We start from the raw sequence: 110917 nt of genomic DNA, 5'->3' as shown, positions 1-110917 counted from the left end.
CTTCGTCTTGGCTTGCTCAATGCTAGCGCCGTCGTGATATCCCTTTTTTGCCATCAGGATATGGTTAAATTTCACAAACTGTTCAGGATGCGCACGCCACAGAGTTAGCGCAGCCCTTGCCGAAGTCAGCGAACTTTCAGAACGCCAGGGCAGAAATTTAAAGACCACGGCAACATCCGGATATTTCTCGACAATCTTCTGCAGATACGGGTCAAACTTTTTGCAATACGGGCAGTTGTGATCCGTAAAGACGACCAGCGTCAGCTTCGGTCGCTGCGCGCCGATACGCGGCGAGTTGGGATCGTGAAAGATAACATCGCCGTACTGAGTAAGAACCTGCTGAAGCTGTTCCTGCCCGGCAAGGGCATTCTGCCGATCGAGCTTTTCGGCGGCGGCGATCAAGATTTCGGGATGATTAAGCAGCGTCTCCTGCACCAGTGCCTGGACGCGAGCCTCCTGCGCAGGGGTAAGCGGCGAAGATGCCAGTGTCGGCAAAGAGGCCGAAAGAAGAGTGAAAGCAAGCAGCGTTTTTTTCATCGTAAATTAACCTTTGGCACGGCTGAGGGCGTTGAGGACGGTTTGTTTATCGAGCAGCGGCGACAGTATGTCGCCTTGCGGCTGGCCTGGGCCGTAGACCTGATTAAACGGAATGGCGTAGCGATTTCTGCTTTGCAGGAAACGGGCGATCGGTTCGGAGGGCAGACTCCAGTCCCCGCGCAGCGCTACTACGTCGGGCTGGGAGAGCGCGCTAATGATGGCGGGCTGATTTAATACCCGATGTTCATTCACTTTGCATGTCACGCACCAGTCGGCCGAAATATCGACAAAGACCCGTTTGCCCGCCGCCAGCGCGTTCTGGATAGCCTCCTCGCTAAGGGGCTGCCAGCGGATCGGCTGAGCCATTGCCTCCGTGGTAGCGCGCGCGGGTTCTCCTGCCAGCAGGCCGCGAAGCTGGAAGCCGGCAAACGCCGCCAGCGCAATAATCACCAGCCAGAAGGCAGATGTCGTACGCTTATGGGTTACCCGTAGGGCGGCCAGCGCCGCCAGGGTAAGAACCAGCGCAATAATGCCGCCGGGGGTCTCACCCAGATGGAGGCCCAGCAGCGTCGTCAGCCAAAAACTGGAGGCCAGCATCATGAGGCCGAGCGCCATTTTCAGTGAATTCATCCAGCGACCGGGGCGCGGGATCAGAGCGGCCGACCTGGGCAACAGGGCGACGAATAGCCAGGGGATGGCCATACCCAGCCCGAGCGCCAGGAAAATTAGCCACAGTTCCTGCAGTGGGGCAGCAAGCGCAAAAGCGACGGCGGTCCCCAGGAAGGGGGCAGAGCAGGGGGTCGCCAGCAGCGTGGCAAAAATGCCTTCACAGAAACTGCCCGCCATGCCGGTGCCGCCGGCGGTCGCCATCCGGTTAACGGCTGATGACGGTAGCAGCACCTCGAAGACGCCAAACAGGTTGAGCGAAAAGATAAACGTAACGGCAATCATTAAGCCGATAAACCAGGGGTTCTGGAACTGGATCCCCCAGCCCAGGGACGCGCCGGTAAGCTTCAGTATCGTTACCATCAGCGCCAGCAGGACAAATGAGGTCAGAATACCTGCGCTGGTAGCAAGAAAACGCCGCCCGATCGCGCGCTTATCTGACCCGGACTGCAGCACGGCGCTGAGCTTCATGCCCATTACCGGCAACACGCAGGGCATCAGGTTAAGAATTAATCCGCCGATCAGGGCAAAAAGCAGCATCTTCCAGAGGCTAACCGTTGAGGTTGGCGCAAGATCTGCGCCGATCGTCAGACTGGTCTGCTGCGCCTTTGCGCCATTTGTCAGCACCAACGACAGCGCTTCCCCCGCAAGGGTTGCGGGCTCTTCCCCCCATTCATCGGTTACCGGTACCGTTACCTTGAGGCTGGCGCCCTCGGTACGGAGGCGCGGAGCGCCAGCGATTATCCCGCCCTCCATGGGATCAAAAAAGATAGCGGGGTTTTTCCACTCACCGACCGTGGTGGCGGTTATCACCAGGTCGCTGCCGACCCGATGCGCGGCGAGATCGTCCGACACGCCTTTATCTGCCGGAATGGTTCGCATCGCCTGTGCAAAAGCCTCCTGAAAACCGGCAGTGGCGGGCTGACTCAAATCCAGACGCAGCCTGTAGTCGGTTAACAAACAGACGTTGCTGCAGGTGGATAGCGTGAGCGTACCGTCCAGCAGGTCGCCGGGAACGGCGGTGATGATTATCGGGATAACGACCCGCTGATGGTAGCCCTGGGTCGTCAGACCGGAAATCTCGAACCTTGAGGGAACCGGCCAGTACCACTGCGCCTGTTCACCGTTATGCCAGACGATTTGCGGGGCGACGCCGCCCTCACCCGGCGAGCGCCAGTAAGTTTTCCAGCCGGAAGCCAGCTCAATAGAGAGCAGGGCGTCGATCCGATCGTTCTCTTTCTCCGCCTGGAAGCGGACCCGGGCGTGGTCGTTCTGTGGGGATGTCAGCCATCCGGTGTCTGCCGCATGAGCAACGCTCGCGCAGGTCAGCAACAGGAAGACGAGGCCCCTGAAGATATTCAGCATTATTTTCTCCGTGAATTAAAAAATTAATCGTTTAAAAAAACGATTTTTTCATTCACGGAAAACGCAGTTTTTGAGATGAATTCGTAGCGTGGGCGGCCGAACGGGATCGTCCCGGAAGACCCAGGCACGTGCCGCGGCAGTCAGCTGAAGCAGAGTAAGGAACAGAATGATGGCCGGTAAGGCGCCATCGAAGAACAGCGGCTGCGCGCAGAGCAGAGATTTGGCGCTCAGCTGACAGGGAGAGGGCCCTTGCTCAGCTTCATCCGCTGACGGCTGCTGCGACAGTGCGCTGACGGCGGGTTCCTGAACCTGGCGCGCGGCGTTGTCCAAAAAATGGTGTACATAGACCGCCCGCTGAACAAGGCAAATAGCCATGACCAGGCAAGTCAATACCAAAAACCATTTTCCAGGAAGCTGACGATTGCGCATAGGTGACCCGTACGTTTCAGAACCGAGGATCATAAACAATACTTATCAATGTTCAAGAGGGTACCGTGTAAGGTTTTGTCTGTCTGCTTAACGGGGCGGCGACTTTCCAGCAGATAGCGCTGTCACAGGGATATTTCATGCATTTATATTATTTACATGGCTAATTATTCTCGATACCATGCGCGCCGCTCATCGTTATCGGCACGCCGCTGCTGACGTTGAGCGATTAGCATCTGACCGCCATTAGCTCATCAGGAAGAGCGAACGACGTACGTTGTAGGGAACGGGGTTCGAGGCCTCGATGGCGGCCCAAATCCGATTTAGCCCACTGATTAACATTGCACACCTGGCAACCGCCGACCGTCCGTCAGCCTTTCCCGGTCATGACGCGCGCTAAAGATGCTAGCGCTGAAATTAACGATTTCTTTATCACAGTCCGATAATCGCTTTATGACGATTACTGCATTGAGGTGACCATTACGCGTGTAATAGTTTCCGTTGTCAGTTATTCATCGCGAAGGAATGTTAATGAAAAGTATTATTGGTTACCGCCGGTAAATTAATATCTGGATTTTGGTTTTTTCTGCGATTTACCTAAGAACATCTTAATAATTTCAATGAGAATTAACTTATTCGGATTAAGTCGCGTATTTTTCAGAAATTTCACCACTTTTTATATGGTATTCTCTTTTGTTCAAGGAGTGAACGAAAGGAAAAATAATGCTTTACCGCTATGCCGTTTTCTCCAGAAAACACAACACGTTTCATATTCTTCTGCTGTTTACCATTTTACTAATAAGTTTCGTCCATTTGAGCGTGCTGCTGGAAACCGATAACACATGGCTACTGTGGCCGATGATGATTTATCTGCCTGTTTTTTTGCTTTGGCGAAAGGTCTCAGTGTTACGAAGCAGGATCGCTGATTAATGTGCTGGTGGAGTTCCCTACATGAGTGAAAATACAATATCTAAACCAACCTCTGAACCGAAAGTCCTGCAGCCCGTATTACGGAAAGTCGATCTTAACCTGCTGACTATTTTCGATACCGTTATGCAAGAGCAAAGCTTAACCAAGGCGGCACAAACGCTCGGCATGTCTCAGCCAGCGGTGAGCAGCGCGGTATCGCGCCTCAAGGTGCTGTTTAAGGATGAACTGTTTGTCCGTAACGGTCGTGGGATTAAACCGACCGATCGCGCCTTTCAGCTATTCGGCTCGGTTCGACGCGCTCTGCAGCTGGTGCAAAATGAGCTACCGGATACGCTGTTCGATCCGCTGGACTGCGAACGTATTTACCATCTTTGCGTCTGTAGCCCGCTGGATAACTATCTGACACCGCTTATTTTTAATAAAGTGAGCGAGATTGCGCCTCGGGTCAGTCTCTCCTTTAAATCTACCCTAAGCCAGCAGGTCATCAACCAGCTTCGCTATCAGGAAGTTGAATTTGTTCTCGATTACAACAAGTTCAACCACCCGGAGTTCACCAGCATCCCGCTGTTCAACGATCGCATGGTGCTGGTGGCCAGGCGGAATCATCCGCGTATTGCATCGCCGTTGACCGAGCAGGATATTTATCGTGAGCAGCACGCTACCGTCGCGCTGGATCGCTACGGCTCATTCAGCCATCCCTGGTATAGCTCTGAGGAACAGCAGGCCTGCGTCGCATTCCACGGAAACGCCATGGTCAGCGTGCTGAGCGTGGTGTCGCAAACCAATATGGTGGCCATCGCGCCTGAGTGGCTGGCCAAAGAGTTTGAAGAACAGTTTGCGCTCCAGCTGCTGCCGCTGCCTTTAGAAATGAACAGTCGCACCTGCTATCTTTCATGGCATGAAACGGCGGCCCAGGAGAGGAGCCACCGCTGGATGGCGGAATTGCTGATTAACATTTGCCAGCGTTAATGCTATTGCAAAAAATGCCTGGTGGCACGCCAGGTATTTTATGACTCCTTAATCAATCCTGGAACAGAGAAATATAATCATATCTGATTTTTTCGCTTCCTGGCGGCATAATTATCTGACGAAATGCGCTATCTAAATATTATTCATCTTTAAAACTACATTTAAATATCTTTTTGCAGAAAATTTATCATTTCTCAGGCAGGGGCCACCGACGATTTCTATACTCTGATTATCCAACCGGGCGGCGACCTCAAGCAGAGGATGATGTTAATGGGCACAAAGATAACCATCGCCGTGGCGAGTGCTGCCCTGATGGCTGCGTCGACGGCCGCAGAGGCTGATGAAATCACTCTTTATTCGGTTAATACCGGCTCCTGGATCTATCATCTGTCAAACAATCACGGCCAGTACACCGAGGGCTTTGATAACCAGTTTGCCTCGGTTGAACGCAAGTTCTCCGCGGATTCGAAGTACAGTCTGCTGGTCGGGACGATGAAAAACAGCTTTGACGATCGCTGTATTGCGCTCGGGGTACGCCGCGACTGGGCGTCGTTGGGCAACGGCTGGGTATTTAAGGGGATTTATGGCTACGTCGGCGAATTTTTCTTCGATGCTTTTGAGGACTGCGGCGACCATGGCTCATATAAGGATTTTAAAGATGCGACCGGCATTGGATTTTCTCCCTATATTTACCATGGTCTCCAGTATAACTTTACCGATTATTTCGGCATCGAAAGCGGAATTATTCTCCCGGCCGTTTTTGTCATCAGCGTGCAGTGGAGTTTTCGTTAATACTGCATACAACATTCGCCAGCCGCGATGTTTTTCATGTATCGCGATAACGCCTTTACTTCATAAGATTATTGCTTGAGGCAATGGAGCCTGTTAAATCGTACTTATTCGTCATTAACCCTCGGTGCCCCCGCTGGCCTATGATTGATTGTATTACGGGCAGGTCACAGGCCAACGCCGCCGGGCTATAAATCAATGCACAAATTCGCTGACCGGCTGCGCGAGCAGCACAGGGCTATCTGCTGCGCGCTGGCGGATTTCTCTGCCTCCGACTGCACGGTATCGCGGTGGTCGACGATGCCTTCAATAACCGGCGTCAGGCAGGCGCCGCAAATCCCCATTTCGCAGGAGAGGGGGACGGCGATGCCGTTCTCCTGGAGGACCTGAGCGATGGTTTTATGCGCGGGTACCGGCCAGCGTTCGCCCGAGGAGGCAAGGATCACGTTAAAGGTGTTTTCCTCTGCGCACGCCGCTGGCGTGGCGACAGGCTGAAAGGCTTCGCTATGGATCAGCTTTTCCGCCCAGCCCTGTTCAATGGCGACCCGGCGCGCGGCGGCCATAAATCCCTCTGGCCCGCAGAGATAAATCGGATATCCGGTATGCGTCTTGTTCAGCGCGGCGGCTAAATGCTGCCGGGCGCTGTCTCCTTCGCAAGAGCTGTGAATCACCACGCTTTCGGCGCGGAATCGCCGCTGCAGTTCGCGGACAAACGCCCCCTGGGCGCGATATTTCAGGTAATAATGCAGCGTAAACGGTACGCCTTCTGCCTCCAGCCTTAGCGCCATGGCATACAGCGGCGTAATCCCGATGCCGGCGGCCAGCAGCGTCACCCGCTCTGCCGCCTGCAGAGGGAACAGATTGCGCGGAGGGGAAATCAACAGCGTCTGGCCGGGGCGCAGCTGCTGATGAATGTAGCGCGAGCCGCCGCGGGATGCGCTGTCGAGGGCCACGCAAATCAGATATCCGTCAGCGACGCTATCATGGCCGGTCAGCGAATACTGGCGGATAATGCCGCACGGCAGATGAACGTCAATATGCGCGCCGGGCTGCCAGGCAGGGAGCGTCTGACCCTCCGGCGCCACCAGCCTGACGGCGAGGCTCTGGCTTCCCTGACGCCAGAGGCCGTCGACAATGACCTGTAATACCTCATTCATAGTGCTGCTCCACTTACACGAGGAAAAAATCGCCGAAGCCCATTTTCTTCAGCCCGCGCCGATAGGCGATGGAGCTGCGGTCGGCAGGAATATGCGCTTCCAGCGTTAAATCGAGCGGCAATCTTTCCGTGCGCTGGGTCTCTACCATCATGCGGTCTTCCTCAAAGACGCGCAGGTTAAAGGCGTGGACGTCTTCCACCGGTACGTGCAGATCGAAATTGCGCGCGATGGGCGCGAACATACGGGTAATGCGCGAGGATACCGGCGAGGCGGCGTTCATAATCACCAGCCTGGCGTCCTCGGGGAAATGAATCGTCAGGGTGGCGGTAAACGGCAAATGCATTTCAAAATGGCGCAGCCACTGGAAGCCTTCCGGCGCGCGAAATTCGGTGCTGGCGGGATAGTTGCCGACTGAACTCCAGTAATCGGCGATAAACCCAAACGCCGTTTCCTGCGGGTTGTAGTCCGGCACCACCTGGTTATTGGGGTCGGCGAAAGTCCCGGTATGGATCCAGGCAAAATGGGCAACATCAAGAAATCCCTCGACCTGGCGACCCGCAAAACCGTTGACCTCAAAAGCCGGGCAGTTGATTTGCTGAAAGCCATCGTCGTGCCAGTGCGGCATCACCGGCAGCGGCATCGGGTCTTGCGGATCGAAGGCCAGGCAGGTCCAGATCAGGCCATAACGTTCTTCTACCGCAAAGCTGGTGAGGTTGAGTTTCGCCGGTACCGGCTGGTCGGGGCTGGAAGGGATACGGTTGCAGCGGCCATCCTCACCGAAGCGCAGGCCGTGGTACGGGCAGACAATCCCCTCTTCATCGTGAAAACCGAGCGTCAGCGGTACGCCGCGATGGGGGCAGACGTCGCGTGCAACGACCACCTGGCCCTTAATACGATAGATGACCAGCTGTTCATCAAGCAGGGTGGCTTTCACCGGGGCGGGGCCAATATCGCAGGCGCGGGCAACCGGGTGCCAGCATTTTGCCAGGCGCAGCCAGTCCTCTGGCGCAAAGGTGCAGTGGGCGGGTGGGGTAGGTTGTGGTCTGTTCATGGCTTCTCTTCCTGCTCACAAAAATATTTGTTTAATTGTTGTGAGTTTATTGTTGCCATATTAGGGTGTTGACATCCATCAGCAAGAATTCATTCAGCTGTTGCAAAAAAGAGAACAGGTCCACGATGAGCCCATTTTCACGTTTCGCTATCTATTTTACCGAAGTGGCGCGCAGCGGTAGCCTGCGGCGGGCCGGGGAGAAACTGCATATTTCCGCTTCGGCTATCAACCGGCAAATTCTGCAGGCGGAAGAGGATTTCGGCACGCCGCTGTTTGAGCGTCTGCCGGAGGGGCTACGCATGACCACCGCCGGCGAGCTGCTGTACGACAATCTGCTGCGCTGGCAAAAGGAGTTTCAGCTGACGCGGCAAAAGTTTGATGAGCTGCAGGGGCTTAAACGCGGCTCCGTCAGCCTCGGCATGGTGCAGGCGCTGGCGGAAGGGAGCTTTGCCGCCGCGCTGGCGGACATTATCAGCAGCTGGCCATGGCTGGAACTGGAGCTGCAGGTGGCGGATAGTCATAGCGTCAGCCAGAAGGTACGGCAGGCGGATCTCGATTTCGGTCTGATTCTCGATCCCGAAGGTCAGGCGGGGCTTAGCGTGCTGGCTTTTGCCGAACTGGAGATGGGGGTGGTGATGTGTCCGGATCATCCTCGGGCGCAGGCTAAAATGCTGTCTTTGGGCGAGCTAAGCGAGGAGCGGCATATTCTTCCCGGCGCGCCGCTGATCGTCCACGAGCGGGTCGCGATGCTCTATCGCCATTATGATTTTTCCCCGACGAACAGCATCAGCTGCAACGATATTCGGTTGATTAAGTCGCTGGTGCTTAAAGGCGGCGGCGTGACCCTCCTCAGCCGTCTGGACGTGCTGGAGGAGATCGCGCTCGGCCAGCTGGCGTTTGTCCCGCTGCGCAACCGTCTGCTGCGGCCGCTTACCCTGGCCCTGTGCGCCGCGCCATCACGCCAGCTTTCACGTCCGGCGCAGATGGCGATCCAGAAGCTGACCGCGGTGATGGAGGCGATACAGGGCGGGACAGCGGCTTCCCTCCCGTCTGCGTAAACTGCCCGGCCTGCAATTCTCTGCGGCCTGCTTCCCCGGCGTCTGCTCACCGGTAGCCCGGCTAAGGCGTTTACGCCGCGAGCCGGGAAGGGGGCTGATACCGGGATCTTTACCCCAGCGGGCCGCCCTGAATGGTTTCGCACAGGCCGTTGATAATTCGCTCTCCGGTTTCGGATTTCAGCTCCTGATACCAGGCTTCCGTCAGCGCCATATCTTTACCGTGGGTCACATCGCAGCGCTTACGCGCCTTCAGCACCAGGTCGCGCACCCGGTCGCAGCGCTGCGCTTCGTACTGACGCAAAACCCCGCTGATATCGCGGCTCTGGCTGAACAACTCCCCCAGCACCACCGCATCCTCCAGCGCCGCGCAGCCCCCCTGGCCGATATCCGGGGTGGTGCTGTGTCCGGCATCGCCCAGTAGCGCAACTCTGCCGCGAACCAGCTTGGCGAACGGTTCAATATCGTGGATTTCAATACGGTTGGTGGTCTGCGGGTCGAGGGCGGCGATCAGCGTCTGCACCTGCGGCGCCCAGCCGCTGAAATAGCGGCTGAGATCCGCCCGCAGGGTGCTGCGGTCCTCGGCCAGCCCCGCCGGGAGCGGGACATCAAAGAAAAAGTAAAATCGCCCCCCGGAAACCGGCATCAGCGAAACGCGTTTCCCTTCTCCGACGAAGGTCGTCCACTGATTGCCGGGCGCAATCGCTTCATCAATATTGACCAGACCGTTCCAGTTAACGTAGCCCGCGTAGCGGCGTTCCGGCGTATAGCCGAGCACGTGCGGGCGTAGCGCCGAATGGCTGCCGTCGGCGGCAATCAGAAAATCGCCCTCCGCCATCGATCCGTCGGTAAACCAGACCCGAACGCCGTCGGCGTTTTCTTCGCAGCGGGTAACGCGTTTACCAAACTGCACTGCCTCCCGTCCCCAGAATTTGAGCATTTCGCGCTGCAATTCGGCGCGGGAAACCGGGCAGGGGCGTCCGCCGGTGCGCGCAATCAGCGGAGCGAGGCTAAATTGAGTCAGCGTCTCTCCCCGCAGATACTCCTTGTAGGCCAGAAAATGCATCGGTCCGCCGTAGTTTTCGATAATATCGCCCATGCCTAAATGCTTCATGCACTTGACGCCGTTAGGCCAGATGGAGATGGCCGCGCCCACCGGCTTGATTTCTTTCACCGCTTCAAACACTTCACAGTGGATACCGGCATTTTTTAATGCCACCGCCGCGCTCAGGCCGCCGATTCCGCCGCCGATAACTAATGCTTTCATTTCCTTCTCCTTTACATACGTCGTTATTGGCTTGAGCAATTTGCGTACCACTTTGGCGCAGGCGCTGATTTCGCCGATTCGGGCTCCCCGCTACCGTGCGGTTGCACAACGTTGGTGCGCAGAGCGGCTTTTATTGCCTTTTTATGAATCAATAATTTCTAAATTTTCAATTGAGAATCTAATGTTTCATAGGCGCGCCGAGGTCATATAGCGGGAACGTCGCGAAAAGGATGTGTTATCTGTTTGAAAAAAATGAATAAAATTAAATGTTGCTCAGATGTGAGTGAGTTTGGCCTGTTTTGTGCACCCGTTCCCGCACGCTTATTCGCAACGGGATGAAACGATCATGTCAGATGAAAAAAACGGCGGCTTACTGTACGGCCTTGAGCAGCGGATCCCGCCGCTCCCGGCCTTTTTTAGCGCCTTACAGCACGTACTCGCCGGGCTGGTAGGCATTATTACGCCGCCGCTGATTATCGGCGCGGCGCTGGGGCTGGGGGAGTGGCTGCCCTATTTGATCAGCATGTCCCTGCTGGCTTCCGGCATCGGCACTTTCCTGCAATCCAACCGCCTGTGGGGGATCGGTGCGGGCATGATCTGTATGCAGGGAACCAGCTTTGCGTTCCTCGGGGTGGCGATTGCCGGCGGTATGTGGGTAAAAGGGCAGGGCGGCACGCCGCAGGATATTATGGCCATGCTGTTTGGCGTCAACTTTGTCGCCGCGCTGGTGCCCTGCCTCGTCAGCCGCTTTATTGAACCGCTGAAGCGCATTTTTACCCCGGTGATTACCGGCAGCGTGATTGCGCTGATCGGCATTAGCCTGATCAAAGTCAGCGTGATTAACTGGTGCGGCGGTGAGCAGGCTAAAGCCTTTGCCAGCACGAGCAATATTGCCCTCGGCGCGGTTACGCTGGGAACCATCGTTCTGCTGAGCTGTGCGAAAAACCGCTGGCTACGCCTCTCGTCGGTGGTGGTGGGGATGGCCGTCGGCTGTGCGGCGGCGGCGCTGAGCGGCTCGTTCCAGCTTAAAGGCGTCGGCGATGTCTGGTTTCGCTTACCGCAGCTGTTCCCGTTTGGTTTCCAGTTCAACAGCGCCATTTTTTTGCCGATTGCCCTGGTGTCGCTGGTGTGCATTCTTGAGGCGGTGGGCGACCTGACGGCCAACTGTCTCATCTCTCAGCAGTCGATAGATAACGAAGCCTTCCGTTCACGGCTGAAAGGCGGCATTCTGGCTGATGGCATCAGCTGCATGGTGGCGGCGATGCTGTGCGCGTTCCCCAATACGACCTTTGCGCAAAACAACGGCGTGATTCAGATGACCGGCGTCGCCAGCCGCTACGTTGGCCGCTACATCGGGGTGATTTTGATTCTGCTGGGCCTGTTTCCGCCATTCGGCGAGATACTGCGCCAGATCCCGGCGCCGGTGCTGGGCGGCGCGACGATGGTGATGTTTGGCTGCGTTGTGGCGGCGGGGATCCGCATTATCACCCAGAAACCGCTGACCCGCCGCGATATGCTGATCGTCGGTCTGGCCTTTGGTTTTGGTCTCGGCATTGAAGCGGTCCCGGCGTTTCTGACCCACTTCCCGCCGATCGTCGGCAACCTGTTCGGTTCCGCGGCGACCAGCGGCGGGCTGGTGGCGATTGTCCTGAATCTGATTATCCCGGAAGAGAAACCGGCCGCGGCGGCGGCCACAAGGAGTACTGATGATCGCGCTGAATCACTTTAATCAGCTGAGCGGCGAACAGGCCGTCGCCGTGCTGGAACCCTGCGTGGCCGTCTCTGGCTGGGCGGCCACGCTGGCAGCCGGTCGGCCATGGCGCAGCCGCGCGGAACTGCTGGACGCCGCCCAGCGGCTGATGGCAGGTTGGGGGGAAGCGGAGCTGGCTGAGGCGCTGAACGCCCATCCGCGTATCGGCGAAAAGCCCACCGGGCAGCAGGCCCATGCGGCGCTCTCCCGCCAGGAGCAGGGGAGCGTTGATGACCGTGATGCTGCGCTGGCGCAGGCGCTGAAAGAGGGTAACACCCGCTACGAGGCGCGGTTTGGCCGGGTCTTTTTGATTCGCGCCAAAGGGCGCAGCGGGGAGGAAATCCTGGCGGCGCTGTCGCGTCGGCTGCACAACAGCGATAGCGCAGAAGTACGGGACGCGTTAGCCCAGCTAGGCGAAATTACCTTGTTAAGACTGAAAGGAGCGATTGGCGAATGAGCACCTTAAGCACCCATATTCTCGATATTTCCACCGGCCGACCGGCGCAGGGCGTAAAGATTACGCTGGAGTGCGAAGGCGCGCAGGTTGCCTGCGGCGTCACCGATGATAACGGCCGCATTGGCGAACTCGGTGCCGGGCCGCTGGCGCCAGGACATTACCGGTTAAGCGCGAAAATTGGCGCGTGGTTTGCCGCCGGCGGGCGCGAGACGCTCTACCTGAGCGCGCAGATTGATTTCGTCATCCGCGAGGAGGCGGATGAGCACTATCATTTACCGTTTTTAATTGCCCCCGGCGGCTGGTCCACCTATCGCGGCAGCTAAATGGCCCCGGCGGCGCTACGCCTGGCAGGGCTACAGGTTCTGAATTTCCCCGGAGGCGGCGCTGCGCGCCTGTCCGGGCTACGAGTTCGGCACTGCCTGTGGTCTGGCAGCCCGGACAGGCACAACGTGCCGCCTCCGGGAAAGGGACTACTCCGCAGCCGCATCTCCCCATACGCGCTCGCCGTTCACCCACGTCTCGCTGATATTACGCTCATCGCCCAGGGTCATCAGGACGAACAGCTGCTCATAGATATCCTTGCAGCGCCCGCCGCGTAACCTTTGCAGCGGCGTGACCGCCGGGTCGATAACCACAAAATCGGCCTCTTTACCGGGCTGGAAATTACCAATCTTCTCATCAAGGCGCAGGGCGCGCGCGCCGCCGAGGGTCGCATGGTAAAACGCTTCGCTGGCGCGCAGACGATAGCTTTGCAGCTGGCTGACCTTATACGCCTCGCCGAGGGTGCGCAGCATACTGAAGGTGGTGCCCGCGCCAACATCGCTACCGATACCCATCCGCACCTTGTTCTGCCAGCAGGCCGGTAAACGAAACAGCCCGCTGCCGAGGAACAGGTTTGACGTCGGGCAGAAGGCCAGCGCCGAACCGGTCTCGTGCAGGCACTGCCACTCCGCATCCGCCAGATGAATACCGTGGGCAAATACGCTGCGCTCGCCGGTCAGTCGATAGTGATGATAGACATCCAGATAGTGTTCATGCTCCGGCCAGAGGCTTTTAACCCACGCCACTTCATTGAGGTTTTCGCTCAGGTGGGTATGCAGCCAGATATCGGGAAACTCTTCCCGGAGCTGCTGCACCGCCGCCAGCAGCTCCGGCGTTGAGGTCGGCGCGAAGCGCGGCGTAATGGCGTATCCCAGACGGCCGCGCTGGTGCCAGCGCTGAATCAGTTCGCGGGTTTGCCGGTAGCTCTGCTCCGCGCTTTCGCTCAGATATTCCGGTGCGTGGCGGTCCATCATCACTTTCCCGGCGATCAGGCGCATATTGAGGCGCAGCGCTTCGTTAAACAGGGCATCCACCGATTCAGGGTGCAACGTACAAAAGACCAGCGCGGTGGTGGTGCCGTGGCTCAGCAGCTGGTTGACAAAAAATTGCGCGATCTCCGCGGCGTAGTCGGCATCGGCAAACTGGCTCTCCACCGGAAAGGTATAGGTGGTGAGCCACTCCAGCAGCTGCTCACCAAATGCGCCGATCATCTCGGTTTGCGGATAGTGGACGTGGGCATCGACAAAGCCCGGCAGCAGCAGCTTACCGCGCAGGTCGCGATAGCCCTTCTGCGGGTGCAGAAAGCGTTCGCCCTCCTGCCACGGCAGCAGCGCCTGAATGCGTCCGTCGCGAAGAAACAGCACGCCATCCTCCAGATAGCGCGCCTGGCGGGCGATATCGTCGGCGCTCTCGGCAACCTCGGCGATATCGAAAAATGCGCCGCGAACCGCGGCATGGTAGTCAAACATCATAGCTGCCCTGTGGGTAAGCGAAAGGATAGGTGGATAGAGCAAGATTGATGCCAGGTTGTGCGGGCGGAAAGTCGCCGCGACGTGACGCCGCGGCGGGGATGCAGGGTTACTCTTTCTGGGCGAGAGGGCTGAAACCAGCGGTGGCGCCGACGCGTTCGTCGCGGGCGATCCAGCGATAGGCCGCGCCGCTCAGGAAGACGCCGATAAACCAGCTAAAGTTAGCCACTTCGTGCAGGGCCGGAATAAAGCTGATGATCAGGCCAATGGCGACGGAGGGCACCAGCGCGGCGATCGCTTTCGGGTTAAAGCCGTTGCGGTACCAGTACTGGCCCCTGGGCGTGTCGTCAAACAGGTCGTTAACGGAAACCTGCCCGCGCTTAATGATGTAAAAATCCACGATCAGGATGCCGAACAGCGGGCCGATAAACGCCCCCAGCACGTCGAGGGTGTAGTGGATCAGCTCCGGCGAGTTAAACAGGTTCCACGGCGTCAGCAGAATAGACCCTACGGCGGCAATCATCCCGCCGGTGCGGAAGCTGATTTTCTGCGGCGAACAGTTAGAGAAATCGAAGGCCGGAGAGACAAAGTTGGCCACAATATTAATCCCGATGGTGGCGGTGATCATGGTCAGCAGGCCAATGGCGACCGCCAGGTCGTTGCCTACGCGGCTCACGGTCTCAATCGGGTCGGTGATCATGCGGCCAAACAGCGACTGCGTGCCGGAGACAATCACCACGGTCACGATGGAGAACAGCAGGAAGTTAAACGGCAGGCCCCAGCGGTTGCCGCGGCGGATCTCGCCCATGCTTTTGCCATAGCGCGAGAAATCGCCAAAGTTGAGCAGCGGGCCGGAGAAGTAGGAGACCACCAGCGCGGTGGCGGTGATCATCTGCCAGGTCTGCTCCCCGGCGCTCAGCGATTTGCTGGCGAGGGTAAAGGAGATCCCGTCAAAACCGGTTTTGTATACAATCCATCCCGCCAGCGCCAGCATCACCACGTAGACCGCCGGGCCGGCGATATCGATAAAGCGCTTGATGGCGTTCATCCCGTGCCAGAACACCATCGCCTGCAGCAGCCACATGGTGGCGAAGCAGAGCCAGCCCAGATGCGACAGGCCCAGGAAGCTGGATGCGGTGAGGGTCGACAGCGACGGCCAGAACTTCAGCAGCACCAGCATCAGCGCGTTAGCGGCGAGATAAGTCTGAATACCGTACCACGCGAAGGCGATAAGCCCGCGGATCACCGCCGGGATATTAGCCCCAAAGACGCCGAACGCCTGACGACAGATCACCGCGTAGGGCACCCCCGCCATCTGGCTGGGCTTTGCCACCAGGTTAGCGCACAGCTGAACGATACAAATTCCCACCAGCAGGCACAGCAGCACCTGCCAGCTCGCAAGACCAAGCGTAAAGAAGCTCGCCGCCACCACGTAGCCTCCCATGCTGTGCACGTCCGACATCCAGAAAGAAAAGATGTTGTACCAGCTCCAGTTCTGGTCGCGCGTCGGCGCCAGATCCTCATTGCAAAGCCGTGGGCTGTATCCAGCGTGGGGATCAGCGGCCTTAACCTGATGCATCGCTTGTGTATTTGGCATGAAACCTGCTCCTGTAAATGAACACCCGTTGAAATGGATTGCTGGTGTCGTTGCAGGATTTGGGCCAAATAGTTAATTTTGTATACAAGAAATCAGTTTTATGTATACGATTCGGTGTCAAAAAGTAAAATTTGGAGTGGTTAATGAACAACCAACAACGGCTGCAGGCCGCGCCAGAGCTGCATGACAAAGACGAGTCCATCTTTCAGGCGCTGATGACCGCTATCGTCGAGCATCAGCTACCGCCGGGCAGCAAACTGCCGGAGGAGGCGCTGGCGGAGGTGTTTGGCGTGAGCCGTACCGGGATCAGAAAAGTGCTACAGCGACTCGCAACCGTGCAAATGGTCATCCTGACGCCCAAACGTGGTGCACAGGTTGCCAGCCCGACGGTTGAAGAGGCGCAGGCGATCTTCCGTACCCGCGCGCTATTGGAAGTGGCCAACCTGCCGGATGTGCTGGCCCGCTGTCAGCCGCCGCACCTGGCGGCGCTGGAAGCCATCACCCGCCAGGAACAGCTGGCCCACGAAAGCCATGACGGCCCGGCGGCGATTCGCTATTCCGCCGAGTTTCATATTCAGCTGCAGGCGATCTCCGGCAATCAGGTGCTCACTGAGATGGTGACCCGCCTGAGCCAGCGCTCTTCATTAGTTATCGCGGCGTGGGGATCGCCGTGGCGGCAGGGCTGCCGCTGCGACGATCACGAACGGCTGATCCAGCTGCTGCGCGATAAAACGCTGCAGCCCCTGAGCGACGCCTTAAGCCACCATTTTGAACATATTGTCGCCAGTCTCTGCTTTGAGCGTTCTGGCGTGACCCTGCCTGATTTTGCCCGGCTGTTTGCCGGCTATAAGGAGCCGTAATGGCCGCCGTTTGTATACAAGTGATCAATCCCAACACCAGCCTGGCCATGACGGAAAGCATCGGCGCCGCCGCGCGGGCGGTGGCAGCGCCGGGAACCGAGATTCTGGCGGTCTGCCCCGGCGAAGGGGTGCCCTCGATAGAGGGCCACTTTGATGAAGCCATCGCCGCTGTCGGCGTGCTCGAGCAAATTAAGGCCGGTCGCCAGCAGGGCGTTGATGGTCATGTCATCGCCTGCTTTGGCGACCCCGGGCTGCTGGCGGCGCGCGAGCTGGCGCAGGGACCGGTGGTGGGAATCGCCGAAGCGGCGATGCATATGGCGACGCTGGTGGCCACCCGTTTCTCCATCGTGACCACGCTGCCGCGCACCCTGATCATCGCCCGTCATCTGCTGCACCAGTACGGTTTCCATCACCACTGCGCCGCCCTGCACGCCATTGATTTACCGGTGCTGGCGCTGGAGGACGGTAGTGGTCTGGCGCAGGAGAAGGTGCGCGCGCGCTGTATTCAGGCGCTAAAGGAGGACGGCTGCGGGGCTATCGTACTGGGATGCGGCGGGATGGCGACGCTGGCTCAGGAGCTGACCCGCGAGCTGCGCGTACCGGTAATCGATGGCGTCAGCGCGGCGGTCAAAATGGTTGAGTCGCTGGTGGCGTTAGGCCTGTCGACCAGCAAGCAGGGCGATTTAGCCTTTCCGGAAAGCAAGGCGTTGAGCGGCAAATTTCAGGCATTAACCCCGTTTTAAATGAAAGAGGTGGCAGATGGTATTTTTGGCAGAAGATTACCCGCGCGACCTGCGCGGCTACGGCGGACAGCCGCCGCACGCGCGGTGGCCGAACAACGCGCGCATCGCCGTGCAGTTTGTGCTGAACTATGAAGAGGGCTCGGAAAACCACGTGCTGCACGGCGATGCCGGTTCTGAACAGTTTCTGTCCGATATTATCGGCGCCGCCAGCTATCCTGACCGGCATATGTCGATGGATTCGCTGTATGAGTACGGCAGCCGCGCCGGTTTCTGGCGCATCCATAATGAGTTCAGCAAACGGGGATTGCCGTTGACCGTGTTCGGCGTCGCGATGGCGCTGGCGCGGCATCCCGAGGTGGTCGAGGCGATTAAGAGGGCGAACTATGACGTGGTCAGTCACGGCTGGCGCTGGATTCATTACCAGAATATGCCTATCGAGCAGGAGCGGGAGCATCTTCATAAAGCCGTGCAGGTATTAACCGACCTGTTTGGCAAACCGCCCACCGGCTGGTATACCGGGCGCGACAGCCCCCATACCCGCCAGTTGGTGGTGGAGCACGGCGGTTTTGATTACGACAGCGACTATTATGGCGACGACCTGCCGTTCTGGAGCGAAGTGGCCTGTAGCGACGGTTCGCGTAGGCCGCACCTGATCGTGCCTTATACCCTCGACGCTAACGATATGCGCTTCGCCACTGCCCAGGGGTTCAATACCGCCGAGCAGTTTTATACCTATTTAAAAGACAGCTTCGATGTGCTGTACGCGGAGGGGGCCAGCGCGCCGAAGATGATGTCCATCGGTATGCACTGTCGCCTGCTGGGGCGCCCGGGCCGCTTCCGGGCGCTGCAGCGCTTCCTTGATTATGTGCAGCAGCACGACCTGGTTTGGGTCTGTACCCGTCAGCAGATTGCCGACCACTGGCGCGACGTTCATCCGTTCAGGGGGTAAAGTCGTTCCCCGGGTAAGCGCAGCGCAACCCGGGAGCATAGCGCAGAGTGGCATCATTTCCCGGAGGCGATGCTGCACATCTGTCCGGGCTACTGGATCGCAGACGTTTGCGGACCCGTAGCCCGGGTAAGCGCAGCGCAACCCGGGGGATACCGGGAAATGCGCAGGGCTTAACTCATCAAACTGACCTGAGCGGCGACGATGCGCCAGCCAAAGGGGAAGCGTACCCAGGTCTGCTGCTGGCGACCGATGCGCTCGCTGCCTGCGCGGGTGAATTCGGTGCTACACACCGCGTAATCCTCGCCAAAGGTGGTGATGATGGTATGCCGCAGCTCGCGCTGCAAACCCGCTGCCGGACGGGCGGCGCGAAAGGCGCGGATTTCATCGATGCCGTAAAGATTTTCCCCGGCCCCCAGCCGCACCGTGCGCTTATCGTGCCAGAACAGCTCATCCAGCACCGCGATGTCGTTGCTCACCAGCGCTTCCTCATAGCGGTAAAACGCCGCCGTCACCTCGGCGAGAACCAACGGGCGATTAATCTGTTCTGGGCTCATCATGCGGCGATCTCCACCGGGCGGGCGTCGGTGATGCCCATCTCTTCCAGCGCCCGCGCCGCGCGCAGACAGGCTTGTTCATTAAAGGGCGCGGCAATCAGCTGCAGGCCAATCGGCTGACCGTTCGCTGTGCGCAGCGGCACCGTGACGACCGGCAGGCCAAGGAAGGAGATGGGTTGGGTCAGCATCCCCATGCTGGCGCGAATCGGCAGCAGCTGGCCGTCGATCTCCATGGTCTGCGCGCCGATGAGCGTCGCGCTGCACGGCGTGGCCGGGGCGATTAGCACATCGGCATGAGCGAACAGGCCTTTGAACGCCTGCTGCGCATAACGGCGAAAGCGCTGAGCCTGGAGATACCAGGAGGAGGGGATCATCGCGCCGGCCAGCAGTCGCTCGCGGGAGTTCGGCTCAAAACGTTCGGGCTGGCTCCGCAGCGCGGGCAGGTACTGGTTACCGCCCTCGGCGGCGCTGATAATAAACGCCGCCGAGCGGGCCAGTTCGGCCTCCGGGAATATCAGCTCCTCATGCGCCTCAAGGGCGTGGGCAACGCTGGCAACCGCCGCACGGGCATCGTCATCGCACCATGTCGTAAAATAGCCGCCGAGCGCGGCGCAGCGCAGGCCATCGAGACCACGCGGCAGCAGATTAGCCGTACGCTCGCTGGCTTTATCGGCCTGAAAACTATCGCTCGGATCGCGCCCCTGCAGCGCATCGTAAACTGCCGCAAGATCGCCGACGCTGCGGGCAAAAGGACCGATATGGTCAAGGCTGGCGACAAAGGGATGACTGCCGGAGCGCGACAGGCGGCCAAAAGTGGGCTTAAGGCCAAAGATCCCGCATAGCGAGGCCGGGACGCGAATGGAGCCGTTGGTATCGCTGCCCAGCGAGAAATTCACCAGCCCGGCGGCCACTGCGGCTGCCGACCCGCCCGAGGAGCCGCCGGCGATCCGCGAAAGATCGTGCGGGTTATGCGTCGCCCCGTAGTGGCTGTTTTCCGTGGTAAAACCGTAGGCGTAGGCATCCATATTTAGCATGCCGGATAATAATGCGCCCGCGCTGTGCAGCTGGCGCACCGCCCAGCTGTCGGCTACGGCGGCAGGGCGATCGCTCAACAGCTGCGCCCCGGCAAGGGTGGTATGGCCGGCGACATCGAACAGATTTTTCACCGCGTAGGGAACGCCTGCCAGTGCGGGCAGGGGCTTTTTTTCCCGTCGCAGGGTGTCGATATTCTCCGCCTCAGCGAGCATGCGCTTTCCGCTGACGTGGGTCCAGGCGTTGATCTGCGGGTTAACGCGAGCGATATTCTCCAGGGTGTGGCGGGCAATCTCTTTGGCGCTGAGTTCGCCGGTGGCCAGCGCGCGCTGGATTTCGTGAATGGTCATTTCAGGCAGCTTCATGCTTTATAGACTCCGGCGATTTCGACGCGCTCGTCGAGGGGAAAGGCCATCAACGGCCCGGCCATGGCGGCAATGCGGCTAAACTGCACTCTGAGTTCTGCGCGCCGCGTATCGTCCAGCTCCAGCGCCAGCAGCTGTTCCATTTGCGAGAGCCAGGCGTCCCATTCGTTCTGCGATGTTGTCATTATCAGCTCCTAATATCCGGCGGCGGAGCCGTTGCTGCGCGGATCGCTGGCCCCCTCAAACAGGCCGTTGGGATGACGTACAATCGCTCCCGCATGGCCCATGGCTTCGCTGAAATCGGCCAGCACTGCAACCTCGTGCCCCAACTGACGCAGGCGGTCAACGCTTTCGGCGCTGAAGCGGCCCTCCAGCTTGAGCGAGTCGGAAGTCTGCCCCCAGGTGCGCCCCAGCAGCCAGCGCGGTCGGGTGATGCTTTCCTGCAGCGGCGCGTTTTGCATGACGTAGCGGGTGAAGATAGCGGCCTGGGTTTGCGGCTGGCCGTCGCCGCCCATGGAGCCGTAAACCATCACCCGGCCATCGTTCAGCTTTGCTGCGGCCGGGTTGAGGGTGTGAAACGGCTGTTTACCGGGCGCCAGCGCCAGCAGGTGGCTCGGGTCGAGGCTGAACGATGCCCCGCGGTTCTGCCAGACAATGCCGCTCTCCGGCAGCACCACGCCGCTGCCGAATTCGTGGTACAGGCTTTGGATAAAGGAGACCGCCAGCCCGCTTTTATCGATCACCCCCATCCAGACGGTATCGCCCGGGCCTTTACCTGCGCCCCACGGAGCCGCCCGCTGGTCGTCGATGTTATCCGCCAGCGGCTGCAGCGCCGCCGGTGTCAGCAGGCTCTGAATATCAACATCAAGGTGGCGCGGATCGGTGATGTGCGCGTCGCGCAGACCGAAGGCCAGCTTGGTCGCCTCCACAATACGGTGGACGGTCATCGCATCGTCGGCGTCGGCCATCGCCAGCCTGTCGGTGATGCCGAGGATCGCCAGCGAAACCAGCCCCTGAGTCGGCGGCGCGAGGTTCCACAGTTCGCCGTGTCGATGCGCCAGTCTGAGCGGCTGGGGGCGGCGAGCGCGATGCTGCTGCAGGTCGCTAAGGGTGACGGGCAGTCCGTACTTTTCCATCCCGCGGGCCAGCTGCTCCGCCAGCGGCCCGCGATAGAAGCTATCCAGGCCTTCTTCGGTTAATCGGCGCAGGGTGTTCGCCAGCGCCGGCTGCAGAAAGCGGCTCCCGGCCTTCGGCGGCTGGCCGTCCACCAGAAAGGTTTCAGCGAAGCCGGGCTGGTCGCGCAGTTCACTGAATTTATCGGCGCTCGCGCTGGCCTGCGACGCGGTAACCGGGATACCGTTCGCGGCGTAGCCGATGGCATCTTCCAGCAGACGCGTGAGCGGCAGGGCCGCGCCGGTTAACTCGCGCGACACCTTAAGCGCTTCGTCCCAGCCGCTGACGGTGCCCGCCACGGTCAGCGCCGCCTGCGGACCGCGATGGGGGATCTGCGCGAGGCCGGCGTAGGCCTGCGGCGTCGCTAACGAACCCGCCGCGCCGCTGGCGTCAATGGCGATGGGGTCGCCCTCGGGCGGCACGATAAGCCAGAAACCATCGCCGCCGAGGCCGTTCATATGCGGATAAACCACCGCAATGGTCGCGGCGGCGGCAACCATGGCTTCGATGGCGCTTCCGCCTTCGCGCAGTACCGCCAGCGCGCTTTGGCTGGCCAGATGATGGGGGGCGACCGCCATCCCGTGGGCGGCAACATGACTTTGCATGAATTTTCCTCAATTAAGCGACTCGTCCGCTGAGGGTTGCAAAAGCTGTTCCATATCTGAACGTAAAGTTTCACCTGTTGCCGACAACGCGCTTTTTTTGGCGGGACTGGCATGCATTATGAATGCGGATACGGTTATGATGCGGTGAAACGAAAGTTACAGAGGTCTTATGCAACAGCTTGATGAACGACTGAAAGAGCAGTACCCGTCATTATCGCCGCAGGAGCAGCGGGTGGCGGATTTTATTTTCGATCATTTTGATGACCTGATTAGCTACAACAGCGCAGAGCTGGCGCAGCTTAGCGGCGTGTCAAAAGCCACGGTCAGCCGGCTGTTCAAGCGCCTGGGCTATGAGAAGTATAAGGATATGCGCGATGAGCTGCGTACCCTGCGCCAGAGCGGTATGCCGCTGACCGACAATCGCGATGCGGTACAGGGCAATACTCTGCTGGCGCGCCACTATAAACAGGAGATGGCCAACCTGACACAATGGGTTAACGCGCTGGATGTTCAGCAGTTCGCCGAGGCGATTCAGGCGCTGGTCGCCGCCCGGCGTATTGTGATTGTCGGCATGCGTAATGCTTATCCTGCGGCGCTGCATCTGCGTCAGCAGCTACTGCAGGCGCGCGGGCAGGTACTGGTGCTGCCGCAGCCCGGACAAAGCCTGAGCGAGGAACTGGTGGATCTCAGCGCCGACGACCTGGTGGTGGTGATGGCATTCCGCCGCCGCCCGCGAATCATTCGCCCTCTGCTGCAGCAGCTACAGAGCAGCGATATTCCGGTGCTGCTGATGTGCGAGCCGCAGGCCCACGGTCTGTTTCCGCTGGCGCGCTGGCGGCTTTGCGCGCCGCTGGATAGCGTGTCGGCCTACGACAGCTACGCGTCGGTCAACAGCCTGATCAATCTGCTGTCGAACGCCTTTTTGCACGAAATTCTCGATAAAGGTCGCCCGCGCATTCACGATATTGCCACGCTTTATCAGCAGCTGGATGAGCTGGAACAGCGATGATGGGGCGCCAGTGTGGTGCTTTGCATGGTTTTGGTGCGATGAAATATGCAGGAATCAGCGCCGCTGGTTCCTCTTTACTCTTCTCTTTCTCTTGTTTTACTGGCCTTTAAGCGAAGCGTTGCCGATGGCGCAGTGCATAAATTTATCTGGCACATTAGTTGCAGAAGTGACTTTAAAGAATCTTTTGTTTCATGCTAACGTAACGGGTAAATATCATGAAGAAACTGTTGATCGCGCTGGCCGGGGCCGCTTGTCTGTTAACCAACCTCTCGGCGGCGAAAGCTGACCAGCTGCAGGATATCGAAAAACGCGGCGTGATCCGCATTGCGGTGCCGCAGGATTTCCCGCCGTTTGGCTCGGTGGGCACCGACCTTCAGCCGCAGGGCTACGACATCGATATGGCGCGCTATCTTGCCAAAGAGATGAAGCTCAAGCTGCAGCTGGTACCTGTGACCAGCGCCAATCGCGTGCCTTATCTGCAAACCGATAAGGTAGATCTGGTGATTTCCAGCCTGGGTAAAAACGCCGAGCGCGAGAAGGTGATCGATTTTAGCCGGGCCTACGCGCCGTTCTTTCTCGGCGTATTTGGCGCGAAAGGCGCTGAGCTGAAAGACCCGGCGGCGCTGAGCGGTAAAAGCGTTGGCGTAACCCGCGGCGCGGTGGAAGACATGGTGCTGACCAGCGTGGCGCCGAAAGAGGCGCAGATTAAGCGCTACGAAGACAACAACACCACGCTGTCGGCGTACCTTTCCGGTCAGGTGCAGTATGTGGCTACCGGTAACCTGGTGGTGGCGGCCATCGCCCGGCAGAACGCCGATAAAGCGCCGGTGCCGAGCTTTATGCTGAAAGATTCGCCGTGCTTTATTGGTCTGAAAAAGAACCAACCGGCCCTGAAGGCGAAAGTGGATGCGTTGATTGAGCAGGGGGTAAAAGACGGCACTCTCAACGGCCTTTCCGAGAAATGGCTGAAAGCGCCGCTGCCTGCCAGCCTCGGCGCATAAGGTCCGGGCATGACGGAGCAACTTCATTTCTCTGCGCTCTGGCCGCACTGGCCGGAGCTGCTGGCGGGGCTGTGGGTGACCATCCAGCTAACGGTACTGGCGACGCTCGGTGGCCTGACGATTGGCATCTTCGGCGCCGCCATCCGCAGCGGGCGGCCCACGTGGTTCAGCCGGATTTGGGGCGGGTATGTCGAATTGATTCGCAACACGCCATTTGTGGTACAGCTGTTTTTTATCGTCTTCGGCTTACCGAACCTGGGGCTAAAGATGACGGCGGGCGAGGCCGCGCTGCTGGCGATGGTGGTCAATCTTGGGGCCTACAGTACCGAGATCGTGCGCGCCGGTATTCAGGTCACGCCGAAGGGGCAGTGGGAAGCAGGGCGCGTGCTGGGGCTGACCCGGACGCAGACCTTTATTCAGGTGATTCTGCCGCCTGCGCTGCAGCGCATTTATCCGGCGCTGGTGAGCCAGTGCATCATCGTCATGCTCGGTTCGTCGGTAGTGTCGCAGGTCTCTTATGAAGAGCTGACCTTTGCCGCTAACCTGATCCAGTCGCGCACCTTCCTCAGCTTTGAGGTCTACCTGGTGACGACAGGAATTTATTTGGTGCTGTCGATAACGATGCGCCAGCTGCTGATGGCGGCAGGACGAAAATGGCTGGGAGTGCAGGCATGATGACCACCTTTACCGATTGGGACATTGTTCGCAATCTGCTGCTGGCCGGGCGCTGGACGGTGCTGCTGTCGCTGGTGGCGTTTCTCGGCGGCGCGCTGGTCACGCTGCCGCTGCTGCTGCTGCGCATGACCGGCGGGCGCCAGATAAAGCGCCTGATCCGCGGCTATGTTGAGCTGTTTCAGGGAACGCCGCTGCTGATGCAGCTGTTTCTTGCCTTTTTCGGCGTGGCGCTGTTCGGCATCGACGTTTCGGCGTGGACCGCGGCATCGCTGGCGCTGACGCTGTATACCAGCGCGTTTTTGCTCGATATCTGGTTTGGCAGCATCCGCGCGCTGCCAAAAGGGCAGTGGGAAGCATCGCGCTGTCTGGGGCTGAGCTTTGGCCAGACGCTCTATCGGGTCGTTGCGCCGCAGGCGCTGCGGATCGCCATCGCCCCGACGGTGGGGTTTGCCGTGCAGGTGATTAAGGGCACGGCGCTGGCGTCGATTATCGGCTTCGTTGAGCTGACCAAAGCGGGCACCATGCTGACCAACGTGACGTATCAGCCGTTTAAAGTCTTCGCGCTGGTGGCGCTGGGCTATTTCATTCTGTGTTATCCGCTGTCCCGCTACAGCCGTTATCTGGAGAACAAATTCAATGCCTCTCATCACCATTAATCAGATGCAGAAGTATTACGGCGATAATCACGTGCTCAAGGGCGTCGATCTGGATATCGATATGGGCGAAGTGATCTCGATTATCGGCCGCAGCGGGTCCGGCAAAAGTACGCTGCTGCGCTGCATCAACGGCCTGGAAGGCTATCAGGATGGCAGCATTAAGCTCGGCGGGATGACTATTACCGACCGCGACTCGCAGGCGCGGGAGATCAGCCGCTCTATCGGCATGGTGTTCCAGAACTTTAACCTGTTCCCGCATATGACGGCGCTGGAAAACGTGATGCTGGCGCCGCGTCGGGTGCTGAAGAAGAGCGCCGCCGAGTGCCGTGAACTGGCCCAGCGGATGCTGGAAAAGGTCGGGCTTGGCGACCGGCTGGATTACTACCCGTCCAGTCTTTCCGGCGGTCAGCAGCAGCGCGTGGCGATTGCCCGCGCGCTGGCGATGTCGCCAAAAGTTTTACTCTGTGACGAGATCACCTCGGCGCTGGATCCCGAGCTGGTTGGCGAAGTGCTTAAAGTGCTGGAGCAGCTGGCGGCGGAGGGCATGACGCTGATTCTCGTGACCCATGAAATGAATTTTGCCCGCGAAGTGGGCGACCGCGTGGTGTTTATGCATCAGGGGCGCGTCTGGGAGCAGGGGGACAGCAAAACGCTGTTCGCTAACCCGCAGACCAGCGAACTGAAGCAGTTTATTTCATCCGTGCGCGGCTTAAATCAATAAGGAATCAAAAATGGACATGACACAGTTTCCGCAACTCAATCCGCCGGCGCGTCTGCTGATGGGGCCAGGCCCGATTAACGCCGACCCGCGCGTGCTGCGCGCCATGTCGAGCCAGCTGATCGGCCAGTACGACCCGGCGATGACCCATTATATGAACGAAGTGATGGCGCTCTACCGCGGCGTATTTCGTACCGAAAACCGCTGGACGATGCTGGTGGATGGAACCTCAAGGGCCGGGATTGAGGCGATCCTGGTTTCGGCTATTCGGCCGGGGGACAAGGTGCTGGTGCCGGTATTTGGCCGCTTCGGCCATCTGCTGTGCGAAATCGCCCGCCGCTGTCGGGCGGAAGTGCACACCATTGAAGTGCCGTGGGGTGAGGTGTTTACTCCGGACCAGGTGGAGGATGCCATCAAACGTATTCGTCCGCGCCTGCTGCTGACGGTGCAGGGCGACACGTCGACCACTATGCTGCAGCCGCTGGCGGAGCTGGGGGAGATCTGCCGCCGCTACGACGTGCTGTTTTACACCGACGCCACCGCTTCGCTGGGCGGCAACCCGCTGGAAACCGATGCCTGGCAGCTGGACGCGGTCTCGGCGGGGATGCAAAAATGCCTCGGCGGCCCGTCCGGCACCTCGCCGATTACCCTCAGCGCGCGCATGGAGGAGGCGATTCGCCGCCGCAAATGCGTCGAAGAAGGGATTCGCACTGATGCCCACCGCGACGGCGACGAGGAGATGATCTACTCCAACTATTTCGATCTCGGCATGGTGATGGACTACTGGGGACCGGAGCGCCTTAACCACCATACCGAGGCCACTACCGCGCTGTTCGGCGCCCGCGAGTGCGCGCGTCTGATCCTCCAGGAGGGGCTGGATAACGGCATTGCCCGCCATAAGCTGCACGGCGATGCGCTGCTAAAAGGCATTCAGGCGATGGGGCTGGAGACCTTCGGTGACCTGAAACACAAGATGAACAACGTGCTTGGCGTCGTCATCCCACAGGGGATAAACGGCGACCAGGCACGCAAGTTGATGCTGGAAGATTTCGGCATTGAAATCGGCACTTCGTTCGGCCCGCTGCACGGCAAAGTGTGGCGTATCGGCACCATGGGCTACAACGCGCGTAAGGATTGCGTGATGACCACGCTCAGCGCGCTGGAGTCGGTACTTAACTATCTCAAATTCCCGACCACTCAGGGCGCCGCGATGCAGGCCGCGTGGGATCACTATCGCAGCGAGAGCGCGCAATGAGTCAAGCACAACGCCAGCAGGCGGATATGCAGCAGGCCGCGGCCAGGGTGTTGGCCCGCGCCGATGAGCTGGCGGCGATCAGCGAAACGTCGGACGCCCTGACCCGGGTTTATCTCTCTCCACAGCATCTTGCGGCTAACCAGCGGGCGGCGCTGTGGATGACCCAGGCCGGGATGACCGTCTGGCAGGACAGCGTCGGCAATATTTGCGGTCGCTATGAGGGTGAGCAGGAGGGCGCGCCGGCCATCCTGCTGGGGTCGCATCTTGATACGGTGCGCAACGCCGGGCGCTATGACGGTATGCTCGGCGTCCTGGCGGCGATTGAGGTAGTGCATCGCCTGCATCAACAGGGGCGACGGCTGAAAAAAGCCATTGAGATTGTCGGCTTTTGCGATGAAGAGGGGACGCGTTTCGGCATTACGCTGCTTGGTAGCCGCGGGCTGACCGGTACCTGGCCTGAGAGCTGGCTGGCGCAGACCGATGCCGATGGCGTCAGCGTGGCGCAGGCGATGGTGCTGGCCGGGCTGGATCCGGCGCGCATTCACCTGGCCGCCCGCCGCCAGGAGGAGATCGCCGCGTATCTGGAACTGCATATCGAGCAGGGGCCGTGCCTGGAGCAGGAAGGACTGGCCTTAGGCGTAGTGGAAGCGATTAACGGCGCGCGTCGGCTGAACTGCCGCTTTACCGGCGAGGCGGGACACGCCGGGACCGTACCGATGAGCCATCGGAAAGATGCGCTGGCCGCCACCGCCGAGTGGATGGTGCTGATAGAGTCTCTGACCCGCGAGCAGGGCGGAAACCTGGTCGCCACGGTGGGCACGCTGCGCTGCGCGCCCGGCGCGGTTAACGTTATCCCCGGCGACGTTACGCTGACTCTGGATATTCGCGGGCCGCACGACCAGCCGCTCGATGCGCTGCTCGAGACGCTGCTGACGGGGGCACAGGCGATTGCCGCCCAACGCCAGCTGCAGTTTAGCGCGGAAGAGTTTTACCGCATTGCCGCCACCGCCTGCGATAGCGGATTGCAGCAGGTACTGAGCGAGGCGGCGCAGGCGGTGCAGGGGCGTTCGCTGACCCTGCCGAGCGGCGCCGGACATGACGCTATCGCCATGGCTGAACGTTGGCCGTCCGCGATGCTTTTTGTCCGCTGTAAAGGCGGCATCAGTCATCATCCTGCCGAGTCGGTCACCGCCGACGATGTGGCGCTGGCGATTGAGGCCTATTTTCGCGCGGTGACGGCGCTGGATGCCGGGAAGTAAGCGCCGGGCGGCCCGGCGCGGTGCTTGCGCGGGCTGTCCCGTCGCGGTACGGTCCCCCACCGCTGGCGATGGGGCACAGTTTTATTTTTTGCCGTTCGGTTTCAGCTGCTCACCGGGTCTGAGCCTGAACAGCTCGTCATCTCGGGTGGAGTAGCGCACGGTTCCGTCAGCCATCCGATAAGCGCCTTCCGTGAATCCAGCGCCGTTCAGGAACGGAGCGACCGCGTCCGGCGTGTTGCGGAAGGCGGCTTCCAGGGCGAGAAGCGCATAGGGGGCGATACTATCGATACTGGCATATTCGGCCTCAGGATCATCGACAAAAAAGCCGTTGAGGCGCTGCTTGTTGATGATGTTCGCGCCGATGCGATCCGCCAGCGTCAAATAATCCCGCTGCCCGGTGGCCTGCCACAGGTCGATAAGTGCGAAAATCGCATACGGCTGATGGTTCTCCGTTTGGCTATTCAGCCTGCGGTTTGCGCCGCCGGGTTCACCGATATCGCCTAACCCCTGGCCTTTCGCGATGCCGCGGGCGACCTTCCAGATGGCATCATCCGGTTCAAGCGTCCAGGCGCGGGCATAGGAGAGAAGAAATTCATTTCCCGCCGGATAGGCTTTGAGTACCGTCCCTTTTTTTCCATAATAGCCATCGCGTTTTAACGCGTAGTCGGAGAGATCCGTGCCGTTGGCCAGCATCGGGCGGAAGGTATTATTCTGCTCATCGTAAGCGTAGGTCGCGAAGGCCTTGAGGCCATCAAGAGTCCATTTTTTGAGATCGTCACCGTCTTTGCCGAGCGATTTTGCCAGGGCAAGCTGCATCAGCGCATTTTCTGAATAGAGCGTACTGGTTCGGCCCTTAAGCAGCATATTGCCTTCCAGCGCGTCCGGGCCCAGTTCCGGGCCAAACTGACGCTGCGCGCGGTCGCCGTATTTCGAATGCGTGTCGCTGTCATCGCTGGTATCGGCGCGTTTTAACGGTTGGGTAAACTGGTATACGCCCAGCCCGGTCTTCTTATCTCGCGGCAGAACGTACTGTTCGGCCAGCCGTTTTGCCCACGTCAGTGCGCCAGCGTCACCATCGTATTGATACAGCAGCGATGCGGAGTAGATCAGGTCGTTGCCGGCATTGAGGAAGCTCAGACCTTTGGTGGCGAAAAAGGGCGGCTGTTGGACAAAATCACTTTGCCAGAGCGCGCCCATCGGTTTGCCGTACTCCCCGTGGCGGCTGGTTTCCAGCGTTTTCCAGTCGTAAACATGGGCATTCCAGAAAGCCTTGATAAAGCGCGCGGTCGCCTGGTCATCGACGGCAAACATCATGTCGTAATAGGGATAGGCATTCTTAAGTTCATGAACCCGCTCTTTTTCACTTGGGCCTTGAGGCTGCAGCGTTTTTAAATCAACAAAACGATGCCCTCCCCATAGCAGCAGCCCGCTCGCATCCTGATAGTGGTCAAAGTAGTAGCGTATATTCTCCGCGACCCGCTGTTTATATTTTGTTTCGCCGGTCAGGTTGCTTAACCCTACCAGCACCCGCATCAAGTTTTGCTGGGCAGAGAAGTTCGACAGCACGGTCACTTTACCGTCCGGAAATACCCATTCCATTTGTTTGCCGGTGCGTGGGTCCACGCCATTAGCCAGCAGGGGAGAGTGATGCCCGTACCGATCGCTTGCTTTGTCCAGCACGACGTCGGCGAACTGCTTTACGCTGCTCAGGCGCTCGTTCTCCTGGGCACCCGCATTCAGTGAGAAGAGACTCAGAACGCCCAATGCCAGGGTGATTTTTGCAATCTTCATTATTTTCCTCTTAATGAAAATAAGGGTTTAATTAAACCCTTATTTATTTTTTATCTGACTGACAGGACGTTATCAGAAGGAATATTTCACGCCAACGCGATAGCGCGTTTGGCGTTCATCGGTGGATTTACTACCGGAAACGTTGCCGATGGCCATATAAGGAGACCAGTTTTTATCAAATTTATAGGTCAGCTTAAAATCATGGGTCCAGTCATAGCTTTCGTTATCCGCTAAAATAACCCCGGCGGAGTTGGCTTTTTTATAGTCCAGCTCATAATCCAGTTGATAATCTTTGAGGAATTTCCAGGAAATAACGCTGGTCAGATTATAGCCGTTCTCCGAGGTGTCTTTAGACGTGCCAATATTGCCTGAATTGCGCTTGTAGTAAGGGCGATAGCGCAATGAGGCGCTGAGATCGTCGGTCAGATTCGCTTTACCGCGCAGATAGGGCCGATAGTTATTTGAGGACGAACTGGTATCCAGAGAGAAGCCGGGCTCAATCTGGAAGGTCTTATTTATTTTATGCACGTAGCTCGCCACCACTTCGGTGCCGTTACTCACGGTTTCATCATAGGCTTTATTTTTATCTTGCGAACCTTTCCATTTTCCTTCCAGCGATAAGCCAAAGCCATTGGCAAAACGGTGAGACATCAACAGACGATCTTTATGATTGTTCCCGGCTTTGTCATTCGTTTCATGACGATAATCAAAGGTCACCGCGTGAGCAGCAATACTGATGAAAGGAATTGTGACTAATAATAATGAGCGAAACATAGGGTGCCTCTACTTTTTTTATTTTCCAAAGGTACAAGAAATGACCTGCCGTAAAGCAGGCAGAACGATACAAATGAAATTTTTAAATGGTTGTGTGGTGCCGGGTGCCTCCCGGTGAATCAGGCGCTGACTTCCTGATCCGTCTATAAAAACGAAACGTCGATGAGGGTATTCCTCTATTCAGCATGACCCCGCCGCTTAGGGGGATTCACCACACATTATTCTTTATTCCCCGGTGATGACGAATTTGCACTGCTTGTGATTTTATTGAAAATAACTTTTACACAAAATGAAATGATGTTTTGAGATCGAGATCTGAATATTTAAAAGAGTGATTAAATAATTTTTATGACATTTATAAAGATAATCCTAAAGAAAATTAACATTTATAATCATGTGGTTGCGGTATTTTTGGTGTTTTTTCTTCTGGTCTATATACGGCTTTAATTGAATTAACGGTAATCTTATTCCTATATTTTTAAGGGTTTATTTTGTTAAAAATTAAAAAATACTCCGGCGGTATCAATGGTTAAATCGGGGCTAATGCTTGCGATGTGCTTTAGTTAAACGAAAGCTAAACGGATAGGCTCGCGGTATTGATCTGCCTGACTGACGACATAACACTCACAAAAACGCGTCCATGTGGAAGGATAATAAAAGACGGTGACCTCGGGGCTACAATATGACCATTTATGGAAAGGATCGTGTATTTATTTATGGAGTAGAAAAGATACTGCAGGCGCTTAGCGATGAGGCGGGAACGGAGGCAGAGAGCGATGCGGCCTGCATGTACGTCACCCATGGGATGGATATTCAGGAGATCTATGCTCTTTTCTTCCGCCACCCGCCGGAGCACTACGCCATCTTCATCACCTCCGAACGCCATTTTGAGGCGATCAACTGCCTGTTTCCGGGCCTGTTAAAGCTCTGTTTAGCTGAGCGGTTGACGGTAGACGAGCTGCATCAGGCGTTAAGGGTGATGCGCCTGTTCTCGGCGCAGAACCAAAGCGTGGCCTATCTGCCCGCCAGGTTGAATTTTACCCATGCCGAGCGACAGATTATGCGGCTCAGTTTGCGCGGCCATTCTCTGGATGATATTGCCCGTATCCGTGGGGTTAGCCCCTCTACGGTCAGCGTCCAGCGTACCCGGCTGATGAAGCGTATGGGAACCAAAAGCCTGCAGGAGCTATGCTCCCTCTATGCGGCAATGCGCGCCAGCGATCGCTCACGCACTCCGGCTAAGCTGAATGAGGATCGCGGTTATTGATTAATGCAGCCCGTTGGGTAAGCGCGAAAGGCGAACGCGAGATAATATTGTTTGCCCGTCAGGCGCCAACGTACCGCCCGCAGGTTGTTGCGGGCATACCGTCAGTAAACAGGAGAAAGAATGGCTGTCGATCGCAATGGCGACATTGCCCTGCCAATAGTGAACGCAATGCAGCCCGAATTCGCCCGCGTAGTGGACGGGGTCGTGGCAACGCTAACCCGGTGCTTCCCTGAACTGATGCATAGCCTTTATGTTTACGGTAGCGTGGCGCAAGGACGAGCAACGCCCGACAAGTCCGATCTCGACATGAGCGTGATATTCCACGATCGCCCCGATCGGGCCACAGCGGCGCGGCTCGCTGAGATTAAGCGTGAACTGGAAAAGAGCTATCCGGTTGTCAGTAAAATCGATTTTGATTGCGGTGTGCTGCCGCAAGTCCTGCACCCGGATCATACGCTGAGCTGGGGATACTGGCTTAAACATCATTGCGTCTGCGTGTACGGCGAAGATCTGAGCCGCCGGTTTGCTCCCTTTAAACCGGCAAAAGCTATCGCCGTTGCCGTAAATGGGGATTTCCTGCCGGTACTGGAAAAATTCATGGCACAAATACGCTCATCCGCGGATAAGAATGAAGGGTTACAGCTGCAGCGCGCTGCCGCACGCAAAATCATCCGCGCAACCAGTATCCTGCGTAGTGAGTACGACAAAGACTGGCCGGACACCCTTGCTGAGCACCATGGTAAGCTCATTGCCCGCTATCCTGAAAAAGCTGATGACATGGATTACCTGCTGGCAGTGAGTCATGAACCTCAGGGAGACCTGGCCGACTTTGAAAAAAGGATTCTGGCTTTTGCCCGCTGGCTTAACGTCGAGTTTCATCGTCGTCAAAGCTGAGCTGAAAAGCGCCCTGGCCTCATGCTCTGCTAACCATAGCCGTGATATAAAGTCCGCATCCCCAGGCCAGGTGCGTAAGCACGCTCAGCAAGCGAGCCAGCCACGGGCGAGGTGTTTGTGACGCCGCAATGCCGAAGCCCAATGCGGGTTGAAGAATCAAGAACGGCGCAAATAACGTTAGCACGCCTGCCAGCAGGCCTGCCGTCAGCGTCGGCTCGTTTAACCAGACGGTTCCGTTCAATGCCAGCGGGACAAAAGCAAAAATGGCCCCGGTCAGGTAGTGAAACACCCAGCCGATAACGCTCTCTCCACGCAATGCCGGCGTGGAAGCGATGGTATTATGGCAAAGCTTTCCTCTGAAAAGCCATGCAATCCAGCGACCCACCAGCGCATAGTTTAGCGGCGGCAGCTTGAGCAGGTATTTTTGGCCGAATGACCAGAGATCCATTATCAGCGTCGCGCCAATACCCGTTATGACCGTTTTTACTACCATCATCGTCTCCAGGGTGTACTCCTTTTCCAATGCATGTCAGGCTGGTAGCCAGTGTGCAACTTGAAGTGAGGTTTAAGTCAACCATGAAAGCCCTCGATATCCGGGAAATTGCCGATCTTTCTGGCATAAATCCCTCCGCGCTGCGTTATTACGAAAAAAAAGGATTAATTCAGCCTGTTGGCCGTAACGGTTTACGACGGCAATATCACCAAAATGTGCTCAATAAACTGCAGCTCATTACGTTGGGGCAGGCGGCAGGGTTTACGCTGGATGAACTTGCCGCGATGTTTGGTTCGCAAGCCGGGGTCACGATTGACCGGGGGCTGCTCCTCCAGCGGGCGAAAGAGATTGATGCCACCGTGCGCAAGCTGCAGCAGTTAAGCCGCGGGCTGAAGCACGCAGCGCGCTGCACGCAGCCGGAGCCTGTTCATTGTGAAGAGTTCAAAAGAGTGGTGGCGAAAGGGTTGAGGCTGGTTGGCTGATTAATTACTTCAGACTGTGATGAGAGCATAATAATGGACAAAAATTTTACACTTGAGCAAATCGAAATCATTAATCGCGTGGTTTTTGCGCGCGTCGAACAAATGAAAGAGCAAGTGACTGACCTTATTGCGCAGACAGAGCGCGATGCGCACCAGCAGCTGGCGGATTGCGGGATTGATATGACCGATTTCTGTCCGGCTAATCAGCACTTTCTTATGATGACAATCGTCCAGGCGCTGATAGATCGGGTGCACGGCGGCGACAGGGCCCTTGCCCGGAAGATAATAACCATGGAGGCGAAGAGACTGAACGTCAGCGTTAACGTTGAAGCTGATAGTTCGAGATAGCCTTGAGGCTGAGTCTGCGGCGGACCAGAGCGTTATAAACTGCGTCAGCACTGCCTTGTTTGCATAGCAGAGTCAGCCCCTTCAGCATCGGCCATCGGGCTAAAAATGGAAGACCGCTCCCGGAGTCCAGAAAAGGCCTTTCCCCCAGCACCGATTGCCACATCCTCGTAGCGTTAACTCTTTATTATTCGCGCCACTGACTTCGTCGCCATGGATTGGTAGTAGGTTGGAACATTCCGCGGGGTCAGTCCACTCTCTTCTGCTCGCTGCTGCGCATCGTCAGGCTGCGCGCCTTTAAAGTTCGCTCAATCGCTCTGCGCTGTTATGCTAAAAGTCTGGCAAGCCGCGCTGTTAAGAGACCTGACCATGCCCGAACGCGAGAAAAACATCCATATTCAACCCTCATCTTCAATCTCCCGCACCCATATTCTACCGGCGCTGCTGGCGATCGTCGCCGTGACCGGACTGTGCGCGTATATCTCGTCGCCGCTGGGGCCGTGGCGCGAAATTTTGATTAATCCCGGAATGTATATCGATCTGCTGGCGCTGCTATTTCTGCTGTTTATGCTCTGGAGCTCCACCAAAGTGCGCATGAATCACGTGGCGGTAAACTGGGTACGCTACGGACTGCTGCTGTGGATTGCCGGCGGTACGTTCGATCTGATGGATGAAATCTTTCACCAGCCGCGCTGGATGGGGTACTACTGCGAAGATCTGCTGCGCCTGTCCGGCATGCTGCTGAGCGCAGTCGGGGTCTACAAAATTATTGAGCGCATCAATCTGCTGTACGTTGATGCGCGTTCCCAATCATTAAAGGATGAGCTGACCCAACTGCCTAACCGTCGCTTCTTTATCGACACCATCCGCGAGAAGGAGGGACGCAGGCTGGGGCTAATGATTGTCGATATCGATTACTTCAAGAAAATTAATGACACCTGGGGCCATCTGGTGGGGGACGAAGTCCTCTTTGCTCTCGGTAAGCAGCTGGCTAAGCTCACCAGCGATAAGGTGCTGCCTTCGAGGATTGGCGGCGAAGAGTTTGCCATTATTGTCGACGGAATGACGGCGCAGGAAGTGGATGAACTGGCGCAGGCTATTCTGCAAAACGCCCGGGCGATCCTGATCAACCACGACTATCCGCTGTCGATCAGTATCGGCGTTGGTCTGCGTAACAAAGGGGAACCGCAAAACCTGTTCATTAAAAAGGTCGATGACGCCCTCTATAAGGCCAAAAATAACGGTCGCGGGCGGGTCGAGTGGGCCGTCTGAGTCAGCCCTGCTGCGCGCTGCGGCAGTGGCGACGATATTCTGATGGCGAACGCTCGGTGTAGCGTTTAAACACCCGGCAAAAATAGTTGCTGTCGACGAACCCGCAGTTGTGGGCGATCTCTTTTACCTTGAGATCGTAGCCGCGCAGCAGCTTTTTGGCCTTTTCCAGGCGTACGCTGGTGAGAAACTCATTAAAACCGACGGAGCCGGATTTCTGGAAAATATGCGACAGGTAATTGGGCGTAATATGAAAGCGTTTCGCCACCGACTCGCGGGTCAGAGGCTGGCTGAGATGCTCTTCGAGATAGTCCTGCACCGCCAGAAACAGATCGCGACTGCGGCTGACGCGCATCTCCAGCCCCACCAGCTGTTCAAGGCAGTGGCTTAACAGGGCCGCGACCACCAGCCTGGCGGTCACCGGATCCGGCTGCAGGCAGATTTCATTAAGCGATAGCAGCAGATAGGAGCCGACGCGCGGCCCGAGGCGGGCAACGTTCTGCTTTTCCGTGCGCAGCTGCTTGCCGTCCCAGTACTGAACGCAGAATCCGAGCTTCTGGCGGCCAAAGAGGATGCTTAACGTCGATGCCGGCCCGGTCCACTCCGGCAGCGTCCACTTGCCCGCCTGAACGTAGAGCACCTGCGAGGCGGAGAGCATCGTCTCCGACAGCGGCAGTCCGCTCTCCTTAAGCTCGCCCTCAAGCACAATTTCCAGCCGCGGAAAGGGCACTTTAAACGCCAGCGCAGGCTCGGAGATATCCGGGTCGGGGAATCTGACGTGCAGATTATCTTTCTGATTTACTAAACGATTTAAAATATCCGCCAGATCGTCAATCATTCCGTACGCCTTAGAAGAGAACAATTATCTTGTTGATTATAATCTATTTTATCAGTGGTGATTTGTTCTGTGTCAGGCTGGGTCGCGAATGTTTGCCCTACAGAAAGAGGAAAAAAGCTGGATTTTGATAGCCATCACACTTTTCTTCCTCGCGTACGCTTGTCCAGTTTTTCGTAGTTTTGGCCTCATGTATTCCCGGTCGGTGCAGATTAGAGTTTGTTTTGTGTTATCGATAAGTTAAGGAATAGAAATATGGAACAACAATCTGCGGTTTATCTGGATGCGCTGGGGGCGAATGTTGCGCTGAGCCCGACAATGAAACAGGAACTGGATACCCTGGGCTACACCGTCGTGCATAACGTGGTGGACGCGGAGTGGCTGGCGGCGATGCGCGAGCTTATCGACGCCATCGTCGAGAGAGAGGGCGACAGTCTGGCCATTGAACACCACCAGGAAGCGACCGCCACGCGCATTGCCAACCTGATTAATAAAGGGGTGATTTGGGAAAAGGTCTGGTCGCATCCGCTGATACTTTCCGCCTGCCGGTATATTTTTCAGGGCGATTTTAAAGTCTCCAGCCTGAACGCGCGGGAAGCGTTGTTTAACGGCGGCCATCAGCCGCTGCATGCGGACTGGAAAAAACCGCGTCCTGACTTTCCGAAAGTACATCTGGTGAATACGATATGGGCTATTGATGACCTGAGCGCTGAAAACGGCGCACCGCGCATTATTCCCGGCACCCATTTGCGTCCGGAGCTGCCGGAAGAGGTGCTGGACGACCCGGAGCTGGCGCATCCTGATGAAGTGGTGTTCGCCGCGCCGGCGGGCAGCGTGATGATTTATAACGCCCACGCCTGGCACGGCGGGACGCGCAACCGCGTCGGCAGCAGAAGGCGGGTGCTGCACGGCTTATATATCGACAGAGCGGATACCGCGCAGCAGGATCAGCAGCGCTGGCTGACGCCGGAAACCGCCAGCCGTTTGACCCCCGCGCAGAAATGGCTGCTGGGGGTGGCGTAAATTAAATTGCCGAAACACGGTGTTCCCGGAGGCGGTGCTGCGCACCTGTCCGGGCTACAAAATCGCTGAGCACCGGTAGCCCGGACAGGCGCATCGCGCCGCCTCCGGGATTTCCCGCTCTCAAGGGATCTCAATATAAACCACCGGCTTTTTCATAATGCATTTAACCGCTTCGACAATCTGCTGCGGCTGCAGCAGAAAAGTTTTGATGCTGGTCTTAATGGTGCGGATGCCGTTGAAGCGTCTGGCATCGTCAATTTCAATATCCGTCACCAGCAGAACGACATCGGCATGGGCAATATCGTCAGCGGTAATTTTGTTCTCAACCCCCAGCGCGCCCTGGGTTTCGATTTTGATATTCCATTTCTCATGGTGGCCGACCTTTTCCAGGCGTTCGGCCGCCATATAAGTGTGAGCGACGCCGCTGACGCATGCCGTGACGGCAACGATATTGAAATCCATAGCATCCTCCAGGCGTTATCCGCCAATGGTCACGCTAAAACCGGCCCGTTCGGCCAGCGTCCTGAATGGCTGAATCTCAGATTCTGCAGGGGCCTTAATCATCGACATCGACCATTTTTTTCCCAGTAAATGATATTTTGGTTCGCCGAACTGATGGAACGGCAGAAGATGAATTTCGCGCAGCTTAAATGGGGCCAAAAACGCCAGGATCTGGCGGAAATTCTCTTCGTTAAGCGTAAATCCCGGAATCAGCGGCACCCGGGGAATAAGCGGGATTTGGGCTTCGACCAGACGGGTGAAGTTATCCAGCACCCGCGGCATATTCATCCGCAGCTGCTCCCGGGCCAGCGTTTCATCCATGATTTTCAGGTCGAACAGCACTTCGTCGCACGCCTGAGCCAGCGGAAAAAAGCGGCTGAACGCGGTATCGCCCGCTGTTTCAATCGCCGTTCTGATCCCCCATTCGCGCAAGCGGCGCAGAAAACGCGCGGCAAATTCGGCCTGCATCAGGACTTCGCCGCCCGACAGGGTCACGCCGCCGCCCGAGGCACGGAAGAAGATCTCATCCTTCAGCACCTCTTTAAGCAGATGATCGAGGGTAACGTCGCGGCCAATCTGCTCCCACGCGCCGGAGGGGCACTCGACCACGTCCTGCTGGCAGCGCGAGCAGCGCAGGCACTTGCTCTCCCGGCGTACGGTCTGAATTTTCGGCGAGATCGACTCCGGATTAGCGCACCACGGACAGGTATGCGGGCAGCCCTTAAAAAACACCACGGTGCGGATCCCCTGACCGTCATTCAAAGAGTAGCGCTGGATGTTAAAAATGCGCGCCTTATCGGCGCGCGTTTCCATGACCTCACAGCTGATGCGCGGTGCGGCGGATAATGTCATCCTGAATCTCCTGCGACAGCTCAACGAAAAAGGCGCTGTAACCCGCAACGCGCACCACCAGACCGGCAAAATCCTGCGGCCGCTGCTGGGCTTCGCGCAGCGTATCGGCGTTGACCACGTTGAACTGAATATGCTGTAGCCTCAGCCTGGTGAATGCCTGCAGGAAGTCGGCCAGCTTATTCAGGCCGCTGTCGCCGGCAAGCGTTGCCGGGGTGAATTTGACGTTCAGCAGCGTACCGTTGGAGAGCAGAAAGTTATCCAGCTTGCTGACCGACTTGAGCACCGCGGTCGGTCCCTGAACGTCCTGGCCGAGCATCGGCGACAGCCCGCCGTCCGCCAGCTGTTCTCCCGCCAGGCGTCCGTCCGGGGTGGCGCCGACGACCGAACCGAGCGGCACGTGGGCAGAGACGGTATAGGAACCCGGCGTAAACTGACCGCCGCGCGGGTTCTGGTATTGTTCTACCTCTTTGCAGTAAAAGCGCAGTAGATCGGCGCTGATGTTGTCCACTTCGTCAATATCGTTGCCGTATTTCTCGAAGCGGTTGATCAGGCGAGCGCGAATTTTTTCCCCTTCCGGCGTCTGGAAATTGGCTTTCAGCACTGCGATAAGTTCAGCGAAGCTGAGCCGTTTCTGCTCAAAAACCATCCCTTTTAGCGCGTGCAGCGAGTCGCTGAGGTTAGCAATGCCGATGCCCTGGACCCCGGAGAAGTTATAGCGCGCGCCGCCTGCGGTAATATCCTGGCCGTGCTGCACGCAATCCTCAATAAAAGAAGAGAGCAGGGGAACCGGCGCCCAGTCGCGGTGGCCGATATCGCAAATGTTGCTGCCTTCCACCATCAGCTTAATGTAATAGCGAATCTTGTCGCGGATCTGGTTAATCAGCCCATCCCAGGTGATATCAGGATTGCTTTCGTTTTCCAGCATCACGATTTCCATCACCTTCAGCAGGTTAAACATGGCGATATCGTGCAGGCCGTAGGTGCGCCCCGGGATCGACAGCTCAACGCAGCCAACCACCGAATAATCCCGCGCGTCCTCCAGCGATACGCCGCGGTTGAGAAATGCCGGGATCACCACTTCATCATTAAAGATTTGCGGAATGCCGGTACCGAGGCGAATGGTCTCGGCGGTTTTGCGCAGGAAAGGACGATCGATGAGCTCGTTGACGCGTACGCCAAGGTTCGGCTGCGGCAGTCGAACGTTCTGGTAGGCGTCGAGGGACAGAAACGACAAAATATTAACCGCGCTGCGTCCGGTCTCGGTCAGGCCGCCGAGCAGCGCGGTATAGCCGGTCGGGAACCCTGCAAAGTAGCGCGCGCTGCTGGTGGAGCGCAGCAGAACGATATCGTTGCACTTCACCCACAGCGACTCCAGCAGCTCCTGAAGAAACTGCGGATCCTGGCCGCGATTCAGCGAAGCCTGATAGTACGGCAGCATGTACTGGTCAAAACGTCCCAGCGAGATGGAGCTGGCGTTGGATTCATACTGCAAAATGATGTTCATATACCAGAAGAGCTGGCAGGCCTGCCAGAAATCTTCCGGGCGGTGTACCGCATTATGGCGGGAGATGTTGGCGATGGTCTCCAGCTCTTTGCGCCGCTGTTCATCAGCACAATCGGCGGCCATTTCATCGGCAAGGGCCGCATAGCGTAGAATATGGCGCTGGGAGGCTTCCAGCAGGATCAGCACCGCCTGATAAAAACTGTTCTGCGGGTGCTGCTGACGCACCGCCTTAATCTCCTTCACCAGCGCGGCGAGGCCGTTTTCCAGCAGGCGAGGGTAGTCGATAATGATATGTCCCTGGCCCTTATCGGTCTGGTTGACGCTAAAAATCTGCGTGCTGACGGCGTTTTTGACTTCATCGGTCATCTGGGCGTTGATGAAGTCCTTCATCGAGCGATTTTCCCAGTAGGGGAACAGCTCTTCGCGATAGATGCGCTTGTCTTCTTCGCTGATATTGAAACGGTCCTGCGGGCGGGTCGGGAACTGGTCCAGCTCCTTGAGCAGCCAGTAGGGGTCCATCTCCGGGGACATAATTCCGGCGCGCGGCTTGATGGTCCGGTTGCCGGCAATCAGTTCATCATCACGAATCGAAATCTGCACATGATCGAGGATCCATGCGGTCGCTTTCGCCCGGCGGATCATTACCGGCTCACCCTCCGTCTGTTTATGGCTGGCGGTGTAGAGCAGCGCCCGCTCGAGTGAGATTTCGCGCGGGTTGGCGAACAGACGATCTTTTAAGCGTTGAGTGCGATTGGTCATGACAAACTCCATGTTATTTTGCGGGGCGCAGGGCGCGCCCCGGGCATTCAGTCAGGCATTCTGTGAAAGGTGGCTGTCGATTTTGTTCATAATGGCTTCGGCGCGCTTCACGGCATCGCTGATGTTGACGCGCACGATGGTTTTACCGGCAAAGCGTTCTTCAAACTTAATGCCGATATCTTTGGTCAGAATCACCATATCGGCGCTGGCGACGTCTTCTGCGGTCAGCTCGTTCTCAATGCCGATGGAGCCCTGAGTCTCGACTTTGACCTGCCAGCCTTTGGCTTTAGCGGCGCTCTCCAGCGATTCGGCGGCCATATAGGTATGGGCAACGCCAGAGGGGCAAGCGGTAACGGCGATAATTTTGGTCATACGATATTCCTTCCACTGTTTCAGTTAATTTCGAAATCAAGATCCATCTCGTCATCGGCTTTGGCGTCTGACGTTTTCTTTTTCGCCAGGGCTTTGAGCAGAATGACGCAGGCGGCGCTGACGATGGCGCCGACCGCCAGACCGGCAACAAACCCGCCTTTACCTTCGACGACCGGCAGAACGATGAGCCCGCCCCAGCCGGCGTAGCACTGGGCGCCGAGCAGCGCGGCGGTGACGCAGCCGGCGGCGGCGCCGATCATATTGGCCGGGATAACGCGCAGCGGGTCGGCGGCGGCGAAGGGGATCGCGCCTTCGGTCACGCCAACGCAGCCCATCACCAGCGCGGCTTTCCCGGTTTCGCGCTCTTCCGCGGAGAAATATTTACGCCCAATCAGCGTTGCCAGGCCCATGCCCAGCGGCGGCACGGCGATACCGACGGCGGCGATGGCCACTACGCTGTAAACGCCCTGAGAAACGCAAATCAGCATGAAGGCGTAGGCGACTTTATTCACCGGACCGCCCATGTCGAAGGCCAGCATCAGGCCCATAATGATGGCGAGAATAACGATGCTGCCTTCGCGCATGCCCTGCAGCCAGCCGGTCAGACTGGCGGTCAGCGCGCCAATCGGCTCGCCGAGACCCCACATCATGATCCCGGCGGTTATAAAGGTGCCGATAATCGGGATAACGAAGATGGGCATCACCGAGCGCAGCACCTTGTGCACCGGGATTTTCTTCAGGTAGTAAACCACCAGCCCGCCAATGATCCCGGCAATCAGCGCCCCGAAGAAACCGGCGCCGAAGCTGTTGCCGACCCAGGCGCCGATGGCGCAGGGGGCCAGCGCCGCGCGGTCGGAGATGGAGTAGCCGATATAGGCCGCCAGAAATGGCACCATTAGCGTCAGACCGGCGACGCCGATATCAAACAGTTTTTTCAGGTTAGGGTCGGTGGCGGCATCGGGCACCGCGCCCTTGCCGTACAACATGACGGAGACTGCCAGCAAGATCCCACCGGACACGACAAACGGGATCATATGTGAAACCCCGGTCATGAGGTGCTGGCGGGTATTTTTTAATATTTGCACCAGTTCGTTCATTGTTTTTCTCCTGAGCGCTGCGTGGCCCGTGACTGAGTTGATGTCTCAACATTAGAAAAAGGGCGGCGCATAAAATAGTAGAGAAAAAGTGCATTTACTGGATATTTGTAAGGCGAGGGGAAAATTGCGATCCACCTCAAATCTTAGTTCTGGTGGGTTTTTGATGCCCTTCACGAGGCGATTTGTGACCACGAGCATAAAAAAGATTCAGCCATACAATTATCCAGTAATTACCACTTTTATCGTGTAGTGGCGTGCGGCTTCTTTCTTTACCTTTTGGCTAATACGCATTATTCAGGAGGAAGGCGATGGCTCTGGTAATTGAATTCATATGTGATTTGCCCAACGGCGTACATGCGCGTCCGGCAAGCCTGGTAGAAACGCTGTGCAATACTTTTTCATCTTCAGTCGAATGGGTAAACACCCGCACAGAAGGACGCGGAAACGCCAAAAGCGCGCTGGGGATTATTGGCACCAATACCTTAAAGGGCGACCGCTGCCAGCTTGTTGTCAGCGGTGAAGATGAACAGCAGGCGTTTAATACACTGACGGCGTTCATCACCGACGAGTTCCCGCACTGCGATGCGCCGCTGCCGGCGGCGGAGCAAATGGCCGTTCAGCCGGTTCCTGAATCCCTCTCGCGTCTTAATCCTACCCTGTTTCACGCGCTGCCGGTCTGCGCCGGCAGCGCGGGCGGCAGGCTCACCCATCTTAAGTCCCTCGACCTGCGCGATTCAGGCGCGCTGCCTGCAGCGGGCGCAATCGAACAGGAACAGGCGGTGCTGGACAGGGGCCTGACCCTGCTGGTGAAAAATATTGAGTTCCGCCTGCTGGATAACGACGGTACCGCCAGCGCGATCCTTGAGGCGCATCGCTCTCTGGCCACCGACGCCTCGCTGCGCCAGCATCTGCTGGACGGGCTGTTGAACGGTCTGAGCTGCGCTGAAGCGGTGGTCGCGACCGGCGAACATTTTTGCGCCCAGTTCAGCGCTTCCGGTAATAGCTATTTGCAGGAGCGGGTGCTGGACGTGCGCGATGTGTGCTTCCAGCTTCTGCAGCATATCTACGGTGAGGATCGTTTTCCGGCACCGGGTAAGCTGACCGAAGAGGCCATCTGCCTCGCCGATGAACTCACCCCGAGCCAGTTTCTTGAACTGGATAAAACGCTGCTTAAAGGCCTGCTGCTGCGCAGCGGCGGCACCACTTCACATACGGTGATCCTCGCGCGTTCGTTCAATATTCCTACCCTGGTGGGCGTCGATATGGAGGCGCTGCTGCCGTGGGTCGATCGCCGGGTACAGATTGACGGTAACGCCGGGCTGGTGGTGGTGAATCCCGATGAAGCGGTGGCGCGCTACTATCAGCAGGAGGCCTGGGTACAGGCGCAAATCCGCCGCCAGCAGCAGGCCTGGCTGGATAAAGAGGGCCGAACGGAAGACGGTATTCGTCTGGAGGTGGCGGCCAACATCGCCCATTCGGTAGAGGCGGCGGCGGCCTTCAACAACGGCGCGCAGTCGGTAGGACTGTTCCGCACCGAGATGCTCTATATGGACAGGCCCAGCGCGCCGTCGGAAAACGAGCTGTATAACATCTTTTGCCAGGCGCTGGAGCCGGCCAACGGGCGCAGCATTATCATCCGCACCATGGATATCGGCGGCGACAAGCCGGTGGCCTACCTCAACATCCCGGCGGAGAATAACCCGTTCCTCGGCTACCGGGCGGTGCGTATTTATGAGGAGTATCAGGCGCTGTTCCGCACTCAGCTGCGGGCGATTCTGCGCGCTTCCGCGCACGGCGCGCTGAAAATCATGATCCCGATGATCTCCTCGATGGAAGAGATATTATGGGTCAAAGAGCAGTTGGCGGATGCTAAACAGTCGCTGCGCAGCGAACATATCCCGTTTGATGAAAAGATCCCGCTGGGCATTATGCTTGAGGTGCCGTCGGTGATGTTTATCATCGATCAGTGCTGCGAAGAGATTGATTTCTTTAGTATCGGCAGCAACGACCTGACCCAGTACCTGCTGGCGGTGGATCGCGATAACGCCAGGGTGACGCGCCACTACAACAGCCTCAATCCGGCTTTTCTGCGCGCGCTGGATTACGCGGTTCAGGCGGTGCATCGTCAGGGGAAATGGATTGGCCTGTGCGGCGAGCTGGGGGCTAAAGGTTCGGTGCTGCCGCTGCTGGTAGGGCTGGGGCTGGATGAGCTGAGCATGAGCGCGCCGTCGATTCCGGCAACCAAGGCGCGTCTGGCGCAGCTTGACAGCCGCGCCTGCCGTCAGCTGCTTAACCAGGCGATGCAGTGCCGTACTTCATTAGAGGTGGAACATCTGCTGGCCCAGTTCCGCATGACCCAGCAGGACGCGCCGCTGATTACTCCGCAGTGCATTACGCTGAATAGCGACTGGCGTAGCAAAGAGGAGGTCATTAAGGGCATGACTGATAATCTGCTGCTGGCCGGGCGCTGCCGCTATCCGCGTAAGCTGGAAGCCGATCTGTGGGCTCGCGAAGCGGTGTTCTCTACCGGTTTAGGCTTTAGCTTCGCCATTCCACACAGTAAATCTGAGCATATCGAGCAGTCGACCATCAGCGTCGCCCGTCTGGCGCAGCCGGTAGCGTGGGGCGACGACGAGGCGCAGTTTGTGATTATGCTGACGCTTAATAAGCATTCGGCGGGGGATCAGCATATGCGTATTTTCTCGCGGCTGGCGCGGCGCATTATGCATGAAGAGTTCCGGCAATCGCTGGTGACGGCGCAGAGCTGCGAGGCGATCGCGACGTTGCTGCAGCGCGAGCTGGAGCTGTAATTCGGTCCGGAGAATCTCCCCGGTGGCGCTTGCGCTTACCGGGGCTACGGGCTTCCAGCGATCTGCGGGGCGGTAGCCCGGGTAAGGCGTTTACGCCGCGACCCGGGATATCCGGGCCCGGTGCTTGAGGGAGGCTGTCCGGCGACCATTGCCGAAAGCGGCGCTTACGCGCCTGTTCGGGCGACCTGGTGTCCGGCAATAGCCTGACAAATGGCCTCGCCCACCTGCTGGGTGGAGGCGGTGCCTTTCATATCCGGCGTCTTTGGTCCGCTGGCAATGGTCTGCTCAATCGCCGCGAGAATGCCGTCATGGGCGGCCTGGTAGCGAGCGTCACCGTTGCCGAGGAAGTCGAGCATCATCGCGCCAGCCCAGATGGTGGCAATCGGATTGGCGATATTTTTGCCGTAGATATCCGGCGCCGAACCGTGTACCGCCTCAAACAGCGACGGAAAGGTGCGATCCGGGTTGAGGTTTGCCGATGGGGCAATGCCGATGGTGCCCGTACAGGCCGGGCCGAGATCGGAAAGGATATCGCCGAACAGATTAGAGCCAACCACTACGTCAAAACGCTCCGGCTGCAGCACGAAACGGGCGCACAGAATATCAATATGCTGCTTATCCCATTTCACCTCCGGGTATTGCTGCGCCATCGCTTCGACGCGCTGGTCCCAGAAGGGCATGCTGATGGCGAGGCCGTTAGATTTGGTCGCCGAGGTCAGGGTTCTACGCGGGCGGCTTTGCGCCAGCTCAAAAGCGTAGCGCAGGATGCGGTCAACGCCGCGGCGGGTAAACACCGACTCCTGAATCACCACTTCATGTTCGGTTCCCGGATTCACATGGCCGCCAAGAGCGGAATATTCCCCTTCGGTGTTTTCACGAACCACGTAGAAATCGATATCGCCGGGCTGTTTACCCGCCAGCGGGCAGGGGACGCCGGGGAACAGGCGCACCGGACGCAGGTTGACGTACTGGTCGAATTCGCGGCGGAACTTCAGCAATGAGCCCCAGAGGGAGATATGATCCGGGACGATATCCGGCCAGCCGACCGCACCGAAATAGATCGCATCAAAGGTTTTCAGCTGCGCGTGCCAGTCCTCGGGCATCATAGTGCCGTGTTGGGCGTAATAATCGCAGCTGGCCCACTCGAAGTGCTCGAAGCTTAACGCCAGCCCCCAGCGTTCGGCGGCGGCCTGCAGTACGCGCACCCCTTCCGGCAGCACTTCTTTACCGATGCCATCGCCGGGGATGGCGGCAATACGTAAGGTTTTATTCATCGTTATTCTCAGTTTGAGGTAAGGAAAATTGACTTCATCTCTATCCTATAATTGACTAATTCATAATTAATCCCGTCAACTGGTGAAACATAAAACACGAATCATGAATAATCTTCCGCTGCTGAACGACTTACGCGTCTTTATGCTGGTGGCCCGCCGCGCCGGTTTTGCCGCCGCTGCGGAAGAGCTCGGCGTCTCTCCGGCATTTGTCAGCAAACGCGTATCGCTGCTGGAGCAAACCCTTAACGTCCAGCTGCTGCACCGCACTACCCGGCGAGTGGCTATCACCGAAGAGGGCGAGCGCATCTACGAATGGGGGCAGCGCATTCTGCAGGATGTCGACCAGATGATGGATGAGCTCTCCGATGTGCGGCAGGTGCCGCAGGGAACGCTGCGGATCATCAGCAGCTTTGGCTTTGGTCGGCGGGTGGTCGCGCCGGCGCTCTCCGAGCTGGCCCGCCGCTACCCGCAGCTGGAGATCCGTTTCGACGTCGCCGACCGGCTGGTAGATTTGGCTAATGAAGGGGTCGATCTGGATATTCGCGTCGGCGACGATATTGCGCCCAACCTGATAGCCCGCCAGCTTGCCAGCAATCATCGCATCCTCTGCGCCTCGCCGGCGTTTGTCGCCCGCCATCCCTCGCCGAAACAGCTGAGCGACCTTGCCGCGCTGCCGTGTCTGGTGATCAAAGAGCGCGACCGGCCTTTTGGCGTCTGGCAGCTGCGCGATGATAAAGAAGGTGAGCACGCCATCAAAGTGACCGGGCCGCTGTCGTCAAACCACGGTGAAATCGTCCATCAGTGGTGCCTCGACGGGCAGGGGATTGCGCTGCGCTCATGGTGGGACGTAAAGGAGAATATCGCCAGCGGCAATCTGGTACAGCTGCTGCCGGAGTACTATCAGCCCGCCAATATCTGGGCGGTATACGTGTCTCGGCTGGCGACTTCGGCCAAAATTCGCACCACCGTGGAGTTTTTACGCCACTACTTTCAGCAGCGCTTTCCGCAGCAGTGCGGGGCGGCGATATTGCCGACGGCGGGCGCCGTCGGCCGGGGGGATTAAACGCCGAGCCGATCGCGCAGGCTATAGTAAGCCGCGCCCATGGCGGTAAACGGAATGCGCAGGCTGCGTCCGCCGGGGAACGGGTAGTGCGGCAGCTTCGCGAAGGCGTCAAAACGTTCGGCGTCCCCGCGCAGCAGCTCCGAAATTAGCCGTCCGGCGAGGTGGGTACAGGTGACCCCGTGGCCGCTGTAACCCTGCATATAATAGATATTGTTATCGAGGCGGCCAAACTGCGGCATCCGTGAGAGGGTCAGCAGGAAGTTGCCGGTCCAGCGGTAGTCGATTTTCACCCCCTTCAGCTGCGGGAAGGTTTTCAGCAGCTTCGGCATAATCAATCGCTCAACGTCGTCCGGATCTCGCGCGCCGTAGACCACGCCGCCGCCGTACAGTAGACGGTTATCGGCGGTCAGACGGTAGTAATCCAGCAGATAGTTACAATCCTCCACGCAGTAATTTTTCGGGATCAGCGAGCGCGCCAGTTCCTCGGACAGCGGTGCGGTGGTGACCACCTGGGTGCCGCACGGCATGCTGCGTTTCGCCAGCTCCGGCTCGATCTTATCGCCGAGATAGGCGTTACCGGCGACGATCACGTAGCGGGCGGTCACTTGTCCGCGCGCGGTGGTCACCACCGCCGGGCTGGTGTGCTGAATGCGGGTAACCGGTGATTGTTCGTACACCCGGCCGCCGTTTAGCCGAATGGCGTCAGCTTCGCCAATTGCCAGGTTGAGCGGATGGATATGGCCGCCGCTGCGATCCAGCAGGGCGCCGGTGTAGCGGTCGCTGTCGACTTCGCGGCGAATAGCGCTGGCATCCAGCAGCTCCAGCTGGGTATTGCCGTAGCGCTCCCAGTTGGCTTTCTGCTCTTCCAGAGTTTCCAGCTGTTTATGATTCATCGCGACAAACAGCCCGCCGGGGCGATAGTCGCAGGCAATCTGATAGCGCTGGATGCGCTCGCGAATAATATCGCCGCCTTCAAACATCATGCTGCCGAGCATTTTCGCCGCGTCCGGGCCGTAGGTTTTCTCGATGACGTCGATATCGCGGCTATAGGAGTTAACTAACTGGCCGCCGTTGCGTCCGCTGGCGCCGAAGCCGATGCGCGCGCCTTCCAGCAGCACCACATCGTAGCCCATTTCGGCCAGATGCAGCGCCGAAGAGAGGCCGGTATAGCCGCCGCCGACGACGCAGACGTCGCAGCCGATCGTTTCTTCCAGCGCCGGGAACGGTTCATAGCGGTTGGCGCTGGCGGCGTAATAGCTGGTGGTATGTTCGGTCATGATTAAGACTCCAGGGCAATCCAGATAGTTTTCAGTTCAGTGAATTTTTCCAGCGCATGCAGCGACTTATCGCGTCCGTTGCCGCTCTGCTTATAGCCGCCGAACGGCACGGTCATATCGCCATCGTTGTAGTTGTTTACAAAGACGGACCCGGCTTTCAGACGGCGGCTGATGCGGTGCGCGCGGGAAAGATCGCGGGTCCAGACCGCCGCGCCGAGGCCATAGCGGCTGTCGTTGGCCAGCGCCAGCGCCTGCTCTTCGGTTTTAAAACGGGTGACCACCAGCACCGGGCCGAAGATCTCCTCCTGGCTGAGCGCGGAGGCGGGATCGACGTCAACGAAAATGGTCGGGCCAACCGCCGCGGGCCACGGATTTTTGCGTCCATCCAGCAGCAGCGTGCTATGCGCTTCGCCGGCGCGAATAAAGCTGTGGACGCTATCGGCGTGGCTGTTGTCGATCAGCATGCCCATGGCGGTATTCGGGTCGAGCGGATTGCCCGGCTGCCAGCCTTTGGCCTGCTCTTTAAGGAGATCGAGAAACCTGTCGGCAATGCTCTCCTCAAGCAGCAGGCGGGTTCCGGCGATACAGACCTGGCCCTGGTTGTAAAAGATACCGCCGGCGGTAGCGTTAACCGCTTTTTGCAGATCCGGACAGTCGGCAAAAACGATATTGGCGCTTTTACCGCCCGCCTCCAGCCAGACGCGTTTCATATTGCTGTCGCCTGCGTCCTTCAGCAGCTGTTTACCCGTGCGGGTAGAACCGGTAAAGGTAATCACTTCGACGTCAGGATGCCGCGCCAGCGCCTGACCGGCTTCATGGCCGAAACCGCTCACTACGTTGAACACGCCGTCCGGCAGTCCGGCCTCTTTCGCTAAGCCCGCGAGTCGCAGGGCGCTGAGTGGGGATTTTTCCGACGGTTTGAGCACTACGCTATTGCCTGACGCCAGCGCCGGGCCAAGTTTCCAGCAGGCCAGCAGCAGCGGAAAATTCCACGGTACCACCGCCGCAATCACGCCAATCGGTTCGCGGACGATCATGGCCAGTTCGTTGCCGCCGGTAGGGGCAACTTCGCCGTAGACTTTATCGATAGCTTCGGCATACCAGCGAATCGCGCGGGCGGCGCCGGGGATATCGTCGCGCAGGCTGTGACGGATCGGTTTGCCGGTGTCCAGGGTTTCCAGCAGCGCCAGCTCTTCGCAATGGGCCTCCATCAGGTCGGCAAACTTATTCAGGACCGCTTTACGCTGGGCAGGAGAGGCCTGCGACCAGTCGCCGCGCTCGAATGCGCTGCGGGCGGCCTGGACCGCGCGATCGACGTCGGCCTTTTTGCCGCGCGCGACTTCGGCGAGCGTTTGCTGGGCGGCAGGGTCGATGGTGGCAAACACGCTGTTATCGGCGGCGGCGCTGTATTCGCCATTAATAAATAACCGCGTTTCAATCGCGATGTTCTTTGCTTTTTCTTGCCAGTAAGCCAGGTTGTGAAAATCCATCATGACTCCTTAATGACATAATCGGAAAAAAAGTGGTGATTTCAGACCTTCAGGGCGCAGGGCGTCCCCGGGGTTGAGTACCGTTTAAATTGCCCATTAACAGGCGTGAATTATCCGGGGCCAGCGGAAAACGTTTTTCCGCATTGCGCAAGGTGAACTGCGTTATCTTCGCACCGCCGGAATTCACCCCGGGCGGCGCAGGCCTGAAGAAAACCTGAGAAAGGCTCAGGCTAATAAATCAGAAGGTGGTGGGAGTATGGGCGCTGATAATTCGGCAGATACCTGCCGAAGTGTTGCTGAAGCTATGCGGTATGCCGGTGTTAATGGCATAACTTTGCCCAGCCACCAGGTGATACGCCTGACCGTTAATGGTCAACACGACTTCACCCTCCAGTATGGTGCCTATCTCTTCACCCTGATGCTTGATCCTCTCCCCGGTTGTGGTTCCAGGCTGGTACGTTTCAAATATCATCGCCAGCGTGCGGTTCGGATTGCCATTGTGAACCAGCTTCATCGATACCCCCTGGCTGCCGATTTCAATCAGATCGTCCTGATTGATAACCACCTGCGGTTCAGCCGGTTTTTCTGGTTCAGAAAAGAATTCCGAGAGCGACAGCCCGTAGACTTTCAGCAGCTTTTGCAGCGTGCTGATGGCAGGACTGACTTTGTCCTGTTCTATGGTGCTGATGGCACTATGTGTTAACCCAGACAGTTCGGCGGCACGACGCTGTGAGAGACCCAGCTGTTGGCGGATCGCTGACAAACGTTTCCCTGGCGCCAGTCCGTCATCGCTCATATTTGCATTTCCTTAACGGTAGTGGTCAGAGTCGCTGTTTTTCAGCGATATAGTTCTGACAGGCGGTGATAAAACCTTCAAACAACATTCGCGACAGGGCGTATTCGCTACTGTTCCATTCAGGATGCCACTGCACGCCGAGGGCGAAAGGATGGTCGTTAACGCTGACCGCTTCCGCTAGCCCGTCCGGAGAACGCGCTTCCACGCGCAGCCGTGGACCCGTCATTTTTGCTCCCTGCCCGTGTAACGAGTTTACCCAAAACGTGTTGCAGCCCGGTATTAACTGAGAAAGTAATCCTCCCTCCTGAACCTGAACTTCATGCGAGGGCGCGTATTGCTGCTCGACGGGAAGTTCGGGGTCTTCGCGGTGCTCAAGAAGCTCAGGCTGCTCGAACAGACGACGATACAGAGTCCCGCCGGTGGCGACAACCAGTTCCTGTAGTCCACGGCAGATGGCGAAAATGGGGATGCGCCTTTCGAGCGCGGCGTTAATCAGCGCCATGCTCAGAAGATCACGCCCGGGATCGGCGTCAGGCTCATCGCCGTTTTCACCATAAAGGTGCGGCTGTACGTTGCTCGGGCTACCGGGCAGATAAATGCCGTCCAGTTTTGGCAGTAGCGTAGCAAGCAGTTCCGGCTCGGCCAGCGCGTGCGGCAGGGCAATCGGTACGCCGCCGGCGTGAACAATCGCGTTCAGGTACTTCTCTTGCAGAGTCTGGGTCTGGTGACCCTTAAGCCTGTTTCGGCACATCACTACGCCAATAACTGGCTTGTACATTATATTTTCCATGATCGCCCTCACAAAGTGGACTAAATTATGACCGGGTTAGCGGGTAAAACGGCCATTTCGTTCAATATTTTCTCAATCTAGCAGCGGATATTGCCCTTTGCAAACTTAATTTAACATTTGACAAACAATTTGTTTGCATACACATTCGAAGGGTGGACATTATATTTAACAGTGCAATTCAGGGTCCGAAACTACAACAACGGCGGTGAATCATGGAAACCAATATCGTAGAAGTTGAGAATTTTGTTCAGCAGTCGGAAGAGAGACGGGTCAGCGCATTCACCTGGGAAGTGAAGCGCTACCTTGAGCGTTACCCCAATACGCAATACGTTGATGTGCTGTTAACCGATCTGAACGGCTGCTTCCGCGGTAAGCGGATCCCGGTCTCCAGCCTGAACAAGCTGGAGAAGGGCTGCTATTTCCCGGCTTCGGTATTTGCCATGGATATTCTCGGCAACGTGGTGGAAGAGGCGGGGCTCGGCCAGGAGATGGGCGAACCAGATCGCACCTGCGTGCCGGTGCTGGGGACCTTAACCCCGTCCGCGGCGGACCCGGAATACATTGGTCAGGTTCTGCTGACCATGGTTGATGAAGATGGCGCTCCCTTTGACGTTGAGCCGCGGAACGTTCTGAACCGCCTCTGGCAGCAGCTGCGCCAGCGCGGGCTGTTCCCCGTGGTAGCGGTAGAGCTGGAGTTCTATTTACTTGACCGCAAGCGCGACGCGGAAGGCTACCTGCAGCCGCCTTGCGCGCCGGGAACCGGCGATCGCAATACCCAAAGCCAGGTTTACTCCGTCGATAACCTCAACCATTTTGCCGACGTGCTTAACGATATTGATGAGATCGCTCAGCTCCAGCTGATCCCCGCCGACGGCGCGGTGGCAGAAGCTTCTCCCGGCCAGTTTGAAATCAACCTCCACCATACCGATAACGTGCTCGATGCCTGCGATGATGCGCTGGCGTTAAAACGTCTCGTGCGTTTAATGGCGGAGAAGCATAAGATGCACGCCACTTTTATGGCGAAACCCTATGAAGAGCACGCCGGTAGCGGGATGCATATCCACATCAGCATGCAGAACAACAAAGGCGAGAACGTGCTGGCTGACGCCGACGGTGAAGATTCCGCGATGTTAAAACGCGCGCTCGCCGGGATGATCGATCTGATGCCGGCATCGATGGCGCTGCTGGCGCCGAACGTGAACTCGTATCGCCGTTTCCAGCCGGGAATGTATGTGCCGACTCAGGCGTCGTGGGGGCATAACAACCGGACGGTGGCGCTGCGCATTCCATGCGGCGATCGGCACAACCATCGCGTCGAGTATCGGGTGGCCGGGGCGGATGCCAACCCGTACCTGGTGATGGCGGCGATTTTTGCCGGCATCCTCCACGGGCTGGATAACCCGCTGCCGTTACAGGAAGAAGTGGAAGGCAATGGCCTTGAGCAGGAGGGGCTGCCGTTCCCGATTCGCCAGAGCGATGCGCTGTGGGAGTTTATGCAAAACGACCACCTGCGCGAGCGGCTTGGCGAACGTTTCTGTCACGTTTATCACGCCTGTAAAAATGACGAATTACTGCAATTTGAGCGTCTGATCACAGAGACTGAAATTGAGTGGATGTTGAAAAACGCCTGATTTTCGCCCCGCAAGGGGCGCTTTAGCATTATCACGAGTAGCATCATACGGCCTGAGCGGAGCCTGGTCGGACGTTTTTGCTGGGAGCCCAGCCATTCCCGGATGCCGCATTAAGGAGCGCAGGCGGCAACGGGGCTTCAGTTAACGACACAGTGTGTAACGAGGTAGGAAATGATGCAGATGTTTAAATATCCGCAGGGAGAAGGGGGCCGTCATGGCCGCATGGAATGCGCCGCTACCGCCGCTCGTCGGTTCTTTTTACCTTTTGATTTGCCATTAACCCCGTTGCGAAGCAGATTGGTTTCCCGGTCTCTACGACCGCAAGCCCAGGCGTGCAGCGGGGGAAATGGCCATGGCTATTAATCCCTCTCTCGACAACGCCTCCGGGGCTGGAAAACCGCGCCTGCGCAAATCCCTCAAGCTGTGGCAGGTGGTGATGATGGGCCTCGCCTATCTGACGCCGATGACGGTTTTTGATACTTTCGGCATTGTTTCCGGCATCAGCAACGGCCACGTTCCGGCATCCTATCTGCTGGCGCTGGCCGGCGTGCTGTTTACCGCCATCAGCTACGGCAAGCTGGTGCGCCAGTTTCCCCAGGCGGGCTCAGCCTACACCTATGCGCAGAAATCGATCAGCCCGCACGTCGGCTTTATGGTGGGCTGGTCGTCGCTGCTGGATTATCTGTTCCTGCCGATGATCAACGTGCTGCTGGCGAAGATTTATCTTTCCGCGCTGTTTCCGGACGTGCCGCCCTGGGTATGGGTGGTGACCTTTGTCGCGATTCTGACGGCGGCGAATCTGAAAAGCGTCAATCTGGTAGCGAACTTCAACACCCTGTTCGTGCTGGTGCAGATCTCGATTATGGTGGTCTTCATCGTGCTGGTGGTGCAGGGGCTGCATAAAGGGGAAGGGGTGGGCACCGTCTGGTCGCTGCAGCCTTTTATCAGCCAGAATGCGCACCTGATCCCGATTATTACCGGGGCGACGATCGTCTGCTTTTCATTCCTCGGCTTCGATGCGGTGACTACGCTTTCCGAAGAGACGCCGGACGCCGCGCGGGTGATCCCGAAGGCGATCTTTCTGACCGCGGTCTATGGCGGAGTGATTTTCATTGCCGCTTCGTTCTTTATGCAGCTCTTTTTCCCCGATATCAGCCGTTTTAAAGATCCGGATGCGGCGCTGCCGGAGATTGCTCTCTACGTCGGCGGCAAGCTGTTCCAGTCGATCTTCCTGTGCACGACGTTTGTGAATACGCTGGCCTCCGGCCTGGCGTCGCACGCCAGCGTTTCACGACTGCTGTACGTCATGGGCCGCGATAACGTTTTCCCGGAGCGTATTTTTGGCTACGTCCATCCGAAGTGGCGTACCCCAGCGCTCAACGTGATCATGGTGGGGATTGTCGCGCTGTCGGCGCTGTTCTTTGACCTGGTCACCGCCACGGCGCTGATTAATTTTGGCGCGCTGGTAGCATTCACCTTCGTTAATCTATCGGTGTTCAACCACTTCTGGCGGCGTAAAGGCTTTAACAAAACGTGGAAGGATCGCTTTCACTATCTGCTGCTCCCGATGGTCGGCGCGCTGACGGTGGGGGTGCTGTGGATTAATCTGGAAGCGACATCCCTGACGCTCGGTCTGATATGGGCGGGGCTGGGGTTACTCTATCTGACTTACCTGACCCGCCGTTTCCGTAAACCGCCGCCGCAGTTTGACGGCGCTAAAGCGGAACAGGCCTGGGAATCGTAACCATTTTTTACGTCGACACAAAGGCAGGCGAAAGCGCCTGCCTTCTTTTTTGTCATTCTCGTTTGAAATCAGGCGGTCGGTAAGAAATAGCAGGGGCAAAAGGTAAGAATAGTGAGGATGAATTATTTCTTTTTCTTATGAGTTGGCAGTTGCGCGGAGCGCCGATCTTTGACGTAGGAGACCAGGCTGTAGATCGCGACTCCCAGCAAAACCACCGCGACGATAAAGAGCAGGATACCTGACATAGATTAACCTAATGTTATGTTTAACATGGAGAAAAAATACCGTGATATCGGGATAATAGCATCGGGATATTTCTTAAAGATGACCCGATGAGTCGGACGAGAATAGACAGCCAGTCGAGCAATGAAATTATTATTTACATGAATAAATGTGAAGAGTAAAGCTCGACGGTGATGAAAAAATGAACGGAGTAACACTCGTTTAAGCGAATTTACAGACCACGGCCCGGCAGGCTGCTACCCTTGGCCCGCTTAAATAGGGGGCGAGAGTAATCAATGGTGAATAAGCATATCGTCGGGCTGGCTGGACTGCTGCTGATGGCGACGTCAGCAAGCAGCCAGGCCGATTCCGGCCATCAATCTATCCATGAACGCGTTGTCGAACGGATTTTAAAACCCTGCGAAGGAAAAAAAGCCGGAGATAAAGTGGTCATCGTTGACCATCACGGCGGCGAGCATGAGGCTATCTGCACTCTGGCGGCAGTACCGCTGCCGCAGTAATCCTGTTCCCTGATTTTGCGACCCTCGGTCATCGCGGAAAGCGTATTTCTTTCCGTACTTTGCGAGCCATTGCCCGGAAAAATGTCATAAATTTGTCACAATCATGGCGATGATAATCACTGACTGAGGATGAAGGGATGAGAAAAAGTCTACTCGCCGCCGCTGTGGCCGGCGCTGTTTTACTGTCCGCTGGCGTTCAGGCGCAGGAACCGGCCGCACCGGAAGGGTACCAGCTTCAGCAGGTGCTGATCATGAGCCGCCATAACCTGCGCGCGCCGCTGGCGAACAACGGCAGCGTGCTGGAGCAATCCACGCCAAAGTCCTGGCCAGAGTGGGATGTCCCCGGTGGACAGCTGACCACCAAGGGCGGAGTGCTGGAAGTCTACATGGGGCACTATATGCGCGAATGGCTGGCGCAGCAGGGAGTGGTGACCAGCGGCGAATGCCCGCCGGAGAACGCGGTCTACGCCTATGCCAATAGCCTGCAGCGTACCGTCGCCACCGCGCAGTTCTTTATCACCGGCGCGTTCCCCGGCTGCGGCGTGACCGTACATCATCAGGAAAAAATGGGCACCATGGACCCGACGTTTAATCCGGTGATCACCGATGATTCCGCCGCCTTCAGCGAAAAGGCCGTACAGGCGATGGAGAAAGAGCGGCAGGGGATGCAGCTGAGCGAAAGCTATAAGCTGCTGGAGGAGATGACCGACTACCGTAACTCCCCGTCCTGTAAAGAGAAGCAGCAGTGCTCGCTGAGCGACGCGAAAGATACCTTTAGCGCTAAATATCAGCAGGAGCCGGGCGTTTCCGGGCCGCTTAAAGTCGGCAACTCGCTGGTTGACGCCTTTACGCTGCAATATTATGAAGGTTTCCCGAAAGACCAGGTGGCGTGGGGTGAAATTAACAGCGATAAGCAGTGGCAGGTGCTGTCGAAGCTGAAAAACGGCTATCAGGACAGTCTGTTTACTTCGCCGGAAGTGGCGCGCAATGTGGCCAAACCGCTGGTGAAATATATTGATAACGTTCTGGTAGGGGACGCGGCGAAGTCGGCGAAAGTGACGCTGCTGGTGGGGCACGACTCTAATATCGCCTCGCTGCTGACGGCGCTGGATTTTAAACCTTATCAGCTGCACAACCAGTACGAACGCACGCCCATCGGCGGCAAGCTGGTGTTCCAGCGCTGGCATGATAAGAGCGGCAATCGTGATTTGATGAAGATCGAGTATCTGTACCAAAGCACCGAGCAGTTGCGTAATGCCGATGCGCTGACCCTGCAATCGCCGCCGCAGCGGGTAACGCTGGCGCTGAACGGTTGTCCTGTGGATGACAACGGCTTCTGCCCAATGGATACCTTTAAAAAGGCGATGGCCGAGGCGACAAAGTAGCAGAGCATAAAAAACCCGGAGCAATCCGGGTCTTGCTGCCGATGTTTAGCCGGGTGTTGTCGCCTGGACTGGCGCAACGCGCCGCCTCCGGGAAGCTCATGCAATAAATCCAGGAGGCGGTACTGCGTACCTGTCCGGGCTACACGTTCTTGCGTTCGATGGTTTGTTCGCCCCAGAACAGCGAGTCTTTGTCGGTTTTGGCGAAGGCGCGGGGCAGGACTTCATCGCTGCCTTCTTCCCAGATTTTCTCCGCCAGCTTTTCATCATAATTGGCGAGTTCAAAAATTGCCTCGGCAATTTCAGGAGATGTATTGCGCAGACTTGCCCATTCACCCACGCGGTGGGCCTTTGCTTCTTGATTCGGCATGCTTTTCCTCCTGCTGAAGATTAACCGTGTAATTTAACTGCCAGACCTGCAACGTGTTGACCCTGATAGCGGGCAATGGCCAATTCTTCTTCACTTGGCTGACGCGATCCGTCTCCGCCGGCAATGGTGGTGGCGCCGTAAGGCGTGCCGCCGCGAACCTGCGAGACATCAAACAGCTCCTGAGCGCCGTAGCCAATCGGCACAATGATCATCCCGTGGTGGGCAAGGGTGGTCCAGGTGGAGGTGATGGTCTGTTCCTGACCGCCGCCGGTACCGGTTGAGCTGAATACGCTGGCCAGTTTGCCGTACAGCGCGCCGGATGCCCACAGACCGCCAGTTTGATCGAGGAAGGTGCGCATCTGCCCGGACATGTTGCCGAAGCGGGTAGGGGTACCAAAGATGATGGCATCGTACTCAGCCAGCTCCTGCGGTGTGGCAACGGGGGCGTTTTGTGTTTTCCCGCCTGCTTTGGCAAAAACCTCTGCCTGCATGGTTTCCGGCACGCGCTTCACGACCACTTCCACGCCATCGACTTTGTTAGCCCCTTCGGCGACGGCATGCGCCATGGTCTCGATGTGTCCGTACATTGAATAATAAAGCACCAGAATCTTAGCCATTTGCATCACTCCTCGGTTGCGTTATGCGCCAGCCAGACGACTGGCTACCTTTAAAGATAAGATCTCTGGCGAAGAGTGCAAATGTAACAATCATTTGTTTGATTTATAACAAAAATGCAAAAAATAGCGGCTGTTGCAAAAAGATACATCTTTGGCGGCGCTATTTTAGGCTGTCATAAGAGTTGCTTAGCGCAGAATGTGCGCCATAGCGGCGGTTGTTATCAGAAATCTATTTCAGGATATGACTATCTGCCTACAGCCGCTTCTGTATTCGCTAACCTTAACAGTACGCGATCGGAAAATGGGATCGCGGAGGCTAAGGCCTTTTGTTTCACCTAATGCAGCATGATGTCTAACCTAAATGGAGGTCAGTAATGGCAAACCATCGTGGCGGTACCGGCAACTTTGCTGAAGACCGTGAAAGAGCATCAGAAGCAGGTCGTAAAGGTGGCCAGCATAGCGGGGGAAACTTTAAAAACGATCCTCAGCGCGCTTCCGAAGCTGGTAAAAAAGGGGGAAAAAACAGTCACGGCAGCCGCGATAGCTAGCGCCGTCCTGATTGTCTGCCGATAGGGGTTAATCTCCAGAGCAAACCCCATCGCCCTCACCGCCGACGTGTAGTCGGCGGTTTTTTTTATCCCGATGCATGCAGATGCCGCTAAGCGGAAGTAGCCCCCGCCCTGCGGCTAATGCCTTAGCCGGGCTACGGGTTGGCGCTGTTTTGTCGCCCCGGTAAGCGTAGCGCGACCGGGGATTTCCCGGTACGGGTCTGCTGGCGTTGCACGCTTTCATACCGGGGTGACGTTGGTTTGCCCGGCCTCACGCGGACGGCGGTTAAGCAGAGCGTGGAGCAGAATCGCGCCGAAGGTGGCCGTGCCGATCCCGCCGAGGGTAAAGCCACCGAGCGAAAGCGCAAAATCGCCCGCCCCCAGCACCAGCGTCACTGCCACCATAATCAGATTCGCATTCTGGCTCAGATCCACCCGATTCTGTACCCAAATTCGCGCGCCCGCGACGGCAATCAGGCCAAACACCACGATCGATGCGCCGCCGATCACCGGTCCCGGAATGGTATGGATCAGTGCGCCGAATTTCGGTGAAAACCCAAGCAGCATCGCAATCAGCGCCGCCGCGACGAACACCAGCGTCGAGTACACTTTGGTGACCGCCATCACGCCGATATTCTCCGCATAGGTAGTCACGCCGCTGCCGCCAACCGAGCCGGAGAGCATCGTTGCCAGCCCGTCGCCGACGAACGCGCGGCCCATATACGGGTCCATATTGCGCCCGGTCATCCCGGCAACCGCCTTCAGGTGGCCGAGATTTTCCGCCACCAGAATTACCGCCACGGGAGCGATCAGCATCATTGCCTGGCCGTTAAAGGTCGGGGCGGTCAGCTGCGGCAAACCGAACCACGCCGCCTGCGCAAGCAGGCTAAAATCCAGCGGCTTGCCCAGCCCGAGGCCGTTGGCCAGCAGCGCGTAGAGGGCGCAGGCGATAATCAGCCCGACGAGGATCAGCAGCCGCTGCAGCATCCCGCGGGTAAACACTGCCACCAGGCCGATACAGAGCACGGTCAGCACCGCCATCCAGCCGTCGAACGGCGTCGCTGATACGCTGCGAACCGCAATAGGGGCCAGATTAAGACCAATCGCCATCACCACCGCGCCGGTGACCACTGGCGGCATCAGCCGCTCAATCCAGCGGGTACCGAGTTTCATCACTACCAGACCAATCAGGGTATACACCAGTCCGCAGAGGATAATTCCGCCCAACGCGACGCTAAGGTGCGGGTTAAGCCCCTGGCCGTTGAAGCCGGTGACGGCGATGACCACGCCGACAAAGGCGGCGCTGGAACCAAGGTAGCTCGGCACGCGCCCGCCGGTGACCAAAAAGAACAGCAGGGTGCCGACGCCGGACATCAGGATCGACAGATTAGGATCTAACCCCATCAGGATTGGCATCAGAACGGTTGCGCCAAACATCGCCACCGCGTGCTGAACGCCCATCACCACGGTTTGCCCGACCGACAGCCGTTCATCGGGGGCCACGACGCCGGACGCGGCGGAGGGGGAGGTTAACTGCCAGCGAGGAAAATCGAAGAGAGCCATGATGAGATCCTGGGTTTAGGGTTAACAGGCTGGACGCATCAGCGTGTGGTAGCCGCGATCGAACCACATCAGTCCACGCGGTTCCGGATGGCGAACAATCGCCGCCACTTCGCAAAACAGAATGTCGTGCGTCCCGACGCTGACGATCTGGCTGATGCGGCAGTCGAAGCTGACCAGCGCTGCCTCCAGACGCGGGCAGCCGGTCGCGCCGGTTTGCCAGTCGGCGGCGGCGAAGCGCTCCGCCATCGGCGTTTTACCGCCGAAAAGGTTCGAGAGTCCTTCCTGACCGGCCGCCAGGGTATTAACGCACAGCGCCTGATGCTGGCTGAAGATCGGCCATACCGAGGCTGAACGATTCAGGCAGACCAGCAGCGTGGGCGGCGCGTCGGTGACGCTGCAAACCGCGCTGGCGGTAAATCCTGCGCGGCCTGCGGGACCATCGGTGGTGATAATGTTCACCGCCGCTCCGACGTGGGCCATGGCGTCGCGAAAGCTTTGTTTATCGGCAAGAGACATGCGGGCTCCTTATACCAGCTGGCAGGCATCATCAAAGGACAGACGCGGCAGGCGCGCGTACAGTTTACCGGGATCGCCGTAGCCGATATTAATCAGCAGGTTGCTTTTCCAGGCGCCGTCGGCAAAAAACGCCGCATCGACTTTTTCGCGGTCAAAACCCGACATCGGACCGGTATCCAGGCCCAGCGCGCGGCAGGCGAAAATCAGGTATGCCGCCTGCAATGAGCTGTTGCGAAAGGCGGTCTCCTCCGCCATTTGCGAACTGGAGGTAAACCAGCTGCGGGCGTCGCCGTGGGGGAACAGCTCCGGCAGCCGGTCATAGAACGCGCGGTCCCAGGCGACAATAGCGGTGACTGGCGCCTGCAGGGTCTTCGCGATGTTGCCGCTCGACAGGGCCGGGCGCAGCTTCTCTTTACCTTCCGGGGTGCGGACGAAAACGAAGCGCGCCGGGGAGCAGTTGGCGGAGGTCGGCCCCATTTTCAGCAAGTCGTAGAGTTCGCGCAGCTGCGCGTCGCTGACCGGCTTATCCAGCCAGCCGTTGTGGGTTCGGGCCTCGGTGAACAGCGCGGCGCAGGCGGCCGGGCTAATGGCTTCGCTCATAGGTTCTCCTGGGGTACGGGCAGCATCGCGGCCAGCCCGTCGCATAAAATAGGGTTAAAGGTGGCGCTATCGGTGACGTTGCAGGCGTGGCCGCCCCAGGCCATTTCCACCAGTTGGCTGTCGGGGATTGCCGCCTGCAGCAGGCGGGAGCAGGAGGCCGGGACCAGCAGATCGTCAGCGGCGCTGATAACCAGCGTCGGGCAGACGATGGCTGCCGCCCGGCGCGAAAAGTCGGCCTGCTTGAGAGCATTCAGCCTTTTCAGCAGATTCTCTTTGCCCTGGAAATGGCTGATGGCGAGCGCGTCTTCGGCCTCCAGACGCGGTAGGCGAGAAGCCATCCACTCCGCCGGATAGAGGAACAGCGGCTGCGCTTCTACCCACGCCTGCGCGCCGCCCGCGTGCAGCAGGCGCTCGCGCACCAGGAAGCAGCGGCGAGTATGCGGGGAGAGCGTCAGCCAGCCGTTCACCAGTACCAGGGCGCTTATCGCTTCGGGATGGTCCAGCGCGAGCTGCAGGCCAATCAGCGCCCCCAGGGCGTGGCCGACCAGCGCAAAGCGCCCAATACCCGCCTCCAGCAGCGCCGCGTAGAGCTCCTGCGCCATCTGCGCCATGCTATAGCCGGCGGGCAACGGGCCGCCGTTTTCGCCGGTGCCGTTGTGGTCATAGCTCACCAGCTGGTAGTGCGCTTCCAGCGCCGAACGCTGCGGCAGCCAGTAGCCGCCCGCGCCGCCGAGCCCGGCGCTCAGAACCACCACCGGCGCGCCGGGATAAGGCGCCGGGGAGATATTCAGCTTCATCATGCCGGTTTCCCGATATGGGCGACGGTGGCGATCTCCACCAGCGCTTCGGGCTTCACCAGCCCGCACTGAATGCAGAAACGCGCCGGTTTGTCGCCGGGGAAGAACTCCGCGTAGACTTCGTTAATCGCGGCGTAGTTTTTCCAGTCGGTGATAAAGATGCTGTTGAAGGTCACATCCGCCATACTGCCCCCCGCCGTCTCGATAACGCTCCTGATGGTTTCCAGCACGTGGCGGGTTTGCGCCTTTGGGTCGCCGATGTAAACCACGTTATTTTGCTTATCGAACGGCAGGGTGCCGGAGACGTAAACCACGCCGTCGGCCAGCGTGCCGGGAACAAACGGTGCGATAGGCGCGGTGGTGCCTGGCGGAATAATCACCTGTTTAGGCATAACGTTTCTCCTCGGTAAATGCGTGCGGCGCGGCGGGCTCAAGGGCATTACAGAAGCTGGCGACATCGCTGACCCAGCCAAAGAAGGTTTCGATATTAAACAGCGCCGCCTGCTGGGCAAACGCCGGACCGGCCTGGTGCGTAGCGTCCTCCAGCACGATGCCGAAATATTCGAGGAAAAAGCCGTCGCGCAGGGTTGATTCCACGCAGACGTTGGTGGCGATGCCGGTAAACACCAGATGGCGGATGCCGCGGCTGCGCAGGATGCTGTCGAGCGCGGTATTAAAGAAGCCGCTGTAGCGCGGTTTCGGCAGCACGATATCGCCGGGCTGCGGCTTAAGCTGATCGACCAGCTGATAGTCCCAGCCGCCTTTCGCCAGCAGCTTGCCCTGCAGCTCCGGGTTCTGGCGCATGGTTTTCAGCGCGTTGGATTTATGAAAATTGGGCGAACCGGGGCCGCCGGCCTCCACGTACTGGTCATCCCAGCCGTTCTGAAACCAGATAACCAGCATCCCGGCGGCGCGCGCGGCGGCCACGGCGAGGTTGATATTGTCGATAACCGGTCGGGTGGTGGAAACATCAAAGCCGGCGAGGTCGAGATAGCCGCCCTGGCTGGCGTAGGCGTTCTGCATATCGACGACGATCAGCGCGCTTTGTAGCGGCGCGAAGGTCAGGGATTCCGGGCGAGCGGGCAGGGTAATCATCAGGCAACCTCTTGAGTCATGGTGGCAATATGGTCGCGGCAGCGCATCAGCGGCTGAATGCGCTGTCCAAAGGCTTCGATACCGATAAGGAAATCATCAAACGTCAGCAGCACGCCGTCGGTGCCGGGAACCGCCGCCACCTCGTCGAGCATACGGGCGACATTGGCGTAGGAGCCCACAAGAGTGCCCATGTTGATATTGACCGCCGAGGTGGGATCGGCCATCTGGCGCACGTTGGTGTCGCTGCCGGAACGGGTGTCTTTCTGGCTCTGTTCGGTCAGCCACGCCAGCGCCTCGTCATCCGCGCCGGCTTTGTAATGCTCCCATTTGGCCCGGGCTGCCTCGTCGGTTTCGTCGGCAATCACCATAAACAGGACGTAGGAGCCGACGTCGCGGCCGGTTTTTTCCGCCGCCTGCATCATCCGGGCGGCGGTGGGGGCAAAGGCGGCAGGGGTGTTCACGCCTTTACCGAAGCAGAAGTTATAGTCAGCGTGTTGGGCGGAGAACGCCATACCGGCATCGCTTTGCCCGGCGCAGATGACCTTCATCGGCTGCGACGGCTGCGGGCTGACCCGACAGTCATTCATGGTGAAGTAGTCGCCTTTGAAGTCGCTGCGCCCGGTTCCCCACAGGTCGCGCAGGACCTGGACATATTCGGTGAGGTAGTCATAGCGGCTGGCAAAATAGTCATCGCCCGGCCAGATGCCCATCTGCTCGTACTCCGGCTTTTGCCAGCCGGTGACCAGATTGACGCCAAAGCGGCCGCCGGAGATAGAGTCAATGGTTGAGGCCATGCGGGCGACGATCGCCGGGGGCAAGGTCAGGGTGGCGGCGGTGGCGTAGATCTGGATGCGTGAAGTCACGGCGGCCAGTCCGGCCATCAGGGTGAAGGACTCCAGATTATGATCCCAGAATTCGGTTTTGCCGCCGAAGCCGCGCAGTTTGATCATCGATAGCGCGAAATCGAAGCCGTAGTGTTCGGCTTTTTGCACGATAGCCTTATTGAGCTCAAACGTCGGCATGTACTGGGGAGCATGGGTGGAAATCAGCCAGCCGTTATTACCAATCGGAACGAAGACACCAATTTTCATACCTACCTCTCTGCATGTCGTTGAACAAGAAGGCGCGGCGCTGCATCCTGCATCTCCCTCAATCACCTCGCCTGAAAGATAAAGCAAAGGCGATGCCAGTTTTACAAAGGCTAATGTTATTAATGTGTTGCGTTATGGTTGCTGAAAATGGCAGCAATAAAAGTGGACTGAATGGTCAAAATCGGTGCACGAAAAAGCCGCAGTCGTGCGCAATCGGGGTGCACAGAGTCGTGCCGGCGCTGGGCTTTTGCTATGCTGATGGCGGGAAATGAAGGAGATAATGCATGGCACAGGGCGGCGTGAAAAAGATCGGCAAACGTTCACAGGCGGTGAGCGCAAAAAAAGAGGCTATTCTGGCCGCCGCGCTGGACGCGTTCTCGCAGTATGGCATTCACGGCACGCGGCTTGAGCAGGTTGCCGAGCTGGCCGGGGTGTCGAAAACCAATTTGCTCTATTACTACCCCTCGAAAGAAGCACTGTATATCGCGGTGCTGCAGCAGATCCTGGCTATCTGGCTGGCGCCGCTCAAGGCGTTTCGTGAAGACATCAGTCCGCTGGTGGCCATCGGCGAATATATTCGCCTTAAGCTGGAGGTTTCCCGCGATCACCCGCAGGCGTCAAAGCTGTTTTGTCTGGAGATGCTGCAAGGTGCGCCGCTGCTGATGGGCGAGCTGACCGGCGATCTGAAAGCGTTGGTAGATGAGAAGTCGGCGATTATTTCCGGCTGGGTTGAGAGCGGCAGGCTGGCGCCCGTCGACCCGCAGCATCTGATCTTTATGATCTGGGCGACTACGCAGCATTACGCCGATTTCGCCACTCAGGTTGAGGCGGTAACCGGCGCGACGCTGCGCGATGAGGCGTTTTTTCAGCAAACCGTCGATAACGTCCAGCGGATGATTATCGAAGGGATTCGGGTGCGTTAATTGGCGGGCGGCAGCGGGCAGCTCTGATCGCCATCCTCGCACTGCAGCAGCGAAGCGAGATACGACTCGCGCTCGACGGTTTTATCGGACATGCACTGGTTGATCAGCATCGGCTGTACGCTGCCGCCTTCTGCGCCGGAGGCGAGGAATTGACAGTCGGCGTCGCGCAGGGCAATCCACGTCAGCTGCGCTTTTTTCAGCAGTTCCTGCTGTTTTTCAGAGGCGCGCTTCAGCGCTTCCTGATACGTTTCATTTAATTTTTTGTCGTCAGCCTGGTACTGCTCGGCGGTGCACTGGTTCATTTCCGTTTGATTGCTGGCGTTGCTACATTCGTCCGCCAGCGCATGGGTGCTTGCCAGCAGCGCGGCAAAAGCGAGTAAAGTGCGTTTCATTGGTCAACTCCCATAAAAAAAGCTCCCGTCCGGGAGCCTTAATTAACCACAGCCTGCGTCTGGTGTCATTAGCTGACGTTGTGCCGTCTGCTTTCCCGGGGGCGGCGCGGAGCGCCTTGCCCGGGCTACTGATAGTGCGGGCTGTGGTTGGGTAGCCCGGGTAAGGCATCAGCCGCAACCCGGGAAGCAGGCTTAGCCAATCGTCATCAGGCTGGCGTTGCCGCCGGCTGCGGCGGTATTGACGCTGAGCGAACGTTCAATATAGAGCCGCTCCAGCAGCAGATTGCTCTCGCCGCGGGCGAAGCCCTGCACCGAAACAATCGCGCCATCGCGCGCCGCTACCTGTTCACACAGCTCACGCAGCTGATCGGAATCGCCGTGGTAGATAACCGCATCGAAAGGTTCGCTCGCCAGGGTTTCCGCTTTGGCAAAGTGGATCCGTTCGCTGACTTCGCGCGGCAGTTTTTTTGCCAGCTCGCGCTGCAGAGGCGCGTCAGGCCACAGCACTTCGCACCCCACGGCGGTCACGCCCGCCAGCTGGGTGAGCGCGTCCTGCTCGTTATCGGCGACGCACAGCACGCGGTCGCGCGGCATAAAGGTCAGGGTGTTGCGCTCACCGGTTGGGCCCGGAAGCAGACGCTGGGTACCGGCCTGCGCCTGTTCGCTGAACTGTTGGCACAGGGCCTGCAGTTCCGGGCGGTCTTTAGCCCACTGCTGTAACGCGAGCAGCGGTTTCTCCAGCAGCGTTTTCAACTGCGCGTCCAGCGGGTACTCCGCATCCTGGCGGGCGAGGGTGATCCCGACTGCGTTCTGCGGCCGGCTGGAGAGCAGTCGGTACAGATACAGCGGGCCGCCGGCTTTTGGACCCGTACCCGACAGGCCCTCGCCGCCGAACGGCTGCACGCCGACCACGGCGCCAACCATATTACGGTTGACGTACAGGTTGCCGACGTTGGCGTTGCCGGTGACCTGCGCGATGGTTTCGTCGATACGGGTATGCACGCCCAGGGTCAGGCCATAACCCGAGGCGTTGATCTGCTCAACCAGCCCGTCCAGCTCGTTGCGGTTATAGCGCACCACGTGGAGCACCGGGCCGAAGACCTCTTTTTTCAGCTCGTCGAAGCTGTCGAGTTCGATCAGCGTCGGTGGAACGAACGTACCGCTGGTCCACTCGCGCGAATCTTCACTGGTTTCGCGCACCGCCTGGAAGACTTTGCGCCCTTTGGCGCGCAGCGTCTGAATATGGCGCTCAATGTTCTCTTTGGCTTCGGCGTCAATAACCGGCCCGATATCGGTAGTCAGGCGGCCCGGATTGCCCATCCGGCACTCGGCCATCGCGCCGCGCAGCATCGTCAGCGTATGGTCGGCGATATCATCCTGCAGGCAGAGCACGCGCAGCGCAGAGCAGCGCTGTCCCGCGCTGTCGAACGCCGAGGCAAGAACGTCGATCACCACCTGTTCGGTCAGGGCGGAAGAGTCAACGATCATCGCGTTCATGCCGCCGGTTTCAGCGATGAGCGGCGTCGGGCGACCCTGAGCATCCAGGCGGCTGGCGATATTGCGCTGCAGTAGCGTGGCGACTTCGGTTGAGCCGGTGAACATCACGCCGCGAACGCGCTCGTCGGAAGTCAGCGCCGCACCGACGGTTTCTCCGCGGCCCGGCAGCAGTTGAATAACCCCCGGCGGTACGCCCGCTTCCAGCAGGATAGCGACGCCCTGAGCGGCGATCAGCGGCGTCTGTTCCGCGGGTTTCGCCAGAACGGTGTTGCCGGCCGCCAGCGCGGCAGCAATTTGTCCGGTAAAGATTGCCAGCGGGAAGTTCCACGGGCTGATACACACTACCGGGCCGAGCGGACGATGGGTTTCGTTATCAAAATCCGCGCGCACCTGGCCTGCGTAATAGTGCAGGAAATCCACCGCTTCACGCACTTCGGCAATGGCATTGCTGAAGGTTTTTCCCGCCTCGCGCACCAGGATACCCATCAGCGTTGGCATCTGGCCTTCCATCAGTACCGCAGCGCGTTCGAGGATCGCCGCGCGCTCCTGCGGCGGGGTGGCGAACCAGATCGGCGCGTTGTTGACCGCGCTGGTCAGCGCCAGCTGAACTTCAGCCTCGCTGGCTTCGCGCACGTGGCCGACGATATCTTTTGGCTCCGCCGGGTTGATGACTGGCTGCATTTCGCCTTCGGCAACCGGCTGTTCCAGCATCGGCAGCGCCTGCCATTTATGCAGCGCGCTGTTTAAGAGCGAGGAAGAGAGGGAGGCCAGGCGATGCTCGTTGGCCAGATCCAGACCGGCTGAGTTACTGCGCCCCTTGCCGTAGAGATCGCGCGGCAGCGGGATTTTCGGATGCGGCAGGCCAACCTGACCTTCCTGCTGGGCCAGTTTTTCCACGGCGGCGACCGGGTCAGCAACCAGCTCATCCAGCGGCAGGGTGCTGTCGGCGATGCGGTTCACGAACGAGGTGTTAGCGCCGTTTTCCAGCAGGCGACGCACAAGGTAGGCCAGCAGCGTTTCGTGGGTGCCCACCGGCGCATAAATACGGCAGGGACGGTTGAGTTTGCCATCGGCGACTTTGCCGGTCACCTGCTCATACAGCGGTTCGCCCATGCCGTGCAGGCACTGGAACTCATACTGACCGGGGTAGTAGTTTTGTCCGGCGAGCTGATAAATCGCTGCCAGGGTGTGGGCGTTATGCGTTGCGAACTGCGGATAGATCAGGTTCGGCACCGCCAGCAGCTTTTTCGCGCAGGCCAGATAGGAGACATCGGTATAAACCTTGCGGGTATAGACCGGATAGCCTTCGAGCCCGTCCATCTGCGCGCGTTTGATTTCGCTATCCCAGTAGGCGCCTTTTACCAGACGAATCATCAGGCGGCGACGGCTGCGGGTAGCCAGGTCGATCAGGTAGTCAATGACAAACGGGCAGCGTTTCTGATAGGCCTGGATCACAAAGCCAATCCCGTTCCAGCCCGCCAGCTCCGGCTCAAAGCAGAGTTTTTCCAGCAGATCGAGCGAGATCTCCAGGCGATCGGCCTCTTCGGCGTCAATGTTGATACCGATATCGTACTGGCGAGCCAGCAGGGTTAGCGATTTCAGGCGCGGGTAAAGCTCATCCATCGCGCGATCGTACTGGGCGCGGCTATAGCGCGGATGCAGCGCGGAGAGTTTAATCGAAATGCCCGGCCCTTCATAAATCCCCCGGCCGTTCGAGGCTTTGCCTATGGCATGAATAGCCTGCTGATAGGAAACCATATAGGCCTGGGCATCGTCAGCGGTCAGCGCCGCTTCGCCCAGCATATCGTAGGAGTAGCGGAAGCCTTTGTCTTCCAGCTTGCGGGCATTGGCCAGCGCTTCGGCGATGGTTTCGCCGGTGACGAACTGCTCGCCCATCAGGCGCATCGCCATATCGACGCCTTTACGAATCAGCGGTTCGCCGCTCTTGCCGATAATACGGTTCAGCGAACGCGACAGGCTGGTTTCGTTATGGGTCGAGACCAGCTTGCCGGTAAACAGTAGCCCCCAGGTGGCGGCATTGACGAACAGCGAGGGGCTGCGGCCGATATGCGATTGCCAGTTGCCGTTGCTGATTTTGTCGCGGATCAGGGCATCGCGGGTGGCTTTGTCGGGAATGCGCAGCAGCGCCTCCGCCAGGCACATCAGGGCCACGCCTTCCTGCGACGAGAGCGAGAACTCCTGCAGCAGGCTCTGCACCATTCCTGCGCGGCCGCTGGCGGTTTTCTGGTTGCGCAGCTTCTCCGCCAGCTGATATGCCAGCTTGTGGGCCTGCTCGCCGAGATTCTGCGGCAGGCGAGCCTGCTCCAGCAGCATCGGCACGGCGTCGGTTTCGGCCCAACGCCAGGCGGCGGTAATTGACGCGCGGGAGACGGACTGCGGCAGGATCTGCTCAGCGAATTCGAGGAACGGCTGCCAGGGCTCATCGCCCGGACTGCCCGTTTCATCGCTTTCGTTAGCCGCGCCGGAAAGTAACGCCGGTAGCTCAGGCAGCGTCTCGTCGTTTTCCAGCTTTTCCAGATAATTGAAAATGGCCTGCTTAATCAGCCAGTGCGGCGTACGGTCAATACGGCTCGCCGCGGATTTAATACGTTCGCGCGTCGCGTCGTCAAGTTTTACACCCATGGTGGTGGTGCCCATGTCAGGAACTCCTGTTATTGGTCATTCGCTTTATCCTTCAACCCGCCTCTTTATTGGCTGCATTACCACGCTCCGGCCACAAGGTTAACGATGTCGCCGGATGCTGATAAATTTGCCGCCCGGACGCCGAGTGATTGATTTGGCGAAGTTCGCTTCTGTGCAGTGATGAGGTTGCGTAGAAATATCTACCATGTTGCAACTTTGTGCAACCTTGTTAATTGAGAATTGTGCTGCAGGCCTGAAATTGCCGTAATTGTTAAATTGTATGGCGTTAATAGCAGCTATTCATTCCCTTTATATTTGGGGTTTTATCTGCGTGACTTAACACTTTTACGTGGTGCAACCGATAAAAACGTGAGAGAGTGCAACCTATTACAAAATGAAGTTTGGTCCCCGATGCATTTAGTGTAAATGCTGTGTTAAATCATTTGTGAAAAAACAAAGCTTCCGTCAGGATACGGTCGCCCAATACAACCAAAAGGCCATTGCCCCGTTCCGGTAGTGGATAAAACGACAAATCTGGACGCTGTCGACAAAAAATTCTGGAGATTTTTACATGGCTATTAGCACACCCATGTTGGTGACTTTTATTGTTTATATTTTTGGCATGGTACTCATCGGTTTTATTGCCTGGCGTTCGACGAAGAACTTTGATGATTATATTCTCGGCGGCCGCAGCCTTGGCCCATTCGTCACCGCGCTCTCCGCCGGCGCTTCAGATATGAGCGGTTGGCTGCTGATGGGGCTGCCCGGCGCAATATTTATCTCCGGGATTTCCGAAAGCTGGATTGCCATTGGCCTGACGCTAGGCGCATGGATTAACTGGAAGCTGGTGGCGGGGCGTTTGCGGGTACACACCGAGGTGAATAATAACGCGCTGACGCTGCCGGATTATTTCACCGGCCGTTTTGAAGATAAAAGCCGGGTGCTGCGAATTATCTCGGCGCTGGTGATTCTGTTATTTTTCACCATCTATTGCGCATCCGGTATTGTGGCCGGCGCGCGTCTGTTTGAAAGCACCTTTGGCATGAGCTATGAAACCGCGCTGTGGGCCGGCGCGGCGGCAACCATTATTTATACCTTCGTCGGCGGTTTCCTTGCGGTGAGCTGGACCGATACCGTCCAGGCCAGCCTGATGATATTTGCCCTGATCCTGACGCCGGTCATGGTGATTATTTCGGTCGGCGGCTTTGGCGAATCGCTGGAGGTTATCAAGCAAAAGAGCATTGAGAACGTTGATATGCTGAAAGGGCTGAACTTCGTGGCGATTATTTCGCTGATGGGCTGGGGGCTGGGCTATTTTGGCCAGCCGCATATCCTGGCGCGCTTTATGGCGGCGGACTCGCACCATAGCATCGTACACGCCCGTCGTATCAGCATGACCTGGATGATCCTCTGCCTGGCGGGGGCCGTAGCCGTTGGCTTCTTCGGCATCGCTTACTTCAACAACAACCCGGGCGTGGCGGGCGCAGTTAATCAGAACGCTGAACGCGTCTTTATCGAACTGGCGCAGATTCTGTTCAACCCGTGGATTGCCGGGATTCTGCTGTCGGCGATCCTGGCGGCGGTCATGTCGACCCTGAGCTGCCAGCTGCTGGTTTGCTCGAGCGCCATCACCGAAGATCTGTATAAAGCGTTTTTGCGTAAAAATGCCGGTCAGCAGGAGCTGGTATGGGTTGGCCGCTTTATGGTGCTGGCCGTGGCGCTGGTCTCCATTGCCCTTGCAGCGAACCCGGAGAACCGTGTGCTGGGGCTGGTGAGCTACGCCTGGGCCGGCTTCGGCGCTGCGTTTGGTCCGGTGGTGCTGTTCTCGGTGATGTGGTCGCGAATGACGCGTAACGGCGCGCTGGCCGGGATGATCATCGGCGCCGTCACGGTGATTGTCTGGAAACAGTTCGCCTGGCTGGGCCTGTATGAAATTATCCCGGGCTTTATTTTCGGTAGCATCGGAATTGTGGTCTTCAGCCTGCTGGGTAAAGCGCCTTCCGCAGAAATGCAAAAACGCTTTGCCGAAGCGGACGCCCATTACCACTCCGCGCCGCCGGTGCGCGCGACCGCCGAGTAATGCTCTGTCGCATCATCAAGCCCGCATCATGCGGGCTTTATTGTTTGTGACTCTTGCTAATCGATTGAAAATACGCTGATATCTGAGCATAAATATCAATGAGGGTAGCAAGATGAGTGTCAAACAGGGTGCGATGGCGTTAGTACTGGCAGGGATTTTAAGCGGCTGCGTAGCGCCCGCCGCGAAGATGGCTCCGGCGGCGGATGCTGACGCCTGCCCGGCGGATAACGCCATGGTGCAAACCACGCTCTATTTTGGCTTAAGCCGTCCGGCCGGGAAGGACATTACCGCCCAGGAGTGGCAGCAGTTCGTTGATCGCGACGTGACGACGCGCTTTCGCGATGGCCTGACGGTCTTTGACGCGCGCGGTCAGTGGCTCGGCAATGACGGAACCGTGGCGCGCGAGCAGAGCAAGGCGCTGATGCTGATCCATGGCAAAGATGCGAAGAGCGAAGAGGGGATTGAGGCGCTGCGCAATACCTATAAATCGCGCTTTGCACAGGAGTCGGTCATGCGCGTTGACCAGCCGGTCTGCGTGCACTTTTAATTTGCATCTGATGAAAGACCCGGGTTGCGGCTAATGCCTTACCCGGGCTACGCAACCTCAGCTCGTACGAGCTGCCAGCCCGGGCAAGGCGCTCTGCGCCGCCCCCGGGATCACAGGCAATAACTGCGGTTACAGTACCAGACCAGCAAAGCTGGCAGAGAGCAGGCTGACCAGCGTTGCGCCATACACCAGCCGCAGGCCAAAGCGGGAAACGATATTCCCCTGCTGCTCGTTCAGACCCTTAATCGCCCCGGCGATGATGCCGATAGAAGCGAAGTTGGCGAAGGAGACCAGGAACACTGATAAGATACCCAGCCCGCGCGGCGTCATGCTGGCAGCGATTTTTTGTAGCTCAATCATGGCGACAAATTCATTGGCCACCAGCTTAGTCGCCATAATACTGCCGGCGTTCAGCGCATCGCTTAGCGGGATACCAATCAGCCACGCCAGCGGATAGAAGACATAGCCGAGTATCTGCTGGAAGCTCAGGCCAAACAGGGTGGCGAAGAGCGCGTTAATGGCGCTAATTAAGGCGATAAAGCCAATCAGCATCGCCAGAATAATCATGGCGACTTTGAATCCGGCCAGAATATATTCACCGAGCATTTCAAAGAAGCTCTGCGATTCATGAAGCTTCTCAAGCTTGATCTCTTCCTCGCTGCCTGGTCGCGTCGGATTAATGATCGACAGCACAATAAAAGTGCTGAACATATTCAGGATCAGCGCGGCAACGACATATTTCGCGTCGAGCATACTCATATAAGCGCCGACAATGGACAGCGAAACCGTCGACATTGCAGTGGCCGACATGGTGAACAGGCGGCGCGAAGAGAGATCGCCGAGCACGCCCTTATAGGCAATAAAGTTCTCTGATTGCCCGAGGATCAGCGAACTGACCGCGTTGAAAGATTCCAGCTTACCCATACCGTTAACTTTCGATAACAGGGTACCAATCAGGCGAATAAAAATCGGCAGAATACGCCAGTGCTGAAGAATACCGATGAGCGCGGAGATAAAGACAATAGGGCACAGCACGCCAAGGAAAATAAACGCCAGCCCTTTTTCACTCATGCCGCCAAATACAAAGTTGGTGCCTTCGGCGGCAAAGCCGAGCAGTGATTCAAAAAAGGATGCGATATTTTTCACTAGCCACAGGCCGCTTTCGGCGTGGAGAAAAAAGAAAGCCAGCGCAACTTCAATAATAATTAACTGGATAATATAGCGAATGCGGATTTTTTTACGGTCGTAGCTGGCAAGCCAGGCGAGCGCGAGGATAACCGCCAGCGCCAGCAGGAAGTGCAGGAATTGAGTCATGTTGTTCATTTCGCAGTAAATAAGGTCGCCATTTAGCCACAGCTCTTCGGCCGGGTAAATATCCGGCGCAAAAAATCCCCTTATCCTGCAGGGATGGCTTAAGGCAGAGAAATAATTCCGTAGCTCATTATTTGTTAGCGATTAATTTACAAATCGTCATCATTCCCTACACATTTCACTTGTGTTTCTGATTATTGTAATGATAATCACTATCAGAAATATTTACCTAACTTTGCATCAATTGACTGCGGTTCACATTTAAGGGTTTTGGTATGTTTGTCCCATTTCTCATCATGTTACGTGAAGGCCTCGAGGCCGCGCTGATTGTCAGCCTGATTGCCAGCTATCTGAAACGCACCCAGCGCGGGAACTGGATTAGCGTTATGTGGATTGGCGTTTTCCTGGCGGCGGCGCTGTGCCTGGGGCTGGGGATCTTTATCAACGAAACGACCGGCGAATTCCCGCAACGCGAGCAGGAATTATTCGAAGGCATCGTGGCGGTGGTGGCGGTGTGTATTCTGACCTGGATGGTCTTCTGGATGCGCAAAGTGTCGCGCAACGTCAAACAGCAGCTTGAACAGGCGGTCGATAATGCGCTTCAGCGCGGCAACCACCATGGCTGGGCGCTGGTGATGATGGTGTTTTTCGCCGTCGCTCGCGAAGGTCTGGAGTCCGTATTCTTCCTGCTGGCGGCGTTCCAGCAGGATGTGGGTATCTGGCCGCCCATCGGAGCGATGCTTGGGTTGGGAACGGCAATCGTTTTAGGATTCCTGATCTACTGGGGCGGTATCCGCATGAATCTCGGCGTCTTTTTCAAATGGACCAGCCTGTTTATTTTGCTGGTTGCCGCAGGTCTGGCGGCCGGGGCTATTCGCGCTTTCCATGAAGCCGGATTGTGGAACCATTTTCAGGACGTCGCCTTCGATCTCAGCAACGTGATTTCGACGCATACGCTCTTCGGGACGCTGCTGGAGGGGATTTTCGGCTATCAGGAAACGCCGACTATCAGCGAAGTGGCGGTCTACTTTATCTATTTGGTTCCGGCGCTGGTGCTGTTCGCGCTGCCGTCGGGCAATAACACCACCGCATCCCGAGCCGCGTAGTCGGGCATCGCGAATTCAAATAGTTACAACATACTTATCGAAAGGGATGGTCATCATGATGAATCATTTTCGTCGCACTGCGCTGCAGCTTACCGTTGCCGCGCTATTCAGCTCTGCATTTTACGCCCAGGCGGCCGATATTCCGCAGGTAAAAGTTACCGTTACTGATAAACAGTGCGAGCCAATGAACGTCACCGTCAAAGCGGGTAAAACTCAGTTCATCATTCAGAACCACAGCCAGAAAGCGCTGGAATGGGAGATCCTGAAAGGCGTGATGGTGGTTGAAGAGCGCGAGAATATTGCCCCCGGCTTTACGCAAAAGCTAACGGCAAACCTGCAGCCGGGTGAATATGATATGACCTGCGGCCTGCTGACTAACCCGAAAGGCAAACTGACGGTGACCGGAGAGGCGATCCAGGGTGCCGCGAAAGCCGATGCGCTGCTTAGCCTCGGCGAAGCGATTACCGCCTATAAAGCCTGGGTTAGCGCCGAGACTGCGCAACTGGTGAGCAGCACCAAAGCCTTTACCGATGCGGTGAAAGCAGGCGATATCGAGAAAGCAAAAGCGCTGTATGCGCCAACGCGTCAGCACTATGAACGTATCGAGCCGATCGCTGAGCTGTTCTCTGACCTTGATGGCAGCATTGACGCCCGCGAGGATGACTACGAGAAAAAAGCCGAAGATCCAAAATTCACCGGTTTCCACCGGCTGGAAAAAGCGCTGTTTGGCGATAACAGCGTCAAAGGCATGGATAAATACGCCGATCAACTGCACGCTGACGTTATTGAGCTGCAAAAACGCATCAGCGAGCTGGCGTTCCCGCCGTCAAAAGTGGTTGGCGGCGCAGCCGGTTTGATTGAAGAAGTGGCGGCCAGCAAAATCAGCGGTGAAGAAGATCGCTACAGCCATACCGACCTGTGGGACTTCCAGGCCAACATTGACGGCGCGCAGAAAATCGTCGACCTGCTGCGTCCGCAGCTGCAAAAAGAGAACAGCGCGCTGCTGGCAAAAGTGGATGCTAACTTCAAGAAAGTTGACGCCATCCTCGGTAAATACCGCACCAAAGAGGGTTTTGAGACCTACGACAAGCTGACGGATGCCGATCGTAACGCGCTGAAAGGCCCGATCACCACCCTTGCGGAAGATCTGGCCCAGCTGCGCGGGATCCTCGGTCTGGATTAAGTCGATGGCAGAGCAAAAATACCCTATCAATGAACCGTCGCGTCGGCGGTTACTCAAAGGGATCGGCGCGCTTGGTGGCGCGCTGGCCTTGACCGGTGGCTGCCCGGTGGCGCATGCGGCAAAAGAGAAAAGCTCACCGGGTACGGTCTCCCCCGATGCGCGCATGGAAGCGCAGCCGTTTTATGGTTTGCACCAGGCCGGCGTGCTGACGCCGCAGCAGGCATCGATGATGATCGTCGCATTTGATGTCCTCGCCGGTGATAAAGCGGATCTGGAAAGGCTGTTTCGTCTGCTGACCCAGCGGATCGCCTTTCTGACAAAGGGCGGGCCCGCGCCGGAGACGCCGAACCCGCGGCTGCCGCCGATGGACTCGGGCATTCTTGGGCCGTGGATCGCCCCGGATAACCTGACGATAACCGTTTCGGTGGGGCATTCGCTGTTTGACGAACGCTTCGGTCTGGCCAGCCATGCGCCGAAGAAGCTGCAAAAAATGACCCGTTTTCCTAACGACTCGCTGGATGCGGCGCTCTGTCACGGCGATCTGTTGCTGCAAATTTGCGCCAATACTCAGGATACGGTGATTCACGCGCTGCGGGATGTGATTAAACACACGCCGGATTTACTCAGCGTGCGCTGGAAGCGGGAGGGATTCATCTCCGATAGCGCCGCGCGCAGCAAGGGTAAAGAGACGCCGGTGAATCTGCTGGGCTTTAAAGACGGCACCGCGAATCCATTGAGTTCGGATACTGCGTTAATGGACAAGGTGGTGTGGGTAACCGCCGATCAGGGGGAACCGGCATGGGCGACGGGCGGTAGCTACCAGGCGGCGCGGATTATTCAGTTCCACGTTGAGTTTTGGGACCGCACGCCGCTGAAAGAGCAGCAGACCATTTTTGGCCGCGAAAAACTGACCGGAGCGCCGCTGGGGATGGAGCACGAGCACGATGTGCCCGATTACCGTAACGATCCTGACGGCGAAATCATTGCGCTCGACAGTCATATTCGGTTGGCCAACCCGCGCACTCCGGAAACGGCCTCCAGCCTGATGATGCGTCGGGGCTACAGTTATTCGCTGGGGGTCACGAATTCCGGCCAGCTGGATATGGGGCTGCTGTTTGTCTGCTATCAGTACGATCTGGAAAAAGGCTTCCTGACGGTGCAAAAGCGGCTGAACGGAGAAGCCCTGGAAGAGTACGTGAAGCCGATTGGCGGCGGATACTTTTTTGTTCTGCCGGGGGCCGTTGACCCTCAACATTACCTCGGTCAATCGTTAGTCGAAGCCTGACGTACCTGCCCTCCGGGGCAGGGCGTTTTCTGCTGTTTTTCCATTCATTTTTTGTATTTCCTGCCTTGTTTCATTTTTCTGTAATCTTATAGTCGGAAACTCTCCCGAGCCGCCTTGAGAATTATTTGTTGTCTGTATGTGAAAAATAAGTTGCGCTTAGAATTATTTCTGATGTACTTATTACAGACGCGGTAGTTCTCGGCAGCAGTATCGTTTCATTATGGAGATCGCGAATGCCCGATTGCTGTAACGGAAAACGTCAAACCCGATACCGTACTCATCAGCACGGAAGCCCCACTTCCGGCCGCGATTTTCTCACCGCCAAATCATCCCCCTCTATCACAGAATATCTGAACCCAGGCAAGGTTATCGGTGCGCGTAGCCGTGACCCTCTGCCAATTCGTCAGGCAAGCAATGGCTTACAAGGAAGCCAAACCTCAATCGTTAGTGCGCATAATCGCGTCGAACGTGGCGCGTGTGATGTAAACCAACAACGCAAGGTGCTATCCATGGGAAGACAAAAAGCAGTGACCAGAGCTCGTCGTGAGGCCAAACGTGTGCTGAGACAGGATTCGCGAAGCCATAAGCAGCGCGAAGAAGAATCGGTCACATCGCTTGTGCAAATGAGTGGCGTAGAAGCCATTGGCATGGCGCGGGATAGCCGCGATCTATCGCCAATTGAAGCGCGCAATGAGGCTCAGGCGCATTATTTGAACGCCATCGACAATAAACAGCTGATCTTTGCCACGGGCGAGGCCGGGTGCGGTAAGACCTGGATTAGCGCGGCGAAAGCTGCTGAAGCCCTGATTCATAAAGATGTGGACAGAATTATTGTTACCCGTCCCGTTCTGCAGGCCGACGAAGACCTCGGCTTCTTACCGGGAGATATCGCCGAGAAGTTTGCTCCCTATTTCCGCCCGGTTTATGACGTGCTGGTGAGAAGGCTGGGGGCTTCCTTTATGCAATACTGCCTGCGCCCGGAAATCGGCAAGGTGGAAATCGCGCCGTTCGCCTATATGCGCGGACGTACATTTGAAAATGCGGTGGTGATTCTGGACGAGGCCCAGAACGTGACCGCGGCGCAAATGAAAATGTTTTTGACCCGCCTCGGGGAGAATGTGACGGTTATCGTCAACGGCGACATCACCCAGTGCGATTTACCTTCAGGCGTGCGGTCGGGTCTGGCCGATGCGCTGGCGCGTTTTGAGGAAGATGAAATGGTGGGGATCGTGCGCTTTACGACGGACGATTGCGTGCGTTCGATGCTTTGCCAGCGCGCGTTGAAAGCCTACTACTGATAGTTTCTTAGTCTGCAAAGCCCGGGAAACCGGGCTTTGTTTTTGCTTAATTACAGCAAGGCCTGCAGTGAAGGGCTGGTCATCGTGGCTTCAAAGGGAATGATATCAGCCTTCGCGACGCCAGATTGCTGAAAGGGGTCCAGGCTTAACCGATTTTGCAGCGCAGCCATATCATCGCCTTTAGCCAGAATCACGCCTCCGGACCTGGGGATTTTACGCCCCGACGCGAGAAATATTCCCTCAGCATACCCTTGCTTAAGCCATTCCACGTGTGCGGCAAGCTGGGCATCTACTTCTTCAAGCGGTTTAATGTAAGTCAGAACAACAACGGCAATAGTGCTCATATTCCTTCCTGGATAGTGAGTGGTAACGCTTCGGCAGTTTATCATTAGCGTGGATAGTGTTTCAGGCTCTTTTATCACCTTTAGCAGGAGTGCGCTATGAATGAAAATAACAGCGGTTTGCTGAACTATATTGAATTGCTTAAGTCGCATGAAGCGGCTTTAAAAAACAAATTACTCGCCGGCGATAAAAGTAAATCTGACCGGTGGCTATTTATCGGGTTAGTGGGGATGGTTCTGGTTTCCTTTGGCGCAATGGGCGGGTATATGCTGATCAAGCCCTCAGGCCGCTGGCTTATTGATTTGTCGATCGTACTCATAGCACTTTCCTATGTAGTGCTGATTCTCATGCCAATCATTAAAATCTACCAGCAGCGAAACACGATAAAATACTTCTTCACCATGCCGCTCAGCGCCAGCGTAGAACAAAATATTAAAAAAGAGGCCTTAACCGACGAGCGTTTTCTTGCGGATTTTGTACGCTTAGGCAAGCCTACCCTGGAGTTGGGGCTGCTCGAGATAAAGCACGAACGTGAGTTTCTGAGTAAAAGAATCAATCTTATTGTCGGCCCCGTCGATAAACTTGGTATTCTGCCAGGGATAATCTCTATGGTTATTACGTTAGCAAAACCTGTAGCAGGTCATGATTGGGTTATGGGGCTGGCATATGGCTATATCGGTCTGGTCGTTCTCTCTTTGTCGTTTATAAATTTATTGGTGAAGTACGACCGCGTCATATCGTTAACCGAGGTTGCTCTTTCGCGCTGCGATGAAGTGAAGGGCGATGTGCAGGGGTGAGGGCGGTCATAAAATGGCGGTGAATGATTTGTAGCGAGAAGGATGGCCGCGCCGTGACTCTATTTCGGCCGGTCGGGGCTTCTCATCCCCCCGGTGGCGTGCAATAGACGAAAAAAAAGCCCGTACTTGCGTATGAGCTCTTCTTAAAATATGGCGGTGAGGGGGGGATTCGAACCCCCGATACGTTGCCGTATACACACTTTCCAGGCGTGCTCCTTCAGCCACTCGGACACCTCACCATATTGTTTTGCTGCTCACCTTGGGTGGGCAACGGGGCGCTACTATAGGGAGTTGCGCTAAAACGGTCAAGCAGTATTTATTCTTTTGCTATCGTTCGGTTAAGCATTGAACACTGCCCCGTCGTAGCGCGGCGGGGCAGGCGTTTTAACGCTGTGAATCAAGCTGTTCGTTATTCTTCACCACGTCCTGCGCTTTGGCATAGCTCTCGATCAGCAGCTGGTATGCCGGGAAGACTTTAGTATAAACCTCAGCCCATTCTGCGGCGTCTGGTCGATTCCATGTGCGCTGCAGTTCGGAAGCGACCGCGGCGGTATCCATCGGCACGACGCCCGCCTGAACGACCCGGGCGAGAGTGATCTCCTGCGCCATCTTGCTATAGGTGCCGGAGGCATCGATGACGGCAAAAACTCTATAGCCGTCGGCGACGGCGGCAATCGCCGGGAACGCCATGCAAACGCTGGTAATCGTCCCGGCAATAATCAATGTTTTACGGCCGGTGGCCTTTACCGCGGCCACAAATTCCGGATTATCCCAGGCATTGATCTCCCCCTTACGCGCAATATAGTGCGCATGGGGCGCATTCTCATGGATCTCAGGGATTAGCGGCCCGTTCGGTCCCTGCGGCACCGATGCCGTGGTGATCACCGGAATACCGGCTAACGAGGCCATTTTTGCCAGCGCGGCGGCGCGCGCCCGTAACTCCGGCATCGGCATATCGCCTACGGTCTGGAAGAGACCGCTCTGGTGGTCGATCAGCAGCATGGCGGTATCATTGACATCAATAACAGGACGAGAACCATTAAAGTTAGCTGGGGTAGACATATTCTTCACCTCATTCAGTATCAGATTTGGCCGAAGCGGCCGCTATTAAAATCACGAACCGCTTCTGCGATTTGCGCTTTAGTATTCATCACAAACGGGCCGTAGCCCACGATCGGCTCCTGCAGCGGCTCGCCGGCCATCAGCAGCACTTTGACGTGACTACTGGCCGCGAGGTGGAGCGTTTCACCTTTTTGGCTGAGCACCACCAGCTGACCTTCGCGGGCGTTACCCTCGCCGTTCACCACGATTTCACCTTCCAGCACCACCAGCGCCGTGCTCCAGCCAGCGGGCTGATGCAGGGTTACCTCATGACTCTGGTTTAGCTGCAGGTCCCATACGTTAAGCGGCGAAAAGGTATGCGCCGGTCCGACAACATCCTGATAGCGCCCGGCAATCACCCGCATGCGGCCAGCGTTATCCGGCAGCTCGGCGTCAGGGATGGCATCCGCCGTGATGCTTTGATAGCCGGGATGCGTCATCTTGTCTTTAGCCGGAAGATTGACCCACAGCTGAATCATTTTCAGCTCGCCGCCGGAGCGGGTAAATTCCGCCGAGTGGAACTCTTCGTGCAGGATCCCGGCGCCTGCGGTCATCCACTGCACATCGCCCGGTCCAATAACGCCGCCTCTGCCTGTTGAGTCTCGATGTTCAACTTCGCCGGAGTACACCACGGTGACGGTTTCAAATCCGCGATGCGGATGTTCGCCGACGCCGCGTTTCTCGGACCCTGCCGGGAAGTGATGAGGGCCTGCATAGTCAAGTAGCAGGAAGGGGCTTAGCTGTTCGCCGTGCGTCTGATAAGAGAACATTGAGCGAACCGGGAAACCATCGCCTACCCAATGCTGCGCCGGCGCGGTGTAGATTCCGGTAATCTGTTTCATGGCTTTCTCCAGTGCATCTGTTTCTGATGTGAATAAGCTTATATTCACCACTAATACTCCGGTAGATAGCAAAAACGGCCTATACTGTTCCAAAAATGGAACGATGGAGGAAGAATGCAGGATCTCAACGATTTAGCCTGGTTTGTGCAGGTGGTGGATCACGGAGGATTCGCGGCGGCGGGTAGAGCGCTCGATCAGCCTAAATCCAAACTGAGCCGGCGAATCGCCCAGTTAGAAGAACGCCTCGGCGTACGTTTGATTCAACGGACAACTCGTCAGTTTGCGGTAACGGAGGTGGGGCACACCTTCTATCAGCACTGCAAGGCGATGCTGATAGAGGCGGAAGCGGCAGAGCAGGCGGTAGAGACCCTGCGTTCCGAGCCCCGCGGAAGCGTCAAGCTGACCTGTCCGGTGACGCTATTGCATGCGCACGTCGGGCCTATGCTGGCGCGGTTTATGGTGCGCTATCCGGGAGTTAATCTGCAGCTGGAAGCCACAAACCGACGAGTTGATGTCGTTGGAGAGGGCGTTGACATCGCGATCCGCGTACGCCCAAGGCCGATAGAGGATAGCGATCTGGTAATGCGCGTTCTCGCCGATCGTGGTCACCGCCTGGTCGCCAGTCCACAGTTAGTAGAGCAAAAGGGGCAGCCTGTGGCGCCGTCAGAATTAAGCGATTGGCCGGGATTGAGCCTGGGCGCAGGCAAACATCAGCATAAGTGGCAGTTGACCGGCCCGGAGGGCGCACGGGCGGAAGTCTACTTTACACCCCGGCTGGTCACCACGGATATGTTGGCGCTGCGCGAAGCGGCAATCGCCGGCGTTGGGGTGGTACAGCTTCCTTTATTAATGGTGCGCGATCAGCTGGCGGCCGGCGAGCTGGTGGTTGTCCTCGATGAGTGGCAGCCGCGCAGGGAGGTGATCCATGCGGTGTTTGCCTCACGGCGCGGGTTGCTCCCCTCGGTCAGGGCGCTGGTTGATTTCCTGAGCGAAGAGTATCAGCGGATGGAGGAGGATTAGCATTTGCCTGAATCCACAAGGCGCAGGCTGTCGAACAGAGTCTGAAGCCGCAGAAGGGGGGGGGCCCGGAGGCGGCGCGATGCGCCTGTCCGGGCTACAGGGCGGTGGCGTGCAATAGACGAAAAAAAGCCCGTACTTGCGTACGAGCTCTTCTTAAAATATGGCGGTGAGGGGGGGATTCGAACCCCCGATACGTTGCCGTATACACACTTTCCAGGCGTGCTCCTTCAGCCACTCGGACACCTCACCATATTGTCTTTCCCGTTATTGTCGGGAACGGGCGCTAATTTAGGGAAATACGTATCGCCCGTCAATCAACTTTTTAAAAAAATCGCGCGTTTAGCCAAACTTCAAGCAACTTGCTCCTTAAACGCGCGAGAATCGTTTTTTTTGTCACCATTCTCTTTTTCACACGCTCCCCGAACGAAATTTGCTATGCTGGCAAACCAATAGAAAACAACGAGTAAAACGCGGCGCTAACCTAACCTGCCTGTAGCGTCGGCTATCAGGAGCCTTTATGGATATCATTTTTTACCACCCGACCTTTGACACCCCTTTCTGGATTGCGGAACTGGAAAAACAGCTCCCCGGCGCGCGAGTTCGCGAGTGGAAATCCGGCGATGAACAACCCGCTGACTATGCGCTGGTCTGGCATCCGCCGGTAGAAATGCTGCAAGGCCGCGATTTAAAAGCCGTCTTTGCCCTTGGCGCCGGCGTCGATTCCATCCTGAGCAAACTGCGTGAGCATCCGGAAATGCTGCCGTTGTCGACGCCACTATTCCGTCTGGAAGACACCGGCATGGGGTTACAAATGCAAGAGTATGCGGTGAGCCAGGTGCTGCACTGGTTCCGTCGTTTTGATGACTATCAGGCTTTAAAGCAAGAAGCGCGCTGGCAGCCGCTGGAGGAGTATCAGCGCGAAGACTTTCCCATCGGGATTATGGGGGCGGGCGTGCTTGGCGCAAAGGTCGCCGAAGCTCTGCAGTACTGGGGATTCCCGCTACGCATCTGGAGCCGTAGCCGCAAATCCTGGCCGCAGGTCACCAGCTTTGCCGGGGAAAAGGAGCTGAACGCCTTCCTGAACGGAACACGAGTGCTGATTAACCTGTTGCCCAACACGGCGGAAACCGTGGGAATTATTAACAGCTCGCGCCTGGCGCAGCTGCCGGATAATAGCTATGTGCTGAATCTGGCCCGCGGAGTACATGTGGTTGAAGACGCTCTGCTGGACGCGTTGAATAGCGGTAAGTTGAAAGGCGCGATGCTGGATGTTTTCAGCCGTGAACCGCTGCCCGAAGCGAGCCCGCTGTGGCGCCATCCGCGCGTGGCAATGACGCCCCACGTGGCGGCCGTTACCCGGCCTCTGGAAGCCATTGCTTTTATCGCCAAAACCATCGGTCAAATGGAACGGGGTGAAACGGTCAGCGGGCAGGTCGATCGCCAGCTGGGATACTAAGCGTCAGCCCCGCCTGCGCGGGGTTTTTGCTGCTCTCAGGCGCAGATTCCTGCTATTCTTGCCACAAACAGAGAAGGAGATTGTGATGTATCCTGTTGACCTGCACATGCATACCGTCGCCAGCACCCACGCTTACAGTACCCTGCACGACTACATTGCGGAAGCCAAGCGCAAGGGGATCAAACTCTTTGCCATTACCGATCACGGGCCAGATATGGCCGATGCGCCGCACCACTGGCATTTTATCAATATGCGTATCTGGCCGCGTCTGGTGGATGGCGTTGGTATTCTGCGCGGTATTGAAGCCAACATTAAAAATACGCAGGGCGAAATAGACTGTACCGGCCCGATGCTCAATTCGCTGGACCTGATTATTGCTGGCTTTCACGAGCCGGTGTTTCCTCCGCAGGATAAAGCCACGAATACTGAGGCCATGATCGCCACCATCGCGAGCGGTACGGTGCATATCATCAGCCATCCGGGGAACCCGAAATTTCCCGTTGATATTCCGGCTATTGCCGCCGCCGCGGCGAAGCACCATGTGGCGCTGGAAATCAATAACTCATCTTTTGTCTCGTCACGCATTGGCAGTGAAGATAATTGCCGTGCCGTCGCGGCGGCCGTACGGGATGCCGGCGGTTGGGTGGCGTTGGGCTCAGATTCTCATACGGCATTCACGCTCGGTGATTTTACTGAATGCCGTAAAATCCTTGATGCCGTAGATTTTCCGCAAGAGCGGATTCTAAACGTGACGCCCCGGCGTCTGCTTAATTTCCTGGAATCGCGTGGGATGCCAGCGATTGCGGAATTTGCTGAACTTTAATTTGAATAACTGGAATAACTGAATGAACGAGTTTTCAATCCTCTGCCGCGTGCTGGGCTCTCTCTATTACCGTCAGCCGCAGGATCCGCTGCTGGTTCCGCTATTTACCCTTATTCGCGAAGGGAAGCTGGCGGCAAGCTGGCCGCTGGAGCAGGATGAACTGCTGGAGCGCCTGCAAAAGAGCTGCGATATGCAGGCTCTGGCTGCTGACTACAACGCGCTGTTTGTCGGTGAAGAGTGCAGCGTAGCGCCATTTCGTCGCGCATGGGTAGAGGGCGCTACGGAAGCTGAAGTTCGAGCTTTCCTCAGCGCGCATGGCGTTCCCACGGGTGAGGGCGCGGCGGATCACTTAGGATCCTTACTGCTGGCCGCATCGTGGCTGGAAGATCACGCGGCTGAAGATGAAAGCGAAGTTCTGGAAACGCTGTTTGCTGAGTATATTCTCCCCTGGTGCGGCGCATTCCTTGGCAAGGTTGAAGCGCATGCGACTACGCCGTTCTGGCGCACGATGGCTCCGCTAACTCGTGAAGCGCTTTCAGCCATGTGGGATGAACTCCAGGAAGAAGGTGAACAATAAATTGTGACTTAAATCACAATTAAAATGCAACGAGTGATTTCTTAATTCATTTAGTGTGTTCCATATCTCATTTGGCCGGCGCGTTTCTGCTATGATACGCGCCATGAACATACTCTTCGCAATCGCATTAACGACGGGCTTACTCTCTGCAATTTGGGGATGGGTAGCGGTCGCACTGGGTCTGCTGAGCTGGGCGGGATTTCTCGGCTGTACGGCTTACTTTGCCTGTCCGCAAGGTGGGTTAAAAGGGCTGGTTATTTCCACCTGTACGGTAATGAGCGGCGTAGCGTGGGCGCTGGTGATTATTCACGGTAGCGCGCTGGCGCCTCAGCTGGAAATAGTGAGCTACATCATGACCGGTATCGTGGCGTTTATGATGTGCATTCAGGCGCGCCAGCTATTACTCTCTTTTGTGCCGGGCACCTTTATCGGCGCCTGTGCGACCTTTGCCGCCAGCGGCGACTGGCGTTTGGTTTTACCTTCACTGGCGCTGGGGCTGGTCTTTGGCTACGCCATGAAAAATAGCGGCCTGTGGCTGGCGACGCGGGCGGAAAAGAATAAATCCCTGGCTAACGAAAGTCGTTAACCGCGCTTCGCTCATACTGCTTCTCAACCTTCCCTGTATTCATGTGTTAAAAGAGCCCTACGGGCTCTTTTGCTGTTTTTGGCAGAATATCGTCCATAGCCTTCTCCTTCCTTAGTTTATTTTCCTCTATAAATCAGCACGATAAGCTGTACTGATAGTCAGTGAATCGATTTTGTAATCATATTTATATAAATGCTGGTTATTTGTTTTTAAAATGTTAATACAATTGGGCTGAGGTAAAAAAATGTAACTCGATGCGCTCATGGATGGCTGTGCTTTTTTTAATAGCTAGACCAACAAGCAGAGGGGTTTTACAATGAAAACAATTAGATACATATCACTTGCGGCCCTGTTTTTTTTACCCACGAGTTTCAGCCCGGCGATTGCCGAACAGACAGTCGCCGGTGTTATTCATTTCTATGGAAGAGTTGTGGAAGCGCCCTGTCAGCTCAATGCTATCAAGAATCAGGTGGTGATGGATTGTCCGAGGGCGGAAACGGTGCGGATCTCTGCCCGTCAGCTGGAGAAAGGGGATGTTCACAATGAAAATATCCGTTCCGCGCAGTTGAGATATATTAACCCACAACGGACTCTCGCTATTCTGGACGTTGATTATCGCTAACCTCCGGCGCCCCCATGCTTTCGTCCCGGGGGCGATCGTGCCATATTATCCTCGTTTATCTATTTCAAGACGCATGCCGACAGGAGGAGAAATGGCTGTTCAACCTGAGGTAATTCTCGGCGACATTACCACGCTGGCGGTCGACGTTATCGTCAATGCAGCAAACCCTTCGCTGCTGGGCGGAGGAGGCGTAGACGGCGCAATTCACCGCGCAGCAGGCCCGGATCTGCTGGCTGCCTGCAAAGTTGTGCGCCAGCAGCAGGGGGAGTGTCCGCCGGGCCATGCGGTGATAACGACGGCAGGAAATCTGCCCGCCAGCGCGGTCATTCATGCCGTCGGGCCGATCTGGCACGGTGGTGACAGGCAGGAGGCGGAATTACTGGCGGACGCCTATAAAAATAGCCTGCAGCTGGCCTCGGCGAACAATTACCGCTCTATTGCTTTCCCCGCTATCAGCACCGGCGTTTACGGCTACCCTAAACACGCTGCCGCCGAGATAGCCATTAATACGGTGAATGCATTTCTTACTCGCTACCATCCTCTGGAACGCGTTTGTTTCGTCTGCTTTGATGCCGAAACCGCCAGTATCTATAACCGATTACTGGAGGAGAGTCGGGCACAACTCGGTCGCCATAATAAGTTATGATAGCTTCCTCCGATCGCGGGGATCCATCATGACAGGAGATTTATCGGTGGCTGAAGGGAAGGTTCTACAAAAACAACGGCTTCGCCGGACGGAGATTGTGGTCGCGGCGCAAAAATGCTTTGCTGAAAAGGGCCTGCACGGCGCCTCAGTGGCGGATATCGCGCGCCGGGCTGGTCTGAGCGTCGGCCAGCTTTATCGTGTTTTTGCCAGTAAAGAAGAGATTATCGAAGTCATCGTCAGCGAGATCGTGAATGCCAGAGTTGGCGAGATGGTTGCCGGGAATCATGATTTGGCCCGCATGGCGTCGGTTTTAGCCGGCGCGATCCCGGCGAGCGAGAATACGAAAAATGATAATTATCTGCTAATGGAAATTAACGCCGAAGCCTCCCGAAATCCGCGCCTGCGAGAAATCATGAACCAGGCCGATCGACGCCTGAAGGAAGAGGGGGGAAAACTTACCCGGCACTACCACCCCGAAATGACCGCTGAACAGATTAGCGTCGCCTGCGAATTTATCGCGATTTTAACCGAAGGGGCGGCGTATCGCTGCGACCTGGCGACTGCCCCGACGGTGGATAAAGCGGCGATGGAAACGCTTTATCGCGATGTCTTTAACCTGGTGTTCACGCGAAAATAGCGCTGCTGTGCTCAGATAGCGCAGCAGCGTAATTTTTAACCGGCAGAAGTCTGCGGCTTCGCCGTTTTTTGCTGGAATTTTCCGGAAAAAAGAAAGCGCAACAGCGGTATTCGCAGGTGGATTTCATACAGGACCAGCGCAATACCCACCACAAATACCAGCCCGGTAATAAATCCCAGCGTATTGGACTTAATTATCGGCGTGATCCACGCCCCGTAGAGCAGAGTCAACGGATGGTGCACTAAATAGATAAACAGCGATGCGTTGACGAAATAGGTTACCCGCGCGGACTGGAAATTTAGCAGACGGTGGCCAAGCGAAAAGACCACGTTGACCATCCATAGCCCCAGCACCATGGTAATGACGGATTCTGTTTCATACATCCAGCCATCGCCGGAACCGTACTGCTGATTCAGACGATAGGCGATAAAACCCAGTAGCGCTGCGGTATAGCACCAGGGGGAGGGCGTAGTGAACATGAGCTTCAGGCGTGAATTGATAAACGTCTGCGCGCCGAGAATAAAGAAAGGCAGATAAAACAGCGTCTGCATAACGACGAAATTGAACAGGCCGTTGCTGAGAATGGGCGGGTAAAGAATAAAAAGGATGCGGCGAATGACCGCATACAGCACGCCCAGGGCAAGAAAAATCATCGATAGCTGACCTAATGTGACGGTGTCACCGAAGGTTGGCGCAGCGGCAGAACGCTGGCGCGTCAGCCATTTAAACATCACCACGCCCAACGAGGTCAGGACCACCAGGACGAGCAGAAACCACAGGTGGGAAATCAGCTCCCAGGCAAGGGTATTGAATTTGTCATAGCCTGAAAGCGTGTGCCAGTTTTCCGCTTTTCCGTTAACGTACTGCAGCATAATAAACTGTGGCAACGTCAAAAGAGGGATGGCAGTTAACATGGGAATGCCTACCCGCTCAACGCGAACTTTCCACCATTTCTTCAGCGGATAGCGTAGAAAAAGCATGTAGGAAAAATAGCCGGAAATAACAAAGAAGACCTGCATGCGAAAGGCATGGATGAAGTCGTTGAACAACGTCAACCACCACGACGGCTCTGCGCTGTTGACGTGCCAGCTGTGGCTGGAGTAAATAAGCGAGATGTGAAAAGGGATCCCCAACAGCATCAGCCAGGCGCGGATGCTATCGAAAAAATATTCACGCTGTACCGGAGTATTATTCATACAATATCACTACATTCTCAGACAAATCGTCTTATCACTCAACGTGATAACGTTTAAATTCTCTGCAACCCTACATGAACTCTGGTTATCTGTCTCCAGGATAAGCACGCAAAGTGCAATCGGGGCAGTGAACTGCGTATTCCCTGTGCCGCCAGGCCGAACAATGCAGGGATTATGTTGTCGGAATGCCTGAGTTTCCATTAAAATAGATCGGATCGATTTAAGCACACAAAGGGGGAAGTGCTTACTTATATGAAACATAAACCACAGATGATGAAAATGCGTTGGTTAAGCGCAGCCGTAATGTTGTCCCTGTGTACTTCATCTGCATGGGCATTCAGCATTGATGACGTCGCAAAAGAGGCACAAACGTTAGCCGGCAAAGGCTTTGAAGCGCCTAAAAGTAACCTGCCCTCTGCCTTCCGCGATATGAAGTATGCGGACTATCAGCAAATTCAGTTTAATCACGACAAAGCTTATTGGAATAATCTGAAAAGCCCATTCAAGCTCGAGTTTTATCACCAGGGGATGTATTTCGATACGCCGGTCACCATTAATGAAGTGACGGCAACCAGCGTACGTAAAATTAAATATAGCCCGGACTATTTTAATTTTGGCAACGTCCAGCACGACAAAGACACGGTTAAAGACCTCGGCTTTGCGGGCTTCAAAGTCCTGTATCCGATCAACAGCAAAGACAAGAATGATGAAATCGTCAGCATGCTCGGAGCCAGCTATTTCCGCGTGCTTGGCCAGGGTCAGGTATACGGTCTTTCCGCTCGTGGGCTGGCGATTGATACCGCGCTGCCTTCCGGCGAAGAGTTCCCGCGTTTTCGTGAGTTCTGGATTGAGCGTCCAAAAGCGACCGATAAACGCCTGACGATTTACGCCCTGCTTGATTCCCCGCGCGCAACCGGCGCCTACCGTTTCGTGATTATGCCCGGCCGCGACACCGTAGTGGACGTGCAGTCTAAGGTCTATCTGCGCGACAAAGTCGGCAAGCTCGGCGTGGCGCCGTTGACCAGTATGTTCCTGTTTGGGCCACATCAGCCGTCGCCGACCACGAACTATCGTCCGGCGCTGCACGACTCCAACGGCCTGTCCATCCTGGCCGGCAACGGCGAGTGGATCTGGCGTCCGCTGAATAATCCAAAACATCTTGCCGTCAGCAGCTATGCGATGGAAAACCCGCAGGGCTTTGGCCTGCTGCAGCGTGGTCGCCAGTTCTCCCGTTTTGAAGATCTCGATGACCGCTACGATCTGCGCCCCAGCGCATGGATTACGCCGAAAGGTGATTGGGGTAAGGGCAAAATCGAACTGGTCGAAATCCCGACCAATGATGAAACTAACGATAACATCGTTACCTACTGGACGCCCGATCAGCTGCCCGAACCCGGCAAAGAGATGAATTTCAAATACACCATCACTTTCAGCCGCGATGAAGACAAGCTGCACGCCCCGGATAACGCATACGTCATGCAGACCCGCCGTTCTACGGGCGACGTCAAGCAATCGAACCTGATTCGCCAGCCTGATGGCACCATTGCCTTTATTGTCGATTTCACCGGCGCCGAGATGAAAAAGCTGCCCGCAGATACGCCAGTGACTGCCCAGGCCAGCATCGGCGATAACGCTGAAATCGTTGAAAACACCGTGCGTTATAACCCAGTGACTAAAGGCTGGCGTATGATCCTGCGCGTCAAAGTGAAAGATCCTAAGAAAACCACGGATATGCGCGCTGCGCTGGTCAATACCGACCAGACGCTGAGCGAAACCTGGAGCTATCAGCTGCCTGCCAATGAATAAGATAACGAAGTACATCGATGCATTGCCGCTGTCGGATGCAGAAAAGCGCGCGTTACCTGACGCGAGTCTGCAGGCCGTACATCAAGCACTGGACGCTGAACATCACGTTTATAAACGGGAAGATGACTCCCCGCTGGGGTCGGTGAAAGCCCGACTGGAGCATAGCTGGCCAGATTCACTGGCCGGTAATCAGCTGGTGAAGGATGATGAAGGGCGCACGCAGCTGAACGCCATGCCGAAAGCAAAACGTTCCTCTATGTTCCCGGACCCATGGCGTACTAACCCGGTCGGGCGCTTCTGGGATCGTCTGCGCGGACGCGATGTGACTCCGCGCTATCTCTCTCGCCTCAGCCAGGAGGAACAGGCGAGCGAGCAGAAATGGCGTACCGTCGGCTCTATTCGTCGCTATATTCTTCTGCTGCTCACCCTGGCGCAGACCGTCGTGGCGACCTGGTACATGAAAACCATTTTGCCCTACCAGGGCTGGGCGCTGATTAACCCGGCGGACATGGTGGGACAGAACCTGTGGATCTCCTTTATGCAGCTGCTGCCGTATGTGCTGCAGTCCGGGATCCTGATTCTTTTCGCCGTGCTTTTTTGTTGGGTTTCTGCGGGTTTCTGGACTGCGCTGATGGGCTTCCTGCAGCTACTTATCGGCCGCGATAAGTACAGTATCTCCGCGTCAACGGTCGGGAATGAGCCGTTGAATCCGGAGCATCGCACCGCGCTTATCATGCCTATCTGTAACGAAGACGTTGACCGCGTATTCGCGGGCCTGCGCGCGACCTGGGAGTCGGTAAAAGCCAGCGGTAATGCCGAGCACTTTGATGTCTATATCCTGAGCGATAGCTACAACCCGGACATCTGCGTGGCGGAGCAAAAAGCGTGGATGGAGCTGATTGCCGAAGTGCAGGGCGAAGGGCAGATCTTCTACCGCCGCCGCCGCCGCCGCGTGAAGCGTAAAAGCGGTAACATTGATGACTTCTGCCGTCGGTGGGGGAGCCAGTACAGCTATATGGTGGTGCTGGATGCCGACTCCGTAATGAGCGGTGAATGTCTGAGCGGCCTGGTGCGCCTCATGGAAGCGAACCCGAATGCCGGGATCATTCAGTCTTCACCCCGCGCGTCGGGTATGGATACGCTCTATGCGCGCTGCCAGCAGTTTGCTACCCGCGTCTACGGCCCGCTGTTTACCGCCGGTTTGCACTTCTGGCAGTTGGGGGAATCCCACTACTGGGGTCACAACGCGATTATCCGGGTGAAACCGTTTATTGAGCACTGCGCGCTGGCGCCGCTGCCGGGCGAGGGCAACTTCGCCGGGTCAATTCTGTCGCACGACTTCGTGGAAGCGGCGCTGATGCGTCGCGCCGGGTGGGGCGTATGGATTGCTTACGATCTTCCCGGCTCTTATGAAGAGCTGCCGCCAAACCTGCTGGACGAGCTGAAGCGCGATCGCCGCTGGTGTCAGGGTAACCTGATGAACTTCCGCCTGTTCCTGGTTAAAGGGATGCATCCGGTTCACCGTGCAGTGTTCCTGACCGGCGTGATGTCATACCTGTCGGCACCGCTGTGGTTTATGTTCCTTGCGCTCTCTACCGCTCTGCAGGTAGTGCATGCCTTGACCGAACCGCAGTACTTCCTGCAGCCGCGGCAGCTGTTCCCGGTCTGGCCGCAGTGGCGCCCGGAGCTGGCTATAGCCCTGTTTGCTTCGACCATGGTGCTGCTGTTCCTGCCGAAGCTGCTGAGCATTATTCTGGTTTGGTGTAAAGGGCCTAAAGAGTACGGTGGCTTTATCCGCGTCACGCTCTCTCTGCTGCTGGAGGTGCTGTTTTCGGTGCTGCTGGCGCCGGTACGTATGCTGTTCCATACCGTCTTTGTGGTCAGCGCGTTTCTCGGCTGGGAAGTGGTGTGGAACTCGCCGCAGCGTGACGATGACTCTACCCCATGGGGTGAAGCGTTTATGCGTCACGGATCGCAGATGCTGTTGGGTCTGGTCTGGGCGGTGGGCATGGCATGGCTGGATCTGCGTTTCCTGTTCTGGCTGGCGCCGATCGTGGTCTCGCTGATTCTGTCGCCGTTCGTGTCGGCTATTTCCAGCCGCGCCACCATTGGCCTGCGCACTAAGCGCTGGAAGCTGTTCCTGATCCCGGAAGAGTACTCTCCGCCGCAGGTGCTAAAAGATACTGACGCTTACCTGACGCTGAACCGCCAGCGTTCTCTGGACGATGGCTTTATGCATGCGGTATTCAATCCGTCGTTTAACGCGCTGGCAACAGCGATGGCTACCGCGCGCCACCGTCACGGGCATATTCTGGATATCGCTCGCGAACGTCACGTTGAACAGGCGCTGAACGAGACGCCGGATAAACTTAACCGCGATCGTCGTCTGGTCTTGCTGAGCGACCCGGTGACCATGTCGCGTATGCATTATCGCGTGTGGGCCGCTCCGGAGAAATACTCTTCGTGGGTGGCCGCTTATCAGCAGCTGACGCTGAATCCGCTGGCGTTAAAAACCAAGTAAGCCGTACCTTAAGGAAAATACCGGCAATAGTGCCGGTATTTTTTTGACCTGAGAATAGAGGTTGTTGATGAGAGTTTTGCTGGTTATCGCAATGACGCTGCTGCTGAGCGGCTGCGGGAGCATTATCAGTCGCACGGTGCCAGGGCAGGGCCATGGAAATCAGTACTATCCCGGCGTGCAATGGGATGTCCGTGATTCCTCATGGCGCTACATCACGATCCTCGATCTGCCCTTTTCGCTGGTGTTCGATACGCTTCTGCTGCCGCTTGATGCCAGCCATGGCCCCTACAACTAATTAGCGTTCATCCCATTCATCGGCCGCAGCCTGGCCCTCTTCGGTATCGAGCGAGGGTTCAAGCTGAAATTCACCTTCATCCCATTCATGCAGCGTGTTCTCTTCCAGCCACTCCTGGCGCAGCTCAATCTCATCATAATCACCGTCAAAGACGCTTTGCGCAGCCTGGCCGCTGAGTACTGGCAGGCATTCTCCCTGCTGATCTTCGTCGGCAAAAAATTCTGCCTGCCAGGCAATATCACCGTCCTGAAGCACGTACTTCTGGATATTTAACTGCTCAATGCTGGCGCTTTCTTCGTCGCTGTCCGGATTATTAGCCAGAAACTCCTCGCGGGCTGCATCGATTGCTTCTTCGAGCGTGGCATAGAACATCGAATCCTTTGGCATGGCTAACCTCCTAAGAAGAATAGAAATGAATACGATTCAATCTATAGAAGGCGGTTGGCAATGCGTCAAGGAGGGAGCATTAATTTACCGAATGATTGCCGGAACCCGGATTGTCCGTAGCCCGCTGACGACGAACGCGGCCAAGGGTCAGAGTTGAGTAAACCGCGTTAAAGAGCACCACAAATGCGGTCACCAGAAAGACCGCCCGAAAACCGTAGTTGGCGGAGACCGACGCGCCGATCAGCGGTCCAGTGACGTTACCGATATCGCGAAACGACTGGTTATAGCTGAATATTCTGCCCGATATTTGGCTGGTAGAGTTATACACCAGCAGCGTCTGTACCGCCGGCAGCAGCGCGCCGTCAGCGGCGCCTAGCAGGAAGCGCAGGATCCCCAATTGCAGCGGCGTCTGGACGAACGACATAGGAATCAGGAGCAGGACTGAAATCACCAGCGCGACGATCAGGATCTTCTCCGGACCAATACGATCGCCGAGCTTCCCGAGGCGAGGGGCGCTAAGCAGGGCGGCAATGCCGGGGACTGAAGCTATCATACCGCTGATAAACGCAATATTACTTACGTTGCCAGCAAGATCGCGCACGTAAAGCGTCAGAATCGGAGCGATGGAACCGGTAGCGACCTGGATAATCAGTGATGTTACAAACAGGCTCAGCACCAGCTTTGGACTTTTAAGCGACGAAAAGACGTCTTTCGCGCTGAGCATCTCTTTTTTGCTGACCGCGACAAAATTCTCGCGGATGAGAAACAGGGTAAATAAGAAACAAATAAACAGTACGCTTGCTGTCATAAAGAAGACGGTGCGTAACCCCCAGTGGTCGGCCAGGAAGCCGCCAGCCAGCGGCCCCAGCAGCGCGCCGCTAACGGCCCCCGTAGAGAGGGTCCCCAGCGCCCAGCCGCTCTTATGGCGGGGGATTTGCGTTGCGATCAGCGCATTGGCGTTGGGAATAAATCCGCCGAGCAGGCCTAACAGCGCGCGCAGGATCAGAAATTGCCAGATATTCTGCGCCAGCCCCATGAGCAGCATGACGATAGCCATACCGAGGGCTGAGCGCAGCAGCATTATTTTGCGCCCTTTGCGGTCCGCGAGTCCGCCCCAGAAGGGAGAAGCTACGGCTGAAAATAAAAAGGTAATGCTGAAAACCAGCCCTGACCACATATTCAGGGCACTGTGGCCGGTGACGCCGAGCTGTTCAACGTACAAAGGGAGAAATGGCATCACCAGGCTAAAGGCCGCCCCGGTTAAAAAGCAGCCGAGCCAGGTGACGGTGAGATTACGTTTCCAGTTAATAGGGGTATCAGCAGACGACATAGGATTCCACTGGCCTGCAGCGCAGGTCAAATAATTGAAAATATGAGCATGCTAATTATGCGCCTGAGAAATGACTGCCGCAATGCAGGAGAGCTTTTAAAGCTAAAGGAGGGGACTAAACAAGGCGACATATCCCGCATCCGTGTTCAGATGCGGGATAACCAGGCGGAAAATGGAAAAGATTTAATAACGAGAAGGAACGCCTTCCGGACGCGTTTTAAAGCGGCGGTGCATCCACATATACTGCTCCGGCGCCATTAATATGCATTTCTCAACAACTTTATTCATCCACAGAGCGGTCGTCTCCGCATCGTCCAGCGGCGGATCGCACTCTGGCGGCAGGATGATCAGCTCATAACCTTTACCGTCGGGTTTACGGCGCGGAACGAAGGGGACGATGCAGGCTTTTGACATCTTTGCCAGCATCCAGGTGCCGGAGGTCGTCGCGGCCTGGTCAACGGCGAAAAACGGCACAAACACGCTGGCGGCGGGGCCATAGTCGTGGTCCGGCGCGTACCAGATCACTTCTCCCTTTTTCAATGCGCGGATCATACCCTTGAGATCTTTACGATCGATCATGTCTTTGTTGGAGCGCAGCCGTCCCCAGGTCTGTAGCCAGTCGATAACCGGGTTATCATTAGGGCGATAAACCCCGATACCCGGCTCATTGATGCCGAACATGCGGGCGCCCATTTCCAGGGTCAGAAAATGAATGCCAATAAGCAAAATGCCGCGCTTTTGCGCCTGTACATCGCGGATATGCTCTACGCCGATGGAGTCCGTCCAGCGCGCAATACGCTTCGTCGGCCAGAACCAGGCCATACCGGTTTCCATCAGCCCCATACCGACGGATTCAAAGTTTGCCACGACCATCCGGTGACGCTCTTGCTCGCTTTTATCAGGAAAACAGAGCTCCAGATTGCGATGGGCTATTTTGGCCCGGCGCTTCATTAGCCGCATGGCGATACGGCCAAGACCAGTACCGAGGCGATAAATCAGCGGATAAGGCAGCTGAACTACCAACCACAGCAGGCCGATTCCTAACCAAAGCAACCAGTAACGCGGGTGCAGCAACGCTGCGGAAAATTTAGGTAAATGGGTCATCTCATACCTGTTTAATTAAGCAACGTGTTCTATTATCGCATTTTTTTATGCCTCAGCCAAAATACCGGCCTCAGATGGCATTTAATGTTAATGCAAGCAAATATGGGTGAGAAAAATGTAGCGCAAAATGTAGGGATGTAAATTAAGCGTGTTTGCTATATGATGCCCGCCGTTTATTTTACTCATTGACTATGCCGAGCAGGTACACCATGCCAGTGTTACATAACCGCATTTCAAATGAGACGTTAAAAGCGCAAATGTTGGCTGAAACCGAGCCGCGCACGACGATCTCGTTTTATAAATATTTCTCTATTATTGACCCAAAAGCCACGCGCGATGCGCTGTGGATTGCGCTGACTAAGCTTAATGTCTTTGGCCGAATTTACCTGGCTCATGAAGGGATTAACGCGCAAATCAGCGTCCCGCAAAGCCGGGTCGATGCGCTGCGCGAATTCTTATACGGTTTTGACCCCGCCCTCAATGGGCTCCGCCTGAATATCGCTCTGGACGATGACGGTAAATCATTTTGGGTTCTGCGCCTCAAGGTTCGCGATCGGATCGTGGCGGATGGAATTGACGATCCGACATTTGATGCCACGGACGTGGGGGATTATCTGAAAGCCGCAGAGGTTAACGCGATGCTGGACGATCCCAATGCGGTCTTTATTGATATGCGCAATCACTACGAGTATGAGGTTGGCCATTTCGAGAACGCACTGGAGATCCCGGCGGATACTTTTCGCGACCAGCTACCAAAAGCCGTGGAGATGATGCAGGAACATAAAGATAAGAATATCGTGATGTACTGCACCGGCGGTATCCGTTGTGAAAAAGCCAGCGCCTGGATGAAGCACAACGGATTTACTAAAGTCTCGCATATTGAGGGCGGGATTATCGAGTATGCGAGACGCGCCCGCGAGCAGGGGCTGCCGGTACGCTTTGTCGGTAAAAACTTTGTCTTCGATGAGCGGATGGGGGAGCGTATCTCAGATGACGTTATCGCCCATTGCCATCAGTGCGGCGCTCCGTGCGATAGCCACACCAATTGCCTGAATGATGGTTGCCATCTGCTATTTATCCAGTGTCCTTCCTGCGCGGAGAAATTCGCCGGCTGCTGTAGCGAAGCCTGCATGGAAGAACATAAGCTGCCGGAAGAGGAGCAGAGAAAACTGCGTGCCGGACGGGAAAATGGCAATAAGATCTTTAATAAATCCCGCGGTCGTCTGAATACTAAGCTGGGGATCCCCGATCCTGAGCCGTCAGAAAAACCATAACCAGATAAGATCGATAAACGCCAGCAGCAGCCACAGCGCCAGGTAGATCATAAAATGTTCGCGGACGTTGTTAACCAGTAATTCAAACAGGCGACGCATCATCTCTCTCAGTTATTAACGGCCTCAAACGAGGCCGTTTCTTTTAGCGTAGTTGTGACGTTGGGCAGCGGGCAGTTATTTATTAAACCGCGCCAGTGAAAACGCAGATAGATCAAATCCAAAGGGTTCTTCAAGCGCGAACCGTGTGGCCAGTTCGCCTAAAACCGGAGCAAATTTAAAGCCGTGACCGCTCAGGCCGGTGATCAGCAGCGTATCCGGCTGGCCGGGTAGCATATCAATAATAAAGTCTTCGTCAGCAGTATTGTCATAGGTGCAGGATGCGCCGTGCAGGCAGCCGCCGATACCGGGCAACACGTTACGCAAGAAACTAAAAGATTCTGAACCGTCCGTGGCAACAGAGCCAAACGGCTTGCGCTCCTCCGGAGTGGAAATAAGCTGCCCGCCGTTATGCTTACCGATTTTTAATTCGTTATCTTCTGCCGGGAAACCGTAAAACTGATCGCCATTGGCTAACTCGCCGGTAAACGCCGGGAAGTTATTTTTGCTGCTGTAGCGACCATCGGCCTGAAACCAGGCGAAAATTTTACGTACCGGTTGGACAGGGAGTTCTGGCAACAAACGCGTAACCCAGGTACCGGCGCTGACAAGGAGTTTTTTGCCGCTGTACTCGCCATCCAGCGTCTCAACGGTTACGCCGTCCGGTTGGTGGTGAATAGCAGAAACCGGGCAGTTGAACAATTGCGCGGCTCCCGCTTCGCGTGCCAGACGGATCCAGGTTTCAACGGCCAGTTCGCTGCGCAGTATCCCGGATGCGGGTTCAAATATCGCCCGGTAATCGTCAGGAATACGAATTTCCGGCCAGCGAGTCATCACTGTCTGCGCATCCATTTCTTCAATATTGAGCTGGAACTCGCGCGCGCTGCTGGCCACGTTGCGCAGAAAGTCGGAGTCGGCAGGCCCGAGGTTAATCACCCCTGTACGCTCAAAAACGGCTTCCCCACTGGCGGCGGCAAACTCATCCCATAGCTTCTGTGCACGTAGTACCAGAGGGACGTATCTTTCGCCTTCGCCGTAAGCATGACGTATCAGGCGGGTGGTGCCGTGATGGCTACCTTCCTGATGCGGAGGCTGATGGGCATCAATCATCAGTACGTTAAGCCCTGCCTGGCGAGCATAATAGCCTGCGGCAGCGCCGACGGAGCCGCTACCGATAATGATAAGATCGTATTGCATGGTGAGTTCCAGGTTATTGCTTTATTAGCAGGGTAATTAACAACCTGCTGATATACAAGCCCGAAAATAGTTCAGGCACCCGAAGGTGCCTGTTAGGTGAATATTAAGACATTTTGCTAAATCTTAATGCCTTCGATACTCATTTTCCTGGTATTCGCCTGATTCAATCTTCGCAATACCTGCTTCCAGAATAGAAATAAACTGACGTGCGACGTCCGTCGTTAGCCATAGCGTCTGGCCAATCTCTGCGTCTCTACTGCTTTCTTGAGCGGGGTTTTGGTAGTGCAGGCGCAACATCAGCGCATCGTAACTATCTACGGTGCTGATGTCCCATCCAACGAGGGGATGGGTCTGGATGACTTCATTATTCTTTTCCATCATAACCCCTTATTCATATGTTAAAAGACAACAGTTCTCGAGGTTTAATGCGTGTTTTTTGAAGCAAGTTAATTATATCAGCAGTCAAGAATAAACTCGAGAAATTAAATGAAAAAGAGATACATACGCTGCTGATTGCTGATTTTTTACGCAAACACAATTCAGTTATACGTTATTTTTGAAGGCGCTAAGCAAAAGCAATAGGGGAGAGTCTGAGTATCAAAAAAATAAAAAAGCCGGGGCGACCCGGCAAAAAGTTGCACAATGAGGGAGCAAATTTAATTGACTAGTCGCGGACAAACCAGTCGTCAGCGCTTTCCCAGGTTTCTTGCAGGATTTCGCTAATCCGGTCTTTGTCTTCTTTCAGGCCGCCGATAACCGACAGATTGTTATTAGCCGCGTAGCGAACCGTCACCTGGCTTGACGTCGAGGGGAACTGCTGTTCGATACGGCGGGAGAGTTCATTGTTCAGCGCATCTAAAGCGCCGTTGGGTAAGGCTGTCGATTTGGCGATAGAGACTTCAATACGCATAATTGCCCCCTGTGTAATGTACTGTTTATTTATACAGTATGGTTGTCGCATTTACAACAGGGGGAGAGGTATTTATTTCTTCATGCTCCAGCGCACGGTTTCTCCTGCCAGGAACGGCACCAGCGCGTCGCCAGGCAGAGCGATACTCTCTACCACCAGGCTCTCTTCGCGCACCAGCTCAACGTAGCCTTCATTGACCGGCAGACCGTAGAAGCGGGGGCCGTTAAGCGAACAAAAGGCTTCAAAGTGCTGCAGGGCGTTCATCTCCTCGAACACCGTTGCGTAGCTGCCCAGGGCGGTCGGGGCGTTAAAACAGCCTGCACATCCGCAGCTGGCTTCCTTACGATGGCGGGCATGCGGAGCGGAATCAGTACCGAGGAAGGCGCGGTCAAAACCGCTGGCCACCAGTTCGCGCAGCGCCTGCTGGTGAATATTGCGTTTAAGGATCGGCAGGCAATATAGATGGGGACGCACGCCGCCAACCAGCATATGATTGCGGTTAAACATCAGGTGCTGCGGGGTGATGGTCGCCGCCAGCAGCTCATTGCCGTCGCGTACGTATTCAGCGGCATCTTTGGTGGTGATGTGTTCGAACACCACTTTCAGACCCGGCAGGCGCCGACGCAGCGGCTCCATGACGGTTTCAATAAACCGCGCTTCTCTGTCAAAAATATCGATGTCCGCGTGAGTGACCTCACCGTGCACCAGCAGGGGCATTCCCAGCTTTTCCATGCGCTCCAGTACCGGCATGATTGCATCAGTGCTGGTGACGCCGTGGCTGGAGTTGGTGGTCGCATTGGCCGGATAAAGTTTGGCGGCGGTGAAAACGCCCTCGTTGAATCCGCGTTCCAGCTCAGCAGGGTCGAGCGTATCCGTCAGATAACAGGTCATCAGCGGCGTAAAATCGTGGCCCGCCGGAATTGCCGCTATGATGCGCTGGCGATAGGCAAGGGCGGCTTCGACGGTGGTGACAGGGGGTACCAGATTCGGCATCACGATCGCCCGGCCATAAAATTCACTGGTGTAAGGCACGACGGTTTTTAACATATCGTCATCGCGCAGATGGATATGCCAGTCGTCAGGGCGGCGGATTTTCAATACCTGGGATTGTGCTGTCATGGAAGGCTCCGGCTAAATAGGGTCAGTCATCAGGGCTGTTTTTGCCGGGCACTAAGGATAAGCGTAAACGTTTTCCTTTGCATCAACTTCCGTAAAAAAACGGGCGCTTCTGCGCCCGAACCGTTAGTTAGTGAACGGGATAATAATCTCACCCGGCTTAACCTCAATCCCTTTAGCATACTTTTTCGCCAACGCTTCGCCCGCGCTGGCGTCTTCGCGCAGGACGTAGGCAGGCTGCTGATTGAAGTAGCTACGCAGCGACTGATTAAGGTAAGGAATGAGCGTCTGTACCACGGACTGCAGTTTTTCAGGTTGAACCTTTGCGTCCACCACCTCCATCTCCTGCAGGAAAATGGCGCCTTTCTCTTTGTTGAAGGTCGGCAGCGCTTTTAGCTTCAGGTCAATGGTCGCTTTCTGGTTCCCGAATAGTGAATTCAGATCTAAATTAGCAACGCCGCTTAGCGTCACTTTATTGGGTTCTTCACGACCAATCGCGCTGGTCAGGTTTTGCAGTTCAATATGAGCATCCGCAACGCCGGGCAGGCCAATATCCTTGGCGAAGTGGTTACGTTTCTGCAGCGCCTGGTTGATCTCCTGCTCACTCACGGAATATTGCGTAAGCTGATTACAGCCGCTCAGCAGGCCGCTGACGATAAGCGCGGCCGCGATAAACATCTTTTTCATTGGATTCCTTAATGTCATGCCATGGGTTCATCCTGACACAAAGCAGCATGACCCGCCAGCGCAGGAGGTGCTAGCGGAAAAGACTTAAAAAGCGGGGGGAGGCAGCGAAGGACACTACCTTCCGCTGCCCTGAGCTTAAATAGCCATTGAGGAAAGCAGATTGATTTGCGTCTGTTTAGCCATATTGTCGCGATAGGCGGCCACGCGGCTCGGCCAGTTCACCCCGGCAACCAGCGTCAGATTCCGCAGGAGTGGGAAGAGATGAATATCATCTTCAGACAGCTCCCCGTTGACGGCGTTTGGCTGGACGATAAGTTTATCCAACGCGCGCAGATCGTCGCTGATGTTCTTAACCAGACCGGTAGAATGGGCGAGGTGATCGGCAAAGCTACCGATAGCCGCTTCCTTCTTATTCACAAAATAAGCGCGCGCCTCTGGGGTTGAGAATTCATCAAATGCGGATTTGGCGAAACGCGGGATCAACAGACGATTCGCGTAGACGTTGACCTTGCGCAGCCAGGTTTCAATAGCCGGGTTACGCGCTCCGGTCAGTAGCGGTTTTCCATCAAGTTTATCGACATAGTGCACGATATCCATGCTTTCTGGCATATAGCGACTATCGTCTTTTTGCAGGATGGGCGCCATTTTCTGGCCGATCATGCGGGTTGGGGTTGATTCATCATCGTTCAGGAGCGTGATCAGTTCGACAGGGATATTTTTCAGGCCGAAAATCATGCGGGCTTTCAGGCAGAACGGGCAGTGATCGTAGATATATAACTTCACGTTTCTCCTCCATTGTTGCTGAACTTCCTCAATTCAGTATGGAGGAGAAACGACGGTCCGGCAAATCAGGTGCGCGGCTCGAGCATACCGGACGTTGAACGTTTTGGACTGAACTGCCACCACAGAGCAACAAACGTCGCAAGACCGATCGCGCCCAGCATCAGCCACGGCAGCTCCGGCTGACCCGTGGCCTTACCGGCATCGAACAGCCAGCCGCCGCCTGCGTAGCCGAAAGCGCCGCCGAAGGCTAATCCCAGACGGCTAAAGCCCATATAGCTGCCGCGCGCTCTGGCATCCGCCAGCGAAGCGCCAAGCGTCTCGCGCGCAGGCTCGGCGATGATGGACCCGATATAAAACACGCAGATCAGCGTAAACAGCTGCTGCAGATTGCTGCTCAGGCCAATCGGCATCATTGCCAGCGTCATAATCAGCAGTCCGGCCATCAGCCGATGCTCAAGGCGAAACCGTTTTTCACTCCAGCGGGCAATCGGATAAAGCAGCGTCAGTGAAATGGTGGCTTCGATGGCATACATCCATTTTACCGCCGCCGGAGAACCCGCAATATCGTTAACCATAATCGGCAGCATTAACATGACCTGTACTGCCAGCATGTAATATCCGGTTAGCGTCAAGACGTAGGTGACAAATCGTTTGTCACGCAGCACGCGGCCCAGCCCTTCACGAACCGGCGTTTTAACCGTTGACAGCTTCCAGGCCGGGAGATACCAGGCATTGAACGCCGCGCAGGCGATAAACAGGGCCGCTCCAGCGCTGCACACCAGACGAAAATCATACTGCAGCAGCCAGCTACCCAGCAGCGCGCCGATCACCGCCCCGGCGCTGTCCTGCATCATCAGAATGGAGAAGAAACGCCCGCGCTGGTGTGGGCGAACCAGCTTAACCACCAACGCCGCCCGCGGGGGATCGAACAGCGTGCCGCCGAGACCGGAGAGTATGCAGGATAACCACAGGACCCATGGTTCATGGGCGACGGCCATCGCGGCGAAACCGGCAGCTCGCATCAGCATGCCGGTGACGATCATCGGTTTGGCGCCAAAACGGTCGGCAATCGCACCGCCGAATATCCCTAAACCTTGCTGCACCAGTTGACGCAGCCCGAGCGCAATGCCGACCATTAGCGCGGCCCACCCCATCTGATCGACAAAGCGAATAGAGATGAGCGGGAACACGACGAAAAAGCCGAGTACGACCAGCATGTTATCAACTAACAGGAAATATTTACCCAGGCTCCTTGCCTGCGATACGCGGGACATTTCCCCTCCCGGGAAAAATAAGAATAAGCTCTGATATTTTGCGGGGTTAATGGCTATTTTCCCAGCTAACTCGCGACAATATTTTTTTATCAAAATGCAAGAACGATAGAGGCTATTCATCGAAAAGCAGAGATGGTGCAGAAAATGGTATGTTGCTGTTTTCACACATCCCTGCAGGACAGGTATAGTAAAGTCAGCAAGTATTGCGTCAGGGGAACAGGAGAGGGGAATGTTTGGCTATCGCAGTAACGTACCGAAGGTGCGTTTGACGACGGATCGGCTGGTGGTGCGGCTGGTACACGATCGTGACGCCTGGCGTCTGGCCGATTACTACGCGGAAAATAAAGGGTTCTTAAAACCCTGGGAACCAGTGCGCGACGACAGCCACTGTTATCCTTCCGGCTGGCAGGCGCGTTTATCGATGATTTCGGAGTTTCACAAGCAGGGTTCGGCATTCTATTTTGCGCTGCTGGACCCTGAAGAAAAAGAGATTATCGGCGTGGCGAATTTTTCGAACGTGGTGCGCGGATCGTTTCATGCCTGCTATCTCGGTTACTCTATCGGAGAGAAATGGCAAGGGCAGGGGCTAATGTTTGAAGCGCTGACGTCGGCAATTCGCTATATGCAGCGCACGCAACATATCCATCGCATAATGGCAAACTATATGCCGCATAATCAGCGTAGCGGTGATTTGCTGGCGCGTCTGGGTTTTGAAAAAGAGGGTTACGCCAAAGATTACCTGCTCATTGATGGGCAGTGGCGCGATCACGTACTGACGGCGTTGACGACACCGGACTGGACCCCGGGTCGCTAAGGAGACATCATGAAATATCAGTTAACCGCGCATGAGGCGCGAGTCATTGGCTGTCTGCTGGAAAAGCAGGTCACCACGCCGGAGCAGTACCCCCTGTCGGTCAACGCGGTGGTGACCGCCTGTAATCAGAAAACGAACCGTGAACCGGTGATGTCGCTCAGCGAAAATGACGTGCAGGAGCTCCTCGATACGTTAGTTAAGCGTCATTTTTTGCGTACGGTAAGCGGTTTCGGCAATCGGGTGACCAAATATGAACAGCGCTTCTGCAACTCTGAATTTGGCGACCTGAAATTAACTCCAGCGGAAGTGGCAATTATTACCACGTTGCTGCTGCGCGGGGCGCAGACGCCCGGAGAACTGCGCGGGCGGGCGCAGAGAATGCATGAATTCAGCGATATGGCAGAGGTGGAAAACGTCCTCGAAAATTTGGCTACGCGAGACGACGGCCCCTATGTTGCACGTCTGCCGCGGGAACCCGGGAAGCGTGAAAGCCGCTATATGCACCTGTTCTGCGATGATATGGATTCGCTGATTACCGCCGTTGAAGCCGTTTCGCCGGCGGGTGACGATCTCCAGGCCCGCGTTGAGGCGCTGGAAGCGGACGTCGCTGAACTTAAAGCGCGTCTGGATTCACTGCTGCCTCATTCAGGAGATTAAGCATGTCGGCGAAACTACGCATCGGCGTCGTTGGTTTAGGTAGCATTGCGCAAAAGGGCTGGCTGCCGGTGCTGGGAGCAGCGGATGGCTGGACGCTACAGGCGGCGTGGTCGCCGGGAAAAGAGAAAGCGCTGCGCATCTGTGAAACGTGGCGTATCCCCTATGCGGATACTCTGGAACAGCTGGCGGCGCAGTGTGATGCTGTATTCGTCCATACTTCAACGGTTTCACATTATGAAGTGGTTAGTCGGTTACTCAATGCCGGAGTTCATGTCTGCGTTGATAAACCGCTGGCCGACAAGCTTAGCGATGCGGAGACGTTGGTTGAGCTGGCGGCCCGCCGCCGTCTTACTCTTATGGTCGGATTTAATCGCCGCTTCTCCCCTCTCTATCGCGAACTTAAAGCTCAGCTCGGTAACGCGGCTTCGCTGCGGATGGATAAACACCGTAGCGACAGCGTGGGCCACGATCTGCGCTTTACGCTGCTGGATGACTATCTGCATGTCGTCGACACCGCACTATGGCTGGCGGGCGATAAAGCCCGTTTAAACGGCGGTACGCTGCTCACGACGGCCCAGGGTGAAATGCTTTATGCTGAACATCATTTCAGCTGCGGGATGATCCAAATGACCACCAGTATGCACCGCCGCGCTGGAAGCCAGCGGGAGTGGGTGCAGGCGGTAACCGACGGTGGATTATATGAAGTCCGTGATATGCGGGAGTGGCAGGAGGAGCGGGGGCGCGGCGTGATCCAGCGTCCGGTCCCCGGCTGGCAGACCACCCTTGAGCAACGAGGATTCACCGGCTGCGCCCGGCATTTTATCGAATGCGTGCAAAATCAGACGGTTCCTGAAACCTCCGGCGAACAGGCGCTGCTTGCTCAGCGTATCGTGGAGAAACTCTGGCGCGAAGCAATGAGCGAATAACCCGTTGTAACAACTGGCAGTAGTAATTCATTATGAACCCGGTAGACTATCGCCACTTTCCAGCGCCCGCCTGAGCGGGCGTTTTACTCCGGGGTTGTGGAATAACACGTTAATGAATCTTTTAAAATCACTGGCGGCCGTCAGTTCGATGACCATGTTTTCGCGCGTGCTGGGTTTTGCGCGCGATGCGATTGTGGCGCGTATTTTTGGCGCAGGGATGGCCACCGACGCCTTCTTCGTTGCTTTCAAACTTCCGAATCTATTACGGCGTATTTTTGCTGAGGGCGCGTTCTCACAGGCTTTTGTGCCGATTCTGGCGGAATATAAAAGCAAGCAGGGTGAAGATGCGACCCGGGTTTTCGTCGCCTATGTTTCGGGCTTGCTGACGCTGGTGCTGGCGCTGGTGACCATCGCTGGTATGCTGGCGGCACCGTGGGTGATCACCATCACCGCGCCGGGATTTGCCAATACGCCCGAAAAGTTCGCCCTGACCACTCAGCTCTTGCGCATCACTTTTCCCTATATTCTGCTGATCTCCCTGGCTTCACTCGTGGGCGCCATCCTGAATACCTGGAACCGCTTTTCGGTGCCTGCTTTTGCTCCGACTTTCCTGAACGTCAGCATGATTGGTTTTGCGCTGTTTGCCGCGCCCTACTTTAATCCGCCGATGCTGGCCATGGCGTGGGCGGTGACGGTTGGCGGTATTTTGCAGCTTGCCTGGCAGCTGCCGCATTTGAAGAAAATCGGCATGCTGGTGCTGCCGCGAATCAACCTCAAAGATGCTGGCGCGGTGCGGGTGGTGAAACAGATGGGGCCGGCGATCCTCGGCGTCTCGGTTAGCCAGATTTCCCTGATCATCAATACCATTTTTGCCTCGTTCCTCGTCTCCGGCTCGGTGTCATGGATGTACTATGCCGATCGCCTGATGGAGTTTCCGTCCGGCGTGCTGGGCGTGGCGCTGGGGACCATTCTGCTGCCTTCTCTGTCCAAAAGTTTTGCCAGCGGCAATCACGACGAATACTGCCGTTTGATGGACTGGGGATTGCGCCTGTGCTTTCTGCTTGCGCTACCGAGCGCCGTGGCGTTAGGGATACTGGCCAAGCCGCTGACGGTCGCGTTATTCCAGTACGGAAAATTTACCGCCTTTGATGCCGCGATGACTCAGCGCGCGCTGGTCGCTTATTCCGTTGGCCTGATGGGACTCATTGTGGTGAAGGTACTGGCTCCCGGCTTCTATTCGCGTCAGGACATTAAAACGCCGGTGAAAATTGCCATCGTCACGCTGATCATGACGCAGGTTATGAACCTCGCCTTTATTGGTCCGCTAAAGCATGCCGGTCTGTCATTGTCGATTGGCCTGGCGGCCTGCCTTAACGCCGGGCTGCTCTACTGGCAGCTGAGGAAACAGAAAATTTTCACCCCTCAGCCCGGCTGGTTCCTGTTCCTGCTGCGCCTGGTGATTGCCGTCATCGTGATGTCTGCGGCGCTGCTGGGCGTGATGTACCTGATGCCGGAGTGGTCGCAGGGGACGATGCCGTTCCGCCTGCTGCGTTTGATGGTAGTCGTGGTAGCGGGTGTCGTCGCCTATTTCGCGACGCTGTTGCTGCTGGGCTTCCGCGTCAAAGAGTTTGCTCGCCGCACGGTCTGAGTTCTCTTCCTGACACAAAAGCCGCCCTGTATTGCCAGCAGGGCGGCTTTTTTTTACCTGACGGTTCGTTGCGCCGAAACGACCCTCGCGCTTTCTATCAGGCGGATGCCGAGGGCGATAGCGCCGGTAATGACGGCGAGAGTCACTACACCGCTCCAGCCTGCTATCACATACAGTTTGCTTCCCAGCACTGAGCCGAGCGACATTCCGATAAACACGCCGGTAAACAACAGCGCATTGAGACGACCGCGCGCCTGAGGCTCCAGACCATACACCAGGTTCTGGTGCGCCACGAGGCTGGATTGCAGTCCAAGGTCAAAACCGACGGCCGAGATGGCAATCAGGATCAGCTGGCCATGCGGCGGTAGCGCAGGCAGCAGAAACATCAGGGCAAAAGAAACGGTAACCAGCGCCGCGCCCATTTGCGTGACTTTTTCGGCTCCGAATTTATCGGCCAGGCCGCCAGCCAGCGGGGCGGCGAGCGCCCCGGCAGCGCCTGCAATACCAAAGCCGCCGGCTACCGCGCTGCCCATTTGATAGTGCGCCAGTAACATGACCGCCAGGGTGGACCAGAATGCGCTGAAGGCGATAGAGAGGAACCCCTGGGCGAATGCGGCGCGACGCAGTGCCGGATAGCGTTTCCACAGGTGGGCCATCGATTTTATCAGCTGCGGATAAGTCAGGTTTGAGTGAATTTCAAAGCGCGGCAGCACGCGCCACATCAGCAGACCAATCAGTGCAATACTGACCGCAGCGGCCTGATACATCACCCGCCAGCCGAATAGCGCACCCACCAGCCCGCTCACCGTCCGTGACAGCAGGATCCCCAGCAGCAGGCCAGTCATGACCGTACCCACCATTTTCCCTTGTTTACCCGCAGGAGCCAGAATCGCGGCAGCTGGTACGATATCCTGCGCCATTGTCGCAGCCATCCCGATCAGCAAACTAACCATCAACAGAGAGGTGAGCTGACCGGTAAGGCTGCAGAGCAGCAACAGGACCGCCAGCGCGGCGCTTTTCATCAGGATCAGCTTTCTGCGATCGTGACGGTCGCCAAGCGGTAGAAGGAAAAGTATACCCAGCGCATAGCCCGCTTGAGTCAGGGTCGGAACCAGACCCATACCCTCAACGCTCAAATGCAGGTTTGCTCCCATTAGCGGCAGCAGCGGCTGCGCGTAATAGATAGCGGCAACGCTGAAGCCTGCGCCGAGCGCAAGGATAAAAATTACCCAGCCGGCTGCGCGGGAGGTGAGTGGTGTCGGTGTCATGAATGATTCCTCTTAGAAGCGATGGCGCTATTTTTCCCGTAATGAGGCTGGCGCGGTAGATAGCCCGGTGGTAAAACGGTTATACGCTAAACGTATAGGCAGAATAAAAATGAAGAAGCAGGAGCGTATAGATCGTATCGAATTGATGCGTACGTTCATTCGGATTGTCGAAGCCGGGTCTCTCTCCGCTGCGGCGGTCCAGATGAACACGACCCAGGCGACGGTAAGTCGACGACTCCAGTCGCTGGAAGGGCTGCTCGGCGCAAAGCTGATCCTGCGTACCACCCATGCGATGAAGCTGACCGATGACGGCGAGCGCTGTTACCAGCATGCCCGACAGATCGTCGATGCGTGGCTGGCGCTGGAAGACGACCTGCGCATCACCGATGACCGTCCGGTGGGGATATTAAGGGTACGGGCGCCGCATGCGTTTGGTCAGCAGCAGCTGCTGGGGCCGCTGGTGGACTTTCTGCAGCGCTATCCCCAGCTATCGGTCGAATGGATGCTGAATGATAAAAACGTGGATTTCCTGAGCGATGGCATCGACTGCGCGATTCGCGTGGGGGCTGAGGTGGATCCGGCTACGGTGTCGGTCCTGCTGGCCGAGGTGCCGCGCAGCGTAGTGGCATCGCCGTCGCTGCTGGCGAACTATCCGCCGTTAACCGAGCCGCAGGAGATGTCGCTGCTGCCCTGGGTAGCCATCAGCACGTTCTATCAGCATGAGGTGATGCTGCAATCAGAGGTGGATGAGCAGCTTACAACCTTTAGCATTGCTCCGTGCCTGAGTACCGACAGCGTA

108 protein-coding genes, 2 tRNA genes and 1 pseudogene (2 of these 111 running past the window's edge) are annotated in these 110917 nt (G+C 56.8%); 54 read left to right on the top strand and 57 right to left on the bottom strand.

Annotated features, from left to right (window positions below):
* The 3 genes in view from ACSIPU_RS20355 to ACSIPU_RS20345 are tightly spaced (at most 48 nt apart) and all read right to left on the bottom strand, a layout consistent with a single transcriptional unit that may run on beyond the window.
* A protein-coding gene (locus tag ACSIPU_RS20355) for a DsbA family protein (RefSeq protein ID WP_024273993.1) crosses the window boundary here: on the bottom strand, window positions 1–537 show its 5' portion. 186 nt of this gene lie to the left of the window's left edge; the window shows 537 of its 723 coding nt (coding positions 1–537); it begins with the start codon at window positions 535–537; its stop codon lies off the left edge, out of view.
* A gap of 6 nt (window positions 538–543) precedes the next feature.
* Window positions 544–2568, bottom strand: a complete 2025-nt coding sequence (locus ACSIPU_RS20350) for a protein-disulfide reductase DsbD family protein (RefSeq protein WP_049593340.1) — start codon at window positions 2566–2568, stop codon at window positions 544–546.
* A 48-nt stretch (window positions 2569–2616) separates the two neighbouring features.
* Complete coding sequence (locus ACSIPU_RS20345; protein WP_023329474.1) at window positions 2617–2997, bottom strand: hypothetical protein; 381 nt, start codon at window positions 2995–2997, stop codon at window positions 2617–2619.
* Between the two features lie 948 nt (window positions 2998–3945).
* Here ACSIPU_RS20345 and leuO point away from each other — a divergent pair.
* Window positions 3946–4893: a transcriptional regulator LeuO gene (gene leuO / locus ACSIPU_RS20340; protein WP_004112016.1), complete on the top strand. Its 948-nt coding sequence runs from the start codon at window positions 3946–3948 to the stop codon at window positions 4891–4893.
* A 312-nt stretch (window positions 4894–5205) separates the two neighbouring features.
* On the top strand, window positions 5206–5685 hold the full coding sequence (locus ACSIPU_RS20335) for a hypothetical protein (RefSeq protein WP_160887656.1): 480 nt from the start codon (window positions 5206–5208) through the stop codon (window positions 5683–5685).
* A 185-nt stretch (window positions 5686–5870) separates the two neighbouring features.
* Here ACSIPU_RS20335 and ACSIPU_RS20330 read toward each other — a convergent pair whose 3' ends face one another.
* On the bottom strand, window positions 5871–6839 hold the full coding sequence (locus ACSIPU_RS20330; protein ID WP_196558005.1) for a PDR/VanB family oxidoreductase: 969 nt from the start codon (window positions 6837–6839) through the stop codon (window positions 5871–5873).
* A 13-nt stretch (window positions 6840–6852) separates the two neighbouring features.
* Window positions 6853–7890: a molybdenum cofactor-independent xanthine hydroxylase subunit HpxD gene (gene hpxD / locus ACSIPU_RS20325; protein WP_196558004.1), complete on the bottom strand. Its 1038-nt coding sequence runs from the start codon at window positions 7888–7890 to the stop codon at window positions 6853–6855.
* Window positions 7891–8015: 125 nt separating this feature from the next.
* On the opposite strand from hpxD, the gene hpxR reads away from it, so the two are divergent.
* Complete coding sequence (gene hpxR, locus ACSIPU_RS20320) at window positions 8016–8948, top strand: LysR family hpxDE operon transcriptional regulator HpxR (RefSeq protein ID WP_196558003.1); 933 nt, start codon at window positions 8016–8018, stop codon at window positions 8946–8948.
* A 109-nt stretch (window positions 8949–9057) separates the two neighbouring features.
* Here hpxR and hpxO read toward each other — a convergent pair whose 3' ends face one another.
* On the bottom strand, window positions 9058–10212 hold the full coding sequence (gene hpxO, locus ACSIPU_RS20315) for an FAD-dependent urate hydroxylase HpxO (RefSeq protein ID WP_024273998.1): 1155 nt from the start codon (window positions 10210–10212) through the stop codon (window positions 9058–9060).
* Between the two features lie 346 nt (window positions 10213–10558).
* Between hpxO and ACSIPU_RS20310 the strand changes: the two genes are divergently transcribed.
* From ACSIPU_RS20310 to uraH, 3 genes are read left to right on the top strand one after another with little or no spacing between them, the layout of a single operon-like run.
* Window positions 10559–11941 carry a nucleobase:cation symporter-2 family protein gene (locus ACSIPU_RS20310; protein WP_004100872.1) on the top strand — a complete coding sequence of 461 codons (1383 nt, stop codon included), beginning with the start codon at window positions 10559–10561 and terminating at the stop codon, window positions 11939–11941.
* On the top strand, window positions 11919–12419 hold the full coding sequence (gene uraD, locus ACSIPU_RS20305) for a 2-oxo-4-hydroxy-4-carboxy-5-ureidoimidazoline decarboxylase (protein ID WP_017146163.1): 501 nt from the start codon (window positions 11919–11921) through the stop codon (window positions 12417–12419). The genes ACSIPU_RS20310 and uraD overlap by 23 nt, the downstream gene beginning before the upstream one ends.
* Window positions 12416–12742, top strand: coding sequence for a hydroxyisourate hydrolase (uraH, locus tag ACSIPU_RS20300; protein WP_064373022.1), 327 nt, complete (start codon window positions 12416–12418; stop codon window positions 12740–12742). The genes uraD and uraH overlap by 4 nt, the downstream gene beginning before the upstream one ends.
* 147 nt (window positions 12743–12889) lie before the next feature.
* Here uraH and guaD read toward each other — a convergent pair whose 3' ends face one another.
* Window positions 12890–14209: a guanine deaminase gene (gene guaD, locus ACSIPU_RS20295; RefSeq protein ID WP_070557407.1), complete on the bottom strand. Its 1320-nt coding sequence runs from the start codon at window positions 14207–14209 to the stop codon at window positions 12890–12892.
* Window positions 14210–14318: 109 nt separating this feature from the next.
* Entirely contained in the window at window positions 14319–15806 is a 1488-nt protein-coding gene (locus tag ACSIPU_RS20290) for an NCS1 family nucleobase:cation symporter-1 (protein ID WP_023320685.1), read from the bottom strand.
* A gap of 143 nt (window positions 15807–15949) precedes the next feature.
* Between ACSIPU_RS20290 and ACSIPU_RS20285 the strand changes: the two genes are divergently transcribed.
* The 3 genes and pseudogenes from ACSIPU_RS20285 (at window position 15950) to puuE (ending at window position 18358) form a co-directional block, all read left to right on the top strand.
* Complete coding sequence (locus ACSIPU_RS20285; protein WP_004100889.1) at window positions 15950–16666, top strand: GntR family transcriptional regulator; 717 nt, start codon at window positions 15950–15952, stop codon at window positions 16664–16666.
* Window positions 16666–17385 (top strand): annotated as a pseudogene (hpxA, locus tag ACSIPU_RS20280) (allantoin racemase); the annotation flags it as partial. The gene ACSIPU_RS20285 and the pseudogene hpxA, both read left to right, overlap by 1 nt.
* A 40-nt stretch (window positions 17386–17425) precedes the next feature.
* Window positions 17426–18358 carry an allantoinase PuuE gene (gene puuE / locus ACSIPU_RS20275; protein ID WP_196558002.1) on the top strand — a complete coding sequence of 311 codons (933 nt, stop codon included), beginning with the start codon at window positions 17426–17428 and terminating at the stop codon, window positions 18356–18358.
* A gap of 170 nt (window positions 18359–18528) precedes the next feature.
* Here the strand turns inward: puuE and hpxZ are convergent, their stop codons facing one another.
* Genes hpxZ through hpxW form a run of 4 tightly spaced genes read right to left on the bottom strand, consistent with a single transcriptional unit; the run spans window position 18529 to window position 22087 of the window.
* Entirely contained in the window at window positions 18529–18915 is a 387-nt protein-coding gene (gene hpxZ / locus ACSIPU_RS20270; RefSeq protein WP_004100894.1) for an oxalurate catabolism protein HpxZ, read from the bottom strand.
* On the bottom strand, window positions 18912–20309 hold the full coding sequence (locus tag ACSIPU_RS20265) for an AtzE family amidohydrolase (protein WP_047720001.1): 1398 nt from the start codon (window positions 20307–20309) through the stop codon (window positions 18912–18914). The genes hpxZ and ACSIPU_RS20265 overlap by 4 nt, the downstream gene beginning before the upstream one ends.
* On the bottom strand, window positions 20306–20494 hold the full coding sequence (gene hpxX, locus ACSIPU_RS20260; protein ID WP_004100898.1) for an oxalurate catabolism protein HpxX: 189 nt from the start codon (window positions 20492–20494) through the stop codon (window positions 20306–20308). Before hpxX ends, ACSIPU_RS20265 begins: the two co-directional genes overlap by 4 nt.
* A gap of 9 nt (window positions 20495–20503) precedes the next feature.
* Entirely contained in the window at window positions 20504–22087 is a 1584-nt protein-coding gene (hpxW, locus tag ACSIPU_RS20255) for an oxamate amidohydrolase (protein WP_435322258.1), read from the bottom strand.
* Between the two features lie 169 nt (window positions 22088–22256).
* On the opposite strand from hpxW, the gene hpxU reads away from it, so the two are divergent.
* The 7 genes from hpxU to hpxK all read left to right on the top strand — a co-directional run bounded on the left by hpxU (window position 22257) and on the right by hpxK (window position 28660).
* Window positions 22257–23096 (top strand): MurR/RpiR family transcriptional regulator HpxU, encoded by an 840-nt coding sequence (gene hpxU, locus ACSIPU_RS20250; protein WP_004100902.1) that lies wholly within the window; start codon window positions 22257–22259, stop codon window positions 23094–23096.
* 215 nt (window positions 23097–23311) lie between these two features.
* Window positions 23312–24097, top strand: coding sequence for a transporter substrate-binding domain-containing protein (locus ACSIPU_RS20245; RefSeq protein WP_024274004.1), 786 nt, complete (start codon window positions 23312–23314; stop codon window positions 24095–24097).
* 9 nt (window positions 24098–24106) lie between these two features.
* Window positions 24107–24772 (top strand): amino acid ABC transporter permease, encoded by a 666-nt coding sequence (locus ACSIPU_RS20240; protein WP_004100905.1) that lies wholly within the window; start codon window positions 24107–24109, stop codon window positions 24770–24772.
* A complete protein-coding gene (locus tag ACSIPU_RS20235) occupies window positions 24772–25428 on the top strand; it encodes an amino acid ABC transporter permease (RefSeq protein WP_032704835.1) in 657 nt (218 codons plus the stop codon). The genes ACSIPU_RS20240 and ACSIPU_RS20235 overlap by 1 nt, the downstream gene beginning before the upstream one ends.
* Window positions 25409–26149 carry an amino acid ABC transporter ATP-binding protein gene (locus ACSIPU_RS20230; protein ID WP_004100907.1) on the top strand — a complete coding sequence of 247 codons (741 nt, stop codon included), beginning with the start codon at window positions 25409–25411 and terminating at the stop codon, window positions 26147–26149. Before ACSIPU_RS20235 ends, ACSIPU_RS20230 begins: the two co-directional genes overlap by 20 nt.
* Before the next feature lie 10 nt (window positions 26150–26159).
* A complete protein-coding gene (locus tag ACSIPU_RS20225) occupies window positions 26160–27401 on the top strand; it encodes a pyridoxal-phosphate-dependent aminotransferase family protein (protein ID WP_004100908.1) in 1242 nt (413 codons plus the stop codon).
* Window positions 27398–28660 carry an allantoate amidohydrolase gene (hpxK, locus tag ACSIPU_RS20220; protein WP_196558001.1) on the top strand — a complete coding sequence of 421 codons (1263 nt, stop codon included), beginning with the start codon at window positions 27398–27400 and terminating at the stop codon, window positions 28658–28660. Before ACSIPU_RS20225 ends, hpxK begins: the two co-directional genes overlap by 4 nt.
* 81 nt (window positions 28661–28741) lie before the next feature.
* On the opposite strand, the gene ACSIPU_RS20215 is transcribed toward hpxK, so the two are convergent.
* Both ACSIPU_RS20215 and ACSIPU_RS20210 read right to left on the bottom strand, forming a co-directional pair.
* Window positions 28742–30451 (bottom strand): pectate lyase, encoded by a 1710-nt coding sequence (locus ACSIPU_RS20215; RefSeq protein WP_004100914.1) that lies wholly within the window; start codon window positions 30449–30451, stop codon window positions 28742–28744.
* 72 nt (window positions 30452–30523) lie between these two features.
* Window positions 30524–31225, bottom strand: a complete 702-nt coding sequence (locus tag ACSIPU_RS20210) for an oligogalacturonate-specific porin KdgM family protein (RefSeq protein ID WP_004100915.1) — start codon at window positions 31223–31225, stop codon at window positions 30524–30526.
* 682 nt (window positions 31226–31907) lie between these two features.
* Between ACSIPU_RS20210 and ACSIPU_RS20205 the strand changes: the two genes are divergently transcribed.
* Together ACSIPU_RS20205 and ACSIPU_RS20200 are read left to right on the top strand one after the other, a co-directional pair.
* Entirely contained in the window at window positions 31908–32492 is a 585-nt protein-coding gene (locus ACSIPU_RS20205) for a helix-turn-helix transcriptional regulator (protein ID WP_016807383.1), read from the top strand.
* Between the two features lie 120 nt (window positions 32493–32612).
* On the top strand, window positions 32613–33386 hold the full coding sequence (locus ACSIPU_RS20200) for a nucleotidyltransferase domain-containing protein (RefSeq protein ID WP_004100917.1): 774 nt from the start codon (window positions 32613–32615) through the stop codon (window positions 33384–33386).
* Window positions 33387–33405: 19 nt separating this feature from the next.
* On the opposite strand, the gene ACSIPU_RS20195 is transcribed toward ACSIPU_RS20200, so the two are convergent.
* The gene (locus ACSIPU_RS20195; RefSeq protein WP_004100918.1) at window positions 33406–33879 is read right to left on the bottom strand and encodes a DUF2938 domain-containing protein; all 474 of its coding nucleotides are present in this window, start codon (window positions 33877–33879) and stop codon (window positions 33406–33408) included.
* Between the two features lie 83 nt (window positions 33880–33962).
* Between ACSIPU_RS20195 and ACSIPU_RS20190 the strand changes: the two genes are divergently transcribed.
* The 3 genes from ACSIPU_RS20190 (at window position 33963) to ACSIPU_RS20180 (ending at window position 35978) form a co-directional block, all read left to right on the top strand.
* Window positions 33963–34361: a MerR family transcriptional regulator gene (locus ACSIPU_RS20190; protein WP_004112042.1), complete on the top strand. Its 399-nt coding sequence runs from the start codon at window positions 33963–33965 to the stop codon at window positions 34359–34361.
* Between the two features lie 33 nt (window positions 34362–34394).
* Complete coding sequence (locus tag ACSIPU_RS20185) at window positions 34395–34709, top strand: nitroreductase (protein ID WP_196558000.1); 315 nt, start codon at window positions 34395–34397, stop codon at window positions 34707–34709.
* A gap of 366 nt (window positions 34710–35075) precedes the next feature.
* Window positions 35076–35978, top strand: a complete 903-nt coding sequence (locus tag ACSIPU_RS20180; protein ID WP_016807385.1) for a GGDEF domain-containing protein — start codon at window positions 35076–35078, stop codon at window positions 35976–35978.
* A gap of 1 nt (window position 35979) precedes the next feature.
* On the opposite strand, the gene ACSIPU_RS20175 is transcribed toward ACSIPU_RS20180, so the two are convergent.
* Window positions 35980–36813, bottom strand: coding sequence for a helix-turn-helix transcriptional regulator (locus tag ACSIPU_RS20175; protein WP_004112046.1), 834 nt, complete (start codon window positions 36811–36813; stop codon window positions 35980–35982).
* Between the two features lie 252 nt (window positions 36814–37065).
* On the opposite strand from ACSIPU_RS20175, the gene ACSIPU_RS20170 reads away from it, so the two are divergent.
* Window positions 37066–37833 carry a phytanoyl-CoA dioxygenase family protein gene (locus ACSIPU_RS20170; protein ID WP_004100928.1) on the top strand — a complete coding sequence of 256 codons (768 nt, stop codon included), beginning with the start codon at window positions 37066–37068 and terminating at the stop codon, window positions 37831–37833.
* 120 nt (window positions 37834–37953) lie between these two features.
* Here ACSIPU_RS20170 and ACSIPU_RS20165 read toward each other — a convergent pair whose 3' ends face one another.
* Genes ACSIPU_RS20165 through ACSIPU_RS20145 form a run of 5 tightly spaced genes read right to left on the bottom strand, consistent with a single transcriptional unit; the run spans window position 37954 to window position 42918 of the window.
* The gene (locus ACSIPU_RS20165; protein WP_004100931.1) at window positions 37954–38295 is read right to left on the bottom strand and encodes a PTS fructose-like transporter subunit IIB; all 342 of its coding nucleotides are present in this window, start codon (window positions 38293–38295) and stop codon (window positions 37954–37956) included.
* A 15-nt stretch (window positions 38296–38310) separates the two neighbouring features.
* The gene (locus ACSIPU_RS20160) at window positions 38311–39186 is read right to left on the bottom strand and encodes a [formate-C-acetyltransferase]-activating enzyme (protein WP_016807386.1); all 876 of its coding nucleotides are present in this window, start codon (window positions 39184–39186) and stop codon (window positions 38311–38313) included.
* Entirely contained in the window at window positions 39152–41449 is a 2298-nt protein-coding gene (locus ACSIPU_RS20155; RefSeq protein WP_196557999.1) for a formate C-acetyltransferase, read from the bottom strand. The genes ACSIPU_RS20160 and ACSIPU_RS20155 overlap by 35 nt, the downstream gene beginning before the upstream one ends.
* Before the next feature lie 51 nt (window positions 41450–41500).
* Window positions 41501–41821, bottom strand: a complete 321-nt coding sequence (locus ACSIPU_RS20150) for a PTS fructose-like transporter subunit IIB (protein WP_004100938.1) — start codon at window positions 41819–41821, stop codon at window positions 41501–41503.
* Between the two features lie 20 nt (window positions 41822–41841).
* Window positions 41842–42918 (bottom strand): PTS fructose transporter subunit EIIC, encoded by a 1077-nt coding sequence (locus ACSIPU_RS20145; protein ID WP_004100940.1) that lies wholly within the window; start codon window positions 42916–42918, stop codon window positions 41842–41844.
* A gap of 308 nt (window positions 42919–43226) precedes the next feature.
* Between ACSIPU_RS20145 and ptsP the strand changes: the two genes are divergently transcribed.
* The gene (ptsP, locus tag ACSIPU_RS20140; protein WP_196557998.1) at window positions 43227–45728 is read left to right on the top strand and encodes a phosphoenolpyruvate--protein phosphotransferase; all 2502 of its coding nucleotides are present in this window, start codon (window positions 43227–43229) and stop codon (window positions 45726–45728) included.
* 164 nt (window positions 45729–45892) lie between these two features.
* Here the strand turns inward: ptsP and ACSIPU_RS20135 are convergent, their stop codons facing one another.
* The gene (locus ACSIPU_RS20135) at window positions 45893–47002 is read right to left on the bottom strand and encodes a tartrate dehydrogenase (protein ID WP_023320691.1); all 1110 of its coding nucleotides are present in this window, start codon (window positions 47000–47002) and stop codon (window positions 45893–45895) included.
* A gap of 82 nt (window positions 47003–47084) precedes the next feature.
* Here ACSIPU_RS20135 and ACSIPU_RS20130 point away from each other — a divergent pair, with 82 nt between their 5' ends.
* Complete coding sequence (locus ACSIPU_RS20130; protein ID WP_160887672.1) at window positions 47085–48065, top strand: LysR substrate-binding domain-containing protein; 981 nt, start codon at window positions 47085–47087, stop codon at window positions 48063–48065.
* Here ACSIPU_RS20130 and ACSIPU_RS20125 read toward each other — a convergent pair.
* From ACSIPU_RS20125 to puuD, 4 genes are all read right to left on the bottom strand, one after another.
* Entirely contained in the window at window positions 48062–49342 is a 1281-nt protein-coding gene (locus tag ACSIPU_RS20125) for an NAD(P)/FAD-dependent oxidoreductase (RefSeq protein WP_004112063.1), read from the bottom strand. The two genes, ACSIPU_RS20130 and ACSIPU_RS20125, sit on opposite strands and share 4 nt — an antisense overlap.
* A gap of 2 nt (window positions 49343–49344) precedes the next feature.
* Window positions 49345–50832, bottom strand: coding sequence for an aldehyde dehydrogenase PuuC (gene puuC / locus ACSIPU_RS20120; RefSeq protein WP_016807390.1), 1488 nt, complete (start codon window positions 50830–50832; stop codon window positions 49345–49347).
* Between the two features lie 238 nt (window positions 50833–51070).
* Window positions 51071–51628 carry an HTH-type transcriptional regulator PuuR gene (gene puuR, locus ACSIPU_RS20115; protein WP_004100955.1) on the bottom strand — a complete coding sequence of 186 codons (558 nt, stop codon included), beginning with the start codon at window positions 51626–51628 and terminating at the stop codon, window positions 51071–51073.
* A gap of 25 nt (window positions 51629–51653) precedes the next feature.
* Window positions 51654–52406 (bottom strand): gamma-glutamyl-gamma-aminobutyrate hydrolase, encoded by a 753-nt coding sequence (gene puuD, locus ACSIPU_RS20110; protein WP_162680343.1) that lies wholly within the window; start codon window positions 52404–52406, stop codon window positions 51654–51656.
* Window positions 52407–52630: 224 nt separating this feature from the next.
* Between puuD and puuA the strand changes: the two genes are divergently transcribed.
* Both puuA and ACSIPU_RS20100 read left to right on the top strand, forming a co-directional pair.
* Entirely contained in the window at window positions 52631–54049 is a 1419-nt protein-coding gene (puuA, locus tag ACSIPU_RS20105; protein WP_004112067.1) for a glutamate-putrescine ligase, read from the top strand.
* A 352-nt stretch (window positions 54050–54401) separates the two neighbouring features.
* Window positions 54402–55793, top strand: coding sequence for an APC family permease (locus ACSIPU_RS20100; protein WP_004100961.1), 1392 nt, complete (start codon window positions 54402–54404; stop codon window positions 55791–55793).
* 122 nt (window positions 55794–55915) lie between these two features.
* Here the strand turns inward: ACSIPU_RS20100 and ACSIPU_RS20095 are convergent, their stop codons facing one another.
* Window positions 55916–56038: a small membrane protein gene (locus ACSIPU_RS20095; protein WP_004131271.1), complete on the bottom strand. Its 123-nt coding sequence runs from the start codon at window positions 56036–56038 to the stop codon at window positions 55916–55918.
* A 315-nt stretch (window positions 56039–56353) separates the two neighbouring features.
* Between ACSIPU_RS20095 and ACSIPU_RS20090 the strand changes: the two genes are divergently transcribed.
* On the top strand, window positions 56354–56536 hold the full coding sequence (locus ACSIPU_RS20090) for a hypothetical protein (protein WP_373349113.1): 183 nt from the start codon (window positions 56354–56356) through the stop codon (window positions 56534–56536).
* 137 nt (window positions 56537–56673) lie between these two features.
* Entirely contained in the window at window positions 56674–57921 is a 1248-nt protein-coding gene (agp, locus tag ACSIPU_RS20085; RefSeq protein ID WP_004100966.1) for a bifunctional glucose-1-phosphatase/inositol phosphatase, read from the top strand.
* Between the two features lie 139 nt (window positions 57922–58060).
* Here the strand turns inward: agp and ACSIPU_RS20080 are convergent, their stop codons facing one another.
* Both ACSIPU_RS20080 and wrbA read right to left on the bottom strand, forming a co-directional pair.
* Window positions 58061–58288, bottom strand: a complete 228-nt coding sequence (locus ACSIPU_RS20080) for a YccJ family protein (protein ID WP_004100967.1) — start codon at window positions 58286–58288, stop codon at window positions 58061–58063.
* A 20-nt stretch (window positions 58289–58308) separates the two neighbouring features.
* On the bottom strand, window positions 58309–58905 hold the full coding sequence (gene wrbA, locus ACSIPU_RS20075; RefSeq protein ID WP_004100968.1) for an NAD(P)H:quinone oxidoreductase: 597 nt from the start codon (window positions 58903–58905) through the stop codon (window positions 58309–58311).
* 374 nt (window positions 58906–59279) lie between these two features.
* On the opposite strand from wrbA, the gene ACSIPU_RS20070 reads away from it, so the two are divergent.
* A complete protein-coding gene (locus tag ACSIPU_RS20070; protein WP_004100969.1) occupies window positions 59280–59453 on the top strand; it encodes a general stress protein in 174 nt (57 codons plus the stop codon).
* A gap of 240 nt (window positions 59454–59693) precedes the next feature.
* Here the strand turns inward: ACSIPU_RS20070 and rutG are convergent, their stop codons facing one another.
* Genes rutG through rutA form a run of 7 tightly spaced genes read right to left on the bottom strand, consistent with a single transcriptional unit; the run spans window position 59694 to window position 65115 of the window.
* Window positions 59694–61016, bottom strand: a complete 1323-nt coding sequence (gene rutG, locus ACSIPU_RS20065) for a pyrimidine utilization transport protein G (protein WP_004100970.1) — start codon at window positions 61014–61016, stop codon at window positions 59694–59696.
* Window positions 61017–61037: 21 nt separating this feature from the next.
* Complete coding sequence (rutF, locus tag ACSIPU_RS20060) at window positions 61038–61532, bottom strand: NADH-dependent FMN reductase RutF (protein WP_004100971.1); 495 nt, start codon at window positions 61530–61532, stop codon at window positions 61038–61040.
* Between the two features lie 9 nt (window positions 61533–61541).
* Entirely contained in the window at window positions 61542–62132 is a 591-nt protein-coding gene (locus tag ACSIPU_RS20055) for a malonic semialdehyde reductase (RefSeq protein WP_004112075.1), read from the bottom strand.
* Entirely contained in the window at window positions 62129–62932 is an 804-nt protein-coding gene (gene rutD, locus ACSIPU_RS20050; protein ID WP_004112078.1) for a pyrimidine utilization protein D, read from the bottom strand. Before rutD ends, ACSIPU_RS20055 begins: the two co-directional genes overlap by 4 nt.
* Complete coding sequence (rutC, locus tag ACSIPU_RS20045; RefSeq protein WP_004100974.1) at window positions 62929–63321, bottom strand: pyrimidine utilization protein C; 393 nt, start codon at window positions 63319–63321, stop codon at window positions 62929–62931. Before rutC ends, rutD begins: the two co-directional genes overlap by 4 nt.
* Window positions 63314–64024, bottom strand: coding sequence for a pyrimidine utilization protein B (rutB, locus tag ACSIPU_RS20040; protein WP_004100975.1), 711 nt, complete (start codon window positions 64022–64024; stop codon window positions 63314–63316). The genes rutC and rutB overlap by 8 nt, the downstream gene beginning before the upstream one ends.
* Entirely contained in the window at window positions 64024–65115 is a 1092-nt protein-coding gene (gene rutA / locus ACSIPU_RS20035; protein ID WP_004100980.1) for a pyrimidine utilization protein A, read from the bottom strand. The genes rutB and rutA overlap by 1 nt, the downstream gene beginning before the upstream one ends.
* Before the next feature lie 284 nt (window positions 65116–65399).
* On the opposite strand from rutA, the gene rutR reads away from it, so the two are divergent.
* Window positions 65400–66038, top strand: coding sequence for an HTH-type transcriptional regulator RutR (rutR, locus tag ACSIPU_RS20030; RefSeq protein WP_004100981.1), 639 nt, complete (start codon window positions 65400–65402; stop codon window positions 66036–66038).
* On the opposite strand, the gene ACSIPU_RS20025 is transcribed toward rutR, so the two are convergent.
* Both ACSIPU_RS20025 and putA read right to left on the bottom strand, forming a co-directional pair.
* Window positions 66035–66430: a lysozyme inhibitor LprI family protein gene (locus tag ACSIPU_RS20025; RefSeq protein WP_004100983.1), complete on the bottom strand. Its 396-nt coding sequence runs from the start codon at window positions 66428–66430 to the stop codon at window positions 66035–66037. The genes rutR and ACSIPU_RS20025 overlap by 4 nt on opposite strands.
* A gap of 192 nt (window positions 66431–66622) precedes the next feature.
* Complete coding sequence (gene putA / locus ACSIPU_RS20020; protein WP_004112096.1) at window positions 66623–70585, bottom strand: trifunctional transcriptional regulator/proline dehydrogenase/L-glutamate gamma-semialdehyde dehydrogenase; 3963 nt, start codon at window positions 70583–70585, stop codon at window positions 66623–66625.
* Window positions 70586–71141: 556 nt separating this feature from the next.
* On the opposite strand from putA, the gene putP reads away from it, so the two are divergent.
* Window positions 71142–72650: a sodium/proline symporter PutP gene (putP, locus tag ACSIPU_RS20015; protein WP_004100988.1), complete on the top strand. Its 1509-nt coding sequence runs from the start codon at window positions 71142–71144 to the stop codon at window positions 72648–72650.
* Window positions 72651–72762: 112 nt separating this feature from the next.
* Window positions 72763–73197, top strand: a complete 435-nt coding sequence (locus tag ACSIPU_RS20010) for a DUF3574 domain-containing protein (protein ID WP_004112099.1) — start codon at window positions 72763–72765, stop codon at window positions 73195–73197.
* Window positions 73198–73326: 129 nt separating this feature from the next.
* Here ACSIPU_RS20010 and ACSIPU_RS20005 read toward each other — a convergent pair whose 3' ends face one another.
* The gene (locus tag ACSIPU_RS20005; protein WP_023329481.1) at window positions 73327–74511 is read right to left on the bottom strand and encodes a NupC/NupG family nucleoside CNT transporter; all 1185 of its coding nucleotides are present in this window, start codon (window positions 74509–74511) and stop codon (window positions 73327–73329) included.
* A 272-nt stretch (window positions 74512–74783) separates the two neighbouring features.
* Between ACSIPU_RS20005 and efeU the strand changes: the two genes are divergently transcribed.
* From efeU to phoH, 4 genes are all read left to right on the top strand, one after another.
* On the top strand, window positions 74784–75614 hold the full coding sequence (gene efeU / locus ACSIPU_RS20000) for an iron uptake transporter permease EfeU (RefSeq protein WP_004100994.1): 831 nt from the start codon (window positions 74784–74786) through the stop codon (window positions 75612–75614).
* 55 nt (window positions 75615–75669) lie between these two features.
* Window positions 75670–76797 carry an iron uptake system protein EfeO gene (efeO, locus tag ACSIPU_RS19995; RefSeq protein ID WP_017146147.1) on the top strand — a complete coding sequence of 376 codons (1128 nt, stop codon included), beginning with the start codon at window positions 75670–75672 and terminating at the stop codon, window positions 76795–76797.
* Between the two features lie 4 nt (window positions 76798–76801).
* Window positions 76802–78082 (top strand): iron uptake transporter deferrochelatase/peroxidase subunit, encoded by a 1281-nt coding sequence (gene efeB / locus ACSIPU_RS19990; RefSeq protein WP_017146146.1) that lies wholly within the window; start codon window positions 76802–76804, stop codon window positions 78080–78082.
* A 509-nt stretch (window positions 78083–78591) separates the two neighbouring features.
* Window positions 78592–79380, top strand: a complete 789-nt coding sequence (phoH, locus tag ACSIPU_RS19985) for a phosphate starvation-inducible protein PhoH (RefSeq protein ID WP_017146145.1) — start codon at window positions 78592–78594, stop codon at window positions 79378–79380.
* A gap of 50 nt (window positions 79381–79430) precedes the next feature.
* Here the strand turns inward: phoH and ACSIPU_RS19980 are convergent, their stop codons facing one another.
* On the bottom strand, window positions 79431–79724 hold the full coding sequence (locus ACSIPU_RS19980; protein ID WP_004112116.1) for a YciI family protein: 294 nt from the start codon (window positions 79722–79724) through the stop codon (window positions 79431–79433).
* Window positions 79725–79820: 96 nt separating this feature from the next.
* Here ACSIPU_RS19980 and ACSIPU_RS19975 point away from each other — a divergent pair, with 96 nt between their 5' ends.
* Complete coding sequence (locus tag ACSIPU_RS19975; RefSeq protein ID WP_023320700.1) at window positions 79821–80519, top strand: hypothetical protein; 699 nt, start codon at window positions 79821–79823, stop codon at window positions 80517–80519.
* A gap of 151 nt (window positions 80520–80670) precedes the next feature.
* On the opposite strand, the gene ACSIPU_RS19970 is transcribed toward ACSIPU_RS19975, so the two are convergent.
* From ACSIPU_RS19970 to ACSIPU_RS19960, 3 genes are all read right to left on the bottom strand, one after another.
* Window positions 80671–80758: transfer RNA gene (locus ACSIPU_RS19970), tRNA-Ser, on the bottom strand.
* 145 nt (window positions 80759–80903) lie between these two features.
* Window positions 80904–81581 (bottom strand): isochorismatase family protein, encoded by a 678-nt coding sequence (locus tag ACSIPU_RS19965; RefSeq protein WP_004101006.1) that lies wholly within the window; start codon window positions 81579–81581, stop codon window positions 80904–80906.
* Between the two features lie 20 nt (window positions 81582–81601).
* On the bottom strand, window positions 81602–82462 hold the full coding sequence (locus tag ACSIPU_RS19960) for a pirin family protein (RefSeq protein ID WP_024274020.1): 861 nt from the start codon (window positions 82460–82462) through the stop codon (window positions 81602–81604).
* Between the two features lie 114 nt (window positions 82463–82576).
* Here ACSIPU_RS19960 and ACSIPU_RS19955 point away from each other — a divergent pair, with 114 nt between their 5' ends.
* Complete coding sequence (locus tag ACSIPU_RS19955; protein ID WP_004101012.1) at window positions 82577–83482, top strand: LysR family transcriptional regulator; 906 nt, start codon at window positions 82577–82579, stop codon at window positions 83480–83482.
* Between the two features lie 161 nt (window positions 83483–83643).
* Here ACSIPU_RS19955 and ACSIPU_RS19950 read toward each other — a convergent pair.
* Window positions 83644–83731, bottom strand: a tRNA-Ser gene (locus ACSIPU_RS19950).
* Window positions 83732–83999: 268 nt separating this feature from the next.
* On the opposite strand from ACSIPU_RS19950, the gene ghrA reads away from it, so the two are divergent.
* The 7 genes from ghrA (at window position 84000) to ACSIPU_RS19915 (ending at window position 88829) form a co-directional block, all read left to right on the top strand.
* Window positions 84000–84938 carry a glyoxylate/hydroxypyruvate reductase GhrA gene (ghrA, locus tag ACSIPU_RS19945; protein WP_196557995.1) on the top strand — a complete coding sequence of 313 codons (939 nt, stop codon included), beginning with the start codon at window positions 84000–84002 and terminating at the stop codon, window positions 84936–84938.
* Between the two features lie 85 nt (window positions 84939–85023).
* Window positions 85024–85761, top strand: coding sequence for a phosphatase (locus ACSIPU_RS19940; protein WP_004101016.1), 738 nt, complete (start codon window positions 85024–85026; stop codon window positions 85759–85761).
* 22 nt (window positions 85762–85783) lie between these two features.
* Window positions 85784–86338 carry a TorD/DmsD family molecular chaperone gene (locus ACSIPU_RS19935; protein ID WP_004101018.1) on the top strand — a complete coding sequence of 185 codons (555 nt, stop codon included), beginning with the start codon at window positions 85784–85786 and terminating at the stop codon, window positions 86336–86338.
* A gap of 103 nt (window positions 86339–86441) precedes the next feature.
* The gene (locus ACSIPU_RS19930) at window positions 86442–86924 is read left to right on the top strand and encodes a DUF1097 domain-containing protein (RefSeq protein ID WP_026055849.1); all 483 of its coding nucleotides are present in this window, start codon (window positions 86442–86444) and stop codon (window positions 86922–86924) included.
* A gap of 316 nt (window positions 86925–87240) precedes the next feature.
* Window positions 87241–87546 carry a type 1 fimbrial protein gene (locus tag ACSIPU_RS19925; RefSeq protein ID WP_004101022.1) on the top strand — a complete coding sequence of 102 codons (306 nt, stop codon included), beginning with the start codon at window positions 87241–87243 and terminating at the stop codon, window positions 87544–87546.
* Between the two features lie 91 nt (window positions 87547–87637).
* Entirely contained in the window at window positions 87638–88192 is a 555-nt protein-coding gene (gene ymdB, locus ACSIPU_RS19920) for an O-acetyl-ADP-ribose deacetylase (RefSeq protein WP_004112127.1), read from the top strand.
* 46 nt (window positions 88193–88238) lie between these two features.
* A complete protein-coding gene (locus tag ACSIPU_RS19915) occupies window positions 88239–88829 on the top strand; it encodes a TetR/AcrR family transcriptional regulator (RefSeq protein ID WP_017146137.1) in 591 nt (196 codons plus the stop codon).
* A gap of 35 nt (window positions 88830–88864) precedes the next feature.
* Here the strand turns inward: ACSIPU_RS19915 and mdoC are convergent, their stop codons facing one another.
* Window positions 88865–90025 (bottom strand): glucans biosynthesis protein MdoC, encoded by a 1161-nt coding sequence (mdoC, locus tag ACSIPU_RS19910; protein WP_196557994.1) that lies wholly within the window; start codon window positions 90023–90025, stop codon window positions 88865–88867.
* Between the two features lie 252 nt (window positions 90026–90277).
* Here mdoC and mdoG point away from each other — a divergent pair, with 252 nt between their 5' ends.
* The 3 genes from mdoG (at window position 90278) to ACSIPU_RS19895 (ending at window position 94647) form a co-directional block, all read left to right on the top strand.
* Complete coding sequence (gene mdoG, locus ACSIPU_RS19905) at window positions 90278–91831, top strand: glucans biosynthesis protein MdoG (protein ID WP_004101027.1); 1554 nt, start codon at window positions 90278–90280, stop codon at window positions 91829–91831.
* Window positions 91824–94352, top strand: a complete 2529-nt coding sequence (gene mdoH / locus ACSIPU_RS19900; protein WP_004101028.1) for a glucans biosynthesis glucosyltransferase MdoH — start codon at window positions 91824–91826, stop codon at window positions 94350–94352. The genes mdoG and mdoH overlap by 8 nt, the downstream gene beginning before the upstream one ends.
* A 67-nt stretch (window positions 94353–94419) precedes the next feature.
* Window positions 94420–94647 (top strand): YceK/YidQ family lipoprotein, encoded by a 228-nt coding sequence (locus tag ACSIPU_RS19895; protein ID WP_004112143.1) that lies wholly within the window; start codon window positions 94420–94422, stop codon window positions 94645–94647.
* On the opposite strand, the gene ACSIPU_RS19890 is transcribed toward ACSIPU_RS19895, so the two are convergent.
* From ACSIPU_RS19890 to ACSIPU_RS19880, 3 genes are all read right to left on the bottom strand, one after another.
* A complete protein-coding gene (locus ACSIPU_RS19890; RefSeq protein WP_004101030.1) occupies window positions 94648–95034 on the bottom strand; it encodes a MysB family protein in 387 nt (128 codons plus the stop codon). It lies immediately after the preceding gene.
* A 79-nt stretch (window positions 95035–95113) separates the two neighbouring features.
* The gene (mdtG, locus tag ACSIPU_RS19885) at window positions 95114–96364 is read right to left on the bottom strand and encodes a multidrug efflux MFS transporter MdtG (RefSeq protein WP_004101031.1); all 1251 of its coding nucleotides are present in this window, start codon (window positions 96362–96364) and stop codon (window positions 95114–95116) included.
* Between the two features lie 183 nt (window positions 96365–96547).
* Window positions 96548–97468: a Kdo(2)-lipid IV(A) acyltransferase gene (locus ACSIPU_RS19880; protein ID WP_004101033.1), complete on the bottom strand. Its 921-nt coding sequence runs from the start codon at window positions 97466–97468 to the stop codon at window positions 96548–96550.
* Window positions 97469–97677: 209 nt separating this feature from the next.
* Between ACSIPU_RS19880 and ACSIPU_RS19875 the strand changes: the two genes are divergently transcribed.
* Window positions 97678–98742: an oxygen-dependent tRNA uridine(34) hydroxylase TrhO gene (locus ACSIPU_RS19875; protein WP_004101035.1), complete on the top strand. Its 1065-nt coding sequence runs from the start codon at window positions 97678–97680 to the stop codon at window positions 98740–98742.
* On the opposite strand, the gene ACSIPU_RS19870 is transcribed toward ACSIPU_RS19875, so the two are convergent.
* The 8 genes from ACSIPU_RS19870 to mdtH form a co-directional block, all read right to left on the bottom strand.
* The gene (locus ACSIPU_RS19870; RefSeq protein ID WP_004101037.1) at window positions 98728–98841 is read right to left on the bottom strand and encodes a YceO family protein; all 114 of its coding nucleotides are present in this window, start codon (window positions 98839–98841) and stop codon (window positions 98728–98730) included. The genes ACSIPU_RS19875 and ACSIPU_RS19870 overlap by 15 nt on opposite strands.
* 75 nt (window positions 98842–98916) lie before the next feature.
* Window positions 98917–100035 (bottom strand): N-methyl-L-tryptophan oxidase, encoded by a 1119-nt coding sequence (solA, locus tag ACSIPU_RS19865; RefSeq protein ID WP_133497398.1) that lies wholly within the window; start codon window positions 100033–100035, stop codon window positions 98917–98919.
* Between the two features lie 123 nt (window positions 100036–100158).
* Window positions 100159–100413, bottom strand: coding sequence for a biofilm formation regulator BssS (bssS, locus tag ACSIPU_RS19860; protein WP_004101039.1), 255 nt, complete (start codon window positions 100411–100413; stop codon window positions 100159–100161).
* A gap of 286 nt (window positions 100414–100699) precedes the next feature.
* Window positions 100700–100945 carry a DNA damage-inducible protein I gene (dinI, locus tag ACSIPU_RS19855; protein WP_004101040.1) on the bottom strand — a complete coding sequence of 82 codons (246 nt, stop codon included), beginning with the start codon at window positions 100943–100945 and terminating at the stop codon, window positions 100700–100702.
* Between the two features lie 72 nt (window positions 100946–101017).
* A complete protein-coding gene (pyrC, locus tag ACSIPU_RS19850; protein ID WP_023329493.1) occupies window positions 101018–102064 on the bottom strand; it encodes a dihydroorotase in 1047 nt (348 codons plus the stop codon).
* A gap of 123 nt (window positions 102065–102187) precedes the next feature.
* The gene (locus ACSIPU_RS19845; protein ID WP_004101044.1) at window positions 102188–102748 is read right to left on the bottom strand and encodes a lipoprotein; all 561 of its coding nucleotides are present in this window, start codon (window positions 102746–102748) and stop codon (window positions 102188–102190) included.
* Window positions 102749–102883: 135 nt separating this feature from the next.
* Window positions 102884–103531 carry a glutaredoxin 2 gene (grxB, locus tag ACSIPU_RS19840; protein ID WP_004101046.1) on the bottom strand — a complete coding sequence of 216 codons (648 nt, stop codon included), beginning with the start codon at window positions 103529–103531 and terminating at the stop codon, window positions 102884–102886.
* 65 nt (window positions 103532–103596) lie between these two features.
* Window positions 103597–104805 (bottom strand): multidrug efflux MFS transporter MdtH, encoded by a 1209-nt coding sequence (gene mdtH / locus ACSIPU_RS19835; RefSeq protein WP_004112151.1) that lies wholly within the window; start codon window positions 104803–104805, stop codon window positions 103597–103599.
* 229 nt (window positions 104806–105034) lie between these two features.
* On the opposite strand from mdtH, the gene rimJ reads away from it, so the two are divergent.
* The 4 genes from rimJ (at window position 105035) to murJ (ending at window position 108850) form a co-directional block, all read left to right on the top strand.
* Window positions 105035–105619: a ribosomal protein S5-alanine N-acetyltransferase gene (rimJ, locus tag ACSIPU_RS19830; protein WP_004101049.1), complete on the top strand. Its 585-nt coding sequence runs from the start codon at window positions 105035–105037 to the stop codon at window positions 105617–105619.
* 9 nt (window positions 105620–105628) lie between these two features.
* Window positions 105629–106276 (top strand): YceH family protein, encoded by a 648-nt coding sequence (locus ACSIPU_RS19825; protein ID WP_023320708.1) that lies wholly within the window; start codon window positions 105629–105631, stop codon window positions 106274–106276.
* 2 nt (window positions 106277–106278) lie between these two features.
* A complete protein-coding gene (locus ACSIPU_RS19820; RefSeq protein ID WP_004112153.1) occupies window positions 106279–107202 on the top strand; it encodes a Gfo/Idh/MocA family protein in 924 nt (307 codons plus the stop codon).
* Window positions 107203–107314: 112 nt separating this feature from the next.
* Window positions 107315–108850, top strand: a complete 1536-nt coding sequence (murJ, locus tag ACSIPU_RS19815; protein WP_004101058.1) for a murein biosynthesis integral membrane protein MurJ — start codon at window positions 107315–107317, stop codon at window positions 108848–108850.
* A gap of 53 nt (window positions 108851–108903) precedes the next feature.
* Here murJ and ACSIPU_RS19810 read toward each other — a convergent pair whose 3' ends face one another.
* A complete protein-coding gene (locus tag ACSIPU_RS19810) occupies window positions 108904–110118 on the bottom strand; it encodes an MFS transporter (protein ID WP_004112155.1) in 1215 nt (404 codons plus the stop codon).
* Window positions 110119–110227: 109 nt separating this feature from the next.
* Between ACSIPU_RS19810 and ACSIPU_RS19805 the strand changes: the two genes are divergently transcribed.
* Window positions 110228–110917, top strand: partial view of a LysR family transcriptional regulator gene (locus ACSIPU_RS19805; protein ID WP_004112158.1) — the 5' portion only. It continues 246 nt past the right edge of the window; only the first 690 of its 936 coding nucleotides appear in the window; the start codon lies at window positions 110228–110230; its stop codon lies off the right edge, out of view.

It is taken from the genome of Klebsiella sp. HN106, assembly GCF_051209435.1.
In the GTDB taxonomy this organism is placed as follows: domain Bacteria; phylum Pseudomonadota; class Gammaproteobacteria; order Enterobacterales; family Enterobacteriaceae; genus Klebsiella; species Klebsiella oxytoca.
The sequence above is the reverse complement of the archived record's forward strand: the minus strand, read 5'-3'. Positions and strand labels throughout refer to the sequence as shown.

Excerpts from the sequence above, each read along its gene's own strand:
- ACSIPU_RS20350 (WP_049593340.1), bottom strand. The coding sequence starts at position 2,568 with ATGCTGAATATCTTCAGGGGCCTCGTCTTCCTGTTGCTGACCTGCGCG.
- ACSIPU_RS20345 (WP_023329474.1), bottom strand. The coding sequence starts at position 2,997 with ATGCGCAATCGTCAGCTTCCTGGAAAATGGTTTTTGGTATTGACTTGC.
- leuO (WP_004112016.1), top strand. The coding sequence starts at position 3,946 with ATGAGTGAAAATACAATATCTAAACCAACCTCTGAACCGAAAGTCCTG.
- ACSIPU_RS20335 (WP_160887656.1), top strand. The coding sequence starts at position 5,206 with ATGGCTGCGTCGACGGCCGCAGAGGCTGATGAAATCACTCTTTATTCG.
- ACSIPU_RS20330 (WP_196558005.1), bottom strand. The coding sequence starts at position 6,839 with ATGAATGAGGTATTACAGGTCATTGTCGACGGCCTCTGGCGTCAGGGA.
- hpxD (WP_196558004.1), bottom strand. The coding sequence starts at position 7,890 with ATGAACAGACCACAACCTACCCCACCCGCCCACTGCACCTTTGCGCCA.
- hpxR (WP_196558003.1), top strand. The coding sequence starts at position 8,016 with ATGAGCCCATTTTCACGTTTCGCTATCTATTTTACCGAAGTGGCGCGC.
- hpxO (WP_024273998.1), bottom strand. The coding sequence starts at position 10,212 with ATGAAAGCATTAGTTATCGGCGGCGGAATCGGCGGCCTGAGCGCGGCG.
- ACSIPU_RS20310 (WP_004100872.1), top strand. The coding sequence starts at position 10,559 with ATGTCAGATGAAAAAAACGGCGGCTTACTGTACGGCCTTGAGCAGCGG.
- uraD (WP_017146163.1), top strand. The coding sequence starts at position 11,919 with ATGATCGCGCTGAATCACTTTAATCAGCTGAGCGGCGAACAGGCCGTC.
- uraH (WP_064373022.1), top strand. The coding sequence starts at position 12,416 with ATGAGCACCTTAAGCACCCATATTCTCGATATTTCCACCGGCCGACCG.
- guaD (WP_070557407.1), bottom strand. The coding sequence starts at position 14,209 with ATGTTTGACTACCATGCCGCGGTTCGCGGCGCATTTTTCGATATCGCC.
- ACSIPU_RS20290 (WP_023320685.1), bottom strand. The coding sequence starts at position 15,806 with ATGCCAAATACACAAGCGATGCATCAGGTTAAGGCCGCTGATCCCCAC.
- ACSIPU_RS20285 (WP_004100889.1), top strand. The coding sequence starts at position 15,950 with ATGAACAACCAACAACGGCTGCAGGCCGCGCCAGAGCTGCATGACAAA.
- puuE (WP_196558002.1), top strand. The coding sequence starts at position 17,426 with ATGGTATTTTTGGCAGAAGATTACCCGCGCGACCTGCGCGGCTACGGC.
- hpxZ (WP_004100894.1), bottom strand. The coding sequence starts at position 18,915 with ATGATGAGCCCAGAACAGATTAATCGCCCGTTGGTTCTCGCCGAGGTG.
- ACSIPU_RS20265 (WP_047720001.1), bottom strand. The coding sequence starts at position 20,309 with ATGAAGCTGCCTGAAATGACCATTCACGAAATCCAGCGCGCGCTGGCC.
- hpxX (WP_004100898.1), bottom strand. The coding sequence starts at position 20,494 with ATGACAACATCGCAGAACGAATGGGACGCCTGGCTCTCGCAAATGGAA.
- hpxW (WP_435322258.1), bottom strand. The coding sequence starts at position 22,087 with ATGCAAAGTCATGTTGCCGCCCACGGGATGGCGGTCGCCCCCCATCAT.
- hpxU (WP_004100902.1), top strand. The coding sequence starts at position 22,257 with ATGCAACAGCTTGATGAACGACTGAAAGAGCAGTACCCGTCATTATCG.
- ACSIPU_RS20245 (WP_024274004.1), top strand. The coding sequence starts at position 23,312 with ATGAAGAAACTGTTGATCGCGCTGGCCGGGGCCGCTTGTCTGTTAACC.
- ACSIPU_RS20240 (WP_004100905.1), top strand. The coding sequence starts at position 24,107 with ATGACGGAGCAACTTCATTTCTCTGCGCTCTGGCCGCACTGGCCGGAG.
- ACSIPU_RS20235 (WP_032704835.1), top strand. The coding sequence starts at position 24,772 with ATGACCACCTTTACCGATTGGGACATTGTTCGCAATCTGCTGCTGGCC.
- ACSIPU_RS20230 (WP_004100907.1), top strand. The coding sequence starts at position 25,409 with ATGCCTCTCATCACCATTAATCAGATGCAGAAGTATTACGGCGATAAT.
- ACSIPU_RS20225 (WP_004100908.1), top strand. The coding sequence starts at position 26,160 with ATGGACATGACACAGTTTCCGCAACTCAATCCGCCGGCGCGTCTGCTG.
- hpxK (WP_196558001.1), top strand. The coding sequence starts at position 27,398 with ATGAGTCAAGCACAACGCCAGCAGGCGGATATGCAGCAGGCCGCGGCC.
- ACSIPU_RS20215 (WP_004100914.1), bottom strand. The coding sequence starts at position 30,451 with ATGAAGATTGCAAAAATCACCCTGGCATTGGGCGTTCTGAGTCTCTTC.
- ACSIPU_RS20210 (WP_004100915.1), bottom strand. The coding sequence starts at position 31,225 with ATGTTTCGCTCATTATTATTAGTCACAATTCCTTTCATCAGTATTGCT.
- ACSIPU_RS20205 (WP_016807383.1), top strand. The coding sequence starts at position 31,908 with ATGACCATTTATGGAAAGGATCGTGTATTTATTTATGGAGTAGAAAAG.
- ACSIPU_RS20200 (WP_004100917.1), top strand. The coding sequence starts at position 32,613 with ATGGCTGTCGATCGCAATGGCGACATTGCCCTGCCAATAGTGAACGCA.
- ACSIPU_RS20195 (WP_004100918.1), bottom strand. The coding sequence starts at position 33,879 with ATGGTAGTAAAAACGGTCATAACGGGTATTGGCGCGACGCTGATAATG.
- ACSIPU_RS20190 (WP_004112042.1), top strand. The coding sequence starts at position 33,963 with ATGAAAGCCCTCGATATCCGGGAAATTGCCGATCTTTCTGGCATAAAT.
- ACSIPU_RS20185 (WP_196558000.1), top strand. The coding sequence starts at position 34,395 with ATGGACAAAAATTTTACACTTGAGCAAATCGAAATCATTAATCGCGTG.
- ACSIPU_RS20180 (WP_016807385.1), top strand. The coding sequence starts at position 35,076 with ATGCCCGAACGCGAGAAAAACATCCATATTCAACCCTCATCTTCAATC.
- ACSIPU_RS20175 (WP_004112046.1), bottom strand. The coding sequence starts at position 36,813 with ATGATTGACGATCTGGCGGATATTTTAAATCGTTTAGTAAATCAGAAA.
- ACSIPU_RS20170 (WP_004100928.1), top strand. The coding sequence starts at position 37,066 with ATGGAACAACAATCTGCGGTTTATCTGGATGCGCTGGGGGCGAATGTT.
- ACSIPU_RS20165 (WP_004100931.1), bottom strand. The coding sequence starts at position 38,295 with ATGGATTTCAATATCGTTGCCGTCACGGCATGCGTCAGCGGCGTCGCT.
- ACSIPU_RS20160 (WP_016807386.1), bottom strand. The coding sequence starts at position 39,186 with ATGACATTATCCGCCGCACCGCGCATCAGCTGTGAGGTCATGGAAACG.
- ACSIPU_RS20155 (WP_196557999.1), bottom strand. The coding sequence starts at position 41,449 with ATGACCAATCGCACTCAACGCTTAAAAGATCGTCTGTTCGCCAACCCG.
- ACSIPU_RS20150 (WP_004100938.1), bottom strand. The coding sequence starts at position 41,821 with ATGACCAAAATTATCGCCGTTACCGCTTGCCCCTCTGGCGTTGCCCAT.
- ACSIPU_RS20145 (WP_004100940.1), bottom strand. The coding sequence starts at position 42,918 with ATGAACGAACTGGTGCAAATATTAAAAAATACCCGCCAGCACCTCATG.
- ptsP (WP_196557998.1), top strand. The coding sequence starts at position 43,227 with ATGGCTCTGGTAATTGAATTCATATGTGATTTGCCCAACGGCGTACAT.
- ACSIPU_RS20135 (WP_023320691.1), bottom strand. The coding sequence starts at position 47,002 with ATGAATAAAACCTTACGTATTGCCGCCATCCCCGGCGATGGCATCGGT.
- ACSIPU_RS20125 (WP_004112063.1), bottom strand. The coding sequence starts at position 49,342 with ATGACCGAACATACCACCAGCTATTACGCCGCCAGCGCCAACCGCTAT.
- puuC (WP_016807390.1), bottom strand. The coding sequence starts at position 50,832 with ATGGATTTTCACAACCTGGCTTACTGGCAAGAAAAAGCAAAGAACATC.
- puuR (WP_004100955.1), bottom strand. The coding sequence starts at position 51,628 with ATGAGCGATGACGGACTGGCGCCAGGGAAACGTTTGTCAGCGATCCGC.
- puuD (WP_162680343.1), bottom strand. The coding sequence starts at position 52,406 with ATGTACAAGCCAGTTATTGGCGTAGTGATGTGCCGAAACAGGCTTAAG.
- puuA (WP_004112067.1), top strand. The coding sequence starts at position 52,631 with ATGGAAACCAATATCGTAGAAGTTGAGAATTTTGTTCAGCAGTCGGAA.
- ACSIPU_RS20100 (WP_004100961.1), top strand. The coding sequence starts at position 54,402 with ATGGCTATTAATCCCTCTCTCGACAACGCCTCCGGGGCTGGAAAACCG.
- ACSIPU_RS20095 (WP_004131271.1), bottom strand. The coding sequence starts at position 56,038 with ATGTCAGGTATCCTGCTCTTTATCGTCGCGGTGGTTTTGCTGGGAGTC.
- ACSIPU_RS20090 (WP_373349113.1), top strand. The coding sequence starts at position 56,354 with ATGGCGACGTCAGCAAGCAGCCAGGCCGATTCCGGCCATCAATCTATC.
- agp (WP_004100966.1), top strand. The coding sequence starts at position 56,674 with ATGAGAAAAAGTCTACTCGCCGCCGCTGTGGCCGGCGCTGTTTTACTG.
- ACSIPU_RS20080 (WP_004100967.1), bottom strand. The coding sequence starts at position 58,288 with ATGCCGAATCAAGAAGCAAAGGCCCACCGCGTGGGTGAATGGGCAAGT.
- wrbA (WP_004100968.1), bottom strand. The coding sequence starts at position 58,905 with ATGGCTAAGATTCTGGTGCTTTATTATTCAATGTACGGACACATCGAG.
- ACSIPU_RS20070 (WP_004100969.1), top strand. The coding sequence starts at position 59,280 with ATGGCAAACCATCGTGGCGGTACCGGCAACTTTGCTGAAGACCGTGAA.
- rutG (WP_004100970.1), bottom strand. The coding sequence starts at position 61,016 with ATGGCTCTCTTCGATTTTCCTCGCTGGCAGTTAACCTCCCCCTCCGCC.
- rutF (WP_004100971.1), bottom strand. The coding sequence starts at position 61,532 with ATGTCTCTTGCCGATAAACAAAGCTTTCGCGACGCCATGGCCCACGTC.
- ACSIPU_RS20055 (WP_004112075.1), bottom strand. The coding sequence starts at position 62,132 with ATGAGCGAAGCCATTAGCCCGGCCGCCTGCGCCGCGCTGTTCACCGAG.
- rutD (WP_004112078.1), bottom strand. The coding sequence starts at position 62,932 with ATGATGAAGCTGAATATCTCCCCGGCGCCTTATCCCGGCGCGCCGGTG.
- rutC (WP_004100974.1), bottom strand. The coding sequence starts at position 63,321 with ATGCCTAAACAGGTGATTATTCCGCCAGGCACCACCGCGCCTATCGCA.
- rutB (WP_004100975.1), bottom strand. The coding sequence starts at position 64,024 with ATGATTACCCTGCCCGCTCGCCCGGAATCCCTGACCTTCGCGCCGCTA.
- rutA (WP_004100980.1), bottom strand. The coding sequence starts at position 65,115 with ATGAAAATTGGTGTCTTCGTTCCGATTGGTAATAACGGCTGGCTGATT.
- rutR (WP_004100981.1), top strand. The coding sequence starts at position 65,400 with ATGGCACAGGGCGGCGTGAAAAAGATCGGCAAACGTTCACAGGCGGTG.
- ACSIPU_RS20025 (WP_004100983.1), bottom strand. The coding sequence starts at position 66,430 with ATGAAACGCACTTTACTCGCTTTTGCCGCGCTGCTGGCAAGCACCCAT.
- putA (WP_004112096.1), bottom strand. The coding sequence starts at position 70,585 with ATGGGCACCACCACCATGGGTGTAAAACTTGACGACGCGACGCGCGAA.
- putP (WP_004100988.1), top strand. The coding sequence starts at position 71,142 with ATGGCTATTAGCACACCCATGTTGGTGACTTTTATTGTTTATATTTTT.
- ACSIPU_RS20010 (WP_004112099.1), top strand. The coding sequence starts at position 72,763 with ATGAGTGTCAAACAGGGTGCGATGGCGTTAGTACTGGCAGGGATTTTA.
- ACSIPU_RS20005 (WP_023329481.1), bottom strand. The coding sequence starts at position 74,511 with ATGACTCAATTCCTGCACTTCCTGCTGGCGCTGGCGGTTATCCTCGCG.
- efeU (WP_004100994.1), top strand. The coding sequence starts at position 74,784 with ATGTTTGTCCCATTTCTCATCATGTTACGTGAAGGCCTCGAGGCCGCG.
- efeO (WP_017146147.1), top strand. The coding sequence starts at position 75,670 with ATGATGAATCATTTTCGTCGCACTGCGCTGCAGCTTACCGTTGCCGCG.
- efeB (WP_017146146.1), top strand. The coding sequence starts at position 76,802 with ATGGCAGAGCAAAAATACCCTATCAATGAACCGTCGCGTCGGCGGTTA.
- phoH (WP_017146145.1), top strand. The coding sequence starts at position 78,592 with ATGGGAAGACAAAAAGCAGTGACCAGAGCTCGTCGTGAGGCCAAACGT.
- ACSIPU_RS19980 (WP_004112116.1), bottom strand. The coding sequence starts at position 79,724 with ATGAGCACTATTGCCGTTGTTGTTCTGACTTACATTAAACCGCTTGAA.
- ACSIPU_RS19975 (WP_023320700.1), top strand. The coding sequence starts at position 79,821 with ATGAATGAAAATAACAGCGGTTTGCTGAACTATATTGAATTGCTTAAG.
- ACSIPU_RS19965 (WP_004101006.1), bottom strand. The coding sequence starts at position 81,581 with ATGTCTACCCCAGCTAACTTTAATGGTTCTCGTCCTGTTATTGATGTC.
- ACSIPU_RS19960 (WP_024274020.1), bottom strand. The coding sequence starts at position 82,462 with ATGAAACAGATTACCGGAATCTACACCGCGCCGGCGCAGCATTGGGTA.
- ACSIPU_RS19955 (WP_004101012.1), top strand. The coding sequence starts at position 82,577 with ATGCAGGATCTCAACGATTTAGCCTGGTTTGTGCAGGTGGTGGATCAC.
- ghrA (WP_196557995.1), top strand. The coding sequence starts at position 84,000 with ATGGATATCATTTTTTACCACCCGACCTTTGACACCCCTTTCTGGATT.
- ACSIPU_RS19940 (WP_004101016.1), top strand. The coding sequence starts at position 85,024 with ATGTATCCTGTTGACCTGCACATGCATACCGTCGCCAGCACCCACGCT.
- ACSIPU_RS19935 (WP_004101018.1), top strand. The coding sequence starts at position 85,784 with ATGAACGAGTTTTCAATCCTCTGCCGCGTGCTGGGCTCTCTCTATTAC.
- ACSIPU_RS19930 (WP_026055849.1), top strand. The coding sequence starts at position 86,442 with ATGAACATACTCTTCGCAATCGCATTAACGACGGGCTTACTCTCTGCA.
- ACSIPU_RS19925 (WP_004101022.1), top strand. The coding sequence starts at position 87,241 with ATGAAAACAATTAGATACATATCACTTGCGGCCCTGTTTTTTTTACCC.
- ymdB (WP_004112127.1), top strand. The coding sequence starts at position 87,638 with ATGGCTGTTCAACCTGAGGTAATTCTCGGCGACATTACCACGCTGGCG.
- mdoC (WP_196557994.1), bottom strand. The coding sequence starts at position 90,025 with ATGAATAATACTCCGGTACAGCGTGAATATTTTTTCGATAGCATCCGC.
- mdoG (WP_004101027.1), top strand. The coding sequence starts at position 90,278 with ATGAAACATAAACCACAGATGATGAAAATGCGTTGGTTAAGCGCAGCC.
- mdoH (WP_004101028.1), top strand. The coding sequence starts at position 91,824 with ATGAATAAGATAACGAAGTACATCGATGCATTGCCGCTGTCGGATGCA.
- ACSIPU_RS19895 (WP_004112143.1), top strand. The coding sequence starts at position 94,420 with ATGAGAGTTTTGCTGGTTATCGCAATGACGCTGCTGCTGAGCGGCTGC.
- ACSIPU_RS19890 (WP_004101030.1), bottom strand. The coding sequence starts at position 95,034 with ATGCCAAAGGATTCGATGTTCTATGCCACGCTCGAAGAAGCAATCGAT.
- mdtG (WP_004101031.1), bottom strand. The coding sequence starts at position 96,364 with ATGTCGTCTGCTGATACCCCTATTAACTGGAAACGTAATCTCACCGTC.
- ACSIPU_RS19880 (WP_004101033.1), bottom strand. The coding sequence starts at position 97,468 with ATGACCCATTTACCTAAATTTTCCGCAGCGTTGCTGCACCCGCGTTAC.
- ACSIPU_RS19875 (WP_004101035.1), top strand. The coding sequence starts at position 97,678 with ATGCCAGTGTTACATAACCGCATTTCAAATGAGACGTTAAAAGCGCAA.
- ACSIPU_RS19870 (WP_004101037.1), bottom strand. The coding sequence starts at position 98,841 with ATGCGTCGCCTGTTTGAATTACTGGTTAACAACGTCCGCGAACATTTT.
- solA (WP_133497398.1), bottom strand. The coding sequence starts at position 100,035 with ATGCAATACGATCTTATCATTATCGGTAGCGGCTCCGTCGGCGCTGCC.
- bssS (WP_004101039.1), bottom strand. The coding sequence starts at position 100,413 with ATGGAAAAGAATAATGAAGTCATCCAGACCCATCCCCTCGTTGGATGG.
- dinI (WP_004101040.1), bottom strand. The coding sequence starts at position 100,945 with ATGCGTATTGAAGTCTCTATCGCCAAATCGACAGCCTTACCCAACGGC.
- pyrC (WP_023329493.1), bottom strand. The coding sequence starts at position 102,064 with ATGACAGCACAATCCCAGGTATTGAAAATCCGCCGCCCTGACGACTGG.
- ACSIPU_RS19845 (WP_004101044.1), bottom strand. The coding sequence starts at position 102,748 with ATGAAAAAGATGTTTATCGCGGCCGCGCTTATCGTCAGCGGCCTGCTG.
- mdtH (WP_004112151.1), bottom strand. The coding sequence starts at position 104,805 with ATGTCCCGCGTATCGCAGGCAAGGAGCCTGGGTAAATATTTCCTGTTA.
- rimJ (WP_004101049.1), top strand. The coding sequence starts at position 105,035 with ATGTTTGGCTATCGCAGTAACGTACCGAAGGTGCGTTTGACGACGGAT.
- ACSIPU_RS19825 (WP_023320708.1), top strand. The coding sequence starts at position 105,629 with ATGAAATATCAGTTAACCGCGCATGAGGCGCGAGTCATTGGCTGTCTG.
- ACSIPU_RS19820 (WP_004112153.1), top strand. The coding sequence starts at position 106,279 with ATGTCGGCGAAACTACGCATCGGCGTCGTTGGTTTAGGTAGCATTGCG.
- murJ (WP_004101058.1), top strand. The coding sequence starts at position 107,315 with ATGAATCTTTTAAAATCACTGGCGGCCGTCAGTTCGATGACCATGTTT.
- ACSIPU_RS19810 (WP_004112155.1), bottom strand. The coding sequence starts at position 110,118 with ATGACACCGACACCACTCACCTCCCGCGCAGCCGGCTGGGTAATTTTT.